Here is a 115,343-nt window from a genome sequence, read left to right as displayed (position 1 = left end):
TCAAGAAATGATGATAATGTTAAAATCATTGCCAGCGTACACATTGCTTTTTGATTACAGAAGTAATTTAATAGATATGAATGAATCAGCAAAACATTTATTCAGAGTAGAATGTGTACAGGAGTTTAATGAAAGAAAAGAGCAAATTTTTTCTACGCCTGATTATATTAAAACAATTGTTCTTGAATTAAAGCGAGGAAAGACTGTACGAAATGCAAGGACGCTATTTATACACGCTGATAACAGTATTTCAATTGTGGAATTATGTGCATGTATGATAAGTGGTAAACCGGATTACTATTTATTTCAACTATTTGAACTTTCTCCTATAACTAATTCAAGTATTGGGTCATATAAATCAGATGCAAGTGCAAACATCCTTGAGGATAGTGTTGGTAATAATGAAAGTATAATTTCAACAGAGACTGTCTTAAATAATTCAAAAAGCATTCTAGAACCACGCAGAACCCGAAGCTCCAAAAGAACGTACAAGCAAAAGATATAGGCTTAACAATCTGATATAGCCAAAAGAAATATAGAGAACTAACAGAAATAAAGGTGGCTGTTTGTAATCTTTTGGAGCTTAATGTGATTATCATGTGGGTAGCAATTGCTATTAACGAAACGATAATCTCAGTCCATGTAATACTGCGACGAATAAAGGGAAAGCAGAAGTCAAATACTAAAATAGAGATTGAATTACAGGAAAGCAATCGAACATTGAAAGAAGGCGCTAATTCAATGATACCATAAATAATGTATCATTGAATAATTGATATTTGTCTAAATTCCACATGAATAGTTTAACATCATAATTATACTAGACTCAAAATGATTTATAAAGTTTTAAAAGAGCGACATTTCTTTTTGTTAATGATTGCGTTGGGATCTTTTGTTCTACCTGTGTCTGCTCAGAACAAGATTGGAAATAATCCGACTGTAATTCAAGATGGATCTTTGCTTGAATTGGAAAGTATGACAAAGGGATTGCGCATTTCAAGAATTGTGCTTGACGATATAAATTCATGGAGTCCTTTGGATGGCTCTCCTGTGAGTGGAATGTTAGTGTTCAATGAGAAAGGTGAAGCCCCTAAAGGGTTATATTATTGGGATATAGTAAGCTCTCGTTGGGTTAGGGTGGTAAATACGGCGGAATTAACTTCGCTCATAGCTGGTTCAACTCAAGTTTCAAATACAATTACAGGGAATAGTCTTGTTACGACTGTAAATGGTGTGACATCTTTAGGTGAGGATATTATTAAGAATAACAATTTATCTGTTGTAAACGGAATTCTTATTTCCACTATAAACGGGGTTGCAAGTTCTCCGGGTATACCATTATTAGTGTCTGCAGATAACGGGCTTACTCATATTAATGGTAATGTTCAGTTAGGAGGATTATTAACAAAACCAACAACCATAGAAACTTCTCAGACAAATACTTTGTCGGTTACAGGATTGCAAACAGGCGATGCAAAAGCAGACAATTTGTTGGTTGTTGCTCCCGGAACAGGTTTGCTCCGTGAAATAAGTGCCTCAGCACTAAGCCGAGAGAAGCTATCCGCAGGGACAGGTTTGACGGGTTTGGATTTTGATGGAAGTGCAGCTAAGACCTGGTCGGTAGACGATACTAAGATTCCCTATCTTCCAAGCGGATTTTCTTCGGGTTATCTGAAATATAACGGAACGAACTGGTTGTTTGATACCAGTAGTTACATCACATCCATCAACGGGTTAGCTAATACAAACCAGACGATATCAACAGGTACTAGTGGAACCGATTTTAATGTACAGTCATCAGGAAGTACTCACACCTTTAATCTGCCAGATGCCTCTTCAGGTCAACGAGGAGCATTGACTTCTACAGACTGGAAAACATTTAACGATAAAGTAGGGTCAGTAAGTGCAGGAAGCAGCAAAGTAGTTATCGGCGGAACAAGTACTGCCCCAACAGTAGATGTAAATACATCCGATTTAGGTACTGTTACTCTTCAGACCGGTGTCACGGGCACAGATGTAAATGTAGGCGGTTTACCTGCGAATCTAGGTGGGACTCTTACCTTGAATATCCCTTTAGCTTCGGCGAGCAACACAGGAAAATTATCCAATACCGATTGGACAACTTTCAATGATAAAATCGGTTCAGTAACCGCCAGCACTCCAGCCGCAGTATCCACCAGTGGAACTACTGCTACTATTCTAAATACCGATGCTTATTGGAATGCAAATCAGATAAACAGCGGTTCAGTTCCAGTATCGGCATCTTACATAGCCACCAATGCTGCTGGTCAGTTAGTTGGAGCAACCACTCCTGTAACTACTATCACAGGAACCACTGATCAGGTGATAGCTTCTTCTTCGACAGGAGATGTAACACTCAGTTTGCCTCAAAGTATAGCAACAACAAGCAGCCCCACTTTCAGTGGTCTTACCGTTAGCGGTCTAAATTCCAAAGGATTGGTTACCAATAATAGCACAGGCGTATTAAGCACCACTACCGGCACCGGTTTTGTGACAATAAATGGGAGTGGAGACGTGGTTTACGATAACTCCAATTACCTGAAGAACAATGAGAGTATTACTTTTACAGCTTCGGGAGATATTACAGGAACCGCATCAGGTATCACATCCTTATCACCTGCACTAACCATAGGATCGAATGCCGTAACCTATTCCAAATTACAACAGGTGGCTGCCTCTTCTTTGGTAGGTAATGCTACGGGTTCATCAGCTAATGCACAAAATATCACATTAGGAACAGGCCTTAGCTTTTCAGGTTCAAATCTTGAAACTTTCAACATCCCAAATTCTTCGTTGATCAATAGTAAGGTAACCGTTAATGGTACAGATATAGCCTTAGGATCAAGTGGAACGATAACAGCTGTAAGTCCGAATAAGTTATCTGCAGGAACAGGATTAACAGGTTCCGATTTTGATGGAAGTGCAGCTAGGACCTGGTCGGTAGATGATACGAAAATACCCTATCTTCCAAGCGGATTTTCTTCGGGTTATCTGAAATATAACGGAACGAACTGGTTGTTTGATACCAGTAGTTATATCACATCCATCAACGGGTTAACTAATGCAAACCAGACGATATCAACAGGTACTAATGGAACCGATTTTAATGTACAGTCATTAGGAAGTACTCACACCTTTAATCTGCCAGATGCCTCTTCCAGTCAACGAGGCGCATTGACTTCTACAGACTGGACCACTTTTAATGATAAGATCGGTTCAGTAACAGCCAGTACTCCTGGCGCTGTATCCACCAGTGGTACAACTGCTACTATTCAGAATACCGCAGCTTACTGGAATGCAAATCAGATAAACAGCGGTTCAGTACCATTATCAATGTCTTACATAGCTACTAATGCCACTGGTCAGTTAGTTGGAGCAACCACTCCTGTAACTACTATCACAGGCACTACAGATCAGGTGATAGCTTCCTCTTCGACAGGAGATGTAACACTCAGTTTGCCTCAAAGTATAGCCACAACAAGCAGCCCCACTTTCAGTGGTCTTACCGTTAGCGGTCTAAATGCCAAAGGATTGGTTAGCAATAGTAGCACAGGCGTATTAAGCACCACTACCGGCACCGGTTTTGTGACAATAAATGGGAGTGGAGACGTGGTTTACGATAACTCCGCCTACCTGAAGAACAATGAGAGTATTACTTTTGCAGCTTCGGGAGATATTACAGGGAGCACATCGGGTACCACATCTTTATCACCGGCATTAACCATAGGATCGAATGCCGTAACCTATTCCAAATTACAACAGGTGGCTGCCTCTTCTTTGGTAGGTAATGCTACGGGTTCATCAGCTGATGCACAAAATATCACTTTGGGAACAGGCCTTGGCTTTTCAGGCTCAAGTCTTGAAACTTCCAACATCCCAAATTCTTCGTTGGTCAATAGTAAGGTAACCGTGAATGGTACAGATATAGCTTTAGGATCGAGTGGAACGATAACAGCAGTCAGTCCGAATAAGTTATCCGCAGGGACAGGCTTGACAGGTTCCGATTTTGACGGAAGTGCAGCTCGGACGTGGACGGTAGATGATACGAAAGTACCCTATCTTCCAAGCGGATTTTCTTCAGGTTATTTAAAATATAACGGAACGAACTGGTTGTTTGATACCAGTAGTTATATCACATCCATCAACGGGTTAACTAATGCCAGTCAGACAATCTCAACGGGTACTAGTGGAACCGATTTTAATGTACAGTCATCAGGAAGTACTCACACCTTTAATCTGCCAGATGCCTCTTCCAGTCAACGAGGCGCATTGATTTCTACAGACTGGAAAACATTTAATGATAAAATAGGTTCGGTAACCGGCAGCACTCCTGCCGCTGTATCCACCAGTGGAACGACTGCCACTATTCTAAACACCGGTGCTTATTGGAATGCAAATCAGATAAACAGCGGTTCAGTCCCAGCATCAGCATCTTATATAGCCACCAATACTAATGGTCAGTTAGTTGGAGCAACCACTCCTGTAACTACTATCACAGGAACCACTGATCAAGTGATAGCTTCATCTTCGACAGGAGATGTAACACTCAGTTTGCCTCAAAGTATAGCTTCAACAAGCAGCCCCACATTCAGTGGTCTTACCGTTAGCGGTCTAAATTCCAAAGGATTGGTTACCAATAGCAGCGCAGGTGTATTAAGCACCACTACGGGAACCGGTTTTGTGACAATAAATGGAAGTGGAGATGTTGTTTACGATAACTCCGCCTACCTGAAGAACAATGAGAGTATTACTTTTACAGCTTCGGGAGATATTACCGGAACCGCATCAGGCACAACAGCTTTATCGCCAGCACTGACTATAGGCTCGAATGCCGTAACCTATTCCAAACTACAACAGGTGGCTGGTTCTTCTTTGATAGGTAATGCTACGGGTTCATTGGCTAATGCACAAAATATCACATTAGGAACGGGCCTTAGCTTTTCAGGTTCAAGTATTGAAACGTCCAACATCCCAAATTCTTCTTTGGTCAATAGTAAGGTAACCGTGAATGGTACAGATATAGCTTTAGGATCGAGTGGAACGATAACAGCAGTAAGTCCGAATAAGTTATCCGCAGGGACAGGCTTGACAGGTTCCGATTTTGATGGAAGTGCAGCCCAAACGTGGACGGTTACCCCGGCAACCAACAGCACTTTAGGAGGTGTTATAGTCGGTACGGGACTTTCGGCTGCATCCGGCACTATAAGTGTGAATACCAGTCAAAATATTACCAATTTATCTAATCTAACTGCTGGAATTGTTCATAGTAATGCTTCAGGAAATCTTTCCAGTTCGTCAGTTAATCTTGCATCGGGTGACGTGACCGGAATTTTACCGGTAGCTAACGGTGGTACGGGAGTAAATAGTTTAACCGGTAATGGAATCCTTTACGGTAATGGAATAGGAGCAGTGCAGGCTACATCAGCCGGAACAAACGGTTATGTCCTTATTTCTACAGGAACAGCTGCACCGGCATGGAAGGATCCTACCACTTTACCCAATATTTATACTGCCAATGGAACGTTGACAGCTAACCGTACGGTTACACAAGCAAACTATGCTCTTGATTTTACGAACTCAAAGACATCCGGAAGTGCATTTGACGTTACTGGTACGGGAGCATACACCGGTACAGGATTGTTCAATGTCACTGCCAATTCGGCAACTACCGGAACTTTGGCTAATATATCTTCATCTTCTTTGACTGAAGGAACGGGATTAAGTATAACTTCGTCAAGTAGCTCTTTGAATTCTACAAACGGTCTGCTTTATGTGGCTAACGCTTCTGCAAGTACCGATGGTACTGTGGGGCGCATTCAATCGAATAGTACTTCCGGTTCAGGGTTAACTGTAATGGCAAATGGCAAAGTGGGAATAGGTACTTCGGCTCCGGTAGCTACTTTACACAATACCGGTTCTACGGTTTTAGGATTCAATGTGGTAAATAACTCAGATCCGACATTTATTCCGGGTAATAGTGATCCTGTGGATAACTATTCGGGTTTAGTGATTGTGCAGGATACATACGATGTCGCTATAACCTTACCTGCGCCTACAGATAAAACACCGGGTCGTTTGTTTACAATAGCCAACTCAGGTACTTCTACGAATTACGTATCAGTTAAATCCTGTACATTGCCTATTGGAATGTCGGTAACGCTTGTTTGGGATGGAAACCAATGGACGGAATCATTGGCCTCTCCTATTACTATTGTGAATGGATCTAATCTTTTCTCTACAGGACTTCCAGGTACAGGTTCCGGAGTAACAGGTAGTCTTTCATCCAACTTCTTTGGTGAAAAAGCAGGCCAAAATGCTACAGGAGCTTCTTACTCCAACTTTTTAGGTAACGGAGCCGGAGCAGATGCAACGAGTGCTTCTTCATCCAACTTCTTAGGCCAAAATGCTGGTTTAGGGGCTATCAGTGCAAGTTTCTCAAATTTCATAGGAGAAGGAGCCGGATATTATGCAAATTTGGCTCGTAATTCCAATTTTATAGGGCAAAACGCAGGGTACAATGCTTCATCTGCTCAGTATAGTACATTAATTGGATATAATGTTGGAAATGATGGTCTTTCGGGCAACCACATTGGTAAGAATAATATTATTATAGGTACCAATATTACTTTACCGGCTACTACTGAGAACAGTATTAATATTGGTGGAGTATTGTTTGGCAAGAATACTTATTCTTCAGCATCAGGAAATCCATCAACAGCTGCTTCAAATAATGGAAGTATAGGTATCGGAGTTGCCAGTCCAGCAGCACGTTTACACCTGCCTGCAGGTGGTGCAGCGAGTGGTATGGCTCCTTTGAAGTTTACGACCAGTGCTAATAAAGTTGCAGTACTTGAAGAAGGAGCCATGGAGTATGCTAATAGTCATCTATATTTTACCACTGCAACAGAACGCCTACAGCTCGATTATCCTATTGCGTCGGCAATGCCATTGAATGGACTCACTGATGCTAAAGCTAATAATTCTATCAATAATGGCAACTTTACCCAAACATGGAACTGGAACGCTGCCACATCGGGAAACCTTTTCTCTTTAGCGAATAGCAATGCAGCACATACAGGTAGCTTGTTTTCATTATCTTCTTCTACTACTACAGGGACAGTACAATCAATAGCCGGAAATAGCTTATCAAGTGGTAATTTGCTTTCAGTAAGTTCGTCAAGTTCTGCATTGAACTCATCTACTAAGGGTCTATTATATGTTGCAAATACAGGTCTGTCAACCAGTGGTTTGTTGGCTCGTTTTGCTGCAAATACAAATCCGGGATCTGGATTGACAATCAAAACTGACGGAAATGTCGGGATTGGTACTGATAATCCGCAATCAGCATTGGACATCAAAGGAGATATGCAATTAATCAATGCATCTTCCGAATCAGTGCGCTTACAAGCTCCGGCATCGCTAAGTAGTTATACACTAATTCTACCTGAAAATCAGGGTCAAAGTGGACAGTTGCTTGTTAATGATGGTACGGGTGCGTTAAGTTGGGCAAGTGGATTAACCAATGGACTGGCTGCGGGACGGATGTTTGTCGGAAATGCTTCAGGAATAGCTACAGCTGTTTTGATGGATGGAGATGCAACGCTGGACAATAATGGAATACTAACGCTGAAAGATGTAAATCCTAATTCCGGATCATACGGATCGGTTGCTGCTATTCCTCAGTTTACAGTGGATGCTACAGGTCGAATCACTGCTGCTGCATCTGTATCGACTGCCGGAATTCCTGTTGGGGGAGATGTTTCCGGTACAGTGAGCGCAGTTACTGTAAATAAATTGAAAGGTAATTCTCTTCTTTTCTCTTCTCTGACAGATGGAGATCTATTAAAATACACATCTAGCGGGTGGGTCAACTGGACTCCTAATTATATTGCCCGAACAGCCTTATCGGCCACTACACCTTTGACATACAACAATGCGACAGGTGTCTTTGCTATCTCGCAAGCAACAAATAGTACGAATGGATATTTGTCTTCTAATGATTGGACTACCTTTAATAACAAGCAAAATGCCATTGCACTTACCACTACAGGAACAGGGGGAGCAGCAACTTTTTCTGGAGGTACACTGAATATCCCTAACTATACATATACTTTGCCCACTGCCACAGCTTCTGTGAAGGGTGGTGTAACCGTTGGTGCCGGACTTCAAATGACCGGAGATGTTATTAGTACTGTCAATAACGGAACCGTTACAACCGTTTCGTCGGGAAATCTGACCCCACTCTTTAGTACATCGGTAGCTAATGCCGGTTCTACACCAACGATCTCTTATACTTTGACCAATGCAGGTGCCAATACGCTGTTTGGAAATAATACAGGTTCTTCTGCAGCTCCTTCTTATTTCCAGTCATCTGCACTTCCCGTTGGGGGAGATATCTCAGGTACTTTAGGAGCGACCAATGTTGATAAATTGAAAGGAACTGCCATTTCTATTACGAGCCTTAGTGCAAATAACATATTAAAGTACGACGGAAGTAACTGGGTGAACTGGACACCAAACTTTCTGACATTATCAGCTTTGTCAGCCACAGCACCTATCACTTACGACAGTGGAACAGGTGCGATAGGAATAACGCAGGCAACCAACAGTACTGATGGATATTTGTCATCCGGCAACTGGACTACGTTTAACAATAAAGTAACTTCAGTTGGAGCTGGTAGTACAAAAGTTACAATAGGTGGAACAACAACAGAACCGACGATAGATGTAAATACGGCCAATCTGGGAAGTATCACGCTGGCTACAGGAACTACGGGAGTCGATGTGAATGTATCTGGTTCGCCGGCTAGTCTTGGAGGAACACTTACCCTGAACATCCCCGATGCAGGTACATCTGCCCGTGGGGTAGTCAATACCGGAGCCCAAACTTTTGCAGGAGCAAAAACATTCAATTCGGCCATTACAGCTCCAACTTCAGGTAATACGATGAATGGTTTAATTGTAAACTCGGGTGCTCTTTCGGGAATAACAGGCTACGCACAAGCTTCAGGAAATTTTGCAATAAGCGGATCTGGTACTTTCAGTACGGGAACAGGAAACATTTCCCTGAATGGAAATACCACTTTAGCGGCAGGAAAAACATTGGCATTTACCGATGCTTCAAATTCATATTCTACATCTTTTACAGCAGGTTCACAGTCGGCGAATATCAGTTACACACTCCCCACAGCAGGCCCTACTGTGAATGGACAGGTACTATCAGGTACTACTGCAGGAGCATTGAGCTGGACAACGCCGACTACTTATGTGAATGTTATTGGCACCATCGATAGTCAGACTAAAGCTGCCAACGGTGCAGTAATTTCTGGGAACAGTCTCTATATGCAAACAGCTGATGCTTCTTCAGCTGGATTGGTTTCGGCAACAACTCAAACTTTTGCAGGAGCAAAAACCTTTTCATCAACAGTGACTTCTACTGGTTTTGTCAAATCAGGAGGTACTTCCGCTCAGTTTCTAAAAGCGGATGGCAGTGTGGATGCAGCTACTTATTTAACTACTGCTGCTGCAGCCGGTGCATATCTTCCTCTTTCTGGAGGAACCTTAACAGGAGCCTTAAGTGGAACAACTGCAACCTTTTCCGGTATAGTTAAATCTGGAACTGGAGCTGGATTTCAAAGTGCAGGATATGTTGCCAATGCCGCAAATAATATTTGGTGTTTTGCATCTGCCACACCTTATGGCATGTCATACTACCAAGGGACGGCATTAGTTGGAGTTGGAGATGCAATAGGGTTTCATTTTGGAAATCAAGCGGCTCCTGTATTTTATGTTAATGCCACAGGAAATGCAGTAGTTTCAGGTTCAATTACAGCAGGGGGAAATGTTACCGCCTATTCAGATATTCGCCTCAAAAAGAATATCCAGACTTTACCCAACGTATCTGAAAGCCTACGTAAAATTAATGCAGTAGAATTCGACCGTAAAGATATAAAGATACATCAATTAGGTTTTATAGCTCAAAATGTGCAGCAATATTTCCCAGATTTAGTTACGATTGCCAAAGACAGTATGTCTACACTATCGCTCAATTATCAGGCTATGACGGCTCCATTGTTGAAAGGGTGGCAGGAACATGATGCCGTCATTATTTCACAACAAGCCGAAATAGAAGCGCAACATCAGGAAATTGATTTGTTGAAAAAAGAAATTGAATTCCTTAAAATAAATCAGGAGGAATTAAAGAAATTAATAACCAATAAAAAATAAGGAAACGTACATTGACTTTTCAAACCTTGAAAATGTCAATTAAAGGTAATGCGCATGAAATTTAAAATTCTAGTTATCTCTCTGCTGGCAGTAGTATTCCAACTAAACGCGCAGACCAGAGATATAACCATTACGGTACATATACGTGGAGTGTGGAATAGTAAAATAAGCCTTCTGGCTTTGTCTGGACCCAATGCAGGTAAACCCATTGCCGAATTGTCACCTGTTAAAAGTAATGAGTCTGCCATAGTTACTGTGGCTAAGGACCAGTTGCCGGGTGAATTTGTGATTCGTTTCGACTATAAAGATAAAGAAACAAGCACGCCATATCCTTCAGAAAAGCACATTTTTGCTTACTCGCAGAACCTTGAATTATTTGTCAATCCTCCTTTCTGCAACAATATGGACAGCACGTGGTTTCAAAAAGGTGAAATAGAAAATACCGTCTATGCTGACTTCAGCAAAGAGAATTTCAAACAAAAGGAGAAACTGGGGGTATTGCAGAATTTTCTGATGAGTTACGACGATACCCACTCCACCCTTTATCGCACAGGCATAACAGAATACGAAAAAAGGCGCACGAATTACAACCGATGGATTGAAAAACAAATAGCACAGCATAAAAAAACTTTTGTCAGCAAGGCTTTCAAATTTCAATATGTGCCAGCGATGGAATGGGAAGATAGTTTGGTTGACAGAGTAAACGGTATGATAGCGCATTATTTTGATGGAATAGATTTTAAGGATACACTTATTTTGAAGACCTCCGACATGATTCAGTGGATGAACAAATATGTAAATATCTATGGCGCCATGTCCACTACTCCGGCGTTGCGCGATTCGCTGCTTTCAGTAGCCGCCACAATAGCGATTGATAAAGCCCGCGTAGGCGGTAATCCTTTTGTATATGGTTGGATGGTCGATTATTTTTACAATGGTTTTGAAGCCAATAATATCCCGGTCGGTATTAAAGCGTTGCAACCTTACCTCGACGACCCAAGCTGTTATACCAACAAAAAGCAACAAATTGAAAAGCGGCTTAATGGCATAAAGAAACTGGTGGTTGGTAGCCCGGCACCGGATTTTAATATTATAAACGATGCCGGCACAAATACACAATTTTCTACTTATTCCACTACCTGCCGATATAAACTAGTATTGTTTTGGTCAGCTGGGTGCGACCATTGCAAGGAGCTAATCAAGAACCTATATCCGTGGTATCAGCAAATATCAAATAAAAAAGCGGTAGAAATTTTTGCTCTTGGCATTGATGATACCGAAGCAGATATCAAACTCTGGGATAAAGTGCACACTTTGCTCAAAGGTTGGAAACATATGCTTCTCAAAGGTGGTATCAACAGTAAAGTAGCCAATGCTTATTTTATTCTGTCTACTCCCGTGATGGTACTGGTCGATGCTCAAACAAACAAAATCGTTGCCTTACCCGAAAGTGTGGAACAACTGGAAACTGCAATGAAATAAAAATGAAGAAAATGAAAAAGAAGCTTGTTTTTTTATACTTGTCACTGATGTTTTCAACTGTCAGGGGCCAATATCCAGCTGCGCTTCCCTCATCGGGGGCTATAAGTGTAAAAGCAATTTCTGACTGGATGCTGACAGCAGGAGAGATTACTGCAGGGACTTATTCCATTTCCGATCTAAATAATAAATCTCATTTAACTGATAAAACAGCCCCTTATAGTTTGAGTGACTGGTATGGTTATGGAGCTATCCCTTTTACATCCTGTGGAAATAGTTTCTCTGTAGCTCATTATGCCGGTAGCGTATCTCCTGTTAGCAAGTTAATTACTTACACAACTGTTAGCACGAACGTATCAGGCACAACAAAATGCTGGATCACTCAGAACCTTGGAGCTGAGCATTCAGCTACTTCCGTCAATGATGCAACAGCAGCATCTGGTGGTTGGTATTGGCAGTTTAACCGAGCACAAGGGATTAAAGTGGGAGATGATGGCATCATCACTCCAACAAGCTGGTACACATCCATTACTGAAAATAGTGATTGGACAGCTGCTAATGATCCATGTACCCTGTTATTGGGATCAGGGTGGCGAATGCCAACTTATTCGGAATGGGTAACAGTGGGTAACAATGCGGCGTTTGGCTCGACTGCTCTAAGTTATACCAGTGTATTAAAATTGCATGGAGCTGGATTTAGTTATAGTGGATCAACATTTGTCTTAACGAACCGGGGTTATAATCTTTCCACTTGGTCTTCAACTCAAGCTGACGCTACAACAGGTTGGGAAGCGAGTGATCAAGGGAGTCATCAACCACTTCTTTATAATGTACCTAAAGGATGTGCCATGCCGTTGCGTTGTCTGAAATAATAGTTAATGGTAAAATCAAAATAGTTAATCGGCAACTAAGGAAAAAGCAATAGAACAACACAAAAAAATATAGGGTTTAGAGAGGTTTAATTCGTTAATGTTTTTACAGCGATTCGTAACTCGTTGCACCCAATGGCAAACACAACGTCAGCACAAAGTTAATTTTTGATAGTAACGATACATAAAACAGAATGAACCTGTTGAAATTATGTTGAAGAAAAAGTAAAGACAACTCCATTGACAAACAAAAAAATAATCAGATGAAGAAATTAGTATTACTCGTATTGGTGTTGTTCTCAGCACATGTTTTCAGTCAAAAAGTAGCTTACCTCTCAATGGCAGGAAAAACGGACAACTTACGATAAATTAATACAGACTCAATATAATCAGGATATTCAACCGTTGCTCAATAAAGTAAACAGGGTAATAACCGATTATGCGAAGGCAAACAACTTGTCGGCGGTTTATAGTTTTGAACAACTCCGAAATGCTCTAATATACATAGATACAAAACTGAATATCACGCAGGTGATTGTGAAGAAACTGAAATGATTCAGGAGTAAGTAGTGTATACCAATGATTATTTTGATACTATGAATATCAGGATTCTAAATTTAGATTGTGGTTTTCTGTTTCTTAAAAGTGGAATAGGCGTAGGATGCTCTTCTACAAACAAGAGTTATTTAGTCTCAAAGTAGCGCTTTGTTTTGGCAGACAATAACATAACAAAGCGTAGGAATGATAAAATACTTTTATTCTACTCGGAAAGGTGTTTTGTTCTGAATTTTCGGTCAATCGTTTGGTTTGCATCAACTGAATGCTATCAATAATAAAATGATTATGAATTATAAAAAAATAGTTAGGAGCATATTCTTGTTGCTGGTTCTCACCTCGGTAAGAGGACAAGCGCAAACAATAGAACAGAATAAAGTGAATAACTGGATATACCCCGACGCACAGAAGTATATAGGTATGGATTTTATCAATACATCTACGGGCGTGTTCATAAATAATGGCGCTGTGTGGTATAGTCATAATTTTACAAATAACGGGAAGGTTGATTTTGTAACAAATTTAGCTACTAGCCCGGCTTTGAGCCAGTTTTCCGGCAGTAATACACAACATATCTCCGGTTCCGGTTCTACGCGTTTCTACGGTTTGTTTTTAGGTAGTGATTTGGTTGATAATGCATTTAGTCTGGAGCAAAATATCAGTGTTGCCAATAGCGTCAATTTTGTAAAGGGGATTGTCGTCGCATCACAACCTTCGTCCGAAACAATGACCAATATGCTACTGCTGGAAAACGGAGCAGGCTGGATTAATGCTTCTGACATGAGCCATGTAGATGGTTTTGTGAGTAAAGCGGGAAATTCTTCATTTGTTTTTCCAATAGGTGATGGAGGCTATTTTCGTCCTGCATCAATTTCCGCTCCTGCGTCTGTCACTGATTGTTTTGCCGCTCGCTATATCTTCGGAGATCCCGATAAGGCTGGTTTTCTGCGTACTCAACGAGATAATCAGGCTATACATATTAGTAGCAAGGAGTATTGGATACTGAATCGTACTTCTGGAAGTGCAGATGTACAACTTACGCTTAGTTGGGATGTCACCAAAACAAGTGCGTCCATGCCGTCCGAACTCAATAAGATCAGAATTGTACGTTGGGATGGTAGTAAATGGATAACAGAGAATAGTGTGTCTACCACGGGTAATTTTACTACAGGTACCATAACAGCCAATGTGACGGGTTATGGGGCTTTCACATTGGCGACATACAGTGTTGTTTCGGTAGCTATAAATGACAGTGTGGCTAATTGGGAGGATGAACCTGTAAGCGGCAATGTATTGGCAAATGATTCGGTGTTTAATGGAAATAAACTCACTCTTACAGGTTTTAGTGTTGGAGGCGTAATCGGCCAACCGGGATCGACCATAACGCTGCCTGATGTGGGGTCAATAACTATGGCTGCTAATGGAGATTACACGTTTACTCCAGCCTTGAATTATTTTGGAACAGTTCCAGTAATTAGCTATACGGCTATAGATACCGATAAGAATTTAGCAGGCGCCAATTTAATTATTGTTGTGCACCCGTTACCAGAAATCAGCAAAACGTCTTCAAAACCTGTTTTCAATCATGATGGATCCTATAGTTGGAAATATACGATATCTCTCTATAATGATACACAGACAAAGATTGATTCGATTCAGGTGGAAGATAACCTGGATGATGTGTTTAAGGACAAAAACTGTACTTACTCAGTCACAAGCTTGTTGGCTTCCGGTAAGCTGACAGCAAATGGATCTTATAATGGCTCTACCATTCTCAAAATGCTGCTTCCCGGTGCATCGTTGGATGTGAATGCACGTGATTCAATAAAAATGGAGGTAAAAGTTTTCCCAAGTGATCTTCAGACCGATACATTATTACTGTCCAATCAGGCATTTTTTTCAGGTCAGACCTTAGTTAATAGCAAAGAACCCATCTACTTTAAAGATATTCGTACCGATGAGAATTCGACCACAAGTGTTGCAGAACCCACTATAACTGCTATGCCTGTAGCTACACTATTCATTCCGGATGGTTTTTCACCTAATGGAGATGGCATAAACGACAAATTTATAATTACCCATACAGCGTCCACTAAGATTGATTTGGAAGTTTATAACCGTTGGGGAATACTGGTATATAAGAGTAGCGATTATCAAAATGATTGGGATGGGACAGGAATGGGGACTTTTTTGGGAAAAGAATTAATAAGCGGCACCTATTATTGTGTATACAAACAAATTAAAATAGCTACGGGTGAAGTTGTTAATAGAAATGTGAAATATATAAGCTTAAGGCGCCCGTAATCAATGAGGAGTACCGAACGATGAATGACAAATAGTCAACTACCAACAGACCGATAACTATTAATAATGAATTGTAAAATAATGAATTACATATATATATCTTACTTCCAGGATAAGTTAAGGCTATCGAAAATCATATTTATACTTAGTTCCTGTTTATTGTTTTTGGGCAATTCGCTCCAGGCTCAACAGGAACCCATGTATTCGCAATACATGTTCAATATGATAAACCTGAACCCGGCTTATGCAGGTAATTTTGGAGGTGATAACATAACACTTTTATACCGCATGCAGTGGGTTGGTGTTGACGGCGCACCAAAAACAGGGACTTTGTCCTGGGATAGGCGAAGTGTTGACAGCAATGTTGGCTATGGACTTCAGGTTTATAACGATAAATTAGGAATTGAAACAACTACCGGTATTCAGGCATTTTACTCCTATAGGCTTAAATTAGCATACTCAACTCTTACTTTTGGATTAAGTGGTGGGGCTTTAAACTATCAGGCAGCTTATTCAAAAGCAGTTACCTCAAGCCCAGATGATCCATTATTTGCTCAAGATATTAATATTATCTTACCTACCGTGGGGTTCGGAATGTTATTAAATGCAGACAGGATGTATTTAGGATTCTCCATTCCGGCTCTTTTAAAAACTAAAGTTGACATAGATAACACATTACATTCTACCTCTGCTAATAACCACTATTTCTTTACGGGAGGATATATTTTTGATGTCTCAAGTGAAATAAAGTTGAAACCATCGGTTCTGCTCAAAGCTGTTCAAGGATCGGCTCCGGCTTTCGATTTCAATATGAATGCTTGGTTTCAAAATAGTCTTGGATTTGGTGTCAGTTATCGACCGGGTAATGCTGTAGTGGGTTTATTTGAAATTCAATTATCGCCTACGCTCAGGCTCGGATATGCCTATGATTACACGATCTCAAGCCTCAAAACATATAATGTCGGAGGATCTCACGAGCTAATGCTAAGATATGAGTTTAATTTGCCGAAATATAGACCGGTTCTGTCTCCTAGATATTACTAACAATATAAATTTCTAAAAAGTATACACTGAAATGAATCATAAAAGTAGATATTCAATATTGATGATGACTATTATCCTGTTGCTGACATGGATAAATACGATTTTTAGCCAAAACACCAAACCTAAAACGAGTCGTTCAAAAGCAATAGAAATGTTGCAGCGTGCTGATGCTCAATATAACAATTCAAGCTATTCTGTTGCGGCTAAAGACTATGAAGAGTACTTAATTCAGGATGGGAGTCATCCGGAGACTGTACTTTCCAAGTTAGCTGATTGTTATTATCAAATGAGAGCCAATGACAACGCTTTGAGGGTTTATAAATTATTATTTAAGAATGGAAAGGAAGGGGCAACTGAGCTCCAAAAGATTCGGGTTGGAGAATTATATGCCCGGCATGGAATGTACCAACAGGCAGCAGATTGGCTGAAAGATGTGAAAGGTTACAGCGCAAAAGCTAGTGTGTACAACAGTGCCATAAGCCTTGATTCATTAAAAAAGGATTCGTTGAATTGGAAAATAGGATTTTTAAATGTTAACACTCCTTATCGCGATTATTCCCCTGTTTTGATAGACAGTGTATTGTTTTTTACCAGTAATAAGCCTTTGTCTGTAAAAAAGCAAGTCTCGCTTTGGGACAATTTTTGCTATACAAGTTTGCATAAAGTCGAATTGAATAAAATCAAATCAGAACCAATTGGTGCTCCCATTGCCGGCTCGTTTCTTGCGAAAAAGGAAACTAAAGGAGTTTTATCAAAATCTGTTGCCCCACAGTATGAAGGTGCTGATGCTAAGGACATGGAGTCCGAATTATATTTTATGACGGATCGGCGGTATATGTGGAACGAGAGCAAGGATACGTTGGGCTCTGTGGTGAAAGGATTAGAGAAAATTGATTTTAATGTAACCGGCATTGCTTTGGACAATAATTCACGGGTATATTTTTCTGCCAATTATTCGCAAAACAGGAAAAGTATAAATCGTGTTCGTTTAATGGAAGGGATGTATGCTTCAAATAGAATCACTAATATACGGCCTCTTCCATTCGGTGACAATAAATCATATTCAGTTATGTTACCAACTGTAAATGAGGACGGGAGTGTTCTTGTATTTTGTAGTGATATGCCGAAAGGAAAGGGTAAAATGGATTTGTATTTTTCTATCCGCAACGCCAAAACACATAAATGGAGTAATCCCGAAGCATTCAGTTCCAACATAAATACGGTGGGGAACGAAGTTTTTCCAACTATCACTTCCGATGGCTATTTATATTTTAGCAGTGATGCCAGACCAGGACTGGGAGGTTTGGATATTTACAGAATACCTCTTGAAGATGCTATTAAAGGCAGTGGGGAACCGGAACATTTAAGTTATCCGATAAACAGTTCGGCCGACGATTTTGGTTGGACGCAGGATAATGCAGGTAAAAGAGGTTTCTTCTCCTCTGATAGACTTGATAACGACGATAATTTATATAGTTTTAGCTATAAAGATATATACCTTCAGATGAGCAATATCGAAGGAAAAGTTGTTGATATGTATACTCACAATCCGATTGAAGGAGCAACAGTTTTTATGTTGAACGATAGAACAGCTAAGGTTATTGCTACTCAAACAGATAGTAAAGGTATGTATCATTTTGTAACCTCATCTGTAGATAAGGTAATATTGAAGGCGATGAAAGAAGGGATGACAAACGACTGTATTGAGTCAGGCGGAATAATACCGATTCAGGAAATGGATGTAGCAACAAGGTCTGTTCAGGATATGATGTTGGAGAAACAAAGAACTTATACTAAGCCAAACGATTATACTAAGAAGGGTGTTAAATCTATCGATGTGACTTCCGGAGCTATGAAAGATTTAATCTCAAATAAACAGGAGCTTGAGGTTAATGATAGATGGAAGCTTAACAATATACATTACAACTTTAATAAATGGGATATTCGACCGGATGCAACACCAACTTTAGACAGCTTAATCACACTACTCAAAATATATCCAATCAAAATTGAGTTGGGATCATACACAGATAGCCGCGGAACATCTCAATACAATGACACTCTGTCGCAAAAAAGAGCTGAGTCGGTGGTTGCATATCTCGTAAAACACGGTATTGATCGAAACAGACTAATAGCAGTTGGTCATGGTGAGCGTAATATACTGAATCGTTGTATCGATGGAGTTTCATGTAGTGAAAATGAACATCAGGTAAATAGACGCACGGAAGTAAAGGTAATAAGCAATGGAAATTTACTGAAACTTCGAAATACTGAAATTGACCTTAATAAATTCAAAAAAGGTGAGCAGATCAATAAGAGCAATTTTCCTGTAGACTTCTTTTATAACTTTAAAAGAAATACACCATAAAAGGACAGTATTATTTCATACAATACTAACCAAAGTCATGAGCATAGAGCGAAACATCGATTTCTAATACAATTCCCTAACAAAGGATTGAACGTTGATTTGTATCTTTTTTATATCCTTGAACTGGCAAATATATCTAAAGATACTGCGGTTGTATATGCAGACGGAATAAGTTTGGATGATTTATTGTTGCAAAGTTTTATCCTGTCATATAAAGGAGATTCCAAAGAGATGATAATTCGGAATGATAATGAAAATTACTGTGTTCAATTCGGGGCATTCCGTACCGGAGGACGATCGTAACAGTTGGCTGATAAAATCCAATCAATTATATCTGTTCCAATTATTGTCATTGAAGAAGGGTTCTATTTCAAAATCAGAACTCCATACAGTACCAATAGGAATGATGCCATTGAAATAGCAGCTATTATTCAAGCAACAGGTATCTTGAATGGTAAATAAAGTCCTTAGTGTGTGCATAAATAAAAAGCACTTACATGTTTTTATATGTAAGTGCTTAATTATCATTTTGTGACCCAGGTGGGGCTCGAACCCACGACCCACAGATTAAGAGTCTGTTGCTCTACCAGCTGAGCTACTAAGTCATTTTTTAAAAGAAAAGGAGAACCTGTTGTTCTACTTTCGGGGTGCAAAGTTAATGAAAAAAATCCTTTTGCGTAACTTCTGACAAAGAAATATAGTTAATTCTTATTGTCTATTGATTTGCAGACTACTACGGTGAGGTGAAAGCATGATTGCTTGCGCTCACGAACCGCAAGGAACTTGCATTCCTGTCTCATTTCCACCAGAACTTTGGTAAGTGTTTGTACAGCTTCATAGCTACTTTCTATGGTGTCCTTTTGGGTGTTATAAAAGTTCTTATAGGATATATCTACTGTAGTTCCATATAAATGAGCCGAATGGGCAGTTGCATTTGTATTTCGGTGGCTCAGCTTATTTTGTGTTTCTTCGGTTCTAAGCAACGAGGTGATTCTAAAGCGATATATGTTATATTTTTTCTCGGCCAGCCGTTGTTGAAATCTGTATCCTATTTCATTTAGCATGTCAATGGCTTCAGGAATGAGGTATGGTTGCGAATGAGTCAGCGATTTGAGTTGATAATACGGAGTTTCCACTACTTCAAACAGAATAAGGTTGTTCTTTAAACTGTCCAGCTTTAAAAGGAATTCTTCGTTTGTGGCAAATGTTCTTTTTAAGCCGTTTTTTTGAGCATGTATTAGGTGTATGTCATTCAGATCGTTTAGCTTGTTGCTAGGAGAAATGGGTGCATTTGCATACTTTACATGGTCGCAAAGGGTAGAAACGCCCGGGGTGTATTTGTTTTTAGACTTGTGCTTATATATTATTGTTGATATTATTCCACTACAAATGATTAAAACTATGCCTGTTAATAATGTTTGATTTCTTTTTCTGCTTCTTTTCAACATAAACGCTATTCTTTCCTGCAAAGATAAGGTTTTTGCCCAAAATTTCCAGAGAGAATTGCTAAAATATTAAACCGTTTTTTATGATTCTACTTTTTCCAAAAAAACATTTTTTTTCTAATTTATAATAGTTCATAAAATGCAGCTTGAATATTCTTCAATTCAAAACAATTAATTAACTTTGCGCCTCTAAATCTAAAAAAAGAGTAATATGAAACCAACGTTATTTGTACTGGCAGCAGGTATGGGAAGTCGCTATGGAGGTCTGAAACAATTAGATGGACTTGGCCCTAATGGTGAAACTATCATGGATTATTCGATTTACGATGCAATCAAAGCCGGATTCGGAAAGATTGTATTTGTTATCCGTGGAAGTTTTGAAAAAGACTTTAGAGCTGTTGTTATTGACAAATTCAAAGATTTAATTGAAACAGATGTTGTATTTCAGGAGATTGATAAAGTTCCTGAAGGTTGTACTTATATTCCGGAAAGAGAAAAGCCATGGGGCACAAACCATGCTGTGTTGATGGGAAAAGATGCAATTCATGAGCCATTTGCAGTGATAAATGCCGACGATTTTTATGGTCAGGAGTCTTTTGCTATCTTGGCAGATTTTCTGCGAAGTGTAGAAGGAAAGAAAAATGAATACTGCATGATAGGCTATCGTGTAGGAAATACTTTGTCGGAAAGTGGAGCTGTGAGCCGTGGAGTTTGCGTTGTAGATGAAAACCAACTTCTGAAAAACGTAGTAGAGCGCACTCACATTGAAGAGAAAAGCGGCACGATAAATTATGTGGATGAGAATGGAAAAGAAGTCGCAATTGTTGCTACTACACCTGTATCAATGAATATGTGGGGCTTTACACCTGATTATTTCGATTATTCGTTGGAATACTTTAAAGAGTTTTTAGCTACCGAAGGTCAGAAACTAAAATCTGAGTTTTATATTCCTCTGGCCGTAAACAATTTGATAGTGGAAGGTAAAGTTACTTGTAAAGTGCTTGATACTCCGTCAAAATGGTTTGGTGTAACGTATGCTGAAGATCGCCCGCAAGTAGTTATTAAGATTAACGAATTGATCAGGAACGGTGTGTATCCGAAAAAATTGTTTTAATAATCTCTCAATTATATGGCTAAAATTTTAGTGACAGGAGGAACCGGTTATATTGGTTCTCATACGGTAGTAGAATTACAGAAGGTTGGTTTTGAAGTGGTGGTTGTAGATAACCTGTCTAATTCAAACATCGATGTATTGAATGGTATTGAGAAAATAACAGGTATTCGTCCTGCATTTGAAAATATTGATTGTGCGGACTATGTAAGCATGGATCGCATGTTCGAAAAGTATAAAGGCATTGACGCAATCATTCACTTTGCTGCGAGTAAAGCAGTGGGCGAATCGGTAGAGAAACCTCTTCTTTATTACCGCAATAACTTGGTTTCGTTGATAAATTTATTACAGTTGATGCCAATCCACAAGGTTAAGAACATTGTTTTTTCTTCTTCCTGTACTGTATATGGTCAGCCTGATGTGTTACCGGTGACAGAAGATGCGCCTATTAAACCTGCTTTATCTCCTTACGGTAATACCAAGCAGATTTGCGAAGAGATTATACACGATACAATTCATTCTAACCCTTGTTATCAGAGCATTATACTCCGTTATTTCAATCCGATAGGAGCACATCCATCAGCAGAGATTGGTGAGCTGCCGAACGGTGTGCCGAATAATCTATTACCATTTGTTACACAAACCGCTATCGGACTACGTAAGCAACTTCAGGTGTATGGTGATGATTATAATACCCCTGACGGATCGTGTATTCGTGATTATATTCATGTGGTAGATTTGGCAAAAGCTCATGTTATTGCAGTTCAGCGAATGTTGAATAACCAAACAAAACACCATGTTGAGACGTTTAATTTAGGAACGGGTCGGGGACTGTCGGTATTGGAAATAATTGAAACATTCGAAAAAGTGAATGGAGTAAAGATTCCATACAAACTAGCGCCTCGTCGTGAAGGAGATATAGAAAAAGTGTGGGCCGATCCAAGTTATGCTAATGATGAGTTGGGATGGACTGCCAATGAAACAGTAGAAGAAACGCTTCGAAGTGCGTGGGTTTGGGAACAAAATCTGGCAAAGCGAGTGAAAGAAGAATAACAAATATTTCATAGTAAATAAGAAGGATGAACAGTTAATATATCGACATGATAAGAGTATTAATTGTTCATTTTTTTTCTTTGTAATACCTATTTTAATATGTTGTATCCATTAAAATTTGCTCCCATTTTAAAAGATAAAATCTGGGGTGGAACTAAACTAAAAGATTTATACGGTAAGCCGGCTGACACTCACAAGCTGGGCGAAAGCTGGGAGCTGTCAGGTTATGAAGGCGATGAATCTGTAGTGGTCAATGGGCTGCTAGCAGGTAACAGTCTCACCGAGTTGGTTGAGATTTACATGGGTGAATTGGTAGGTGATGCTATTTACGACGAATATGGTTTGTTTTTTCCCTTGCTTTTTAAGCTGATTGATGCAAATGAAAACCTGTCAATTCAGGTTCATCCAGGTGATGAAGTGGCAGCTGAACGCCATAATTCTTTCGGGAAAACCGAAATGTGGTATGTGTTGAATGCTGATGAAGGAGGAGAGCTGATTATCGGATTCAGCAAAAATTGTTCAAGAGATGAATATCTTGATGCGCTTGAAGATGATAAAATCGAAAATTTGTTGCAGAAAATTCCGGTAAAAAAGGGAGATGTTTTCTTCATTCCAGCAGGATTGGTCCATGCTATTGGAAAAGGAGTGATGGTGGCCGAAATTCAACAAAGCAGTGATATTACATACAGAATTTACGATTATAAACGAAAAGATGATAATGGCAATGAACGTGAGCTGCATACTGAGGAAGCGCTTGATGTGATAAACTTTGAAGCCACTGAAAACCCAAAGATTGCTTATAATGCTCAGTTAAATGAAATTACTCCGTTGGTGAAATGCGAATACTTTACTACCAATACATTGCGTTTTGATGCGCCTGTGACCCGAAACTACGGAACGCTGGATACTTTCGTAACGTATATGTGTGTCGAAGGTAGTTTTGTTATTGAATATGCCGGCGAAAAAACAGTGATGGGAAAAGGAGATACCGTGTTGATTCCCGCCTGTATAAACGAGCTTGGGTTGATGCCGGATGGTGAAGTGACTTTGCTGGAAATCTATATTGAGTAACTATTTCTGTTTTTGTCTGTTCAGAAAAGTATCTCTGAATAATTGAAAAACAATTATGTTTTCGTAACCGTCAATTGTTTTGATCCAGTTTTTCAATACGCCATTTGTCTCATATTCTTCTTGCTCGAACATACGGCGACTGGCAGTATTTGACTCCGCTATGTGGCAGTAAAGCTGATTTATTTTCAGGTAATTAAAAACATATTCTTCAATCAGGTGTAAACTGGCTTTTGCGAATCCTTTGCCCTGAAAAGCGCTGTCAACAAATAATCCCAGAGCGATGCGGCTGTTGTGGATGTCGAAATCAAACAAATCAACTGTTCCCACAGTTTCTCCGCTTGTGCGACTCTCTATCATCAAGCGTAGTTGTTTATTCTCATAAATGTCTTTGGCGGAATCAACAATGTATTGTTTTAAAACAAAACGCGAATATGGATTGCGCGTATTGCCTACATCCCATAGCAAAGCATTATTTTCCCAGGCATATAATTTATCCAGATCTTCAGGCTCTACGGCTCTTAGCAATATGTGTTCGTTTTCTAACAATTCAGTAAAGTGTTTTGCTTGATTATACGCAGGATAATTATCCGAACAATGATTTAAAAAGTCCTTTTTTCTTAGGTAGCTGATATTCAGGCTCAATATCGTTGGTAATCGGGTCGAAGAATTTACCGTTCATTATCATTCGGTAAATCACTCCCCAATCGGGTAAACCACCAAGATTTCTGTCGTCGATAAATAAATCGGCTTTTAATTTACGCGGCTCCGGATGCTCAGCCGATTCTTCGGGGTAATTCTTATTGACAGCGTAAAACTCTAATCCCCGGCTACGACAAAATTCAACGGCTTCTTTCAATTCAACGCCTTCTCTTACAGTCCATAAAACTAACAAATTGTCAGGGCTTTGCTGCAATCGCTTAAGCGTGTCAATAGCAAATGGAATTTCTTTCCCTATATTCGGATATTCGTGAGTGACAATGGTTCCGTCGAAATCTACTGCTATAACCATAATTAGTTTGAAAGTTATAATGTTTAAAATCAGAAAAGAATTACTGCCGGTTTTTACTCTTCAGTATCATCTTCTTCCAGTTTCAGATCCGAAGTTATTTTTCGTTCGGTTGGTTTACAGAAGATTAGTGCTACGGCCGCAATCAGAGCACAAAAAATCATCGATTCAGTGCGAATAAAATTGAAGACAATAACACTCAGAACAAAGCCAAAGCCAATAGCCAATAAACGCCATATAGCACCGGCTACATATTTATTGATTTTTGTATAGTTATCTTCAATGGCTGCCCACTTCTTTGTATTTTTATGAAAGAGGGCTAATGCCGCAGGAATGGAGATGATAATATACAGAATAACAATTGTTGATAAGACTATACTTTCCGAGCTTTTAGGATCAACACTTGTTGTGCGGTTCATGTTGATTAAATAGCCAATCATAGCACTTAATACTGCAGCCGTATAAATAAGAGAATAAGCAAAATAAATTCTTTTGACTACTTTTTCCATGTTTTTTTCTTGTGTGTTTTTTATTTAAATGAATTGGTAAATTCTACTCTGTTTAATATCGAACGGCCGAGCGTAACTTCGTCGGCGTATTCCAGTTCGTCGCCAATGGCTATGCCGCGGGCAATGGTGGTTATTTTTATGTTCAGCGGAGCCAGTTTGCGGAAAATGTAGAAGTTAGTGGTGTCGCCTTCCATGGTAGTGCTAAGTGCCAGAATCACTTCTTTTACATTTTCGGTTTGCACCCGTTCTATCAGGCTCTCAATTTCCAGGTCTTTGGGTCCCACACCATCCATGGGCGAAATAATGCCGCCCAACACATGATACAATCCACGAAACTGCTGTGTATTTTCGATGGACATCACATCTTTGATATTCTCCACCACGCAAACCGTCTCGTGGTCGCGCGACGGATTACTGCAAATCTGGCAAATTTCGGTGTCCGATATATTATGGCAAACGGTACAATACTGAATTTCGCTCCGTAGCTGAATAAATGCTTTGCCAAACACCTCCACTTCGTATTCCGACTGCTTAAGCAAATGCAACACCAGTCGCAATGCCGTTTTACGCCCTATGCCGGGAAGTTTAGCAAATTCATTGACTGCATTTTCGAGCAGCGAAGAAGAAAATTGTTGTAGACTCATTTCGGTGAATAGTTTCTGAGAACAGCTATCGGTGTCAATAAACGGGATAGAACACTGCTCTTTATATTCGAATGCAAAAATAGAAAAAAAACCGGTTCTAAACTATTTTTATCTACTGCATTTTGTTTCAGCTATTTTTAGCTATTTTTGTGGCAGCTTAGCCCCGGCGGAACTTCATTATGATGACAAATCGCTGTGGGCTGCTTACTCTCAAATTATTAATCATAAGCGCATTCTGTTAGCGTATTCTGCTTATGTCGGGTATTTCCATTTTATTAATCATAGTCGTTTACTTCTCGGCGCTCTGGCTTATTTCGTACATTGTAGGCCGCAAGAGCACCGACAATGATGCATTCTTTCTCGGAAACCGCAAATCGCCCTGGTGGGTGGTAGCCATCGGCATGCTCGGTTCGTCCATCTCGGGCGTGAGCTTTGTGTCGGTGCCGGGCTGGGTGGGTAGCACGCAGTTTACGTATATGCAAATGGTTTTCGGGTTCTTTTTCGGCTACCTGATTATTGCCAACGTGCTGCTTCCGCTCTATTACCGCCTCAACCTCACGAGTATTTACACTTATCTGGAGCAACGCTTCGGAACGTACACGTATAAAACAGGTGCTTCGTTCTTTTTGCTCTCGCGCACCGTGGGGTCGGGCGTACGTCTTTATATGGTCATACTTATTCTGCAATATATCATCTTCGACTCGTGGCATGTGCCTTTTGTGGTGACGGCCACCGTGGCGGTTTTTCTCATTTGGCTGTACACGCACCAAAGTGGCATCAAAACCATTGTGTGGACCGATACTTTGCAAACGGTTTGTTTGATTTCGGCTCTCATTTTGTTGGTTTTTCAGGTGTCGAAACAGTTGGACATGAACCTGAGCGAGTTCAGTACCCGGTTGATTAACGGCGGACATGCCCGCATGTTTGTATTCGACGACTGGCACTCGAAACAAAACTTCTTCAAGCAGTTTTTCAGCGGCATATTTATCGCCATCGTCATGACCGGCCTCGATCAGGACATGATGCAGAAAAACCTTACCTGCAAAAGTCTGCGCGACGCCAAGAAAAACATGTATTGGTACGGCTTTTCGTTTGTGCCGCTCAATTTGTTGTTCCTCACACTGGGCGCCATGCTGCTGATGCTGGCTGCCAAAAACAATATTACCCTGCCTGCTTCGTCCGACGATATTTTGCCTTTGTTTGCTACGCAATACCTGGGGCCGGTGGTCACTTTTCTGTTCGTAATAGGCATCATTGCAGCCACTTTTGCCAGTTCCGATTCGGCTTTGGCTTCGCTCACCACCTCGTTTGCAGTCGACATTCTGGGTGTTCAGCGCAATACTCCCCGCGTGGCCGAACGTAAACGCCGCTTTACGCACATCGGGGTGTCGGTGCTGTTTGTGCTGATCATACTTGTTTTTAAAGCGGTGAATAACAAAAGTATTATCGACGCCATTTATACCATTGCCTCCTATACCTACGGACCTTTGTTGGGCATGTTTGCCTTTGGACTGTTTACCAAACGACCTGTCCGCGACAAGCTGGTGCCTTATGTGGCAGTGGCTTCACCGCTGTTGTGTTTTGGTCTGAATTTACTCACCAGCACCTTGTTTAAGTACCCACTTGGCTACGAATTGCTGATGATAAACGGATTGATTACCTTTGCAGGCATGTGGATGGTGTCGGACAAACAGTTGATAATTGACAATTGATAGTTGATAATGGCGTTGAATCGTTTGAACTTCTGCACGGTAAACTTGTAACTTCTTTTCTTGTAACTCGTAACTAAAATTATTATGGATATAAAATCTGCCGAATTTATAATCAGCAACACTGATTATCTGAAATGCCCCGATAGTAAATTGCCCGAATATGCTTTTATCGGACGCTCCAATGTGGGCAAATCGTCGTTGATCAACATGCTTTGCAACCGCAAGGATTTGGCCATGACTTCGTCGAGACCGGGGAAGACGCTGTTGATAAATCATTTTCTGATCAACAAAAACTGGCATCTGGTCGATTTGCCCGGATATGGTTACGCTACTGCCGGCAAAAAGATGCGCGACCAGTTGCAGGACATTATTGAAAGTTATATTTTGAACCGCGAGCAACTGACATGTTTGTTCCTTTTGATCGATTGCAGGCACGAGCCCCAGAAAATCGACCTGGAATTTATGGAATGGCTGGGCGAGAACGGTGTTCCGTTTTCTATCGTATTCACCAAGCTGGATAAACTGACGCATGCCAAAGGAAAATCGAACGTGCAGGCCTATAAAGATAAATTGTCCGAACAATGGGAAGAGCTGCCACCAATTTTCCTCACCTCGTCCGAAAAACGTACCGGTCGTGATGAAATACTAGGCTATATCGAGGGAATTAATAAGACTTTGTAGTTATTCGTCTTCGACGAATATCACTTCGTGATATTCGCTTCGCGTTATTAATTGTTATTTGCCTTCGGCGTTTAGATACAATATCCGGACTTGATGAAGGAGAGACTAATTAACGCGAAGCGAATGTCGCCGAAGGCAAAGATTACGAAGTTTATAACACTAAAGGTGTTTTCAGAAAACGTTTGCGCCAGGTTTTTCTATTCGGGTTTTAAGTTAGCGCTGTATTGTCGGCGAAAATGAATATCATTGTATTTTATTTGATAAACTGTACATCTTAAAATACTATGCTGAACATTCAAAAGAAAATGAGCAATGCTTTCCTGGCGTTGCTCGGGCTGCCTGCCACGGCAGTTGGTTTTGCGTTATCCACTCAAATTGCCGCACTGAGCTGGATACTTTCCAATAAATATCATCTGGACATTCACGATGTAGCCTTCGTTTGGTTGGCCGGACCCATTGCGGGTATCTTTGGGCAGGTCATCGTGGGCCTGTTGAGCGATAATGTCTGGTTTATGGGTGGTCGTCGCAGGCCGTTTATCATTATTGGTGGCATGGTCAGCAGCATTGCTTTCCTTACACTGCCTCACATTCGGGGTATTTCGCATATCACGGGCATTTCGGACATTATCCTCATTGCGTCCGTCATCGCTTTGTTCCTCGACTTGTCGGTCAACGTAACTTTCAACCCCGCCCGCTCCATTATTGCCGACTTGACCCCCGAAGGCAAAGTGCGCACCGCCGGTTATGTGTGGATGCAGATCATTTCGGGCTTTTTCGGCGTATTTGCCTACTTTTTATCCATGCTTTTTGGAAATGAAATGCTGTTGTACATTGCGGCTGGCATTGTGTTTCTCACCGCTGTGTTTCCCATTCTGTTTATTCAGGAAAAAAAAGAACAGGAAGCTGCTCTGTCCGAAAATCAGGAGAAGTTTGGTGTTTGGCAGATATTTCAGGAAATATTTCCGCTGTATGGATTTTTGGTGTTTGGCATTTTCAGCCTGTTTTTCCACTTTTTCCCCGAAGCGTTGGGCGCGTGGCACAATCCGGTTTTGATTGCCGCACTACTTTATTCGGTCATCATTGGCATTATCATCATTGTTCAGGGAATTAAACATCCGTCGAACCGCAATGAGTTTCAAAAAATCATGCTTGCGCACTCGTTTACCTGGGTGGCTTTTCAGAGCATGTTTATTCTTTCCGGCTTTTTTATCGAGAATCAAATTCTCCCCAACATCGGACTAAAAGGCATTACCGCCAACTGGTTTGCCGAAAAACTCACGGGCGCAACGCAAACCCCGGCTTCGTCGGTGGGGAATATTGTTTCGCTCGGTTTCTTTATCCTCAACCTGATCGGGGCTATTTTCCCCTTGATATTACAATCCATCGCCAAGCGCATTGGTCGGGTCAGGACTTACATCGGGGCGCTTATCTTTTCGGTAATCGGCTATTTCTATATTGCCTATTTCAGCAGGGTAGAGCTCGACTTTTATATCGGTATGTTCCTTGTGGGTATCGGTTGGTCGGCGGTTATTTCCATTGTGTTTGCCATTATGAGCGAACGCGTGAATCCGGCCAAAATGGGTTTGTATATGGGTGTATTTAATTTAGCAGTCGTATTGCCTCAGATGATGAGCAACGGTGTGGCCAACGTTATTAAAGCCACCGGTAACCATCAGTTGCTGTATATCTTTTGCGGATTGTTAGTGGCTGCGTCGGTGGTGTTCTGGATATTTGTACATGAACCCGAATCGTCGGCCGGTGCTTCGGCTACTACCAAAAACGTACATTAAAATAATTCGGTGTTCATAATTTCCTATTATCTTTGCGGAAAGAAATAAAACCGCATAGTTTCCATAATCCAATAACCGCGGACCATTCGGCTCTGCGGTTTTTGCGTTTAAATATACAACCGATGAAAAAGATTTTTCTTATTCCACTACTTTTCCTTTGCTTTTTGTTTTCGTGTACTCCCAAAAGTGCCAAAACGACCAATGCACAAACCAACGACACATTGAAACTTAGTTATGCGCAGGGATTTGCCGTAAAGTATTTCCCTGATTATAAAGAAGTGATTGTATACAGTCCGTGGGTGAAAGGCACGGTGTATGCCCGTTACTATCTAGTGAAAGATGCTTCCGTGAAGACACCTTCCGATGGCACAAAGGTGCAGGTTCCGCTTCGTACCTTGGTTGCCACGTCGGTCACTCATTTTGAGTTTTTGAGCTTGCTGGGGCAGGTGGAAACCATTGTGGGCGTTTGCTCGCCACGCATTATCTACAATAAAGAAATCAACAAACGCTTTGCCGAAGGGCGGATTGCCGATTTGGGCGATGCCTTTACCATCAATGTAGAGAAAACTCTGCAACTAAAGCCCGGAGCATTGATGATGAGCGGCTATAACCAGAATGATCCCTACGCACAACGTGTTTCGCAAGCCGGAATTCCTGTACTGTTTAATAACGAATGGATGGAAACTTCGCTGTTGGCACGGGCAGAATGGATCAAATTTGTGGCGGCATTTTACAATAAAGAGAAACAGGCCGACAGCATTTTTGCCGATGTGGATAAGCGATACAACGACATAAAAGCGAAAGCTGCCGGGGTAAAAACGAAACCCAACATCATGGTGGGCTCCAATTTCCGTGGAACATGGTATATGCCGTCGGGGCGTAATTTTATGGGCAAACTCTTTGCCGATGCAGGTAGCCGCTATTTTTATGCCAACGACACTACGGCCGGAAGTCTGCCGCTGAATGTGGAAACGGTGTTGAAAAACTTTTCGCAGACCGACGTGTGGTTGAATTGTAATTTTAATTCGCTGGACGAGCTGGTGAAGGCCGATTCGAAACACGCACTTTTCCGCCCGGTGCAACTAAAGCAGGTTTATAATATCAATAAGCGCCTGTTGCCTTCCACGGCCAATGATTTTTGGGAGAGTGCTGTGGCACGCCCCGATTTATTGCTTTCGGATATGATTGCCATTCTGCATCCCGAAATTTTGCCGGGATATATCCTTACGTATGTTGAAAAATTGAAATAGCTCTAGGGTAGCTGTCCAATAAGTGCTTTTTTGAACGCAAATCACACAAATTTTCGCAAATGTCATTTTTATAGATGTCACTATATCAGTAATCTGTGTTTTGTGTCGATTTGCAGTTTTTACGTTCCTGCTTTCTTTTGAGATACCCTCTTTTTTGTACAAGTTGAGTTAATAAATTGAGATTATTTAGTACCTTTGGCATCGAAAATTGCGTCCCAAGGTTGGGAAAGCTCCGCTGACCCCTCGGCGAGAGATTCCCAAGGTTGGGAATGGATAGTTGAGGGCTCATTGGTTAAATCCCAAGGTTGGGAAAGTTTCGTTGACCCCTCGGAACAACATTCCCAACGTTGGGAAAGCTTGTTTGATGCCTCGGAAGGAGATTCCCAACGTTGGGACGGTATTTCAGGATAATGGAAAAGCCGTCCGAAGGTTCGGAAAGTACGGTTGACCCCTCGGCGAAGGATTCCGAGAGTTCGGAAAGCTCCGCTGACCCCTCAATGGTTAATTCCGAAAGTTCGGAAAGTACCTATGAGCTATCAACGGCAATCTCCGTGAGTTCGGAAAGTATGGTTGACCCCTCAGCGAAGGATTCCGAAAGTTCGGACGGTATTTGGAGAGGGGAAAAAAATAATTCAGAAGATTTTGAATGCTTGTTTGATTACGAATATAAATATCCCCGCGATTGGGAAAGCCTAAAATGTAGAGTTGTAATATGAAGAAAATCATAATCCTGGCAGTCTTTTTACTTTTTGCACTTACTTTTGTTTTGTCTTTCGATAAATCAGAACATTTTTCTTACTCTTCAATAGCTCAGTTTATCGTACTGGCACTGGGATTGAATTTTCTGGTATATATGATTCGGGATTATTCAAATCCTCCCCAATGGTTATTCAGAATTCGATTTCTGGTTTACGGTTTATCTTATGGGTTGTTTTTTGGCACGTTCATGGCTTTCTTTACGCTAATTAGAACTCAACAGGTTGATTTGATGCGATCTCTGTCTTTCGTTGCCGTGTTCACGTTGGTCGGATTCTTTCGGGGTAACGCTTCAGATAATACCGGTTATTTGAAGTTTAAAAAACTAGTCAAATCAACCGGAAATCAAGAGCTGGATGATCTGTCACTCACAGATTCTGCGTATTATGAAGATTCAATAATGTTTAGAACGTATGGCAGATTAATTCTGGATAATGAACGATTGTATTTTTACTCCTCAGATGAAAATGAATGCTTGTTTGAATCAAAATTGACAGAGTTGAATCCGGTTGTCGAAAGGGCTTCGTTTTTGAATGTACCTGTAGGGCTGGACTTTCAGACTAACGAGACAAAGATATTTATGAAGTTTCCTCTTTATTGGCTAAAAGTAATAGAGAATAACTGAAATCAGCTGAGTAATAATTGTATTTTAAAGTTTTTTTAATGAAATCCCGTTCCCTTATACTATTTCTTATTCTTTCACTCCTTGCAGTGGGGCTTTTTCTGGTCGATTTAGCTTGGGGAAGCATTCACATATCGTTGAGCGAGATTATCGACGTGTTTTTCAGGAAGAGTGGGGATGGAATTAATTCCGAAATATTACTCAACTTCCGCTTGCCTAAAGCCATTACGGCGGTGCTGGCAGGTGCTTCGTTGTCGGTAGCGGGTTTGATGATGCAGACGCTGTTTCGCAATTCGCTGGCCGATCCGTATATTCTCGGAGTCAGTTCGGGTGCCAGTCTGGGTGTGGCGTTGGTCATGATGGCGGCAACTTTTCTTCCTGTCGCATTTGTCAGCAGCGGTTGGGCTCTGATTGTGTCGGCCATTGTCGGTGCATCGGTGGTGTTGATACTGGTGGTAGGTGTGTCGTTTAAGGTGCATAATGCCGTTTCGTTACTAATAGTAGGGTTGATGTTTGGCACCATTGCAGGTTCATTGGTCAGCGTGTTGCAGAACTTTAGCAATCCCGATGCTATTAAGCTCTTTGTAATGTGGACATTCGGTAGCCTGAGCGCCGTGACCTGGACTTACATGACTGTATTGCTCCCGGTGGTACTGATAGGGTTAGGCATGGCTTTTTCATTGCAAAAGCGCCTTGACGGTTTGCTTCTTGGCGAAAATTATGCTCGCGGACTGGGCATTTCCATTCAACAAACACGTTTTCTGATCGTTATAGCCACAGGGTTACTGGCAGGAGGCATTACCGCTTTTACCGGACCTATTGCTTTTGTTGGGGTAGCCATTCCGCATATTGCACGCGGACTCTTTAAAGTGTCGAGCCATAAAGTGTTGTTACCCGCTACAATTTTATGCGGTGCTTCCTTGTTGCTTATCTGCGATATTATTACTCAAATACCAACATATACGTTGCCAATTAATACCGTCAGTGCGCTGTTTGGTGCACCTATTATTATTTGGATAATATTAAAACGGAGATAGAAAAGAGAACCCCTAGCCCCTAAAGGGGAGGAGGAAACCCCAAACCCCTGAAGGGGCTTAAAGACCAAGTTTCTTTAATTGGGATAATTCAAATGTTGAAATAATAAAATAAAAACTTATACTAACTTAATTCCCCTTTAGGGGCTAGGGGTTATATACAATACAAATCTAATTTAATTCCCCTTTAGGGGTTAGGGGTCTATGAGTCTATGAGCATTCTAACCACCCAAAATCTATCCATCGGGTATTCCAAAAAAGGAAGAACCGATATTATTCAGTCGCGACTCAATTTGCAGTTGCGGGCCGGTGAATTGGTGTGTCTTATCGGTCCGAATGGGAGTGGAAAATCTACTTTGCTGCGGACACTTGCCGGTTTGCAAAAACCGATGTTGGGCAAAACTTTTATTGATGAACGTGAGATTATCCGCCTGAAACAGCAGGAAAAGGCCTTACTGATAGCATTGGTACTCACTGAACGGATTGAGATTGAAAATGCCACGGTGTATAATCTGGTGTCGCTGGGGCGTCATCCACACAGCAACTGGTGGGGAAATATCACCGACGAAGAAGATGCTGTGATACGTGAAGCCATAGAAATGGTACACTTGGGACATAAGATTCATCAGAATATCAACGAATTGTCCGATGGTGAACGTCAGCGAGCTATGATAGCTAAAGCATTGGCGCAGGATACGCCCATTATCATGCTCGATGAACCTACGGCACATCTTGATTTGCCCAACAGGGTAGAAATAATGTTGTTGCTTCACCGATTGGCGCATAAAACAGGCAAAGCCATTTTGCTTTCCACCCATGAGCTGGATTTGGCGCTGCAAGCTGCCGACCGGATCTGGTTGATGAGTGCCGATACCGGTGTAGAGTGCGGTGTCCCGGAAGATTTGGTGTTTAATGGCAGTTTCAACCGGGCTTTTGAGAGCAAGTCTTACTTTTTTAATGCTTCGAACGGAAACTTTTCGATGAACTATCCGATGACAAAAAGAGTGTGGGTGTCAGGCGATAAAACCCGTATGTACTGGACTTTTCGTGCTTTGGCACGTGCCGGCTATGCGGTAGTTCAGGATGCTGATGTTCATATTCTGGTTACGGAAAACGGTTGGCTACTTAACGATAAAAACATCAGCACGGTGGAAGAGTTTTTATTGGAACTGGAATGTATCTTTGCTGATCATTGAATCTGAATTTCGATAAATACGCTCACGCATGAATAAAAAGCTCCTCTATATCCTCTGTCTTTTATTGTTGTCTGTAAGCATGTGGGCACAAACCAATGTGCGAATATACGGATACGTGATTGATACGAATAAAAGGGGCGTTGAGTTGGCCAATGTACGGGTAGAAAACTCGGCAGTAGGTACCACTACCAATCAGAACGGATATTATGAGTTGTCACTAAAGGCAACAGATTCGGTAAAGTTGGTTTATTCCATGGTTGGTTACCGAACTATTAAACATACCATACAACCTCATCAGTCTGTGCTGCAAATATCGGTGCAGTTGCCTGTCGCTTCCAATCAGCTTACCGAGGTGAATGTAATAGGCCAACGCAGGCAAAACTCTACGCTCGATGTGCTTGATCCTTCCAAATTTCGTGTTATCCCTAATGTTTCAGGGGGAATTGAATCATACCTCATCACTTTTACAGGCGTTAGTTCCAGCAATGAACTGAGTTCGCAGTATAATGTTCGTGGCGGTAACTTTGACGAAAACGCGGTTTATGTCAATGGCATTGAGGTTTATCGTCCGTTACTTATTCGTGCGGGACAGCAGGAGGGTTTGAGCTTTATTAATCCCGATATGGTGGAAAAGGTCTCATTCTCGGCTGGTGGATTTGATGCCAAATACGGTGATAAGATGTCGTCTGTGCTGGATATTCAATATAAAAAGCCAACAGAATTCGAGGCTTCGGCTTCAGTGAGTCTACTCGGAGCTTCGGCCTATGTCGGAACAGCTAACAAGCGGTTTTCACAGATGCACGGTGTTCGGTACAAAACATCATCGTATCTGCTGGGCACACTCGATACCAAGGCTGAATATAAACCGGATTTTCTGGATTATCAGACTTATCTCACGTACAACCTTTCGCCGAAGTCGGAAATAACCTTTTTGGGAAATTTCTCTCAAAACTCTTATCAGTTCGTACCACAAACGCGCGAAACTAAATTCGGAACGTATCAAACTCCCCGTAATTTAGTTATTTATTTTGACGGACAGGAAAAAGACTTGTTTCGTACGGCTTTTGGGGCGCTTACCTATAATTATAAACCCATTAAGGGGATGAAACTGAGCTTGCTTGGATCGTTGTTTTCTACCAATGAGAATGAAACCTACGATATTTCGGGTGAATATATAATCAATGAAGCACAACTCGATGCTGATCCTGCAAAACCGGCCGGAGACCCGTTGGGAATAGGAACTTATCTTCAGCATGCCCGAAACCGCCTGAAAGCCACTGTTGCCAATCTGGCACATCGGGGAGAATACGATGTGGCGAATCATAAAATGAGGTGGGGCGTCAATATTCAGAATGAAATAATTTCAGACAAAATAAATGAGTGGGAGTTGCGCGACTCCGTGGGATACTCGCTGCCATACAGCGATGAAAATGTAAATGTGTTTTATAATCTGAAGGCAAGCAATAAATTGTCTACCTGGCGTTCAACTGCTTTTTATCAGGATACCTATAAATGGAACTCGGATGCAGGATCTTTCTCGTTTACCGGAGGATTGCGGGCAAATTACTGGACTTTCAATAATGAATTGCTTGTGAGTCCACGTATAGCATTCTCGTATCTGCCTCGTTGGAAAAGCGATTACAGTTTTCGTTTTGCTACGGGAGTTTATTATCAAACGCCTTTTTACAAAGAAATCAGAGATACACTTACCGATGCGTTGGGAAATGTAAATATTCGATTGAATAACCGCATCAAAGCGCAACGTTCGCTCCATTTTGTGTTGGGAGGTGATCATTATTTTCGTGCCTGGGGGCGACCATTTAAATTCACAGCCGAAGCTTATCTGAAACTTATTGACCGGTTGATATCTTATTCTGTAGATAATGTTCAGATTGTTTATTCAGGAAAAAATGATGCCAAAGCGTATAGCGCCGGCATGGATTTCAAACTTTATGGCGAGTTGGTGCCGGGTGCCGATTCCTGGATTAACCTGTCATTGATGAATGCGAAACAGGATATTATTGGCGATTCGTATGTGAGCCATACTTACGACGCGGACGGAAAAATACTGACATCCAAAACCGTTTATCCGGGGTGGGTGGCAAGTCCGGGTGAGCAACGATATACTTTCTCCATGCTTTTTCAGGATTACCTGCCCAATAATCCGAAATATAAAATGCAATTGAAATTGGTTTGGTCGGATGGTTTGCCATTCTGTCCCGTAAAGAGCGTTCAGTTCCGTTCGGCATTTCGCACTCCTCCTTACCGACGGGTGGACATCGGAGCTTCCCGGGTGTTGATTAACGGAGTGGATAAAACAATGAATAAATCGTGGTTGAAACATGTGAAAAACATCTGGTTGAACGTGGAAGTGTTCAATTTGTTGGACATCAAAAATGTGAATTCATATTATTGGATTACTGATGTTCATAATCAACAACTGGCAGTGCCCAATTATCTTACCGGACGTCAGCTCAATTTGAAGATAATGGTGGATTTGAAATAGTGGCTAGTAAGTAGTCGGTAGTAAATAGTTTATAGAAAATCTGAGACTATAAACTCATGACCATTCTTTTTGATTACTGTTGACAATATCAATTCTCTACTTACCTCTTACTACCTACTAGGAACTACCTACTACCAACTTACTTTCAACTTGTAATCAAATCTCTTTTTTTCTCGGGTAAATTTCACTAATTTTGCAGCCATTATTAATAATATGTATTTCACTCGATGGTACAAAGCATTTTTTATAGCTAATGCTGATAACTGTTGACTGATAATTGAAAACTGAAAATATGCCACACACCTCACAACGGGGGCAGGCAATGCCCGAATCGCCTATTCGTAAACTGGTTCCGCTGGCCGACAAAGCCAAAGCACGCGGTATCAAAGTGTACCATCTTAATATCGGTCAGCCCGATTTGAAGACGCCGCAAGTCGCGTTGGATGCGATTCGTAACATTGATCGTACCGTGCTTGAATATAGTCCGAGCGACGGTATACGAAGCCTGAAAACCAAACTGGCAGCTTATTATCATTCTTTCAATATTGATGTAACGGAGGATGATATCATTGTTACCACGGGAGGTTCTGAAGCCGTGAATTTTGCTTTCATGAGCTGTCTCGATCCGGGTGATGAAATCATTGTGCCGGAGCCGGCATACGCCAATTATACAGCTTTTGCAATTGCTGCAGGAGCTATTGTAAAACCTGTTGTGTCTTCTATCGAAGAGGGTTTTGCATTGCCTTCAGTTGAAAAATTCGAGGAACTTATCACGCCCAAAACGAAGGGAATTCTGATTTGTAATCCGAATAACCCGACCGGTTATCTGTATACCCGCTCCGAGATGAATAAAATTCGCGACTTGGTGAAGAAATACGACTTGTATCTTTTCTCCGACGAAGTGTATCGCGAGTTTTGTTATACCGGTGCGCCTTATATTTCGGCTTTCCATCTGGATGGGATTGAGGAAAATGTGGTACTGATTGATTCGGTGTCTAAACGTTACAGCATGACCGGTGTCAGAATTGGTGCATTGGTAACAAAGAACAAGGATGTGCGTAAAAACGTTATCAAGTTCTGTCAGGCACGCCTTAGTCCGCCTTTGTTGGGGCAAATAGCTTCCGAAGCAGCGATGAATACTTCTGCGGAATACATGCTCGAAATGTATAACGAATATGTGGAACGCCGTAAGTTTCTGATTGACGGTTTGAACCGCATTCCCGGTGTTTATTCTCCTATTCCAATGGGTGCATTCTACACAGTTGCCCGTTTACCGATTGACGATGCCGATAAATTCTGTGCATGGTTGCTTTCCGACTTTGAGTATGAAGGTTACACGGTAATGATGGCTCCGGCTTCAGGGTTTTACACGGTAGATGGCTTGGGAAAAGATGAAGTCCGCATTGCCTATGTGTTGGATAAAGAAGATCTGAAACATGCGCTGATTGTGCTGGGCAAGGCTTTGCAGGCTTATCCGGGACGGACGATTTGATGTAGTTAATTGGTTGATTGGTTAATTAGTTGATTGGTTGAGTAAGTTCTTTTAGTTGAATAGATTAATAGAGCAAAAGTATGGTAAATAATTTTGAAGAATTAGAAGTTTGGAAAGAATGTCGAAATTTGAGGAAACAAGTTTCGATAGTTCTAAAATCATTTCCATCAGAAGAAAAGTACCGTATTGTTGACCAGTTAATTCGTGCAACCAGATCAATTACTGCTAATATCGCAGAAGGACATGGACGTTATCATTATCAGGAGAATATTCAATTTTGCCGTCAGGCTCGTGGTTCTCTAACGGAAACTTTAGATCATATGATTTGTGCAACGGATGAAAATTATATTTCTGATGAACAATTCAATAATTTCAGGAATCAATATATTTTATGTTTAAAACTGCTTAACGGATACATTGCCTATTTGCAGAAAATGAAGCTAAATCAATCAAGTAAACTTAATGGTTGATTAGTTGATTGGTCAAATGAGTTGAATTAGTCAGTTGTGTAAAACCAATCAACCACTTGACCAATCAACCAATCATCCAATCATCCAATCATCCAATCAACCAATCAACCAATCAACTAATCAACCACCGTGTCTCTAGAATATTTCATAGCTAAACGCATTCATTTTCAGCAGGGCAAGAAAAATGTTTCTCGTCCTGCCGTTCGTATAGCCACCATTGGTATAGCCTTGGGGTTGGCTGTTATGCTTATTTCCGTTGCGGTAGTTATCGGATTTAAAACCGAAATCCGCAATAAAACCATTGGGTTTGGAGGGCATATTCAGGTTTCTAACTTTGATAATAACAATACATTTGAGACCAATCCTATCAAAGTAGATAAAGCGTTGATGAACAAAATCACGGCTATTGACGGGGTGAAGCACGTTCAGCGTTTTGCGACCAAGCCGGGCATTATCAAAACCGATACAGAGTTTCAGGGCGTTGTGATAAAAGGAATAGACAAAGGTTTCAACTGGGATTTTTTCAAATCCAATTTGGTTGAAGGCAATGTGCTGGATGTGTCGGGAGCAACACCCGGAAATCAGGTAGTTTTGTCGAAATACCTGGCTAATCTGTTAGGATTAAAGTTGGGCGACAGCTTCTATACATACTTCATACAGGAAAAAGTCCGGGCTCGTAAGTTCAAAATTGTAGGTATATATTCTACTAACTTCATCGAATACGATAAACTGTTTATCCTTGCCGACATGCGTCAAGTGCAAGCGCTTAACGACTGGTCGCAGGATTCTTTCAGCGGACTGGAAATTCTTGTCAATGATTTCAACCGCATTGACGAATTGGGCGATAAGGTTTATGACGTTACGGCCAACAAATTCAACAAAGAGGGCAATGCGTATACCACACAAACCATCAAACAACTCAATCCGCAGATTTTCAGTTGGCTCAGTTTGTTGGACATGAATGTGTGGGTTATCCTTCTCTTAATGCTTGCAGTAGCGGGTTTCAATATGATTTCGGGTTTACTTATTCTGATTCTTGAGCGTACCAACATGATTGGAATTCTCAAGTCGATGGGATCTACCAACTGGTCTGTGAGAAAGATATTTCTTTATCACTCGGCATTTCTCATTGGCAAGGGTATGTTGTGGGGCAATGTGATAGGCCTTTCGCTCTGTGCTATTCAATACTTTACAGGTATCATCCCGCTCGATCCGCAGTCTTATTACGTAGCCACTGTTCCTGTTAGCTTCAACTGGTTGTATATTCTGCTACTCAATCTCGGAACGCTTGTTGCTTCGCTTTTGATGATGGTTGGGCCGTCGTATCTTATTACCAAAATTAATCCTGCCAAGATTATCCGGTACGAATAGGTTGTAAATGGTATAGCATCTCCCAAAAATCGGTTTTAAATTGCCACTTTACACTTATTGCTAAAGAAATCGTTCTGTAAGTATTCTAAGTGGAAATCAATAAACTTTTGTTTATTTCCAACCCTGTTACCCTTTTGCTTGTTTACTTGTGTGTAAATTCCTATTTTTGCATATAAAGATAGTCTCTGTTTTATAGATAAAATAACCCGGAGTCTTGTAACTTGTAACCAGCAACTTGTAACTGAACCATGATTAAAGACCAGATAGAATCGCTTCGTCGCGAACTTGAACAGCATAACTATAACTACTATGTGAAATCGGCTCCTACCATTTCCGATTTTGAGTTCGATGCCAAGCTCCGGCAGTTGCAGGAACTGGAGGCGGCTCACCCAGAGTTCTTCGATCCGAATTCGCCTACGCAACGTGTCGGAAGCGATATTGCCAGCGGTTTTGAGCAAGTGGCGCATGTTTATCCCATGCTTTCGCTTGGAAATACCTATTCCGAAGGTGAAGTGCAGGATTTTTACGAGCGGGTGCGCAAAGGGTTGAACGAAGATTTTGAACTGGTTTGTGAATTGAAATACGACGGAACATCCATTTCGCTCACTTACGAGGATGGAGTGTTGGTGCGTGCTGTGACCCGTGGCGATGGCGAGAAGGGTGATGATGTAACCGCCAACGTGAAAACAATACGTAGCATTCCGTTGCGCCTGCAGGGAAATTATCCCAAATCGTTCGAAATACGGGGCGAAATACTTATGCCATGGTCGGTGTTCGACGACCTGAACCGCGAACGCGAAGAGCAGGAAGAACAACTCTTTGCCAATCCGCGCAACGCAGCTTCGGGAACATTGAAGTTGCAGAATTCCTCGGTGGTTGCCAGTCGCAAGCTGGATGCCTATCTGTATTATTTGCTGGGCGAAAATCTTCCGTCCGACCTGCATTCCGAGAATCTGGAAGCAGCACACTCGTGGGGTTTCAAAATATCCGATGCCACTAAAGTTTGCCGAACGCTGGACGAAGTCTCGGCTTTTATCAACTATTGGGATGTGGAACGGAAAAATCTTCCGGTGGCTACTGATGGCATTGTGTTGAAAGTAAATTCGCTCTCTCAACAACGCGCGTTGGGCTTTACCGCCAAATCGCCCCGTTGGGCCATTGCCTATAAGTTTCAGGCCGAAAAAGCAGTGACGCGGCTCAATTCCGTTTCGTATCAGGTGGGTAGGACAGGGGCTGTAACTCCGGTGGCCAACCTGGATCCGGTGCAACTTTCGGGTACGACCGTGAAGCGTGCTTCGCTGCACAATGCCGACATTATCGAAGCGCTTGATTTGCATATTGGCGATATGGTTTTTGTGGAAAAGGGCGGCGAAATTATTCCGAAGATTACGGCTGTGGATAAGGATGCACGACTGTTGATAGGTGATAAAGTGCAGTTTATCAAGAGTTGCCCCGAATGTGGTGCTGCATTGGTACGCTTCGAAGGCGAAGCCGCACATTATTGTCCCAATGAAAATGCTTGTCCGCCTCAGATTAAAGGAAAGATGGAGCATTTTGTCAGCCGCAAAGCCATGAATATTGATGGATTGGGGAGCGAGACCATTAATCTGCTTTATCAAAATGATTTATTGCATAATATTGCCGATATTTACACACTGAAAGTGCCCGACCTGATTCGGTTGGAGCGACTGGGTACAAAATCGGCCTATAATATAAAAGAAGGGGCTGAAAAGTCGAAAGAAATACCGTTTGAACGGGTTGTATTTGCCCTCGGAATACGCTTTGTGGGCGAAACTATAGCCAAAAAACTGGCGTATGCTTTCAAAAATATCGAAGCGTTAGAACAAGCTAGTTACGACGAACTGGTAGCGGTAGATGAGATTGGTGGACGGATTGCCCAAAGTGTGGTGGCTTATTTTTCCGATTCGTTGAACATAGAAATGCTAAACCGACTGAAAGAATATGGATTGCAAATGAGCCTATCGGAAGATAAATTGCAAGCCCACGGAACTGCGCTGGCAGGCCTGTCGATCGTTATCAGCGGTACGTTTTCAAAACATTCGCGCGACGAGTATAAAACCATGATAGAGCGCAACGGGGGTAAGAATGTCGGAAGCGTTTCCGCCAAAACCTCATTCATACTGGCCGGAGATAATATGGGACCCGAGAAACTGAAAAAGGCTGAAAAGCTGGGAGTGAAATTAGTAAATGAAGATGACTTCTTGTCGATGATAGGTGCAGACGCACAAGCTCAGACACAGGAAGGGTTATTATTCTAAAGAAAGAAAAACATGAAGAAATTAAATAGTTATTTGTTTCATAAAAGGGCTCAAAAATACCTGAGTGAAACACCCCGCAGTCATCGATTTGTGAGTTACGATAAGGCCAAAAACATACTCTTGCTTTTTGAAAGTGATCTTCAGGAAAAGAACGTAAACATACGTAAGATTATCACTCAGCTTCAAGCAGATGGGAAAAAAGTATCTGCATGGGGATTTATCAATAAAAAAGAGGTTGAAACTGCTATACTGCCCGAATTTAGAATTCTGCATCACAAGCAAACCGACTTTTTCAGGAAGCCGATTCAGTCGTTTATCAATGAGTTGGAGGATCAGGAGTTTGATCTGATGATAGATCTTTCGTTGCAACCCATTGTAACGTTGGAATATATTGCGATGTATGCCAAAGCAACCATGAAAACCGGGGTGCATAAAACCGATTTGCCAATATTCGATTTTGTACTTGATACCGAGGGTATAAAAGCAACATTTCAGGATGCTGCATCCACCGAAAATCAGATAGATGAAACATACCTTTTTGATCAGATAATTTTTTACCTCAAAAGCATACAAACTAAAGATTAAAGCAGTACTTTTGCAAACAAATTGTATTCCTTATACCGATGATTAATAATAAACTGACAGGAATGGGTGTGGCGCTGATAACACCCTTTAAAAGTGATGAATCAATTGATTTCGATGGGCTTGCCAGACTGGTGGAACATCTTATCAAAAATGGGACTGATTACCTGGTGGTATGCGGCACAACTGCTGAAACCCCAACACTGACAGAACAGGAAAAAGAAGATGTAACCCGTTTTGTGGTTCAGTGCAATGCCGGCCGGTTGCCTATCGTCTTGGGATTGGGTGGAAACAATACCAAAGCTGTTGTTGAAAAATTAAAAACTTCCGATTTTACTGGAATAGATGCGATATTATCGGTTACTCCATATTACAATAAACCTTCTCAGGAAGGCCTTTATCAGCATTATTCGGCTATTGCGAAAGCTTCACCACTACCAGTGGTACTTTATAACGTACCGGGACGTACCGGTGTGAATATGCTGGCTGAAACCACATTGCGACTTGCCAAGGAATTCAATAATATTTGTGCCATCAAGGAAGCTTCAGGCAACTTTACACAAATCGACGATATCATCAAGAATAAACCAAAAGATTTCATGGTTATTTCCGGCGATGATGGTATAACATTCCCGTTGATAACGCTGGGAGCTGTTGGAGTAATATCGGTTATCGGAAATGCATTCCCACGTGAATTCAGCCGCATGGTGCGCCTCGCGCAACAAGGCGATTACGATAGCGCCCGACAAATACATTATCATTTTACCGAATTAATACAGCTCCTTTTTGTCGAAGGAAATCCTGCCGGAGTAAAAAGTATGCTTGCCGTTATGGGCTTTATCGAAAATAAGTTGCGCCTGCCTTTGGTTCCCAATACGATTAAAACTTACGAGAAAATACGATTAGTTCTCAATGAGTTGAATATAAAATGTTAGGGTAAAACAAAACGCTTTATGAAAACTTCTCAGAAATTTACTTTCAGGAAAATTACGTTATATCTGCTTTTGACACTGATTGTCGGGGCAGGTATTTTTCTAATATTGCCGGGTAATTATTATGTTCGCAAGTCTCTAATTCACTGGATGCCGAAGATTGATCAATATACAATTTTTGCAAACAGGGTCGTGAAAGCCGATGATCCGCAACCGTGGGATTTTGCTCCCGATGTGGATAGTAAGCAAATTTCACCGGAATTCGAAGCTGATTTTACGAAATACAAAACCATAGGATTTGTTGTTGTTCAGCACAATAAGATAATCTTAGAGCAGTATTGGAAGAATTATAGTCCGCTTAGTCTGACTAACTCATTTTCGATGGCCAAGAGCGTTATTTCGTTGTTGATTGGATGTGCCATTACCGATGGGAAAATAAAAAGTGTAGAGCAGCCGGTTAGCGATTTTTTGCCTGAGTGGACTTCTTTTGATGGCAAAGTTCTTAGCATAAAAGATCTGTTGACCATGAGTGCAGGTGTTGACTGGGACGAATCGTACAGTTCACTTTTCTCCAAAACCACGCAGGCTTATTATGGAAATGACCTGTGGAAACTGGCACTGACCGAAAAGCTGATTGAAAAACCGGGTGAGCGATTTAATTATCAAAGCGGTGTAACTCAAATGCTGGCTTTCGTATTGCAAAAAGCTACGGGTAAGAATATTGCCGATTACGCTTCCGAAAAATTGTGGACTCCCATTCATGCCGAAGAGGATGCTCAATGGTCGCTCGATCATAAAGACGGTATGGAAAAGGCGTATTGTTGTTTTAACTCCAATGCCCGTGACTTTGCCCGCTTGGGTCAGCTAATCTTGAATAAAGGAAAGTGGGATGGCGTTCAGGTTGTTGACTCCAACTATATCAAAGCTGCAACTACGCCGGCTACGTGGTTAAAATTCACCCGAAAGCTTCGTCCCGACGAAACTACCTACAGAGAACCTATTCCTTGTTCGTTCTACGGTTATCAGTTCTGGCTGCTGAAATATCGAGGTCTGGACATTATTAATTACAGAGGAATGTTGGGGCAGTATATTCTCGTTATTCCTAAGTTGGATGCAGTTATTGTTCGCCTCGGTAAGGAACGTGAAGCCGAGTATGATGTCGAGCAAAACTATCCCAAGGACATTGAAATCTGGTTAAATGCCGGAATAGATGCCATAAATAAGCAGTAAGAAGTTTCTCTTACTGCCACTTTGTGAGCGGTTTGCTTATTTAGCCAGATAATCCAGTATCTGAAACATTTTTTCGTTATTGACGGCTATGTTTTGAGTTTGCTGCAGAATTTGATTGGCAGACTGAACTGTAGAGCTTTCCACTAATTCATTCATTCCGTTATCTATCATTCCTTTTAAAGTTTGTTCTGTTACTTCAAAGTGAAATTGTAAGCCCAGTACTTTTTCGTTGTACAAATAGGCCTGATTTTTTGTCGTATAGGAGCTGATAAGGTGCGTGCTTCCTGCTGGCAAATCGAAGGTGTCACCATGCCAGTGGAATACCGGAAATGTGTTTTCAAAGTCATCAAACAGAGTATTTGCCTTGGCTTGCTCCGAAAGATGAATCGGAAACCAACCAATTTCTTTCTGCTTGTTGGGATATACTTTCGCTCCCAGTACTTCGGCTATCAGTTGAGATCCCAGACATATTCCAATGACCGTTTTCCCGCTCTCAATAGCCTGACGGATAAACGATTTTTCTTCAGCCATCCAGGGATATATCGATTCATCGTATACTCCCATCGGACCACCCATGACAATTAACCAGTCGATACTGTCCATATCGGGCAATTTGTAACTGTCATAAAAACGGGTGTACGAAACTGAATGATTATTGTCTTTTATCCATTGCTCTATGCAGCCAAGTCCCTCAAACGGAACGTGCATAAATGTATGTATATTGATAGTTCTTTTCATTGTTTTTTTATTCTGTTGTAAATATATGCCAGGGTAAATGTGGGAATTATATCGGTAAAAGGAATTACTTCTTCCAAAAAGTTGATAATACTCCCGATTTTACCGGTTTTGCCACCAAATGCACGGTAGAAGATAAAAGCAGAAATCGGCGCCCAAAGGACATCGAACCATTCGCCAACTCCCGGGAGTAAATACGATGCCGAGCCGAGTAAATCCATAATCAGACAAAAGAGTAATGATGGTTTTTGTTTCATTTTCAGAGGATTGTCTATTTGTTTATGTGACTGTAAACATAATAAAAAGCTCTGAATAGACAATGAGTTATTCCGATAATTTTAAAGAACTAAGCCCCTGTACAGCTCAGTTTGAGTGCAGGGGCTTAGGTTCAGTTTTCGATTACAGGTGTTTTTACACTAGTTGATGTTAATATGTACAGAAGCAGAATCAGAATCATTTGTAGTGCTGTCTGTCTGAATCGTGGTGGTGCTGTTTTGGATGTCGGCGTGTTTTTTGAAATCACGTTTTAATCTTAATGTGCCTGTTATCATCGCTAAAACGATGAGAGTAAATAGGCCTAACAGTAATTTATTGCTTGTTTTCATAAATTCGAAATTAGATGTTGAATACTGGTGTTGATGATTGATTTGGTGTAAATAAACAGCTTATTTTCTCCCCTTTTTGCTGAGTCAGCGTTTATTTGCATTTCTTCAAATTCTGAGCTCATTCCCCGAAATGAGGTTGTAAATAAACTCTTATCTCTCATGTTGTAAAGCAAACTAATACCTACAACAGCTATAACAACGATGGCTTTTGGTACTCTTTCAGATGTTTTCATATTGAAAAAGAATTTATTGATTATTTTTGATGTATTCGTTGTACTGAACTTTTAAATCATCAAAGTTCATATTGAGTAAAGTTATATTCTTAAAAAATACCGGGAGTTCATGATCCATGAACTGGTTTCTGCGATATTTAATAATCTTCTCGTTGGCCTGTTCTGCTACAAAATATCCAACTCCACGTTTGTTGAATATGATGTCGTTGTTTTGCAGAAAGTCAAATGTGCGCATCACTGTATTGGGATTAACCTGCAAGTCTACTCCCAATTCCCTGACAGAAGGAATGCGGTCGCCTTCTTTCCAGCGGCTCAGCAAAATCTGTTCGCATATATAATCGCCTATTTGCAGGTAAATGGCTTGTGTTTCTTTGAATTCCATAATCTTATACTTGTTTTTCGATTAAGCGGAAATAAGCTACAATCCAGAAAAATGGTATCAGTGAGTATTTTATTATGTTACCTACCATTTTGCTTCTAAATAGTATGTCATCTCCTGAGATCGATAGGTTAATCATTTGTCCATTCAGATGATAAGTTCCAAATGTTGCTTTTAATAGGAGTAATTCAATGATCCCCAGAATAATAAAAAATACTGATAGTGCCAGAAATGTCTGACCGGCAGCATTGCGCTTAAAATAAAGTGAACCAACCATAAATACCGATTGAATAAGTGCAAATGCAATAAATTTGCTGAATAAATTTTCGCCGGCATGACCTGCTATATTTATATTCGGGTCGAAATGGAAAAATGCAAACTGAATAGGGTTACTTGTTTCAAAGAAAATATTACCGGCTACGATTCCAAATACGGTACCAACAGTGTAGGTAATCATCATCATTCCAAAGTAATAGAAAGTGTTGAGAATAATACCTGAAACCAGCTTTTCGAAATGGGTAGCCGGAATCAGCAGGAAGTGCATTCCACCGGGGGTATATCCGAAAATTTTGAACGTTCTGGCAGCAAAAATTAATCCGGAGATATACAAGAAAACTTCTACAAGCCCAGATTTATCACTTGAACTGGTCAAATGTATAAGCACAAAGATTACCGTGGCTATTCCCCAAAAAGTCAACTCGCGCTTTTTGTTCTCAACGAAATATCGTTTGAGTAAAAGTCCTAAACGATTTATGTCTAATATTGTATTCATATTCCTGGGGTTAATTAAAAAGTTTTACAATTTTATTTTTCTCACTCAAAATGGCGTTGAACAAAAGTTCAATGTCCAGTTTACTTTCTTCGCCGGTTTTGTTTTCGCAAACCTGATACAATCCGCGGAGGGTGTCTTCACCGTAGATTACGCTTTCATCTTTGTCGTCACGTTCTGCTACCCGGAAATACAGTTTTTTTGTAATCTCTTCTATCGGTTGGTTGAACACAATTTCGTGTTTTTCCATCACTGTGATACTATCAATCAGACTGTCCAAATCGTGAACCTGATGGGTGGAGATAATCAGACAACGGTTTTCGTCGATAGCCGAAGCCACCATGCGTCGAAACTGTCCTTTGGAAGGAATATCCAGTCCATTGGTAGGTTCATCCATTAATAGTAATTTGGTATTGGTGGCTAACCCAAAGGCTATGAAGATTTTCTTTTTCTGTCCGTGTGAAAGTTTGTTGATCATTGATTTTTTGTTGTCAATATCAAACTCTTTCAGGTAGGCGTTAAATTGTTCGGTACTGAAACTTGGATAGAAAGGTGCATATACTTTCTCATAGTTTTCAATACTCATCGTAAGTTGAGGTAATTCTTCCGGTAAGAAGAATATCTCCTGAAGCATTATCGGATTTCGTTTAACCGGGTTGAATCCAAGTGTGTCTATCGATCCGGATTTCGGAAAATCCAGTCCTGAGATAAGTTTCAACAGCGTGCTTTTACCTTCGCCATTCTTGCCCAGCAAGCCGTGTATGCGTCCTGCTTCGAGTTTTAAGCTCAGATTACTGAGCAGCTCGGTTCGTCTGGTGTAACTGAACGTTACGTTTTGTACATTTACCATAATTGTGAATTATTTTAGGTTGTTTGATTTAGTGTGTTAGTGAAATAGTACACCGCAAAAGTATTTCAAGTTTTTATTCTGCCAATGCTTTTATAGTTAATTATTGTTAATCAAAAGAAAATATTTTTTATGCTCTGATTATCAGTGTTGTTTGAAATCAATTTTAAAAGATACTAATTAGAGATAAATGAATTCAAACCTAAAAATGCTTACCTTTGCACATAAATTCAAATTCTGACAATCCGGTAATTACTAAAATAACGAATATCTTACCTGATATGACCGGCTTGTAACTCGTAACAAAAGACTCGTAACCATATAATATGCATACTACACCCGAAAAACTTCAGGAATTCGAACGACTTCTTGGAATAATGACCGAACTACGTGCCAAATGCCCGTGGGACAAAGAACAAACATTTGATAGTCTTCGTATTCAGACAATAGAAGAAACCTACGAACTGGTGGATGCTATTATAAAAAAGGAAATGCCTTCCATTCGTAAAGAGCTCGGTGATTTATTATTACATGTAGTGTTCTATGCACAGATGGGGAGTGAGACTAACGATTTCGATATTTATGATGTATGTAAATCGCTAAACGAAAAGCTGATTTACCGACATCCCCATGTTTTTGGCGAAACCGAAGCCAACAATGCCAAAACGGTAGAGCAAAACTGGGAGCAATTGAAGTTGAAAGAGAAAGGTGGAAATAAAACCGTCCTTTCCGGGGTGCCCGATGCACTTCCGGCTCTTATCAAAGCGCACCGCATTCAGGACAAAGCCCGCAGTGTGGGTTTCGACTGGGAGGAGCGTGAACAAGTTTGGGATAAAGTACAGGAAGAGATTGATGAGTTCAAAGCGGAAGTTGCTGCGAAGGACAAAGACAAAATGGAAGCCGAGTTTGGCGATATGCTGTTCAGCCTGATAAATGCTGCCCGACTGTATGATATAAACCCCGAAAATGCGCTGGAACGTACCAATCGGAAGTTTATCAGCCGTTTTAATTACCTGGAATCCAAAACGCTTACCATAGGAAAAAATCTGAAAGATATGACCCTGGCCGAGATGGATGTGATTTGGGACGAAGCGAAGGTGCAAGAGAGAAAGAACCCCTAAAGGGCAACTTTGAAGATTGGGTTCTGTTTAAAATTCATAGTGTACTTAAGTAGATGATAATTATTTGCAATGTTTTTTGCCACACTAGTTCACACTAGTTTCAACTAGAAGATATAAGACTAAGAGCACATAGTATTATCCCGAATACCGGGATAATTTCAGACTGAGCAAAAGTATCGTCAGATACTTTTACTATGTGACCTAAGTCTTTTTCCCTCATTATTTCTATGTGTGCTATTGTGATAGAAACAGATCATTAAATATTGGAAACTACTTAATTCTATTCTGTTTAATAATAAAAAAGAACAACAATGGAAGAGCATATTCCTGAAGAAGACGAAAAAGACGAATCGAAAGAAAGATTACGTGAACAATTGGGTGTTGATCTGGATAGACTAATGGACTCAATAGGGAAATATATGGAATTATACAGCAAGTTTGTTTTGTTGCAATTTCCATTGGCGGCTGCACTGAAGGAAAAACTGAAAGAATTGTTCGAAAAGCAATATCCCGGAATAAAGCCTTATATTCACATCTGGCATGTAAACTGGGTATTCGAAGCTATGGAAGGAGATGCCAATACTTTGTCCATGCGATTGGTGAATTTTTTCGAGAAAGTGGAGAAAGGAAAAGACTTTAAGGAAGGATTTGATGATTATGACCAATATGTGGAGTTATACACTAAACCTTACGAGGCACATAAAACGGTGATTGAATACGACAAATTGCAGCTCAACGCCGAACAGTTGAGAATATACGAACAGGTTGTTGAAGAGTCGTATCAGGAGGATTTGATAGGATTAAAAGAACTGAACCAGGAGAGAGATGAATTCCTGAATGTAGTATATATGCTGGTGCTTCAATATTTTGGTGAACAGACCGAGACGCTTACTCCCGATCAATGGTTACATTACGATATCTTAGTGGGGATGAGTTGGGATGATTATTTTGATGATTGTAAAGAATTAAACCGCTATCTGATTAAAGAAAATATGCAGGAATATCCCGGTTTGGATTACGATCATTTTATATTGAAGCAATACGAAAAGTACCGTGAAGAATCAGCGCGCGAAAATCAATTAAAGGCGAATGAGCCTTAATTGAGCTCTAAACTTTCGAACTGTTAGCAAACGACGGATTTTTGAGTCTAAAACATTTATATTGTCAAAGAATGACGAATTTTCAAGACCAAAACTTTTATATTGTTAGCAAATGACAAAAAAATAGGCCTGAAATTTTTATTGTGTTAGCAAACGACGGATTTTTGAGCCTAAAACTTTTATAATGTCAAAGAATGACGAATTTTTAAGCCTAAAACTTTTGAAATGTTAGCAAATGACGAAAAAATAAGAGCCTAAAAATCGTGATGCTCTCAAAAAACGAAAAAATAAGAGTCTCACGTTTGTAATTACAATGAGTTATTTCCCGTAGGGAATATATATCAATAGAAAATGAAAAACAGATACAACGAATTCCCCGCAGGGGATAAATAGACTAAACTGTGAATGTCCTACGGACAATAAATATGCAAATTTGTTTATTCTATGGATATATAAGTCCTACGGACTATTCAACGAATCAAAACCATTAACCACATACAAACCTTAACTGTCAACTATCAATTTTCAACTGTCAACTAAAAAAATGCTTTATCCAGATCATTTCGAACAAAAAATAGCTTTTACCACCATTCGCCAATTGTTGAAAGACAAATGCGTGAGTACCTTGGGTGAAGAGAAAGTAGATGAAATCCAATTTTCGTCGGACTATGCCGATGTGATGCGCTTGCTTAGTCAGACCGACGAGATGCTGCGTGTGCTCACTACCAATGCCGACGAACTGCCTATCGGTGACTTTTACGATGTGCGTCCGGCTTTGTCGCGCATCAGGGTGGAGGGGCTGTTTCTTGATGAGCTGGAGGTCTTTGATCTTCGGCGTGCATTGGAAGCTGTCCGCTTGTTGGTTGCTTTTCTGACCAAGCACGAAGCGGAAGTGTATCCGCATTTGCATGAGTTGGTGAGTGAAGTTGAAACTTTTCCTTTGATTGTCAATAGGATTGATGCCATCCTGAATAAATTCGGAAAGATAAAGGACAATGCTTCGCCCGAGCTAGCCCGTATACGAAAAGATATTTTTCAGGTGCAAAGTGGCATTTCACGTACGCTTAATTCCATTCTGCGTCAGGCGCAGGCCGATGGATATGTGGAAAAAGATGTGGCACCTACCATGCGCGAGGGTCGGTTGGTGATTCCCGTTTCGCCGGCTTTTAAGCGCAAGGTAAACGGTATTGTGCACGATGAATCGGCCACCGGAAAAACGGTTTTCATAGAACCTCAGCAAGTAGTAGAGGCCAACAATCGCGTCAGGGAACTGGAAGGGGAGGAGCGTCGGGAGGTAATGCGCATTCTGGTAGACTTTACCAACTTTGTTCGTCCGTATACCGAATCTATTTTCTCTTCACAATATTTTCTGGGTCAGATTGATTTTCTGCGTGCCAAGGCTCTTTTTGGTTTAGATATCAAGGCTATTAAACCACGGGTCGACGATTGTTGTCAGTTGGAATGGGCGAAAGCCATTCATCCTTTATTGTTCCTTTCGCTCAAAAAACAAGGAAAAGAAATTGTACCGCTGGATATTACGCTGAATGAGAAACAACGCATTCTGCTTATCTCGGGTCCGAACGCCGGCGGTAAATCGGTGTGCCTGAAAACAGTGGTGCTGCTGCAATACATGCTTCAGTGCGGATTGCTGGTGCCGTTGCACGATAGTAGTCGAGCCGGTATTTACGAACGGCTGTTTATTGATATTGGCGACGAACAATCTATCGAAAATGATCTTTCTACTTACAGTTCACATTTGCTGAACATGAAGTTTTTTATCAAAAACAGCAATCCTAAAACCTTGCTGTTGATTGATGAATTTGGAACGGGAACAGAGCCTATGATTGGTGGAGCCATTGCCGAAGCCACGCTGGAACGATTCAACCAAAACCTGGCTTTTGGGGTGATAACCACGCACTATACCAACCTGAAACATTACGCCGAAGATGCCGAAGGTATTGTAAACGGAGCTATGCTCTACGACCGTCAGCACCTACAACCGCTTTTCCAACTGAGCATTGGTAATCCGGGGAGCTCATTTGCCGTAGAGATTGCCCGTAAGATCGGTTTGCCCGAAGACCTGATTGCCGAAGCTGCCGAGAAAGTGGGAGCGGAGCACCTGGATTACGACAAGCATTTGCAGGATATTGTTCGCGACAAACGCTATTGGGAAAACAAACGCCAGCAAATTCGTCAGAAAGAGAAGCGGTTGGAAGAGACACTGGCTAAGTACGAAGAAGAGATGGCCGGCATTGATAAGCAGCGTAAGGAAATTACGAACAAAGCGAAAGATGAAGCCAAAAATCTGTTGAATGAAGCCAATGCGAAGATTGAAAACACCATACGGCAGATAAAAGAAGCCGAAGCCGAAAAGGTTCGAACACAAGCGGTGCGAAAGGAGTTGGATGATTTTAAAAAGAAAATTGGAAACGAACCGGAAACGGGTAGGGACAGGTCGCGACCTGTCCAAATTCCAAAACCAATTCATAAGGACAGGTCACGACCTGTCCCTACCTCAAATGCTGAACACGAAACCCTCAAAATAGGTTCCAACGTTCGTATGAAAGGACAAACGGCTACCGGAACTATTATTGAAATGCAGGACAAGCAGGCATTGGTGGCTTTTGGTAATCTGAAGTCGACAGTGAAGCTGAACCAGCTGGAAGCTATCAGCAATAATCAGTTAAAGAAGGAAGCACGTAAATACGAATCGTTGGGCAGCACGGCTACCGACGAAGTTCGTCAGCGCAAACTCACGTTTCAGTCGGAAATAGATGTGCGCGGTATGCGTGGCGACGAAGCGTTGCAGGCTGTGATGTATTTTATCGACGATGCCGTGATGGTAGGTGTGGCATCGGTTCGTATTTTGCACGGAACGGGTACCGGAGCGTTACGCCAGATGATTCGTCAGTATCTTGGAACCACCCACGGCATTCGGACCTATCGCGACGAACATATCCAGTTTGGTGGTGCCGGTGTTACGGTGGTGGAGTTTGAGTGAGGATACAACCCCTGACCCCGTTCGACTGAGCTCACGCCGAAGCCTAAAGGGGAACAAGACTTTGTTCTATTTTATTACACCCTTTCGGGTATAATATGGTTTTATTTGGACTCGATTATACCTTATCGGGTATAATTTGCGGAGTGCTGTTTATTTCTTATCCAACTGCCCGAAAACCCTTTTCAATAAATCGTTTACACGCGCGGCAGGATTGGTGCGGATGGCACTTTCTTCGGCAGCAACTTTCATAAACAGGGCGTCAAGTGCTTTCTCGGTAACGTAGTTTTCCAGATTGACATTCACCTTCTTCAATCCTGAAATCGAACCAACTGTGCTCCCTGCAACTGTATTATATCCCGATGTAAGTGAGTTCCATGTTTTGGTTGTTGACACGTTTGCAACCAAGGGTTTGTCGAGAGATGCTTTTATTTTGGGAGCAAATGCAGCTCTCAGTTGCGAGTAGGTGGTCTTTTTAAGATATTCTGTTGCGGCATTATTATTTCCAAACAAAATTCCCATAGCATCAGTAATGGTCATACTTGTGATAGCTGTTTTGAAAATAGGTGTTGCTTCTTTTACAGCATCTTCGGCAGAGCGGTTGAGCGAAAGGATAGCCTTGTCAACCAAAGCCTGACCACCCGGAATTAGTTTTGCATTATCAACAATGGTTTGCGCTTCCGGAGGTAATAATAGTTTGACGGCAGCATTTTTATAAAATCCATCTTCTACTCCAAGATTAGATACAGCATGCTCTATCCCTACACTGAGAGAGCTTTTCAAACCGGAAATATTTTCAGTATTGGTTACTGTTTTGCTTGTTGTTGAAGGCAGTGAGGTCGATATTTGGTTGGCCACCTGCTGTAGTTGAGCACACGATAAAAGTGTAAAAGATATGATGACCGGAAGGATAAATCGTTTCATATTATAGTTTTTAATTTGATACAAAAATACTACTTTTTTTGGAACTGAGTCTTGTGTTGTTTTATGTCCTTTTACCCGAACATTTTTCGTTCGGAGGCGTTAATAATGATATAAAATCAATCATCATAAAACAAATTTCATAATTAAAAAACAACATGAGTAAAATTGAAAAAATTGTTGCCCGCGAAATACTTGACTCGCGTGGAAATCCTACTGTAGAAGTCGATGTATTGCTTGAATCAGGCATTGTCGGTCGTGCTGCAGTTCCATCAGGAGCGTCAACCGGCGAAAATGAAGCCATTGAACTTCGGGATGGTGACAAAAAACGTTATTTGGGTAAAGGTGTTCAGAAAGCAGTAGATAATGTAAATACGATTCTCGGACCTGCTTTGGTTGGTATCAGTGCATTGCAACAACGCGCTATCGATAAACTTATGATTAAGCTGGATGGAACAAAAACAAAATCCAACCTGGGTGCCAACGCTATTCTCGGAGTTTCGCTGGCGGTTGCCAAAGCTGCTGCGGCTTATCTCGATTTGCCTTTGTATCGTTACATTGGAGGAACCAATACTTTTGTATTGCCGGTTCCTATGATGAACATTATCAACGGTGGTTCGCACTCCGATGCCCCGATTGCTTTTCAGGAATTCATGATTCGTCCTGTTGGTGCTACATCGTTTAAAGAAGGACTTCGTATGGGCGCTGAAGTGTTCCATTCATTGAAAAAAGTGCTTCACGACAAAGGTCTTAGCACTGCCGTAGGTGACGAGGGTGGTTTTGCTCCTAATCTGGCTGGTGGAACTGAAGAGGCTTTGGAATCAATTCTTACGGCTGTCAAAAATGCAGGTTACAAACCGGGTTCAGATGTAACTATCGGGTTGGATTGCGCTTCATCCGAGTTTTACAAAGATGGAGTTTACGATTATTCTAAATTTGAAGGACCTAATGGAAAGAAACGCTCTTCGGCCGAGCAAGCTGACTATCTCGCAGAACTGATCTCTAATTATCCGATTGATTCGATAGAAGATGGTATGAGTGAGGGCGACTGGGATGGATGGAAATTACTTACAGACAAAATTGGTAGTAAATGCCAGTTAGTAGGTGATGACTTATTTGTAACCAATGTTGATTACCTGAGAAAAGGAATTGATTTAGGTTGTGCTAATTCAATTTTGATTAAAGTAAATCAGATTGGAACCTTGTCCGAAACATTGGATGCTATTGAAATGGCTCACCGTGCCGGTTATACCTCGGTTACTTCGCACCGCTCGGGTGAAACTGAAGATGCTACTATTGCCGACATAGCTGTAGCAACGAACTCGGGACAAATCAAAACAGGTTCGTTGAGTCGTTCCGATCGTATGGCTAAGTATAACCAGTTGCTTCGTATCGAAGAAGAACTGGGTGATTTGGCGGTTTACGGTTATAAAAAATAAGCTGGATCAATTACCTCAACGAGGAAAAATATGACTTTTATAGAAAGCCACCTGACAAAAAGGGTGGCTTTTTTTGTTCAATATTTTCAGATTTTTTTACGAACAAATTCCTCTTCGTTAATACGCGTTAAGCCCGAAAAAATGAAAGTTAATTATATTCAAATATCTGTTTGAGTTTAATTGCGAGGTACAACTTTTGTATATTTTCGCTGTAGAAATGGCAGACAGATTAGGGGTTTGAATTATAAAGCCCTAGGTAAAATGTATTAAATAATTAATTAAAAAAGATGAATATGAATGCAACAAAAAGAATGAAAACGCTCGGCTTTTTCGGTTTAGTCGTTGCGGTGAGTGTGGCAACCAATCTGACCACAAATTTAGTTTCACAAAAAGGAGATAGCCTGACAGTTCAGGAAAATAAACTGCCGGTAACTTATGCCAAATTTGCGCATGCAGCCAATGCAATGGAAACCGACTTCACTGTTGCTGCAGAATTAAGCATACATGCGGTGGTTCACGTTAAGACAAAAAGTCCTATAAGGGTTCAGCGATTCGGAGGATATCCTGATGATTCGTTTTTTGATTATTTCTTCGGGCAACCACAACAAAGCCCACGCTCCAGGAGAGGAGCTACCGATGAACCTCCTATGAGAGAGGGCGTAGGTTCAGGCGTGATTATATCGAATGATGGATATATCGTTACAAACAATCACGTTGTGGAAGGTTCTACCGACATAGAAGTTACGCTGAATGATAAACGTACCTTTAAAGCAAAAGTGGTAGGAACCGACCCTAATACTGATATAGCTTTGATCAAAGTAGATGCTAAGGATTTACCAGTCATTGCATTTGGTAATTCTGATGAGTTGAAGGTAGGTGAATGGGTGTTGGCAGTAGGCAATCCGTTTAATCTGACATCTACTGTTACGGCAGGTATAGTTAGTGCCAAAGCGCGTAACATCAATATTATCAATACTAAAATGGCAATTGAGTCATTTATTCAGACCGATGCAGCTGTTAATCCGGGCAATAGTGGAGGTGCGTTGGTGAACACCCGAGGCGAGTTGGTTGGAATTAATGCAGCCATAGCTTCGCAAACCGGTGCTTATTCAGGTTATGCATTTGCTGTACCGATAAGCATAGTTCAAAAGGTGGTGTCTGATATTCGTCAATATGGAGTGGTGCAACGTGCGCTGTTGGGAGTTAAGATTGGTGATATTGACAGTAAGCTGGCAAAAGAAAAGAAGCTGAAAACTCTTGAGGGTGCCTATGTTGATGAGGTAACTGATCAGAGTGCAGCAAAAGCCGCCGGAATAAAAGTAGGTGATGTAATTAATAACGTGAACGGTACAGCCGTCAAATCATCAGCTGAGTTGCGCGAACAGGTTGCTCGTTACCGCCCTGGTGATAAAATAACGGTTACTGTTGTGAGAGGCGACTCAGAGGAAAAATTGAGAGTGGAGCTTAAAAATACGCAAGGTAACTTTAATGTGGTAAAATCGGAAAACAGTAAAGATGTGTTGGGAGCCACATTTAAAGAATTGGATTCAAAGACCAAAGACCGTCTGGGACTGGATTATGGTATTGAAATTAAATCACTTTCCAAAGGAAAACTGACCGATCAGGGAATTAAAGCCGGATTTATTATCCTCAAGATAAATAATAAAACCATACGCTCGGCCGAAGATGTTCAGGAAGCTTATGAAGATGTGATGAATAACGGAGAGAAAGAAAAACCACTGTATATTGCAGGAGCTTATCCTAACGGCAGGGTGGTGTATCTGGCGATAGATTTAGCTGAATAAACTGTTGCTTAATATTGATCTGAAAAACACACAAATCCGCTAAAAAGGGTTTGTGTGTTTTATTTTTCAACAATCAGAAACAATTTCAACGCTGTTGCGTTAATGATAAAATAGCAAATGTTTCGGGGCGATTTCAAACCAACTTGATGTGCTCTGATGTTTATTTTTGCTAATATGAATACAAATTCGGTAAACCGTTTCCGTTTTATAAACTTACTTGAATATAAATTGTTAGCATAGAAATAAAGGTCATAATTCTTTTGGATTTTTCGGTTTTGTAAAACCAAAAAAAAATGCTACTTTTGCAAGCTAATTTTCATCAATAAAATGAGACAATTAAAAATTACCAAATCAATCACGAATCGTGAAAGTGCATCTCTTGACAAATACCTCCAAGAGATAGGACGCGAAGATCTTATTACTGTTGAAGAAGAAGTTGAGTTGGCTCAACGAATCCGCGCAGGTGATAGAATAGCGTTGGAAAAACTGACACGTGCTAACTTACGTTTTGTTGTTTCAGTAGCAAAACAGTACCAAAATCAAGGCCTCAGTCTACCGGACTTAATCAATGAAGGCAATCTTGGACTGATTAAAGCTGCCGAAAAATTCGATGAAACACGTGGATTCAAGTTTATTTCGTATGCAGTTTGGTGGATTCGTCAGTCTATCTTACAAGCTTTGGCTGAGCAGTCACGTATTGTTCGTTTACCGCTTAATCAGGTAGGATCATTAAACAAAATCAACAAAGCTTTTTCCAAATTTGAGCAGGAAAACGAGCGTAAACCTTCACCCGAAGAATTGGCAGATGTACTGGATATTCCGGTAGATAAAATTGCCGACACGATGAAAGTTTCAGGTCGTCATATTTCTGTGGATGCACCGTTTGTGGAAGGCGAGGACAACAGCTTGTTGGATGTAATGATTAACGATGACTCTCCGAATGCAGACCGTGTGTTGATTAACGAATCACTTTCTAAAGAAATAGAGCGCGTACTGGCATTTACTTTGTCGGACAGAGAACGCGATATAGTGAAAAAATTCTTTGGAATTGGTGTGGCGGAAATGACACTGGAAGAAATAGGCGACGAATTTGGTTTGACACGTGAACGCGTGCGACAAATCAAAGAAAAAGCGATTCGGAAATTGAGACCCAATGCTAAAAGTAAATTATTAAAAGGATTTTTAGGTTAATCGGAACGATAGTACGATTTTCTTGAAAACATAAAAGGAGCAACTATTCAGTTGCTCCTTTTATGTTTCTATCTGCGATTTAATTCTTACGCCAGTTTCTTATCCAGATTGCGTTTAAGTGCAGCTAAAAATCCTTCTGTACTCAGATAGTTGGCGTTGGTAACACCTTCGCCGTAAATCAGAATAGCCAAATCCTTGGTCATTTCTCCGGCTTCAACTGTTTCAATACATACCTGTTCCAGTTTTTCGCAGAAGCTCTGCAATTCAGGATTGTTGTCCAGCTTAGCTCTGTGCATGAGTCCACGAGTCCAGGCAAAGATTGAAGCGATAGGGTTAGTCGAAGTTTGCTTGCCCTGTTGGTGCTGACGGTAGTGTCGGGTTACTGTTCCGTGAGCTGCTTCGGCTTCTACGGTTTTTCCATCGGGTGTAACAAGTACGGATGACATTAATCCAAGCGAACCGAATCCTTGTGCCACGGTGTCTGATTGTACATCACCGTCGTAGTTTTTACAAGCCCACACAAATCCGCCGTTCCACTTCATGCACGAAGCCACCATGTCATCAATCAGGCGGTGCTCGTATGTAATTCCGGCCTCTTTAAATGCAGCCTGAAATTCTTTTTCGTACACTTCCTGAAAAATGTCTTTGAAGCGTCCGTCGTAAGCTTTCAAAATGGTGTTTTTTGTTGATAGATACAATGGCCACTTTTTCTCCAACGCTACCTGAAAAGAAGAGCGCGCAAAGCCGTAGATTGATTCGTCGGTATTGTACATGGTCATGGCTACACCATCGCCGTTGAAGTTATACACTTCCCATTCTTTGGTTTCGCCAGCTTCATTGGTAAAGGTCATTTTCAGAGTTCCTTTGCCTTTAATCACTGTATCGGTGGCTTTGTACTGGTCACCAAATGCATGACGACCGATAACGATAGGTTTAGTCCAGCCTTGCACGTAACGCGGCACGTTGTTGCAAATAATCGGTTCACGGAAAACGGTTCCACCAATGATGTTGCGGAGAGTTCCGTTAGGCGATTTCCACATTTTTTTCAGACCGAATTCTTCAACACGCGCTTCGTCGGGTGTAATAGTGGCACACTTAATTCCAACATTGTATTTATTGATAGCGTTGGCTGCTTCAATGGTTACTTCATCGTTGGTCAAATCGCGATTTTCAATTCCCAAATCGTAATACTTGATATCCAGATCGAGGTAAGGGAGGATAAGTTGTTCTTTAATAAATGCCCAGATTATGCGGGTCATCTCATCGCCGTCAAGTTCAACGACCGGTTTTGTTACTTTAATTTTTTCTTTCATGTACTGTAGTCTTGAGTCTAAAGTCAAAAGTCTAAGATTTTGATTCCTGATTATTTGACTTGTTTAAATATTCAATTAGTTTCTGGATGGATGATGAAATCAATATTGCTCTGTTTTTAAGACTAATGGCTGTGTCTGCAGAGCAATAATGCAAATCTTCACAGAGAAAGAGCATACTTCTTACTTCGCCACAACTTGCTTTTGCAATTTTTAAATAACGAACAAATAATGGGTCAGAACCAGATTCAGATCCTTCTGCGATATTATTCATTATAGAAACAGCAGCTCTTTGTATTTGATCTTTGAAACCATAATCTTTACAAGTTGCAGTCATTTTGTAAATGTCATTCACCAATAAACGAGCATCTTGCCATACTCTTAGTTCTTCAAAGTTTCTCATACACTTTGGCATAATTCAAAGGTCTAAAGACTGTGGACTTTTGTCCTTTGACTTTAGACCTTTGTCCTTTAATTTATCTTATCTATCCTTCAAGGGTGTAAATGGTCTTTTTTCGCCTACGTTTTTGTAAGCAGGGCGGATGATACGTTTGCTGGCAAAGTTTAATTCTTCGATACGGTGAGCAGTCCATCCGGTGATACGAGCCATTGCAAAAAGCGGAGTAAATACTTCGGTTGGAAGACCAATGGCGTCATACACAAATCCGGAATAGAAATCGACATTGGTACAAACCTGTTTGTTGATATCATCACCTTTGAACGACATGAACGCTTTTACTGAACGTTCGTCAAGCAATTGCAGGAACTCAAATTCTTTTTGCAGACCTTTTTCTTCAGCCATTTGACGTGCCATTTCTTTGAGCACTAGTGCACGTGGATCGGAGATTGTATATACCGCATGACCGATACCGTAAATGAGACCACTCTTGTTGTATGCTTCTTTGTTAAGCATTTTCTTTAAGTAAGCATCAATTTCCTTCACATTTGTCCAGTCTTTTATGGCTGTTTTCAGGTGTTCGAACATTTGAACCACTTTGATGTTTGCACCACCATGTAGCGGACCTTTCAGCGAACCAATGCCAGCTGCGATAGATGAATAGGTATCGGTTTGCGAAGAACTTGTAACACGTACGGTAAATGTAGAGTTGTTACCACCACCGTGGTCGGCATGAAGAATAAGGGTTAAATCCAGAATCTTTACATCCAGTTCGGTGTAGTTGTTCGGCCCCTTCATCATGTAAAGGAAATTTTCTGCCAACGACATATCCTCATTCGGGTGGCGAATGTGTAACGAGCGCCCTTGTTGACTGTGGCGAAGAATATTGTAAGCGTAAGCAATAATAGTTGGGAATTTTGCAATCAGTTCAATAGACTGGCGAATCAAATTATCGCGTGAGATATCGTCCGGATTAGGGTCGAAGGTATAAAGCTCCAACACGCTGCGTGCTAATATATTCATAATGTCCTGACCTTCCAGATCGATGATGTTCATCGTCGCTTTTTGGTTGAGCGGCATAGCACTGTACAGGATTTTTTTGAACGTAATCAGTTCTTCTGCATCTGGCAGATAACCTGAAAGAAGCAGGAATGCTGTTTCTTCAAATCCCAGTCTGTTTTCTTTTGCAAGGCCACTAGCTAAATCTTCAACGTCGATACCACGATAGTATAGTTTTCCGGGAATAGCTTTCAGTCCGCCTTCGGGTAATTTTTCGTATCCTACTACGTCTCCCACTTTGGTAAGTCCGACTAATACTCCGGAGTGGTCTTCGTTACGCAGACCACGCTTCACATTGAACTGGGTGAACAGTTCTTTGTCTATTCTGCTGGTGGTTTTTATCGTCTCTGATAATTTATAAATTAAATAATCTTGTTCCATGACCTTAGGTTTTATATTGTTATTATTTCTTCTCATTACTACATTAACACGCTGTTGATGATTTTTGTTTTTTAAAGACTCACAAATTCTTGTTTTTTTATTTTTGCATGGCATTTAAAGCGCTACCTTCTCTAAACCAGTCAATTTGAGCCTGATTGTAGGTGTGTAATACTTCGAAACTTTCGGTAGTTCCATCGGAGTGAGTTAACACTATCTGAAGATTTTTACCGGGGCCAAAGGTGGTCAGACCGGTGATACTGATACGGTCGTCTTCGCGTACTTTGTCGTAGTCATTCTTGTCGGCAAAAGTAAGTGCCAGCATGCCCTGTTTTTTCAGGTTTGTTTCGTGTATGCGGGCAAAAGATTTTACCAGAATGGCTTTTACGTTCAGGTGGCGTGGTTCCATGGCTGCATGTTCGCGGCTGGAGCCTTCGCCGTAGTTTTCCTCTGCTACCACCACCGAGCCTATGCCCTGGGCTTTGTACTTGCGTGCCAAGGCCGGTACGGCTACATATTCGCCAGTTGAAGGATCAAGCACCGCATTCGTTTTATTGTTGAAGGCATTCACAGCACCTATAAGCATGTTGTCGGAAATATTATCCAGATGTCCGCGGAATTTCAGCCAGGGACCTGCCATCGATATGTGGTCAGTGGTACATTTTCCGGTGGCTTTGATCAGAAGCGGTTGTTCAATCAAATCTTTACCATCCCATGCGGTGAAGGGTTGTAGTATCTGTAACCGTTTGGATTCAGGACTGATGTTTACTACCACCTTGCTTCCATCAGCTACAGGAGCTATGTAACCGGCATCTTCTACAGCATATCCTTTTGCTGGCAATTCGTATCCTGATGGTTCGGTAAGTTTCACCTTTTCGCCTTTCGCGTTTATAAGCGAGTCGGTAAGCGGGTTAAAGCACAAGTCGCCGGCTACGGTGAGGGCGGCGACCACCTCCGGCGAACCGATAAAGGTGTGTGTGTTGGGGTTGCCATCGGCACGTTTTGCAAAGTTGCGGTTGAACGAGGTGATGATGGAATTTGGGCGTTCAGGTTGGTCGGTTTCGCGTTTCCACTGACCGATACAGGGTCCGCAGGCGTTGGCCATAACGATACCGCCAACCGATTCGAATTCGGCCAGCACTCCATCGCGTTCGGCGGTGTAGCGTACCTGTTCTGAACCGGGGTTAATAATAAATTGAGCCTGTACTTGTAGTCCGTCTTCTTTGGCTTTTTTTACCACCGAGGCCGCACGTGTCAGGTCTTCGTATGATGAGTTGGTACATGAACCGATAAGTCCGACTTCCATTTTTTGCGGATAGCCTTTTTCTTTTACCGCTTTGGCAAATTCCGAAATAGGATAAGCTAAATCCGGTGTGAAAGGACCGTTGATATAGGGTTCGAGCTCGCTGAGGTTGATTTCTATCAGTCGGTCGTAATATTGTTCGGGGTTAGCAATTACTTCGGCATCGGCTTGCAGATGATCAGCGTTTTTCAGAGCCAGTTCGGCCACGGAACTTCTGCCCGTTGCTTTGAGGTATTCCACCGATTTTGCATCGAACGGAAATACTGAGGTGGTGGCACCTACTTCGGCACCCATGTTGCATATAGTTCCTTTTCCGGTAGCCGATATCGATGCAGTTCCTTCGCCGAAATACTCAATGATGGCGTTTGTACCGCCTTTTACTGTCAGTATACCTGCCAGTTTCAGAATAACATCTTTAGGCGAAGCCCATCCCGAAAGTTTTCCGGTAAGTTTAACCCCTATGATTTTTGGCATTTTAAGCTCCCAGGGCATTCCTGCCATTACATCCACTGCATCGGCACCGCCTACTCCAATGGCTATCATGCCCATTCCGCCGGCATTGACGGTATGTGAGTCGGTTCCAATCATCATTCCACCGGGAAAAGCGTAGTTTTCGAAAACCACCTGATGAATGATACCTGCACCCGGTTTCCAGAATCCGATTCCGAATTTATTGGAAACTGCGCTAAGGAAATCGTATACTTCGCGGTTGGTTTCGTTAGCTGTTTTAAGGTCAGTTTCGGCTTTTATATGTGCCTGAATAAGGTGGTCGCAATGCACGGTGGAAGGTACGGCCACGGTTTTACGACCGGAATTCATTAATTGTAACAAGGCCATCTGGGCGGTAGCATCCTGCATAGCCACTCTGTCGGGCGAAAAATTGACATAATCAACGGCACGATTGTAATTTTCAATGGGTTCGTTTTCCGCCAGGTGAGCATAGAGAATTTTCTCAGTCAGCGTGAGCGGCCGTTGTAGTTTATTCTTAATCTGAGCAATTTTTTCGGGGAGGGAAGCGTATAAACGCTGAATCATTTCTTCGTCAAAAACCATAATTTTGTATTTTTAATCAAATTGTAATCACTTCAATCGCAAATATAATGAAAAATAAGCTTAAAAGCAATTTAAAGCTGTAAATCTAATTTTTAAACACGCGGACTTATAAATTGTTCAGCGGGATGTGACAGATAAATGAAATAAACCTCCTCTTTTATGCAATAAGAGGAGGTTTATTCAAAAAATAGCGAATATTTATGTGTAAATAGACTTTTTATGTAAGTTGTATGCAAAAATGAAGTTTTTAATTGGAGCCAATCCACGTAAGTTTATGCCAGATACTTTCCAGTGGTCCCTGCCGATGGTTTTTCATCCACCAACTGCTGAAAATTCCCTGCAAAACAGCCAGCAGCAAACCTATCAGCAGGCTGTAGGTAGCTCCGGTGTACTGGTAAAGCCCCAGTCCGAAGCCATAATAGATAAATGACCCAATGATGGACTGCATAATGTAGTTTGACATGCTCATTTTACCGAATGCGCTGAACACGTTGAGTACACGTCCGGCGAATTTTTCGTACAAGAGATAGAAACCGGAAACCAACACGAGCATAAATGCCAGATTGGACCATGTGCTGACGATGGTGCTTAGTGGGCGTGTAACAGATTGGACGGAAATCCAGGCAGGGATTCCGTTTTTGATGATAAACAGGGGAATGAACGCCAGCGCAGCGCTTATGAGTGTAAGTTTCCAGAAACGGGTGCTTTGTGTGGAAGTACTGAACAGGTATTTGCGACCGGCCAGCATGCCCAGCATAAACAGTGACATTGTCTGAAATACTCTTCCGACTTCCCATGTCCAGAGGAGTACGGCTGTTTTTCCGTTGGTGGAGTTGCCTATCAGTGTATTGATTAAAGACCGCCCGGGTACATATTCGGCAGCTTTGTCGAAGTAAGCCCACGAAGCCTGGCCGGGGAGTTTGGCCACGGGATGTATCATTCCTGCAATAACGTTGAACCACTCTAAGGGTTGCAGCATTAGTATCAACGCTATCCAAAACACCGTTTTATTGCTGAGGCGTGCTACAGGTATAAGCGAAAAGCCTAGCAGCGCATATATGGTGAGTATGTCGCCCTGATAGAACGCAGAATTGATAAGCCCGAAACCGAGCAGCAGCAAAAGCCTCCACGCAAAACGTCCACGGAAATCGTTGCCTTTCTTCTGCTGATTGTTGTCCTGAATAAAAAATGTAAGCCCGAAAAGCAGGGCGAATATAGCGTAAGACTTTCCGCTAAAAAGAAAAAACAGGGTGTCCCATATGGCATTGTCAATAGGAATAATCCAACCGGGCAGGTTGGTGGGCTTAAAATAAAAATCGAAATGTTCAAGATTATGCAGCAGCATAATCGAAACTATGGCGAAGCCACGGAGTGCATCTACCACATGGAGGCGGGGAGAGGATGATTCAGTCATATAATTAGAGTTATTTTATTTGCAAATGTAAATAAAATAACTCTAATTTACAATATCTGTAATATTCATACGAATCGGCTTTGTAACTTGTAACTCGTAACTAAATAAAATATCAATCTTCCAAAACTCCGAATTTCCCGCTATTCCAATCGTCATAAGCTTCGACGATTTCCTGTTTGCTATTCATAACGAATGGTCCGTAAGGTACAATCGGTTCCTGTATCGGTTCACCGCTTAGGACAAGTACGATAGCATCTTCAGTAGCTTCTACATAAATATCCGTTCCATCGTTGGCAAACAATACGAAATGATCGGTTGCAACAGATCTTTCATTGACAGTTACCGACCCTTCAATAATAACAAAGCCTGTATTGTAATTTTGCGGTAACGAAAAATGAACTTTCGCACCTTTTTTCAGCCGGGCGTTATACATTTCGATGGGCGTGAAGGAAGTGGCCGGGCCATTTGTATTGTTGAAATTGCCGGCAATGATTTCAATAACTCCGTTGCCGTCGGGCAAAGCGAATTGACCGAATTCACTGCGACGAATCGGTTGGTACTTAGGGTTACTCATTTTGAATTTGGCAGGCAGATTTACCCACAATTGTACCATTTGAAATTCGCCTCCGACCTTACTCCATTCAGCTTCGTGATACTCTTTGTGGAGAATACCCGAAGCAGCCGTCATCCATTGCACATCGCCTTCGCCGATTATTCCGGCATTTCCGGCGCTATCGTGATGAGCCACCCGCCCTTTGTAGGCGATAGTCACCGTTTCAAAACCACGATGGGGATGCACTCCGACACCGCGTGGTGTATCCGAAGGAGGAAATTCTATTTTAGCTCCATAATCGAGCAGAAAAAACGGACTCATGCGTTGGATATTCATTCTTCCGGTGCTGGGGAAAAAATTGTGTACCCTGAATCCGTCGCCCACCATGTGAGCAGGAGGTGGCGGTATAATTTGTTCAATTGATCGTTGCTTATTCATTGCGTTTGGTTTTAAAGATGATCTACCAGTTGTATAATGATTCTGCAGGATAAAAGTTTTGATTCAAAGAAAAAAAAGAGCGGTAGTTTAAACTCCGCTCTATTCTCTAAAAAAGTGTACTTGATAAAATAATCAAGTGTAATAAGGTATTTCTATTCGAACACAAGTGCCTTTACCTGTTGCACTGATGATATCCAGTTTGCCATCCAGCAAAATGACCCGTTCTTTCATTCCAATCATACCGTAAGAGTCAGGTCTGATTTGGTTATCTTTATCAAGCCCTACACCGTTATCGGTAATTTCCAGGCTCAGTTTATTGTCCGTATGTTGAAGTTGTATTTTGACCGATGTTGCTTTGGCATGTTTAGCTACATTATTCATTGCTTCCTGAAAGATTCTGAAAAATGCCAGTGATTGTTGGGGTGTCATTTCAATATCTGAATCGTTGGAAACAAATTCGCATTTTACTTGATGCCTGTCTTCAAATTCGCGGAGATAATCTTTGGTTGCTCCTACGAAGCCATACATTTCAAGTAACTCGGGCCGGAGGCCATTCATTATTCTTCGGGTAGTGACGATTGTTTTGTTGATTAAATCAACAATGTCATCAAATTTGAGCAATATATCCGAGGACTGATCAAATACGTTTGTTTTAGACACTCTTTGTTTCAGCATGCCCATGTCTATTTTGAGAGCAACTAATATCTGCCCCAGGTCATCATGTATTTCGCGGGCTATCGACACTTTTTCTTCTTCCCGGATATTCTGAAGATAGGAAGCAAACTTGCGCAACTGTTCTTCTGACTTACGGAGTTCGGTGATGTCTATGTTTACTACCTGAAAATGTATCGTGCCATTCCACAGTATTTCTTTATACGATACTTTTACATACCGTATATTCCCATTTTTGCAAATAATACCTATTTCGTAATCGGATTCTTCGATGCCAATTTTTCTTTTTTCCTTTCTTTGAAGATGTTGTATATAACTTTCGGGGGTGTAGCGGTTTTTTGCCGGTGTGCTTGTAAATTCTTCCAACGAGTCGAATTCGTAAATATCGAGGAAGGCTTTATTGGCATAAACTGTCTTTCCAGCTACCGAAACTACACGTATGCCTACAGGTGATTCGGCAATAGAGCGACGGAAATTTATCTCCGATTCCAGCAGTTTGGTTTCTATTTCTTTACGGTATGTAATATCATAGGCTATACCATCTATCTGGATTAGGTTTCCGTTTTCGTCCAGGGTTGGTTTTATTTTGGCTTCAATCCAGCGAATATCTCCATTGGGGCGGATGATTCTGTATTCATGATTAAGTTTTTCGCCCGAGTATAGCACAAGAAAATCGGTTTCTACTTTGGGTTTATCTTCGGCATGAATGACATCAAACCACAAGCGTGGATTGTCTAAAAACTCAGCCGGCGAACGTCCGAATACGGTTTGGTTGGCAATGGAGGCATAAAGCGTTTTCATATGGATCAGATCGACCGACAATACAGCTTCATCCATATTGTTATAAAGTTTTTCCAGTTCGTTTTTGGTTTTTATCAGTTCTGCTTCTGTCAGTATACGATCAGTGATGTCATGTACTAAAATGTGTGCTGATTTCCGACCATTAAAGATGACCGTATGCGAAGCAATAGCAACGTATATTAAATCACCGTTTTTTTTGATATGCCTCCGTTCAGTGGCCTTATAAAGTCCGTTAACGGACGACAGTCTGATATCATTGAGCAGCAAAGGTAAGTCCTTAGGTGGACGAATATCTTGTAATGTCATGGACAGGAATTCTTCCCGGGAGTAACCATAATGTTTTATGGCAGCTTCGTTTACTTCCAGAAATGCCAGCGTTTTCATATCGAAAATCCAATTGGGCTGGGGATTGTTGTCGAACATAAAGCGGTATCTTTCTTCGCTTTTCTTTAGCAAAATACTGTTTTGCTTCGTAATAAAAAAAGATATGACTACCAACATCAGCGCAACTCCCAGTCCGACGGGCAGGGCAGAATGCAACGCAATATCCCAGTACCACGAACCGGTTGCAAAATCTATGGCAAAGATGGCTATTGTTTTCCCCGTTTTGGGGTCGATTACAGGGGCGCAACCGCTGGCATACGAACCCCAACTATCGGACGAGGGGCCTTGTACAACCGGGACACCGGTTCGCATCACTTCATTAAATTCTTTAGGGGCTTCGTCGTAGGGACTTCCCGGAGCTGATCCCTCGCGGTCTCCATCGGGCTTATCATCGACGTAGAAAAATACTTTGCCGTTAGGTCTAACGCCCATTAAATAGGCGAAATGCAGCTGTTTGTTCACTTTTATTATGTTGGCAAACTGCTGTTTGAGCTGGCGATATTCCGGCGATTTTAAATCGGCCGGAGTACCCGTAAGTTTTTTTACCAGATTAGCGTCTATTGAATTGGCTCCTATCTGGGTTTGAATCAAAAAGTCATTACGCATTCCCTGCTCGGTACTATAACTGATATACCAGGTCAGGAGTAATGTAAGAATAATAAGGGTAGTAATAAGTGTGCGCTTTGTGTTGAATTGCCGGGTCATCCTGAATTATCTTATGCTAATTGAAAATTAGGTTTAATTAAATATGGGTGTCTCCAGCTTTTTCATTGACTATTCATAATGATGTTTTTTTTGTGTGATTTTGCATTGGTTACATGCACTTGATGCTGTTCTTAGATTTTTTGGCATGCAAACATACACAATCAATTTATATTATTGATCATTTTGAGTATTCAAAGCGTTTTTTTGTGATTTCAAACGGCAGTTTGCGGGGATTTAAACTACAAATTACGACACAAAATTTCCCCGAATACCTCATTTGTCCCCTTACGGTAAGAGAGCGAGCGCATCGGCGGGGTTTTTATAAAGAATAAACCCTTCGCCCTTACGGGCACTTCCCTTTAGGAAAGGGAAGAACATCAGTGATCGAAAATTGACGGGTTAGCTGACGCTCTTTTACTCCTTTAGCCAACAAATCGCTTGGAGCGGTTGTTCGGAGTCACTAAATTTATTTATGGTAAACTATCCCGCACTTCTCTGATGTCCCCTTGATACAAGGGGACGAGCGCAGCGGAGGGGTTTTATTCTACCACACTTTCTCTCAGCATTTATCGCAGGCGCATGCTTTTCCTTTGGCTTTTTCGAAGGCTTCTTTCCCTTCGGATATGGAAAAATAGATCAGCCCGGCGGTACCTATCACGTCGGCATAGGCAAATCCGGTGAACTCGTATATGAGGCTCGAAGCCAGCAGAACCAGCGACATGTAAACGCACACTTTGGTGCAATTGCTATCGGCTATGATGGCTGCCGAATTTAGCCCCCTGCCGACTTTTTTCTTAGCATTCATAAGCCATACCATCACCACGATAGACACTACCGAGATGATGACGCCCCACAGGGTGGTTTCAGGCTTATGATGGTTGATAAGGTTCGTAATAATTCCCACCAGTAAACCTACCGAGAGCATATAAAATGCAGTTCCCGTTATTTTCAGGGCTTTTATTTCGAAGTTGCTTTTGGGGCTGTCGGGGTTTTGCCTGATGCGCAAAATCATTACGGCAATGCCTATGCCCGACATCACTTCGATAAAACTATCGACCCCGAAACCAAACAAGGTCAGGGTTTCGTCTTCGTAGCCCATAAGCATGGATATTATTCCTTCGGCTACATTGTAAAATATGGTGAACAGGCTTAAGGCATAGGCCTGCCGGTATAATTTTTCTTCAGTTGTTGACATGGTTGTTTCTTTTTTCTGTGTTGCAAAAATACAGTATTCTACCGAGCCCGACAATCACCGGAAGCAGGGATTTACGTATCGTCCGGTAGCACTGATTACTGAAACGTATATCGGGCAGCAATGGTTCGGGCAGTTCCTGTGATGTAAAGGGACGAGTGTAGCGGAGGAGTGATTCGTGTACTATTCACTTTTTTAATGTAAACCACCATTTTTTTACATAAAACCACTTAAACCCCAAAATAATTATTAACTTTGGACGGTGAAAGATAAATAACCCCCCATTAGTTATAAAACTAAAGTTTGTATAAGGGCAGGTGCCGATATAAATTGTTATAAGCCATTTAAAAAAATGCGGGATAGAAAATTAATGTACGAAAGAGAAAGTAATCTATGAAAAATAATTTTTATTTATTGTGTCTTTTTTCATTTTTCATTCTGACTTCGTGCAATCAGAAAGAGACAAAACATATCATTGTAAAAGAAGGTATTGGTTTTGAAAATATAGTTTTGTATAGAACAACAAAGTCTGAAATATACAAATTATTTGGAACTGATTATAAGCAAATCAACCATAATAACTACTCTATCGAAGACTATTATGAAAAGCTTGGAATTTCCTTCTATCACATATGCTATAATAAAAAACGACGAATTGAATTTATAAATTTTGATAGAAACTTTTATGGAAAAACATCAAAAGGATTTGATATTCAATCAATGACATTTAATGATCTTCTAAAAATTTATGGTACTCCACATTGGAGATTCAGCAAAAAATCAGATGAGATAAAGTTTTATTATGGGGATTTGGGAATTGAATTTTGTATTAACAAGAAAGAAGAAATTCCTGATTCATTACCTACATCCTATTTCACAAACGACATCTATATAAATCGGTTATTATTTAAATATTTCAAATTTGTATATGGTCATGACAAAATAAAAGAGTTTACAATCTTACTTCGTGATACAGTAGATTCGAAAAGTCTTTATTTAGGAAAGTCAGAAATTGATTCTGTATTTCCAATAAATACGACTAAAGAGTCATTTGGCATACTCGGAAATAGATTAAAAGTAAAACTACCAGAAGGATTGAAGATAGAGTGTGAAGATCAGCAAGATGTAGTATTTGAGAAGAACAAACAATCGTTCATGTTTAATGTAACCGACTTCAACTGTTTAGCATCAATGAACATGAAAGCTGATGTCGCTAAAATAGTTAAGTCTTGGGGAAATTCAGAGTATAGCTTAAAGAATATTTTTATAAAGAAAGACTTAAGTATTTATGTAATTGAACCACATAAGCTCAAACTCGATGACAATGGAAATTTGTGGCTAAAATCTGCTTTTGTGAAGAATTGCGATAATACAATTCTATATTTGAGCTTTGATATTAACAGTAATGCATGGTATAACTTAAGAAACTATCAGAAATTAGCAAATGAGATAATTAAAAGTATTCAAGCTGGAAGTAAACAACTATATTCTAAAGCAGAAATAGTTCAAATAAAAACGCAACACCGGAAAATTTCTATCAACAAACCTACTGGGTTAATTTACACTAAAAATATCGGTACTGATTTTAGAGTATTTGTATTTAATAAACTGGTTCATTTTAGTGAACCACAATCAAGTATGTTAGTATATATAGGAAATCACCCGAATTACATTTATAATCAAAGTGATGAACCTGTTATTGTAGAAAAGAAAAAAGGTTTACTATTCGGACAAGATGTAGAATGGAATTTCTGTTATAAAGATAAAAAGAAAAAATTCCCTTATACTATTGAAGGTATTTGTAAATTTGACTCGAAAGACGATGTTCACGTTGTTTTGAAGATTTGTTCTACAGAAGACATAGAACTTTTTAAAAAATCATTACCTGAAACGCAATATTAAAGAGAAAAAAAAAGGCTTATAACACACCCTTGTTCAACGTAGTTTGGCGGCATTAAGTTAGTTCGGCGAAGTCTTCGCTATCGCAAATCTCTGACCGGTGAGAAAAATGAAGCTAGCCAACTATCCGGAGCATCAGATGCTAGTAGTAATTTAAAATAGAATATGAATAAACAAACAGAAAACGGACTTGCCTCGAGGTAAGTCCGTTTTCTGTTTGAAGCCATTCTGCGCTGCGACTCATTTATTGGTTCATTAATTCAATCAACTTTACAAAGTCAGACTCAATCTTAATCTTCAAATGATTGTCTTTGATAAGTTTATTGATGGCTTTCTTGTCTTCGGGAAATAGTCTGAGAAATGCCCTGCGTCGTATCTTAGTCAGCATTAAATACTGATTAGAAGGAAGCTTAATATAATACCTGGGGGTGTTCTTTAGATCATCATAACTAGTTAATGTATTATCGTTTCTTACATTTTCAGAGCCAATCACGGACACTTTGCGCTGAATATACAATGAGAATTTACCTTCAACTTTTACTTCAGCAAAGATATCTGATCTCCGAATAGCACTTGTATCACTTGCATTAATTCGTTTAAAGTGAATATCATTCTCCGATATGTTTTTCAGCCAGAATTCGCTAATAGATGATTTATCGAGTTTAAATTTTCCATAATTCAGTGAGTTCAACCATATAAGTTCATCCAACAAGCCACTATATTTTAATGACTTTTTGTAAATCATTGTGCCGTTCGATAATAAAATATCCCCTTCCGTCCAGTCTTTATTGAAAAACTGCTCGCCAATATAATGCGTATTTTCATAGAAGTATTCACCTGTCAACTTAGAGTTGAAAGTTGAATCAATATCAGGAATTATCTGAATAACATTGGTCTGAGCATTTGCTGTAATGCAAACTAACAGCAATAATATGTTTATGTAGTGTTTCATTTATCTGTAACATTAATTTGGTTCTCAACTTGTATAGCAGAACTGGCACTAATAGGCGTTCCATCTTCAGAAATACCTTCAACTTTTATAATAAACTTTGCCGAATTGTCTGAGGTGTAAAATTCAAAATTAGTATCAGCGGTTGAGTTTAACCCAAGATTTGGATTCCAATATAGCAACTGTCTGAGAAAAGGACTATTCTTGTCAGGCACTGAATTATCAGGAACAAGATTTGCCCCGGAATTTATATTGTCATTCTTTACCCGAAATGAATGAGATGCAGGCTTAGAATTAATCATCTCATTCGTTTTGGTGGTAATGGATATAACACCGGAATAAACCAAATCACCAAAAGCTCTTTCCGACGTAATGATATCTATTTTTTTTATTTCTTCTGATCCCAGCTTAATTATTTTGTTTACATCATCCAGATATACTCCATCAAGAAAAATTACCGGATCATTGTTTTGATGACCTCTTGATAATTCATTAACCAGTTGAACATGATATTTACCTTTCTCTTTAATTACCCTTACTTGTGGAAGTATTTCTACTGCTATTTCCGGAAAACTGTCTAACGGTACAAAGTCCGATGGCAATACCGTGATTACCGGGCAATAATAAAACCTTGGAACAATTATTCTAGGTTCGGTTTGTTGCTTTGAGTTTACACTCTTCTCTAATTTATAGGATTTGTTTATGTAAACCAGATTTTGACTTTTTACAATGAATTCTTTGATATTTGCATTTGAGGACATTAATGATGGTTTCCATTTTTCAGATTGTGCAAACTCATCTTCGGTTCTTATTTCCCAATTCTGATTCTCAAGAATATTTTTAATTGTCAGAAACAATTCCTTGCCATTATAATACTCACCTAGCAGCATTTGAAACAATCCATTGGAATTGGTTACTGCATACTCTAAATTTGGAATGGTATCTATACACGACAATAAAACTATTGCATTCTTGATTTTCTGTTTTGTTTTCGCATCAACAACACTTCCTCTCAGTATTTTACCCTTAGACTCGGGAGAATAATAGCCGGTTAACTGATTTTTGTCCCGGCTAATCGATGAGTCATTTAAAGCCTGTGCAATCGATTTATAGATTGAAGGTATTTTAGATTCTTCAAAAACAGAAACAGATACGTTTGCTTTCGAATTAGTTCGACCCAGATTGACAGTCACTTTCTCACCACAATTATATATGCTCTTGTCTGTACTAATCTTAAGTTCAGAATTTTTCTGCGATGAAACAGTGTCCTGCAATGTTGATAGAATCAGTTTAAAATCCAATGCTTTATCAAATCTATTGGCAACTGTTATCACCTTATGAAAAAGATGGTCATCACCCAGATTCTTCATTGCACTTGTGAAAGCAACAATTTGATATACACCCGATGTCAATGTGTCAGGTAATGCCAGACTTCCATCAGCCATGCCTTCATGAATGTTGACCCGGAATTTTAAAGCCACGTCCGAATTAGTTGTTCTTAATACAATGTAGCCGACCTTACTGAGCTCCGAACGTTTTTTCGAAACTTCATCCAACACATACAGTTTATAAAAAACCGATTCACCGGCAATGTAAGCCGTTCTGTCAGTTTGCAGGTACGCAATTTCGGAACACGTTTTTTCAGCTTTTACATTGCAATACATTAATGCAAGCTGCTGCATTAATATTATGAAGAATATCCTCTTTAATATCATTGTAAATTACTTTTATTAATGCTCCCACCAATTTGGAAGCGGTGTTGCAGTCCCATTTATTTCATCAACTTTTTCTGAAAAAGCCTTATCTGCAGGTATATCTATAACCGGAGCTTTTCTTATAGATACATTTTCGCTTAATTGTGATCCATTCACCACAAAAGCGTGATGCATAACTGATGATACTTCAAACAGACCAAGTATAATTTTTGACGAATTACTCACACATCTTAAATTTCCCTGAAGCTGGGTAGTAATAGGATCAAATAATTTACCACTCGCTGATAACTGGGAATTTGCCGTTTTGAAATAACGATAAGAGTCATTGTTTACAGTATATTGGTTTACTCTCAGATAGAGAACAAGTGGAGCTTGAATAGGCATAATAAAACCGTAATTTAACGGAGAAAACGGAGTAAAACCAATAGAATGATTTTTAATTAAGGGGCTTGCTGAAGTTGATTTTTCGGGAGTAATATTCTCAATATCGTTCAAATTAAAGGTTCTCCAGCCGAAATAGTTCCAGTGAAAATAAGGCGTTATATTTCCTGCATCATCATAAACAGGCATAGTATAACGATACTGAACAGTGATTTTATTAGAAAATCTGCATGCCGGAACTATATCCGATTTTGATATTGATTTAAAAAGATCAACGAGCACATTTGCTCCTTCAGCATTTTTTAAGTTATTATTGTCCATATAGCTCTCTGTTGCATGAATAACGTGAATACTATCGTAAGTCTGAGGAGGCAAAAGAGTTTCTTCATTAGATTCGTATTTGTTACCATCCTTTGTTGTGATATGTAGCTTATATGAATTTCCAACTTTTGGCGTAAAATTTACCGGAGTGACATAATTTCCTGCTTTTGGTTCTGTGAGCATGTAAGTTTGATCTTCACTATCAGTAATAGTAAGTTTAGCTCCCGTAACGTTTTTTGAATCAATTATTGAATCAGAAGAAAAAGTCACGGCCTCGGTGAGCCTAATAGTATACGGCCCCGCTTCATTTGTAATTAGACCTTCTACAATCAAAGCTTTAGTATCAGAAATAATGTTCGGATTATAAATTTCTGTACAATTATTGAAGGTTGCTATAAGCAACAGAACTAAGCATGTGTTTTTTAAATAACTCATTACCATATGTTTTTAAAATGTGAAATTGTAAGTAAAAGTAGGTATTGGTCTTTCAATTATGAACATTTTGTATAAGTTGACACTTTGACGAAATTGTGACTCCAAGGACGAAGCCGATTTATAAAAAATCGAATAGGGGTTTTTTTGCCCATAAAGGTTTATTATCGATAGCGTCCAGCTTCCTTTCCATTTCTGTCTTAATTTTAAAGTTTCATCAAATGTAATAGCAATGTCCAGTCGATGGTAATCGGATAGACGATATTTATTACGATCTGAATAATACACATACTGTCGACCATTATAATTGTACTTTAGTTCAGGTAAAGTAATCGGCTTTCCTGTGTTATAATTAAACGTAGCGGCAAATCTCCATCTTCTGGTTAAATGTACGTTGGCGTTAATTACGATATTGTGAGGCTTATCAAAATTAGAAGGATAATACTTATTCCCATAAATTTGATCTTCCACAAATGGACTTGTTGTATGACGCTTAGACCGGGAATAGGTATAACTAGCCCAACCGGTTAATTTGCCGGTATTTTTCTTGACATAAAACTCTGCACCATAGTTATAGCCTGAAGCTTTCAGCAAGTCAGACTCCAACGAGTTATTTAATAGTATTTTTGCCCCATCTCTATATTCAACGATATTGTTGAGTTTTTTGTAATATATCTCTATTGAAGTTTCAAAAGCGTTATTCTTGAAATTTCTAAAATATCCAAGAGCAAACTGATTGCAAATAAGCGGTGGTACATTCGGGCTACTCAATTTATATACATCGGTCGGAGACATTACAGCCGTATTTGATATCAGGTTAATAAACTGACTGGCTCTATTGTAACTGAATTTGACTGATCTGACTTTGTCAAAAGAGTAACGAAAAGAAAGCCTTGGTTCAAGACTTGTGTACCACTTTACAATTTTATTGGCGCCATAGTTAATGGTATCTGTAATGTTTTCTGAAATTCTGGGAGCATTATTTTTGAAAATAAATACGTTGCTTGGTCCTAAATCTGCATATTGAGTCAATCGTAAACCTACCTCAGCACTTATTTTGGGTGAAAAATTAATATTGTCACTAATGTAAGCTGCTGTTTCCAGCGCTTTTTCTTTATTGGTTGTCTGAGTTATCACATCCGACAATGAACCAAGAGGTGACATGATACCGGGTTGAAGTTTGTATAGAATGGAGTTTATACCAAAATCAACTGAATGCTTATCATTTGGTAACCAGGCAAAATTAAGCTTTAAAGTATTATAATTTATTGACGAACTTATTTTATATGCTTCAGTAGGTTTCAAAGTATCCGATTGGCTTACATTATTTCGATATTGACTTAGACCTAATATTAGCAACGAAGATAATTTATCATTAAATGTGTGTGAATATTTTATAGAAGCAAGTACATTATTGTATTGATATGGCGAATTTTTGCTAAAGCTAAACATATCATTGCTGAAATATCCAAAAATCGATAAGCTGTTTTTGGGGTCAATTCTCATGGTAAACAAAGCATTGAAGTCATAAAAACTAGCAGAACTTTTCTTTAAATCTGCATCAGGCATAGCATGTAATAACCAGTTAGAATAAGTGCTTCTTCCTCCAACCAATAAGCTGGCTTTTCCATCAAAAAGGGGTAATTCCAGATTCAATCGTGAATTCAAGAGACCAATACCACCTTTAACAGATACATGATCTACATTATTTCCTAAACGAATATCCATAACCGATGATGCTCTTTCTCCATATTTTGCAGGGATTCCTGCTTTTAATAGCGTCACATTATTAACTCCATCAGAGTTTATGGCAGAGCTCAATCCAAACATGTGCGATGAATTAAACATCGGAACATCTTCTATCAAAATAAGATTTTCATCAGAGCCACCTCCACGTACGTAAAAACCTGTTCCAAATTCACCGGTTGATTGTACTCCGGGGAGCAATGTAATACTCTTCATAATATCTTTTTCTCCCAAGAACATGGGTAGCTCTTTGACAGTCTTTGCATTAAACTTAATCAGACTCATCTGTGTCCGAATTACATTAAGATCAACAGCTTTATCTGTGACTACAACTTCTTTCAATCTAATCGTTTTCTCTGATAACTCAAAATCGACTATCCCATTTCCTCCAATTTTCACCGTTCTATTATCTTCTTCAAAACCAGTATAATTTAGTCTCAGATCATACTCTCCTACTGGTACTGTAAATTTGTAGTTTCCATCAGTATCAGTTGTTGAGTTTAGATTGATTTTGTCAATACTTATCCGTGCATTATGTAAAGGTTTGCCCGTTCTGGCATCAATAATTTTACCTGAAATAGTTGCTTTTGTATATTTTCCAAAATCCTCCTCATCTCCAATTAAAAGTACACCTTTACTGTTCTTTTTGCCCGAGAAGTTACGTATCTCTATTGGAACAAAAACATACAAAGCAGGATTTATTTTTATATAGGACAATTCAGAAACACGTTTAACTACTGTCAAGCATTCATCTAACGGTAATTGAGAGAGAGATTCTCTAAATCGTTTATTCGCAAACCACTCGGATTTGTAGAATAATTTGATATGATTAGCTGTTTCAATTTTAGGAGCTAAAATATCGAAGGATACTAATTGTGTAGTATCTCTTTTTAAGGTCATGTTTTGCTGAGCCTTGGTTAAAGCTGAAAAACAACAAAACATCAACAATAGCATTGTTGGAAGGTTGTCGAAGAATTTTTTCACGAGATTTGTAGTTGGATGGAGTTTAAAGGTAATCTATATGTCAATTGCAAATTTATACATATTGACAATTTAAATCCACTGCAAAATTAAGTGTAAATTTTATAAATAGTGTGTCGTTAATTATGTTTCACAACATGAAAAATGGTTTTTTCTTAATTTGAAATCAAATAATCAGCGTAAATGAAATTTGAAAAGTAGATTTCAATAATTTTTGTATTACGCATCTATAATAATTCTCCAAAAATAGAAAACGGACTTACCTCAATGGTAAGTCCGTTTTTCTTTAAGTCCCCTTTAGGGGATTTAGGGGTTTAGTCTTCTAACAAAATATCCATGATAGTGCAAGCTGCTTTCGCAACCGGGCTACCAGGGCCGAAGATTGCTGCTACACCGGCTTTGTAAAGATAATCGTAGTCTTGCGCTGGAATAACTCCACCTGCAATAACGATAATATCTTCACGGCCTAATGCTTTAAGTTCAGCAATAACCTGTGGTACCAATGTTTTGTGACCTGCAGCCAACGAAGAAACACCCATAACGTGCACATCGTTTTCTACAGCCTGTTTTGCAGCTTCGGCAGGAGTTTGGAACAATGGTCCCATATCTACGTCGAAACCACAGTCGGCATAACCGGTAGCTACTACTTTCGCACCGCGGTCGTGACCATCCTGACCCATTTTTGCGATCATGATACGTGGACGACGACCTTCTTTCTTGGCAAATTTCTCAGTCAGCTCACAAGCTTTGATGAAATTTGCATCGTTTTTAGTTTCTGATGAATACACGCCTGAAATAGTTCTGATTGTTGCTTTATAACGACCTGCAATGGCTTCACAAGCGTCAGAGATTTCGCCCAACGAAGCACGAACTCTTGCTGCTTCTACAGCCAATTCTAATAGGTTACCGTTTCCGGTTTTAGCACATTCGGTAATAGCAGCCAAGGCAGCTTGTACGGCAGCCTCGTCACGATTAGCACGCAATTGTTTCAAACGTTCGATTTGTTGAATACGAACGGCTGTATTGTCTACTTCCAAAATATCGATTGGATCTTCTTTTTCCAAGCGGTATTGGTTAACACCTACAATAACCTGACTACCTGAGTCGATACGAGCCTGTGTGCGAGCCGAAGCTTCTTCGATACGCATTTTTGGAATACCGGTTTCGATAGCAGCAGCCATACCACCCAGTTTTTCTACTTCTTCTATCAACGCCCAGGCTTTTTCGGCCAATTCGTTAGTCAAAGACTCAACATAGTAAGAACCTGCCCATGGGTCAACCTCACGGCAGATGTCAGTTTCCTGTTGGATATAGATCTGAGTATTACGGGCAATACGAGCAGAGAAATCGGTTGGTAATGCAATCGCTTCATCTAACGCATTGGTGTGAAGTGATTGAGTATGACCCAAGGCAGCACCCATTGCTTCGATACAAGTACGACCAACATTGTTGAACGGATCTTGCTCGGTCAACGACCAACCTGAAGTTTGCGAGTGTGTACGCAATGCCAGTGATTTTGGGTTTTTAGGATTGAATTGTTTTACGATTTTTGCCCACAACATACGTGCAGCACGCATTTTGGCAATTTCCATAAAGTGATTCATACCGATTGCCCAGAAGAATGACAAACGTGGAGCGAACGAGTCGATATCCATACCTGCATTAACGCCGGCACGAAGATATTCAAGACCGTCAGCTAAAGTGTAAGCCAATTCAATATCGGCAGTTGCACCTGCTTCTTGCATGTGGTAACCCGAGATAGAGATAGAGTTGAACTTAGGCATGTTTTTCGAAGTATATTCGAAAATATCAGCGATTATCTTCATCGAGAATTTAGGTGGATAAATATAAGTGTTACGCACCATGAATTCTTTCAAAATATCATTTTGGATAGTTCCGGCCATTTCTTCCAGTTTAGCACCTTGCTCCAAACCAGCATTGATATAAAATGCAAGAATAGGAAGTACAGCACCATTCATGGTCATAGAAACAGACATTTTATTCAAAGGAATTCCATCGAACAATACTTTCATATCCTCGATAGAACAGATAGAAACACCCGCTTTACCAACGTCACCTACCACACGTTCGTGATCGGCATCGTAGCCACGGTGTGTAGCTAAGTCGAATGCTACCGAAAGACCTTTTTGACCTGCAGCCAGGTTACGACGATAGAATGCATTTGATTCTTCAGCTGTAGAGAACCCGGCATACTGACGGATAGTCCATGGCTGCATAGCGTACATTACTGAGTAAGGTCCGCGCAAGTAAGGAGGAAGACCTGCAGCATAGTTCAAGTGCTCCATACCGGCTATATCTTCTTTTGTATAAACAGGCTTCACCGGAATCAACTCGGCAGTAAGCCAGCTGCTATCTACTTCAGGAGTAGATGAAGCAGCTACATTTTTAATATCTATATTTTTGAAATTTGGTTTCATATTGTTTTAGTTACGAGTTACAAGTTACAGGTTACAAGTTACAAAAAATTAAACAAGTCGACGAGTAAACGAGTACACAGTTATTTTACAATTAATTGAAGAATGGAATTAGTTGATTCCTAATTTGCTATTGAACGTTTTCAAAGTCTCAAGCACATTGGTTTTTACATTTACAAAATACTCAATTCCAATAGCTTTCAAATCTTCGGTACAAGCAGGAGCACCAGCTACTACGAAAAGTTGTTTTCCGTTGATAACTTTGAATGCTGCAGGAGCTAATTCTGCATATTCGTCGTCGCTTGAGCAAAGAACAATAATATCGGCACCAGCCGCCTGAGCAGCAGCAACACCTTCTTCAACAGTGGCAAAACCAAGATTGTCAACCACCTCGTAACCAGCACATGCAAAGAAGTTACAAGAGAACTGAGCACGTGCCAAACGCATAGCCAAACTACCAATAGTCAACATAAATGCTTTTGGACGTTTAGCCGCTTTTTCAGTTGCAAAACGCAAGGCTTCAAATTCAGAAGCTCCACGTACAGGTAATAGTTTTTCAGTTCCTTTTGTGCAACCGCAATCTTCTACAGTTTCAATCTGAACCTTGGCTGCAGCTACTTCGCTAAAGTTAGGGAACTGGTTGGTTCCTAACAATACTTCGCGACGGCTTGACACAGATTTTAAACGACCTGCAGCAGTTGCTTTAACAGCTTGCTGAATAGAACCAGAAGTAACAGCAGCATAAAAGCCTCCGTTGTCTTCTACTTCAAGGAAAAGTTTCCATGCCTGAGCCGCAATTTCGTTAGTCAATGTTTCTATATAATATGAACCGGCAGCAGGGTCAACTACTTTGTCGAAGTGAGATTCTTCTTTCAATAGTAATTGTTGGTTGCGGGCAATACGTTCAGAGAATTCGTCAGATGCTTTGAAAGTAACATCATAAGGCAACACTGTAAGCGAATTAACGCCACCCAGCGTAGCACTCATAGCTTCAGTTTGAGTACGAAGCATGTTTACATTAGCATCAAAGATAGTTTTATTGAAAATAGATGTTTCGGCATGAATGCGCATTTTAGCAGCACATTTGCAAATACCGTTAACGGTGCTTTTGCAATCTGCAACGCGACATTCAGGTTGATAAGCATCTACTATTTTAGCCCAAAGTAAACGGGCAGCACGGAATTTTGCAATTTCCATGAAATAGTTTCCACCAACACCGAAATTGAATTTAATTTTTTTTGCAGCCAATGAAGTATCTACTCCCGCTTCGACAAGTGACGAAAGGTATTCGTTACCCCAAGCCAAGGCATAACCCAATTCCTGAGCCACAAAAGCACCGGCATTGTTCAGGGTAGTAGCATTAACGGCAATTACACGGTAGAATGGTAATCCTGCAGCAGCCTCGATAAGTCCTTTTGCTTTGGCCACAATTTCTTCTTTGGTAAGTTCTTTACCGGCTTGCAACATGCGGTTAATTGGATCAAATCCGATTGAACCTTGCAATTTTTTTACATCGTAGCCTTTAGCTTTGAAGTTATCGGTAAGAATAGTTGCTAATTGAGCAGCAGCATTTACACAAATACGGAAGTTTAGTTCCACGCATTCTGCCTGAATGTTTTCCAACAAAGTAGCAATGTAGGCTGGACTTAAATCTTCTTTTTTCAGAATAAAGCAAAGTGATGTTGCACCTTTACAAAGTACCTCAAGAGCTTTTGCATTTGCTTCCTTAGCCGATTCTACAACAATGTCTTGACGAACAAACCATTCGTTGTTGGCCTTTGTTCCGCGTACAAATGGGAAAACACCCGGAGCTGCATCCTTAGTTTGCAATCCTTCAATGTCTTCTGCACGATAAAAAGGCAATACATTAAAACCTTCGTTTGTTTTCCAAACAAGCTTCTTGTTGAAATCAGCTCCTTTGAGGTCGGCTGTGATTTTGTCCATCCATTGCTGTGCGCTAACCGATGGGAAATCAGCCAATAAATTCAATTTTTTTTCTGCCATAATATATATTGATTTTCGTAAATTCTAAGCGGGTGCAAAATTACTACTTTCTGTTGAGTTAGAAGAATTTTTTTGCAAGTAATTAGAGAAAAATTTCAGCAATGGAGAATAACTCTATTTTTTTGAAATATTCTCAATCTAAAAACAGTTTTAGATTGAGAATCAAGAAACTTCCAATATATATTATTGTTGCCATTTAATAAATGCTCCTTAAAATATAGAACTAAGCTACTCAACAAAGAACAATTCTAACTAAATTATTTGTAGATAAAGGGTATTGGGTATTTTTCAAATATCGAAACAAAATACTTGAAACAGAAACAAAAAAATAATGGACAGCAATAATATGTATTATTCTTATTGCAATAATCTTTACTATCTTTGTTTTTTTATAATCATTTAAAATCCAACAAAATGGAAAACCAAAGAAACTGGCATACGAAGCATATAGAGTCATTGAGTTTTGGTAATAGGATAGCCGATACTGTAGCAAAAGGTATGGGATCATGGAATTTCATAATTATCCAAACTGTACTAGTTGTGGCTTGGATGATACTGAACATGATTGGTTTTGTGTATCATTGGGATGTTTATCCGTTTATACTGCTCAATCTTTTATTTTCAACGCAGGCAGCTTATGCGGCACCTATTATCATGATGTCTCAAAACAGACAAAATGAACGTGATCGATTACATGCAGAAGAGGATTACAAGACAAATGTAGATGCAAAAAAGGAAATTGAAGCATTGGCAGTCTTGTTGAAGAATATTGAAGTGGAAAAACTGGATAAAATAATTCAGATATTAGTCGAAACAAAAAAAGATTATCTGCCAAACAATGACCAGTAATATATATTGTATCTTTATAACTCGAATATAAATAAAAAATAACTCCAAATGAAAAAACTAAGGGATGCCATTTTAGTATTGATTGTTGCAAGCATTTTGCTCTACACAGTAATGCCGACTATAAATTTCGGATTTACAGGCTTTCCGATTGTAGTCCTGATTTTAACCGGAATTTGGACGCTTTTGAACAGTCCTTTCAAAATTATTGCCGGAAAAAACAATGCTCCTACGCTGAAAATAGATAAACCGGGTAAAATACCTCTAATCATTTTGGTGATTGTGGCTGTTTATATCACCATTGTCCCATTTATTACCAGTTGGGCATTACTGCGTACCGACGATTACCGTAATTTAATAGGCAAAGTAGAAACAGAATCTAATCTGTCAAACCATATGTTACCCATTTCTATTGAGAAAATAAGGGTCGTAGATCAGTCGCTGGCGCAATTGCTGGGCGATAAGGTGCTGGGATCGCAACCTGCACTGGGTAGCCAGGTGACGCTTGGAACGTTTAATATCCAAAAAGTAAAAAACGATTTGTACTGGGTGGCTCCACTGTTGCACTCGGGTTTTTTCAAATGGCAAAAGAATATGGAAGGAACCAATGGTTATGTGATGGTGAATGCTTGCAACGAACGCGATGTAAAACTGGTGCAGGAAATCGACGGTAAGAAAGTGTTCATAAAATATCAGTCCGAAGCGTACTTTTTCGATAATCTGGAACGCTATCTTTATTTTCACGGTTATTGGAATGTGGGGTTGACTGACTATTCGTTCGAAATTGATGATGCCGGAATTCCATACTGGGTCGTAACAAAATACAAAAAGACCATTGGTTTCGCAGGAGAAGAAGCGCAAGGCGTAGTAATTGTAAATGCTCAGACCGGCGAAATTAATGATTATTCAATTGCCAACACGCCTAAATGGGTCGATAGAATTCAGCCGGGAGAGTTTATCGAAACACAGCTAAACAACTGGGGAGAGTATGTAAAAGGATACTGGAATTTTTCCAACGAAAACAAACTGAAGATCACCGAACCTGTTTCGCTGGTTTACGGCGATGACAACAACGCATACTGGTATACCGGACTAACATCGGTAGGTTCCGACGAATCGACAGTGGGTTTTGTACTGGTGAATACCCGTACCAAGAAAGCAGTTTGGTATAAACAAAGCGGTGCTACGGAATATGCCGCCCAAAATTCGGCTAAGGGAAAGGTACAGGAAAAAGGATTCTCTGCATCTGCGCCAATTCCGTACAACATCAATAATATACCTACCTACGTAATGACTCTAAAAGACAACGGCGGCTTAGTGAAAATGTATGCTATGGTGGCCATTGAAGATTATACGATAGTCGGTGTTGGCAATAGCCTTCGTGAAGCGTTGATGGCTTATAAAAATGCCTTTAATCAGAGCGGTAATAAAATAAGTGCAAAAAGTAAAACTGAGAAGAACATTATAAAATCTATAATTACGCGTATTAACGGCGATGTGAAAAATGGAAACACGTATTATTATTTTACATTGAAAAACTTTCCTAAAATCTTTATTGGTTCTACACAGATTTCAAATGATTTTCCGGTGAGTAACCCCGGCGATAGTGTATATGTAAGCTTTGATAACGATAATCAGGAAGTAATTGATATTTCGTCGTTTAAAAATAGGAGTATTGGGAAATAAAAAGCTTTATTCTGTAAAACTACTTACTTGTTATGAAGTGGGTTATGATAATGATAAACGTGCTGTTTCGGTTCTTGCCGGAATAGCACATTTTCTTTTAAATATTATTTAATTGATCGTAAAAATTCGTCTTATTATTAATTGTTATATATTACATTTTTATTACAAAAAATCATTTGAAAAAATATGGAAATCTTACCTTTGCAGTGTATAAAAATTCAAGTGTAACACTACAGTCATCGCTTTTACTAAGCTTTTAAAAATGAAATTCAAACAACGCATACCCAGAGCAATCCGTCAATTATTTCAGCTATATTTAATTGTATTACTCATCTTTAGCTTGTTCCGTATTATTTTGTTTCTGACTCAGACAGAAAGAATAGACACTTCGGTGGATAAAGCAGATATTTTGATGGCATTCTTAATGGGAATACGTTTTGATCTTGTTATCTCGGGCTATATTCTTATTCTCCCATTTTTTATTCTCACTGTTCTTTCATTTTTCAACAGAACATTTCCGGTAGTATATAAAATTTTATTCTATTATGTATATGTACTGTTTTCCATTGCATTTTTGGTTTGTGCTATTGATATTCCTTATTTCAAACAATTTTTCTCACGCTTCACCATTACCGGTTTCGAATGGTTGGGAAGCCCGAAGTTTGTATTTAAAATGGTGATAGAGGAACCCCGGTACTGGCTTATCATGATTCCTTTTCTCTGTTTTATTTTTATTTTTTACAGAGCTTTCAAGAGAATTATTTCCAATTCGCGTGAGACATCACCACTCCCTCTGATTCCTAAAACAGCACTATATTTACTTTGCTTGGGTCTTATATTTGTGGGAATACGCGGACGAGTGGAAAAGAAATCGCCGATACGCATTGGCACGGCTTATTTCTGCAATAATCCGTTTCTGAACCAACTGGGGCTGAATCCAAATTTTACACTTATCAGAAGTTATCTTGACAGTAAGGAAGAGCGCAACAAAACAGTGCAATTAATGAACGACGCGGAAGCCCTTGTCAATGTACAAAAGTATCTGAACATTGGGAAGCCCGATAAGAATTTTCCTTTGCTTAGGCAACGAAATAAATACATTAAGCCTAACAATTACAATGTGGTGCTGATTATTATGGAAAGCATGAGTGCTGCCAAAATGGAGCGTGGAGGAAATACCAATCATCTTACGCCGTTTCTGGATAGTATTTCGCATAAGGGGTACTACTTTAGCAATACTTACACGGCCGGCATTCATACATTCAACGGTATTTTCAGTTCGCTATTTGCCATGCCCGCCCTGTTTCGTCAGCATCCGATGAAAGAAAGTGGAATATTAAAATATCACGGGCTATTCAGTACGCTTAAAGAAAAAGGCTATTCTACCGCCTATTTTACTACACACGACGGGCAATTTGACAATGTGGAGGGCTTTTTGAAAGCTAATGACTGCGAGACAGTCATTTCTCAAATCAACTATCCGGCTTCGGAAGTAAAAACCACACTGGGTGTGCCGGACAAGTACATGTTTGAATACTCTATACCTGTTTTAAACAAACTGAGCGAGAAGAACAAACCCTTTGTTGCTGCGTTTATGACAGCCAGCGACCATGGGCCGTATTATGTGCCGGATTATTTTAAACCCCGAAGTTCCGAACTAAAAATGCAGGTTACGGAATATGCCGATTATTCGTTGCAACAAATGATAAAGATGGCGTCCAAACAGAAATGGTTCAAAAATACTGTGTTCGTCTTCGTGGCCGACCATGGTGCGCCCATGGATAATACCTATGATATTGCATTGGACTATAACCATGCTCCATTGTTGTTTTATGCTCCATACATTATCAAGGAACCTAAAACTCTGGATTGCATGGCGGGACAAATAGATATTTTCCCTACTATCATGGGATTGCTTAAACAACCCTATGCCAACAACACCCTCGGTATAGACTTATTTAGCGAAAGTCGTCCGTACATTTTCTTTAATGCAGATGATAAATACGGTGTGATAGATCGGGATTGGTTACTGATTGCCAAAAATGATGGATCGAAGAAACTCTATAAATACCGCAATAATGACACCCGCAACTATGCTCCTGAAGAGAAAAACCGACTGGAAGAAATGAATAAATACGCGGCTTCCAATCTTCAGACATTCCAGTATCTGATTCTGAATAAGAAGCAATAAATTTCATATCGCATATTATAAGCGCGCAAACTCTGGAATTCCAGAGTTTGCGCGCTTTTTCAACTAATTATAAAACATTGCAACTTCATGAGTTAAGTAATCCTAATTTTTCGAGTTGAAAAATGGATTTTCTCTTTTTATATAGTATTTTTGTAAGGTAAACTTACAAGTTAGAAAACCTATATGAACACAAAAGAATTATCAACTTCGCTTCGGACGGTGATTTCGAGCCTTCACAAAGGATTGCGCAAGCAGCTATACTCGGCAAATGCTTACTCCATGACCGAAATTGACACAATCAGGCATTTATATCACTCCACTTCTCTGTTACCATCTGAACTGGCTGCTTTGACAAGGATTAAGACTCAATCCATGTCGCAGATATTAAATAAAATAGAGAAGCAAGGTGTCATTCTGCGGACACCTTCAGAAACTGACAAACGCAAAGTATACATCTCGTTAAGCCCTTTCGGACAGGAAATGGTAAAGAAAATCAAATACGACAAAGACGAATGGTTACAGACTGCTATAGAAAAAACACTTACCGCAGAAGAAAAAGAATTGCTGGAAAAGGCGTTGCCCGTACTCCACAAACTAATTGAAAACAAATAAAAAAAAGATTGTATGGAATGGTATCATTATTTAAATGGATTTTTTGTCGGAGCTTTTTTATCAAACTCGTTACCTCATTTGGTGAAAGGTGTTTGCGGTGATAAATTTCCTACACCGTTTGCTAAACCAAGCGGCAGGGGACTTTCATCACCTGCACTAAATGTAGTGTGGGCATTACTCAACATGGTAATAGCTTATTTATTTTTCAGATTTTCAAAATTATCCTTTCAGGATAATCTTTCGGTAATTACATTTTTTGCCGGATTTGCCATTGTAAGCTTAATTTCAAGCAAAGGATTTGCAAGCAAACACAAAGAATAAAAAGTTAGTTTAGTTTTCATGACAACAAAAATAAGCACATTCAGAGCCTTCCGTAGCCGCAACTATCGTTTGTATTTTGGAGGACAGTCTGTTTCACTCATTGGCACCTGGATGCAGCGCACCGGGGTAAGTTGGGTCATTTACACCATGACGCATTCGGCTTTCATGCTTGGTATTACCATGTTTGCCACTCAGTTTCCTTCATTTCTGCTCTCGTTGTACGGAGGAATTATTTCGGATAGGTACGACCGCTACAAAATTATGCTCATAACCCAGATAGCCGCCATGATTCAGGCTATATTGCTGGCTGTATTGATGATTACGAATCATTATGAAGTATGGAGCATACTCACGCTGAGCGTAATCCTGGGTGTTATCAATGCCTTTGATATGCCGGCGCGGCAACCACTTGTTCACGAAATTATACGCGATAAAGACGACCTGCCGAACGCACTTGCTCTCAACTCTTCGATGGTCAATCTGGCACGGGTAGTGGGTCCGGCCATGTCGGGTATTATTCTGGAAAAATTGGGTGCGGGTATTTGTTTTTCGCTGAATGCGCTGAGTTTTGTGGCAGTAATAGCGTCGTTGCTGCTTATGAAACTACCACCCGCTGCTCAGCACCCGGCACAAAAGAAAATTGCCACCGAGCTGAAAGATGGTTTTGTGTATATCAAGAACACGCCTATCATTGGCATGACATTACTGATGCTTAGCTGTATGAGCCTGTTGGTATTGCCTTACAATACGCTTTTACCCGTATTTGCCAAGGTTATTTTTAAAGGCGACGCCACCACGTTTGGGTACATCAACAGTTTCATAGGAATAGGTGCATTGGGAGGCGCATTTTTTCTGGCATCATTAAAACCCGGAACCGACCTTAAAATTGTATTGCTGATCAATACCGTTATTCTGGGCTTCGGTCTGATGTTATTTTCGCACATCAGTTATTTTCCGCTGGCTATGCTGTTTGCCGCTACATGCGGTTTTGGCATGATGTCGCAAACCACCATTGGCAACACCATTGTACAAATTCATGCCGCACCACACATGCGGGGGCGGGTGATGAGCTTTTTTGCACTGGCATTCTTCGGCATGTTGCCGCTGGGTAGTCTGATTGTGGGTGCCATATCCCAATGGATCGGAGCTCCCAACACCTTGCTCTGTCAGGGTGGGATAGCCTTAATCATTGCGATTACATTTTCCGGCTTTCTGCGAAAAGACAAATTGGACAGAAAGGAAATGAAGAAAATAAGTGATGACGAAAATCTGATGACAAAGACTATTTGAAATAATAGACCGCAACTAAAACATTCTTTTCTGACGCCATCAGATGCAAACAAGAAAAAAATGCCTTCCTATAAAAAATATGTTACTCATTCTGTGATTTTTTATCCTTTTTTGCGAATAATATAGAAAACATTAAATACTCAAAGTGGAAAAGGATAAGTTTATTTCAGTCGTTAAGGACTATCAAAATCTGATTTACAAGATTTGCTGTTCCTACTGCTCAGATGCCGAAAACAGAAAGGATTTGCAGCAAGAAATTCTAATACAATTGTGGAATTCATTTTCGAAATTTGACGGACGCGCCCAATTATCAACATGGATTTACCGAATTGCATTGAATACGGCGATAACATTTTATCGGAATGATAGCAAACACAGCAACAAGAAAGTAAGCATTGACGCCGCCATAATATCCCTATCCGATTTTGAGTATGTTCCTGAACAGGATGAGAACATTGCCATGCTTTATCAGTTTATTGAAAAATTAAACGAAATGGACAAAGCGCTTATACTGCTTTATCTCGACGACAATAAGCAAAAAGATATGGCAGAGATTCTCGGAATTTCAGAAACTAATGTAGCTACAAAGATTAGCAGAATTAAGAAATTCCTAAAAGAACAATTTAGCAACAATTAAAAACTCAGAATCATGGAACTAGAAGAACTAAAAAATGCCTGGGCGCAATACGACAAAAAGCTCACTCTGAACTTAAAGCTCAACGAAGAGATTTTACGAAAAATGAATTTGGAAAGATCTAAAAAAGAGATGAGCACCCCACTCATCAACGAAATCATTTCCATAACTGCAGGTATTATTTTTCTCTTATTTATAGTATCTGCTACAATCAGATATTCCTACGAGCTTAAGTTTTTATTACCCGGAATAATAACGAGTATTATAGTTACAATTTGGGTTTATAATTCAGTCTCAAAAATAAAACTTTTGTCCACTATCGACTATTACGATTCTCCAATCGTTGAACTTCAAAAATCTATCCATACATTTAAACAGAAGTATCAGAAATCTAAGAAGTTTGAGTTGTATTCAATTCCTGCTTTTGCCATCGCAGCGGCACCTGTCTTAGGAATAGGTTTGCGTAACTTTGATATATACGAATATCCGATCCGATTTATAATAGTAATCAGTTTAGCGTTATTATTAGGTTATCCGGGGCAAATTTGGTTATACAAGAATTTGTACGAAAAAAAATTAAGTAATACAACTAAGTTCCTTGACGAATTGAACAAGTTTGAACAGGAAGAATAGAATAACAAAAATAATATGGCCGCGCAAACTCTGGGTTTTTCTGAGTTTGCGCGGTTTTTATTTTACCGGCAGACAACCATAGACTAACGATTTATTCACCCTTAAAAAAAGTACTTTATATATGTAAAATAATTTAGAAAATTCTTTATTATATAAATTTCGTTATTTATCTTTGCAATCGCACGGCAAAACAAATGCACGTTTCACACAGACAATGCTTTTGTCTGTGTTTCTGTTTATTACGCTCTTTTACATGTTAGTTTTATTCATTTCATCCATCGGAAACCTGCCGCCAACGACGAAACCTCCTCGGAAGCTGTTTTTTGACGTTTCGCTAACCGCGTTAACTGCACAACCCTCGTTTTCGATAGATGATAGACTGGCATGAACGATCTTCGCGAAAAAACACCATGCGCTAATTCTGAAAAATAAAGCTATAGACTTGCCAACTGCATAACGGAAACTTAAAGTTTTCTCTTTATTCAACAACAATTTTTATATGATCTATTGTGTCATAAATGCTTCAACTGACTTAACTCTCATCAAAATAATCTATCACACTAATATTCATTTTATATGAAAAAAAATTTACTCTTTATTTTCATGTTTTTATGTTTAGGTTTTGCCGGTAAAGCACAAGACAAAATCATAACTATACAGGGAGATACTATCGATTGCAAAATTAAAAAGACAACTAAGACAACTATTTATTTCGACCGATTTACCCAAAATGTGAAAATGTCGGGGGAGCTTCCGCTTTCAAAGGTTTCGAGTTATGCCATTGAACACAGAGTTACAACAAGTCCGCCAACAAAAAAAACGCATTTAGATGAATATTCCCATTTTCGCTTTGGATTTGGTGGAGGACTTGGTTATTTGTATGTTAGTTCGAAACAAGCCGAAGAACAATTACTAAGCAATGGGTTCACTATAGATGGAGCTCGTTCCTACTACAATGGACTGAGACTAGGACGTCTGGGCTCGGCCGACTTGACTTATTTATTCTCACCTTACTGGGGTTTAGGTTTGAAATACAAATTCTTCAATAACTCATCCTCCCAAAAAGGGTTTATCGACGTCCACGATACCTATAACATATATTACGGTAAACTGAGCGAAAACATATACGTAAACTTTGCAGGAATTTCCTACTACTCTCAAACATGGATGGGGACTCAAAAGAAATTCAAATTGAACTCTTCGGCGAGTTTAGGAATGGCATGGTACCGGAACGAGTTCTCTTTACTTAGCAACAATCTTCTGATAACCGGAAATAATTTGGCTGTTGACACAAGCATTGGTATTGAGTATTTTGTACGTAAAAATATTTCATTTGGCCTTGATCTATCCGGATTCTTTTCGACCATGAAAAAATATAATATAACGGATGGAATGAATACAAGTACCACAAATTTAGATGCTGATCAGTACGATAATATAAGCCGACTTGATTTATCAATTGGGGCTAAAATATACTTTTAAAGATCAAAAAAACATATTCCATCGTAAAAAGCTAATACATCAAAACGTATGAAATCTATTTATAGGCTTTCTTTTCTCGCGGTTATTCTTATTCTTTTCTTTTCGTGTAACACTGATTTTCTGGATAAGAACAAAACAAGCTACTACTCTGCCAACGATACCGTTTATTTGAATAATCATCAACAAGATGTCAATATAGAGTATAAAGTTACCTCATTATCCGATCGGTCTTTCACTATTATGGGTCAGCCAAAATGGTTGACCTTCAACTCTATGGAAGGCAGAATAACAAATGGAGTTATTAAACTATCTTTTACTATAGACAGAGAAAATAGCATGCTCAGTATTGGAAAACATCCCGCACAAATAGTTTTAAATATTGAAAACTTAGGCATTATGTCGATACCTGTTGTTTATTCCAATGTAGGCAATCCCACAATGGTATGCTCAACCACTTCACTGAGTTTTGAATCTTTATCGCCCAAGACATTTACAATAGCAAATACTTCTGCTGGCTATCTTGATTGGAGAATAACAAATATTCCTGAATGGCTGAAACTATCGGCAACGAGTGGGTCGCTTTCAAACTGGCAGATAACAACTGTAACTGTAAGCTGGAATCCGACTCTTCCCGCACCAACAGAAGATAAAATAGCTACGCTGCATATTCTGAACAGTTCTGCCAACAACGATCAAACCATAGTAGTAACATTTAAAGGAGGCAGTCTACTCCTGTCCAAACTATTGAGTATTCCGGGAACAGTTACCGATGTAGAATACTACAAAGCATCCGGTATCATGACTATCTGTACTCAATCGCCTAACTCGCTGATTTTATTTAATACAACTACCAATCAATCTTCTACAATAGCTCTGACAAAAACTCCGGCTTGCGTCAGCATCTCTGAAAATGGGCTGAATGCGGTAATAGGTTATACTGTGGCTTCGGTAAGCTATATCGACATCAACGCGGCATCCATTATAAAAAATTATGATATAGATTGCTTACCCTACGACATCGTTTTAGGTGATAATGCATGGTGCTACATAACTCCAACGGTAGACCAATGGGAAGCAATCAGGTCTCTAAACTTAAATACCGGTGCTTTAACAAAAGGAAAAGCTTCAGGCATATATGAAAAAACAATGATAAAAAAGATACCAGGAAAACCTAATTTGGTAGGAACAAGAACAACTCTCAGTCCATCAGGACTTCATATATTCAATATTTCCAAAGGGATTGTCAGCGATTCTGTTTCCTACTGGCACGAAAGTTTATCCAGTTTCTGGATTTCGGAGGATGGGAAAAAACTATTTACCGGGTATAGAAAAGTGTACCAATTACCTGCGTATGACGGGCTATATCATACCGACGCTCCGGGAACATACGGAATTATTCAGACAAACCTGAGTACAATAACTTCTGTTGATCATTGTGCGAAAAGCAATAGTATTTTTACCGTATCGAACGATAATATTTATTCTGGGATTAAGTCATCAAAAATTGAACAATTCGATGTTACCAGTCTAAATAAAATAAAGGATTTTGAAGCTGCTCCGGTGTTATTTCTAGAAAATGGATTATACAACTTTTATCCAACAGCCGCTAGTTATATATTTAGCGACATAAATGGAACAGCATTATTCCTCATCAAAAATATTAGTCCGGAGTATAAAAAGACCAGCTGGTCAATTGAGAAAATAAAACTTTAATAGCATTACTTTAGTCAGTTGGAGTAATACCGTTGAAGGTTATAGTAAAAAATAGATTCAACCGCTGTCAGCAGTCCACAGGACTCTGACAGTGGTTGAAGAATATCTACCTATTCATCATACTCGGCTTTCCTGCCAATTGCGCCGCAGCATCTACGCTGAAGGTACCATCCGTTACTATTTCTTCGCCAACGGTCAAACCAGCAAGTACCACATAGCTATTGCCAAGCATTGGGCCAAGTTCAATTTCGCGCATTTTGAAGTTGACATCTTTGGTATTGGGCTGTTTCACATACACGATGGAGCGTTTGCCGGTCCACAATACTGCCGAACGTGGAATAACCAGTTTATCTTTAAACTCGGTCAGATTGGCCTTTACCACACCGGTGGCAAACATCTCGGGTTTCAGCTTTCCACCGACATTACTCACTTCCACCCGCACTTTGGCCACGCGGTTCACCGGATCAATCACCGGATCAATAAACTGTATTTTTGCCGAAAAGTTGGTTCCGGGCAAGGCCTGCAACGTAAATGAAATGGTATTACCCACTTTAAGGAAAGGCAAATCGCTTTCGTAAGCATCAAACAGCACCCAAACCTGCGAAAGGTTGGCAATGTCGTACAACACGCTGCCTTCCGACACATGATCGCCCGTATTGACGCGTCGGGCAGTTACAATTCCCGACGTATTGGAATAGACTTCGAAGTTCGTCTTTACCTTTCCCGATCGCTCTATTTGGGCAATTTGTTTTTCGGTAAGCATCCATTGCATCAGTTTTTCCATGGCTGCATGGTATATTTCCGGCTGCGTTTGTTTGCTTTTAGCTGCTTCAATCAATTCCTGTTGAGCCGTAATCAGGTCGGGCGAATAAATCATAGCCAACAACTGTCCTTTACGAACCGGTTCGCCCGTGAAGTTCACGAACAGTTTTTCAATCCGACCGCCAATGTGCGCCACCTGATTTTGCAACAAACGTTCGTCGGCCTGTACTTTGCCATAAAGTCGGACATCTTTGCTTGGCTGTTGACGACTGACAACCGACGTGGCTACATTGGCCAGTTCAGCTGCCTCTTTACTGAAGTGAACTGCATTGGAATCAGCTTTAGCACCTTTACTTTCCACGACGGGAATGAGATCCATAGCGCATATCGGACATTTACCCGGATGATCCAGTCTGATCTGTGGGTGCATAGAGCAAGTCCACAGTTGCTTTTTCGTTTCGTTTGCCGAATGATTGTGCTCGTCCGTCACCGCCTTTGGCGAATGAAAGAACAACCAACCCAGGAACAGTCCGGCAAGAACTAAGAGAAGACCCTTAAGCCAAGAACCCCTAGCCCCTAAAGGGGAACCGGAGTTAGTTTTAAATATTTTGTTCATATGCTATCTTTATTTTTTAGACCCCTAACCCCTAAAGGGGAACAGAAGTTAGTATTGTTTTTATTTTATTACTTCAACGTTTGAATTATTTCAATTAAAGAAACTTGGTCTTTAAGCCCCTTTAGGGGTTTGGGGTCGTATTTGGGGTCGTTATCAAGCGTTTTATCAACGCTTCCGCCCTATTAAATTCCACCACGGCTTCCACTTGTTTCAGTTCATAGTCGAGTAATTGCTGGCGGATGCGCAGAATATCGCTTAAGCCGGAGGCCGACGATGAAAAGGTTTTAATGGAAATATCCAACGACTTTTTCGCCAATTGACCTTGATTATCGTACAATTTAATGCGTCGTCCGGCATCATTATATTGTTGCAACGCTTCGTAATATTGCGATTGTAACATATTAGCCGTAGCCTGGTAATTCTGTTCCGAAGCCGTTTTCAAAAACCGGGTTTCCGCTTGCTGCGCCTTATATTTCTTTCGATAAATGGGCAATGTCACCGTGAGCATAGGCATTATCATATCCTGCCCGTTCATGGCCGAAGTGGACATCTCGTTTTTATTGATAACCGTATAATTCAGACCCACTCCAACCATGGGCAGACCCATTTGTTTTTGCATTTTGGTGCGTGCTGCAAGCGATTGTTGCTCGTACGCCAGCATACCCAACATGGGATTGTGGGTAAACATCGAATCATTTACTGACAAATAGGCTATATCTAGGGGTTCCGTGGGCAACAAGTCAGTAGATGCGACAGGTGTTTTCGGCGGACGATTCAGCAAACTGTTGAAGCGTGCTACAGCCGACTGTTCTTCTGTCTGCAAGGAAGCAATATTATCTTCCAAACTTGCTGCCTCAATTTGAATCTGGTACACTTCCGACAAGCCGGAAGCTCCGGTTGCAGAACTCATAGAAACCGAACCCGATGAAGTTGCAGGGCGAGAAGCTGTTGAAGTTCCTGAACTGCCACCCATGGTATTCATCCCCGAAGAACCGGAAGTGGTTATTGGAACAGCACTACCCGACATATTTCCACCGGAAGCAGCACTACTCGCCGAAGAACCTGACCGAAACTTTACCAACGTGAGTCGCTCTATGGTTTTCAAAAGTTCCACGTTCTTTTCCGAAATACGGATATTTTGGCGGATCCGATACAAATCGAACCAGGCACGCTGTACATCGTAGTAAACCTGCAACTTCGCATCCCTGAAAGTTTCGTATTTCCCTTTAGCCATAAGGCTCATTTCATCCTTAGCATTCTTGATTACACCAAACCACGGAAACATTTGCATCAGCTTGATATCTGCCACCTGATTACCACTCAGCACTTCCATCGGACTTAAAAAAACACCCATTTCCAATTGAGGATCGGGCAAGCTGCTCACTTGCGGTACCTTTTGCAATGCAGCCTGATATTCGTTGTATCGCTGCAAAACCGTCGGGTTGTTTTTTGTAGCAAGCTCAAGATAATGCATGAGCGAATCCTGCGAATAACCTTGCATACTGAAAGCCAATAAGCCGATATATAATATTAGTTTTCTCATTTTTATTAATCCTTTAATCATAAATGTAAAATATAGATTGGATCTTTGCCATGAAGTGGCTAAATGTGAATAACCGTGGGTAAAACCCACGGATAGGTAAAGCTTATAAAACCAACCCTGAAGGGGTTGAACAACATTATCTTGTGATATTCAGCCCCTTCAGGGCTGGTTTTATCTCTCGTTTCTCCCACGGGTTTTACCCGTGGTTATTCACATTCAAGCCCTTCGGGCTTGTCGTTTAAAATCTTTATCACACTACACCTGAATTATGCATTATGAATTGTCTTCTCTCTCCACATCGCCTGAAACAACGGCACCACAAAAATGGTCATCACCTGAATAATCATTCCTCCAAACGTAGGAATAGCCATTGGCACCATAATGTCTGCACCTTTTCCGGTAGATGTAAGTACAGGTAGCAATGCAATTACCGCCACAGCCGTGGTCATCATAGCCGGACGCACCCTCTTTTTGCCGGCTTCAATCACCGCTTCGCGTACATCATGCACCGTTTTAGGTTTCTTGTCTTCGAACACCTGATGAATATACGTTCCCATAATCACACCATCGTTGGTGGCAATACCAAACAAGGCGATAAATCCTACCCAGACCGCCACACTCAGATTAATGGGGTGCATTTGAAACAGATCGCGCAGATTCATTCCGGCAACGGAGAAGTTCAAAAACCAATCCTGACCGTAGAGCCACAGCATGATAAATCCTCCTGCAAAGGCCACAAACACGCCTGAAAAATGGATAAAGGAAGCTGTCACCGTTTTGAACTGGAAGTACAACAAGAGCAGAATCAGCAATAAACTAATCGGAATCACAATGGACAGTCGTTCCGTTGCCCGAATCTCATTCTCGTAATTTCCGGCAAATTTATAGGTCACACCGGTAGGCAATTTCAATTCACCCGAATCCAGCTTTTTCTTCAAAATATCGGATGCTTCGTTCACCACATCCACTTCGGCTTTGCTTTCCACCTTGTCGAAAATGACATAACCCACCAAAAATGTATTTTCGGTTTTAATCATTTGTGCACCGCGAGTGTAATTGATATCAGCCAGTTCGCTCAACGGAATTTGCGTACCGTTCATAGCCGGAATCAGAATCCGCTTAATATCTTCGGGATTGTCGCGCAACTCACGGGCATATCTTACCCGCATAGGGAAGCGTTCCCGCCCTTCCACTGAAGTACTCAACGCCATACCACCCATAGCTACCTGCAAAATTTCCTGCACATCACTCACGGTCATTCCGTATCGCGCCATGTTTTCGCGGTTCAGCTTTATTTCCAGATAAGGTGCTCCCACCGCACGGTCGTAAAACACCGACGAGCCTTTGACTGACGGAACATGTTTCAAGACTTTTTCGAACTGCATACCCGCTTTTTCTATCGATTCCAAATCCGGTCCGTAGACCTTTAAGCCCATCGGCGCACGCATTCCGGTAGAAAGCATTACCAATCGGGTTTCAATTGGTTGTAGTTTTGGTGCAGAAGTCAAGCCGGGAATATCAGTCACTTTTACAATTTCGTTCCATATATCGTTCGGCTTTTTAATCTGCGGCCGCCATTGGCGGAAATATTCTCCTTTTGCAGAAACAATCAAACTATCGGCAGGAATGGCTCGGAAAGTTTCTTTTTCTGCATTGAAAGTCTTTCCGTTTTTCAACAAAAAAGCACCTTCTTTGTCCACCTTGAAGCGTTCGCGGTGACCTTCTTCGTTCAGAATATATTCGGGGCGATAATTAATGGTGTTTTCGAACATCTGCACAGGAGCCGGATCGAGCGCTGAATTCACGCGTCCCCATTTGCCCACCGCCACTTCCACTTCGGGAATAGATGCAAGTCGTTTATCCAGTGTTTCGATATATTGCAGATTTTTTTCGATGCTCGAATGCGGCATACTGGTTGGCATCAGCAGATACGAACCTTCGTTGAGCGACGGCATAAATTCTTTGCCAATTCCGGGGAAAGCCTTTGCCGGTGCTTGCCAGCCTATTTTCTCAGCACTGGTTGCTACCGGTCCGAATACTTTATCGAATCCCATCCATACCAACAATCCAAAGAATAACGTAAAAGCCGGAAGGATCAAAAATTTCCATTTATGTATCAATGCCCAACGAAGAATCGGTTCGTAAAAATGAACCATCGTCATCAACGCACCCAGAATAACCGCAACGATTCCCGCCACAAACAGGAAGTTGACGAACAAACTGTTGTGAGCACCCAACGGCAACCATTCCATGGATAAATAATACACCGCCACCAAAACGGTTATGGCAATATTGATATAGTTTGGATACTCTTTCCTTTCTTTCGGCCAACGGTAATCCTGCAGGTTATTGATTCCCACAGCCACCAATGCCAAAGCCGGCCAAACCTGCCAGATTGCGACGAACAGTATTCCGGCAATGATTAATCCACCATTGAAATACCGACGAATTTTCTTTGTATCTATCCGTATATCAAAAACAATATGCACCAAAGTAGGTAGCACCACGATACCAAGGATAAAGGCCGACAACAAAGCGAATGTTTTGGTGAACGCGAGCGGGTGAAACAGTTTTCCTTCGGCAGCTTCCATGGCAAATACCGGCAAGAAGCTGACAATAGTTGTCGCGATGGAAGTCACCACCGCAGCACGTACTTCCGTTGTGGCAAGGTAAATAACATTCATCAGTTCTTTACCACGAATGCCTTTGTTCTCTGGCATTTCCAAATGTCGCAGAATATTCTCGACATCCACAATTCCAATATCCACCATTACGCCAATGGCAATGGCAATACCGGATAACGCCACGATATTAGCATCCACATGGAAAAAATGCATCAGAATAAAAGTCATCAGCACACCCAGCGGCAACAGTCCGGCAACGATGACCGAAGCCCGAAGATTCAACACCAGCACAATAATAACGATGATACTAATCAGAATTTCGTGCGAAAGAGCCGATTCGAGTGTTCCGATCGTTTCTTTAATCAAACCCGTACGGTCGTAAAACGGCACCACGGTAACTTTCGAAATGCTACCATCCGGCAAAGTCTTCTGAGGCAATCCGGCTGCTGTTTCTTTTATTTTGGCCTTTATATTGCCAATCACTTCCATCGGATTAGAGCCATAACGGGCTACCACCACCGCTCCTACCGCTTCACTTCCGGCTTTATCCAGTCCACCACGGCGGGTAGCAGGCCCAAAGGAAGTACGGGCAACATCTTTAATGCGCACCGGAATATTGTTCCGTACTGAAACAACCGAGTTATCCAGATCCTCCAGATTCTTCACGTAGCCGAGTCCCCGGATAATGTATTCCACATTATTCAGTTCCACGGTTTCGGCACCAATATCGAGATTACTTTTCTTTACGGCATTCATCACATCCATCACCGAAACACCAAAAGCTTTCAACGCTTCGGGGTTTACATCCACCTGATATTCTTTGGTAAAACCGCCCACCGAAGCCACTTCCGAAACACCTTCGGCAGCCGACAGACTGTATTTTACATAGAAATCCTGAATGGTGCGCAATTCCTGCGGATTCCAACCGCCATTGGGTTTCCCTGTTTTCGGGTCACGCCCTTCGAGCGTATACCAGAATATTTGTCCTAAAGCAGTTGCGTCCGGACCTAAGGACGGTTGAACACCTTGCGGTAATGTTCCGGCAGGCAACGAATTCAGTTTTTCCAAAATACGTGAACGACTCCAGTAGAACTCCACATTATCTTTGAAAATAATGTAGATAAACGACATGCCGAACATGGACGTACTCCGAATGGTTTTCACCCCCGGAATGCCCAGCAAGGCGGAAGTAAGCGGATAACTAATCTGATCCTGAATATCTTTGGGCGAGCGACCCATCCATTCGGTAGAAACGATTTGCTGGTTGTCACCAATATCGGGAATGGCATCTACCGGAATCGGATCACGGGGAATAACTCCCGTTTTCCAATTGAAGGGCGAATACGCAATTCCCATCACCACGAAGGCAATCAGAAAAATAAAGGTAATCAGCCTGTGCTCGAGAAAATATTTGACGAGTTTATTGAACATAGACCCCTAACCCCTAAAGGGGAATTAAAAGATGAATAAATGAGATGAATGTAGAAAACAGTAACCCCAAAGCCCCCTTTAGGGGGTTGGGGGTCATTTTATCGGTATTTGCAACATCCCGGCAACGCATTGTACACAGCAGCTGTGGCTTTATACTTGGGAGTGTCGTGACCTACGGCTGCAATTTTCTTTTGCACGTCGTCGCTTTTCACTTTAGCCGGATCATAAACCAGGGTTAATACCTTTGTTTTTTCACTCCAATCGGCTTTGGTAACGCCGGTTACTTTAGCCGCTTTTTCTATGCGGGCTTTACAGGTTTCGCAATTGCCCGATACTTTGATAGATTCTGTTTTGTTTGCTGCAAATGCAACGGTAGAGATAGTAAGTGCCATTATGGCTATGAAGAATTTTATAGTTTTCATTTTGATGTATGTTTATGAGGACCCCAAACCCCTAAAGGGGCTTAAGACCTTGAATTTAATAAATTGTTTGTTGAAAAAATATAATGAGAAGAGGTGTTTCAATCATGAAACACTTCAAAAACGCACTTTTAAAGTCCCCTTTAGGGGATTAGGGGTTTTTAAATGCGGAATACACAAATGTCGGGGAGGCTTACAGCAGCGGCAATATAGTTGCCGGGTTGCTGGACATTTGCGTTGGTAGCAGAATTAGTATGAATAGATACAATTCCAATCGTTTGGGGAATATCAAACACCTGCAACAGTTGATTTGCAGTGTGGTAAATTTGTATAGTTGAGGGGCTGTAATTGTTATCTACAGCCAGAAAAGATATTTCATCTTTACAGCAACTTTCGGGCGCAATGCTTTTTTCTCCTGAATTAGCTTCAGTGGAACACATTCCACAACCGGCTTTTTCATGATCAAAAGAAAGCTTTACAGCCGATATTTCTCCACCACACAAGTGCGTAGCAAGCGACAGATGCATCCCCGAAAGGAGTATCAATGCTGCAAATAATATGGAGAATATTTTTTTCATTTAGCCTTAAAACAACTGTACACTGAAATAGTTGAAGGCAAAAGTAAAAGTTTAAACTCTTATTTGCAGCAAAATACCCGTTAAAGTTTTGTAAACAGCAGATAAATGGATTTTTTATAACAACATTACATACAACGGAGATTATCAATAACTAAACTTTACATACAGTTCCAGACTCCGTCCGGGTCTGTTGATTCGGCTCCAGTCAAGGTGTTCATAGTAAACCTTATTCAATAGATTTGTTACACCCAAACCGGCATCAAGCTGCATTTCCGAAATATTGAATTTGTATCCGCCTTTCACATTCCATACAGTATAAGCAGGAGTTACATGCTCACCGTAGTCTGAATTAATTCTGTTTTGGGCTAGTGCCGATTCGCATTCAGCCTGAATCATTAGATTATCTTTCTCGTACTGAACGGCCAAAACATTTTTCAGTGGAGAAATCAGCGGCATAGGTTTGCCGTTTTGTATTTCACCAACCGTGAGTTTGGACAACAAGAAAAACGACCACGATGCTATGGGAGAATACAATACCTGCAAGTCGGCACTATATAATTTAGCATCAGGCACGTTCGAATAAACCCTTATACCTTTAGCATAAAAATTCATGGCTGCTATCTGCGTATTGGTAATACCCATAATATAGTCGTGCAGGAAACTGAAAGACTGATTAAAATTCAACTTGATAGTCGGCTTGGAAAGTTGAAAATTCAATCTGAAGAAGTTCGATTTTTCCGGTTTGATATACGGATTACCGATATAATCATATCCATCGTACGCATTGTACAAATAAAAGCCAAGCCGTTCGCCAATGGTTGGCATACGTTCGGCATATCCGGTAGATGCCATAATGGAGATCCCTGTACTGATACGATACTGAGCAGACAAATTCAAGCTTTTGACCAGCTTGCTTTGCGTATCCGATATTGAATAATTGAACACAGAGAATTGTTGTTGACCGTATTCTGATTGCAAATTATCTATAGTATAATCAACTCTTCCATTCAACAAAAGAGTTAGTCTATCGGACAGATAGGTGCTGTTTTCCAGAAATAATCCGCTGACATTCCGCAGCATAGCCGGCCAGGTTTGCATGTACATCGGAGGTTCGGGTGAAAATCCGGCATAACGCATATGCATGGTCATTTCGGCTATAGATTTATTGCTGTAGTTATCCGCTTTTACCGTCAGGTTGTTTTTCTCGTTCCACGGAATATCCAGTTGTACGTAAGCACCCAGCGTAGAACTTTTTCCGGGCATATCCATACGCATATATACCGAATCGGACTTGCCTACAGGCTTGTTTTTCAATAAATACAAACTGTCACGCTGCGAGTCGTCCATAATGTGAAGTACCTCATTGTAATATAGTTTGGCTTTAAGTGGCATATTGGTTTTGCGTTGGTATTCCAGTGCGAAAAGCGTGGCACGAGCCTTGCTTACGTCCATCGGTAGTGCAGGATATCCCACATGTTGAGCCAGATCATATAGCACATCCAACTTAAGAGAATTCACCTCATCGACCTTGTACTTCATGGCCGTGTGGAGATTTATTTTCTCAAATTGAGAGAAAAGAATTTCACGGTTATTTCCATCTCGGTAATTCTCATTTTTCCGGTAAACGCCATCAATCAGCCAGTTCCATTTATCCTTGCCCAGTCCCATCGAAAAAAGGATATTATTTCCCCGCGAAATGCTTTCATGTCCAAAAGCTACCGACAAAAAATGTTGCCCCAAACCTTCGGTCGGCTCTGATAAGGAAAAATCTACTGAACCTCCGATATTACAACCGGTCTGACAACTGCCCGTACCTTGTTTTACGTTGATACTTTTCAGGTTGGTAGGTTCTATATATGATGTTATCGGATCCATCTTATCGGTACAGGCTCCAAACATTCGCATTCCGTCTATCGTCAGATTCAACTGCCCACCCGAGAACCCGTTTACTTGGGGCTCCAGTGCATAAGCTCCCCGCTTAATCAATGACAGACCATCCAACCGTGCTGTGATATTATCAAGTGTCGAAAACTGATTGGTTCGGTAAAAATCAACGATATCTTTGTTGTTCAGCGGCAGAGAAACCGATACAAGTACATCCTTCAGTTTTATGGTGTCGCTCACCTCTTTTTCGGTTACACCCGGCTGTGCAAGCACTGTCATACTTCCGCATAGAAACAGGAGTAAAAATAGTTTTTTTATCATATAAAAATGGTGTTACAGAGCTTCCCCTGAATGTAAGGCTCAGGAGAAGCTGTCATGTAAATAAAACTATTTATTATCAGAATGTAATTGTAAAGAAGGCATTATTCGATACAGCAACGCCATCCTTTTTGACCAGTACGTTCACTTTCCATTCGCCGGTCATGGTGAAGTTCACTTTCCCTTTGTAGTGTCCGTTTCCGATATGAACCGGATTTACGTTGTTTGGCGAACCATGTCCCATGCTTGGCATTTCGGGTGTTATTTCAATGGTATAACCCGTATCGGCCGGCCAGCTCATCATGGTTTCTTTGCGGTGAATGGTAAACTCTATATCATTCATTCCTACTTTTGGCGCTGTAGGCTCTACCAACGACAGTACCAGTTTTGAAGCGTCGGGAGTTGTTGCTGTAAATACACTCATAAGCGGTGTCGAAGGATTATCAACCGTAATATTAAAAACTGCGGTTCCTTCTTTGTTATTCTTATGATTGTGTACCATTACGCTCAGGTTCCAGCTACCATCGGTACTCGTGGGCATAACAAATGCCACTGCACCCGGAAAGACTCCGTTCACCGGAGTTTCGTCAGGGTTCTCTACCGGGCAAGCATGCTGCATAGCCATCATACCGCTGCCCATAGTCATTACCGGCATAAAGTGAATATGAGCATCTTTAATGGTATCAGCCTTGTTCACCGAATCCAGTAAAACTACCGTGAGCTTATTATAACCCATGAAAAAGTTTTTCTTACCCCAAATCTGAACTTTGGCAGAGGCTCCAAGAGCGTAACCTTCCTGTAACTTGGTAAGTCCATCAAGCGGATTTACGGTAGGTGTGTTTATATCGTCTTTACATGAAACGAAAATGGCTGAGATGGCCAGTATATATAGAATTTTTGTTAGTTTAGTTTTCATTTTTAGATTTTTCAATTTTTATTGTTGTATAATTAATACGATGAGTAAGCTTGCCCACAAACTTAGGTTGTGTACACGCACGATTAGCCAGTAAAAAAGGAATACAGGCATAACTGAAAACTGAAAATCTAAAATTTAGGAGGCACAAATACGTTGGAAACGAATCGGGTCTCGATAAGCGTTTCGTTATGAATAGGATAGTTGAAGTCTAATTCGGCTAGGGTAGGGAGTGCATTGCGTGTTTGCAAAAACTCCTTCAGCTCTTTGGATTGTGGAATTTTATTGGAGTTTTTCTCATTCGTAGTATCGGAGTCGCGCGTCGAACTGATTTGTTTGATTTGCTTTTCTCTGAAGCATTTTCCTTCGCAACAACTCTTAGGCTTATCTCTGTTTACACAAAGGTTTTTAGCGATATAAGGCTTGAAAATCGCATACTCAATGTATGGAATTTCAAACCTGAATATATTGAATATCAGTATTAATAAGAATATGCCGGAATATATCTGATACCTCATGCCGCGTATAAAGTCAAAGCAAGCTTTAGTTTGTTTTCACTTTATACAACTATTTTAGGCTATAATATGTTTTTTATGTTGAAAAAAAAGAGACATTGTTAGAAAAAATCCGGAACGGTGCTTATTGAAAAATTTCAATTTATTCGGCAAGCAACTGATCCATCAGTGCATTGAATTCCTGCTTAAATTCTTCGTAGAATAATCCTGTGGCCGGACCATTGTAACCGGTGTAAATTTTGCGGACTTTCCCCTTTTTGTCAATAAAAATGGTGGTTGGGTAGCTCGAAACTTTTTCTATTTCGGGTAATACTTTTGCTGTGGCTTCGTCTCCCACTTTTCCGGCAAACAGAATTTCGTATTCGGCACCATACTTGGTTTTCAGCCTACTAATGGCAGCCTTTGCATAAGCAAAATCATCTTTACGTTCGAACGACAAACCGATAATTTCCACACCTCGGGCTTTGTTAGCTTTATACCAGGGAGCCAGATACTTCATTTCATCAAGGCAATTGGGACACCAGCTTCCAAGAATAGAAATAATCACTACTTTATTTTTGTAGCGTTCGTCGTTCACTGATACTGTTTGTCCGTTTATGTTCGGTAACTTAAAACTAAGTACCTCAGATCTGGGTTTAAGTTTGGTTAGCGAATAAGGGTCGGCCAGTCCTGCTTTACTGTTGCGCACACCTATCAGTTTGGTTTTAGACCGGGCAGAAAAGAAAGTACCTTCGAAACGATCTTTTCCTACAAAGTTCAGCTCAAACAAGTATGGACTAAGCCCAGCAAAAGCCGAAAGTTGTACACCGGTAGTCGTATATGCTCCTTCCAGAAAACGCATATCGCCCGAATTGGTCAGGATAGATCCTGTAACAATACGGTTCACTGTTTTAAAAATCCCCACATTGCGTGTAGTATCTCCCTTTTCGCCCACAAACAATACGTCCCATTTACCGTCTAACAATATGTCAGTAGGATTAGCAACCGGAGTAAAACGGTTTTTATTGTTGTGTTCCGCCGTAAAAGCAATTCCGGCATCGTTCGGGATATAGTTTTTCAAAAAGCGACCCTGCAAGGTTGTACCGGACAAAGAAGCTTTAATAACTGCATCGTACGATTCGATGGGGATAATTACCGAATCGCCCCGATACTTTATTCCTGTCAGTTCCACACGCTCCTCACCATTTATGAGCACAACACTGGCCGAAGGTGTACCGGCATTTTTTACGTTGAAGAGAAAAGGCGCTTTATGATTATCGGCCACCGACAATTGTCCGTGCCATATACCTTCCTTTAAAACGGTCTTATTTTGTGCTTGGCCTGAGAATGTCAAGACAGCTGCTAAAATGAACAGAATTCTACGCATATTCATAAATATAAAAAGAAAAATAAAAAATAAAAACGCTGAAGCTGCTGTGATATAAGATTATCATCAGTGCTTCAGCGTACAAAGATAGAATTTATTCGTTTGGCATGCAAAAGTGCTAGATTGCAAATAAATACTCAGAAAAATCCTTCTGTAACACTTATTTTACTCCTGAGTGTTTCGGATGGTCTCTAGCCTTTCGGGCATTTATGCAACAGAGGGTGCTTCAGCATTGGTCACATTGTGTAACCCGAAGGCAATCTTTATCCAATTAAAAAATCCTTTAAAGATTGTACCAATAACAACATTAGCCACTACAAAGAAAGCCATGTATAAAAATCCGATATAAAAAGATATATTGGAAAGAGAGTGTGGAGTACGAATCAGCCACGATAAATAGGGCAGCATATACGCCAGGAAAAAGCCGATAAATATAGAAAGTAAACAGCCTATAAACCATTTAAACAACTTTCCCGGCTTGAGAAACTTATCCGTAAGGTAAAAATATGCGATATAGAAACCGGACAGCCCGGAAACATAGAATAAAAACATACTGTCGACCACACAGCCGGATACTTCTTTCTTTACGAGCATTTGCAATGAAAAATACAATAGCCCAATCATAAACCAATAAAGTGAATGCAGTACTATGGCTGCAAAACCATACTGAAGATATTCTTTTTTGGTTAGCCACATTGTTAGTTGAGTTCTATTGCTGTGAACAAGTATCGTTAATCCGGCAACCAACAATGCCAGGCCAATGGTCAAGAAGATTGAATGACGTGCTTTCGCTGTTTGACAGGTCGTAACATACTTTTTCAAATCGTATTTCATATCAAACGCAGTGTTTGGTTTTTCCTTCTCATGTTTGATTTTCAGAAAATCTGCCATACTCACTTTTTCAGCAGCTATATCTTGTTCGTCCAGCCACACTTTCCACAAAGTACGACCGGAGTACATAACCAAATACAATCCGAGAACGATAAATATCGTCGATACAACTTTCTTCATATTGCTTATTTTTGCTATTATCCGGTTTTTATATACGTACACATTAGTCATTAACAGTGAAGTAAATCACCGGACAAATATACTCCGCATCCAATCGAAACAGAAGTACTATGTTATTCCTTTACCAGCGTTATCAGTATTACACCATGTCCGGATCTAACCCCGTAGATAGAAGCATCAGCACCAGTAAGAACACTTATAGACTTTACCATCCGAGGAATAATGCCGTCTACCGATGAGATTTCTACACCGTCCACAAGTATCATTGCGTCAATCTGACTACTGTTGGTGTCATAAGCACCTTTTACTCTTATTTTATCGCCTACTACCTGCACATTTGGAAGTTCGGCACGTATCATATCATACACATTTTGATAGGCTGCGTATTTGCTCTTCTGTCCATCATATGAAGGAACCTTAGTAGACATATTTTTCTTTTTAATGGTTCCGTAACCGATATTTACTTCCTCATTTTCCTTATTCGCATTTTGTGGCGATACACTTTGAGACATTGCATCTTCAAATTTAAAGTTTATTACCACACGACCATTAATTTCTTCATTGATTAGTAGTCCACTGGACAAGGAGAAAACTGATAATATGGTGGCATCGGGTTTTACTTTTACCTTGTAATTACCTTTTACATCGGTAGAAACATCGGTACTTTTATTGTCTACTAACACTTTGGCTCCAAATATTGGCTTGCCATTAGCATCAAGTACCTGTCCGGTAATATAATACTTCTTTCCAGAGTTCTGAGCAAACGAACTACACGATAAAGTAAGAATGAAAAGTACTAAAAAGATTTTGTTTGTTTTCATGACTTATTTTTGTTTTAAATTTAAGGGTAATCTGTTTATATAGAACTTACTCAGGATAAATTTATTATCGCAGAGATTACAAAACTAAGTTTGCAGAGGGTTCTTTAATTTAATTATGCTGAATGAAAGTTTCTGACTATCCACTTTCTATCCAATAAAATTGCTTTTCCTATATCTCTATTAAGCATTCATGTAGCCCTTTCGGGGCAAAGTTCAACAGACTAATTTGCATTGAATATAAGAAAGTTATTATTTTTCTAGCAACTTTATCAGTATTACTCCATTCGCAGCTTTTGCCCCATAGATCGACGCATCAGGACTTTTAAGAATGTTTATAGATTTAACCATTCGAGGATCGATAGACCCGAAAGACTCGATCGACACCTCAACATTATTAACCAGCACCAATGGATCACTTAAACCATTAATGGTACCTAAACCTCTGATTCTAACTTTAGTTCCGTTTACTTCAACGCCCGGAACCTCTCCCCGAATCAGTTCATACACATTTTGATAGGATGCATATTTGTTCTTTTTTCCATCAACAGTGGCAACGTTAGTGGCCATGTTTTTTTTCTGAGCCGTTCCGTAGCCTATATTTACTTCTTCATTTTCCGGGCTCTCTTTTTGAGGCGTTACCTTTTGAGATATTGCCGTTTCAAATTTAAAATAATGACCACACGCCCCTTAATTTCTTCGTTGATAAGTCCGCCCGATAGCGTGAAAACTGATAGCATTTGGGCATCGGGTTTTACCATCACCTTATAGTTTTCTTTTTCGTCGGTAACAATATCTGTACTTTTGTTATCCACCAACACAGTTGCACCCGATACATGATTGCTATTAACGTCAAGAACCTGTCCCGTAATAAAATACTTTTTTCCTGAATTCTGAGCAAACGAAACTGAGGCTAAAGACAGAATGAAAATCACTAAAAATTTTTGTTTGTTTTCATAACTTGCTTGTGTTTTTTATTTGCTTATATGCTAATTACAGAAAGATTAACTTCGGGGAATTTTTATGACATTTTTCAACGCTAACACAATTTCAGCTCCAAAGATAAAAACTATATTTTACAATATCAATGATTGAATTATTTTTTTTAATTCACACAATGATTATTCATTTGCTTAATGTCGTTTCGTCCATTTTTCGTGCAGTCTCAAATGAGAAAATAGAGTTGCAATTCACCCTCCAACCCGCACTTTCACGTAAACAACCAATGGTTACATTTATATAATCGTTAAATAAAATACTTTTCTTGGCTTCGATGTAATATTTTTTGTTTGGATACGTCTTTAGTTTATACACTCAAATCTCAAAACATTCAAATTATGAAATCAAAATTGTTAATTTTATCAGGTTTTCTGACATTGTTTTTCTTCTCTGTTAATGCAGATAATTTCAATGGTTCAGGAAAGATCGTTTCTCGTGTTATAAATGTAACAGACTTTAATTCCATTGTTCTTGCTTCTTCTGCAAATGTAGAAATAAGTAACGGTACTACTTTCTCGGTTGTGCTGACCGATTACGAGAATCTGATAGATTTGCACAAATTCACGAAAGACAACAGCACGTTGACAATAGGCACAAAACCGAACACTTCTATACGCAACAGTGTAGCCAAAATTAAAATCACGGTTCCCGGAGCACTTTTTTCTGTCAAAATATCAGGTAGCGGAGACGTGAAAATCAATAAACTCAAAACCATCAAAGAACTAAGCGTTTCCGGTAGTGGCAACATTTCAGGGCTAACCCACGAGAGTTATCAAGACATCAAGCTTCACATTTCCGGCAGCGGGCGCATCAAGCTAAACGGTGTTGCCAATAGCACTGTCGTTTCAGTATCCGGAAGTGGTGAATTATATCTGGACGATCTGAAATCACAAACCGTCGATTGCAAACTGAGTGGTAGCGGAAAGGCCAATGTTTTTGCAGTAAAAAAACTTAGTGTTTCGCTTACCGGCAGCGGTATTATTGTTTACTCGGGCAATCCGGAAATAGAAAAGAACATCAAAGGATCCGGACAGTTGATTCATAAATAAACGTTGTAGTTTCCTTCAGCCCCTTGTTTATAAATGAGGGGCTGAAGGATTATAAGTTCGTGACCTAACTCATATTGCCACGCCAATTCTATTGTACGGCTTAGTTGCTCATTATTACAAGATACCCCTTGTTTGTCTTTACTCCACTTCTATTTACCCAAGCGATACAATCGGGTAGGGGCGGGTGTTAGCAGCTTTACTTATTTTCGTTTTCCGCAATTTCGTCAATCATTTCTAGAATTCCTTCGTTCTTCATAATTGTCAATCCAAGTCTTTCGGAAGAAAGGCCATCTTTCAGTATGTAATTATATACTGGTTTTTCTCTATGTAGTTTTGATTCAAAACACTTAAAACAAATACTGTCTGATTTTTCAAGTTCTTTTCCAACTTCAACTATATGTGTCGAAATTAAAAAAATAGAGTTCTTAATTCTTGAAAATCCACGCGTAATCATTAAAGTTGCGTCAAATGCATCTTTCACGTTAGTTCCTCTAAATAATTCATCAAATATGACAAAAACCCTTTTTCGCTCCTTAATCAGCAGAGTAATATCTTTTACTCTTTTTACTTCACTGTAATAATGACTATAACCTTTGTTTATATTGTCAGAGATATTGATGGTTGTATATAGCCCATGAAATAAAGGCGTTAGCATTGTTCTTGCAGGAACTGGAAAACCAATATGAGAAAGATAAACGCATAATCCAATTGATTTTAGAAATGTAGATTTACCCGCCATATTAGCACCCGAAACAAAACAAAGATTTTCATCTTTGCTAAAATTAATGTCATTTTTCACAGGGTTCTCAATCAATGGATGAAAGAAACCCTCAATTTTTATTTTTGGATTTGACGTTTCGATTAGTGTTGGAAATCCTAATTTTTGTTCTTTTGCAACGCAGGCTAAGGAAATATAACTATCAAACATGTATGTAAATTCCAATACCTTTACAATTGTTTCTTTCTCACTTTTTCTAATCAAATGGTCGAATCTGTTTATTTGTCTTAAGTTCAGTTTTTTTCTGTCTTTATTAATAAATGAGTTGAAATCAGGATGATATTTTATTCTGTCTACTTCACTTTTAAATTCGGCTAAAAAACCGGGAAACTCTGGTATGTCATCGTTTTCAAAAAAATCAATCAGATTTCTGACGTGCTTATAGAGGCAGTTAATTCCTCTTGAAATTAAATAGTATTCATTAGTAGGTTTTACACGATTCGAGTAGTAATCATATATCGAATCTATAATATGGTTTTTTAAGACAGATTTATCTAGTTTTAGATAGTACTCGATAGCATCTATATCCTTGCGTTCAAGGACGCAGTATAAATCATTGTCATGTAAAAATTTGATCGAATAAATTCTGGAATTTATTTCTGTCAAATCGTTCAGAGGCTCTCTCATTATACTCAGGAGCAAATCTTTTCCTCCTTTAGTTTGAGTTTTGTTGTAATAATCAAAGACAGATTTTATTCCTCTTTCTTGAGGGAATATATTTAAGTCCGATAGTGTTTGTCTGTCCGTATCAAATCTCATTTTTATTTTTTTTATGTCCCACTCAGCACCCAGCCTATAAACATTCATTAGTTTACCAACCAAGCTGTTTTTCTTATTCTGTAAATTAATTAATTCTGAGAATTCTGTTTCTGACAAAATGCACGTCAGTCAGCCAATGTACATAGAGAGTGTGTTATATGCTAGTTCATTGTTTCAACATGTATGTTATAATTCTTTTAATAAGAAATATATAGGTTTATAAATGCCTCCAAATCCTAATCTTGGATAAAAGTCCAAATGTGAACTTTCCATATTTATTTCTCTAAATGCGAGCAGTGCCTTTTCAATTGAAAATAATTTTGAATTACTTTCAATATAGTCTAGAATCTCACTATTATTGACAAAATAAATACTTGCCGATTTTGGGTTAAATGATTCGTTCTCCTTAATTCCAATTGACATATCCTCGTCCTTTTCTAATTTAAGCTTTACCCAAATAAATTCAGGATTGTCGCTAAGTTCCCAAAAGTTTTTCACCAAAGGGCAGCATGCAATAATTGGAATTCCTAATTTAAGTCCGCTAGAAGCTCCTGCAATAATTTGAGCATTAATTTTGAACTCAATATCATTGCTTTTCGTTGTTAGTTTTGGTCGTCTTGGGTATATTTCCAAAATTTTAAATTGGTCATTCTTATGTAAATACTTTGAGATATTACTTCCTTCTCTTGTCATCCACGGGAATATTGGAGTTACATATTTGAATTTTTCTTTCAATATGTTTTTCATATAAGGTGCTATAGATAAGCCAATCGTATATTCTCCGATAAAACTTTTCGCTTCATTCATAATTTAGTTTTAATTTAAGTATTAAGGATTAATTTGTCATAAAGCCCACAAATGTTCATTTTTTTATTTGCATTGCACATAACACATGTATATACTGAGCATAATTAGGATATACACAGTTGTACTGGGCACATATCACTTATATCTACTATATTTACCCTCCCCTTTGTTTGCAACAAGCTGTTAATAATATCACCACTAAACTATCGTTCTAAATCATGGAAAAGAAAATTCCAGCCCCAAAGATAAAAACATTCTTTTATAAATTCAATCATTGTATTAATTTTTTTAATTCACACAACGAAGATGTATTAGCTTAAAGCAGCACACAGCCTTCTGTGACCTAAGTCTTTTTCTCTCATGATTTCTATGTGTTCTATTGTGGAAAAATATATCATTAAATATTAGTAACTACTTAAATTTAGCTGCTGTTTTTACGGTATTCTCTCTGGAATTGGCTAACTTTGCACG

At 40.1% G+C, this 115,343-nt stretch carries 87 protein-coding genes and 1 tRNA gene (1 of these 88 only partly in view); 46 read left to right on the top strand and 42 right to left on the bottom strand.

All coding sequences use genetic code 11. The features are described 5' to 3' along the window. From PALPR_RS05430 to PALPR_RS05395, 8 genes are all read left to right on the top strand, one after another. Positions 1–505, top strand: partial view of a hypothetical protein gene (locus PALPR_RS05430; protein ID WP_013444607.1) — the 3' portion only. Its footprint begins 32 nt before the window's first position; 505 of the gene's 537 nt are visible here — the last part of the coding sequence; the start codon falls outside the window, past its left edge; its stop codon occupies positions 503–505. Between the two features lie 326 nt (positions 506–831). After that, positions 832–10,248 (top strand): tail fiber domain-containing protein, encoded by a 9,417-nt coding sequence (locus PALPR_RS05420; RefSeq protein ID WP_013444606.1) that lies wholly within the window; start codon positions 832–834, stop codon positions 10,246–10,248. A 54-nt stretch (positions 10,249–10,302) separates the two neighbouring features. Next, positions 10,303–11,730 carry a thioredoxin-like domain-containing protein gene (locus PALPR_RS05415; RefSeq protein WP_013444605.1) on the top strand — a complete coding sequence of 476 codons (1,428 nt, stop codon included), beginning with the start codon at positions 10,303–10,305 and terminating at the stop codon, positions 11,728–11,730. A gap of 11 nt (positions 11,731–11,741) precedes the next feature. Beyond that, complete coding sequence (locus PALPR_RS05410; protein ID WP_013444604.1) at positions 11,742–12,599, top strand: hypothetical protein; 858 nt, start codon at positions 11,742–11,744, stop codon at positions 12,597–12,599. A gap of 369 nt (positions 12,600–12,968) precedes the next feature. Then, entirely contained in the window at positions 12,969–13,151 is a 183-nt protein-coding gene (locus PALPR_RS16155) for an OmpH family outer membrane protein (RefSeq protein ID WP_083807181.1), read from the top strand. 288 nt (positions 13,152–13,439) lie between these two features. After that, positions 13,440–15,455: a T9SS type B sorting domain-containing protein gene (locus PALPR_RS15325; RefSeq protein WP_013444603.1), complete on the top strand. Its 2,016-nt coding sequence runs from the start codon at positions 13,440–13,442 to the stop codon at positions 15,453–15,455. An 81-nt stretch (positions 15,456–15,536) separates the two neighbouring features. Next, a complete protein-coding gene (locus PALPR_RS05400) occupies positions 15,537–16,499 on the top strand; it encodes a PorP/SprF family type IX secretion system membrane protein (RefSeq protein ID WP_013444602.1) in 963 nt (320 codons plus the stop codon). A 31-nt stretch (positions 16,500–16,530) separates the two neighbouring features. Then, positions 16,531–18,867, top strand: coding sequence for an OmpA family protein (locus tag PALPR_RS05395; protein WP_013444601.1), 2,337 nt, complete (start codon positions 16,531–16,533; stop codon positions 18,865–18,867). Positions 18,868–19,399: 532 nt separating this feature from the next. Here the strand turns inward: PALPR_RS05395 and PALPR_RS05385 are convergent. Then, positions 19,400–19,472, bottom strand: a tRNA-Lys gene (locus tag PALPR_RS05385). A gap of 96 nt (positions 19,473–19,568) precedes the next feature. Next, entirely contained in the window at positions 19,569–20,315 is a 747-nt protein-coding gene (locus PALPR_RS15320) for a DUF5715 family protein (RefSeq protein ID WP_013444599.1), read from the bottom strand. Positions 20,316–20,523: 208 nt separating this feature from the next. On the opposite strand from PALPR_RS15320, the gene PALPR_RS05375 reads away from it, so the two are divergent. The 3 genes from PALPR_RS05375 (at position 20,524) to PALPR_RS05365 (ending at position 23,547) form a co-directional block, all read left to right on the top strand. Then, positions 20,524–21,426, top strand: coding sequence for a nucleotidyltransferase family protein (locus PALPR_RS05375; protein WP_013444598.1), 903 nt, complete (start codon positions 20,524–20,526; stop codon positions 21,424–21,426). Between the two features lie 15 nt (positions 21,427–21,441). Continuing rightward, positions 21,442–22,476: a UDP-glucose 4-epimerase GalE gene (gene galE / locus PALPR_RS05370; RefSeq protein WP_013444597.1), complete on the top strand. Its 1,035-nt coding sequence runs from the start codon at positions 21,442–21,444 to the stop codon at positions 22,474–22,476. A 99-nt stretch (positions 22,477–22,575) separates the two neighbouring features. Then, positions 22,576–23,547, top strand: coding sequence for a type I phosphomannose isomerase catalytic subunit (locus PALPR_RS05365; protein ID WP_013444596.1), 972 nt, complete (start codon positions 22,576–22,578; stop codon positions 23,545–23,547). On the opposite strand, the gene PALPR_RS05360 is transcribed toward PALPR_RS05365, so the two are convergent. Genes PALPR_RS05360 through recR form a run of 4 tightly spaced genes read right to left on the bottom strand, consistent with a single transcriptional unit; the run spans position 23,548 to position 25,706 of the window. After that, the gene (locus tag PALPR_RS05360; RefSeq protein WP_013444595.1) at positions 23,548–24,093 is read right to left on the bottom strand and encodes a GNAT family N-acetyltransferase; all 546 of its coding nucleotides are present in this window, start codon (positions 24,091–24,093) and stop codon (positions 23,548–23,550) included. A gap of 37 nt (positions 24,094–24,130) precedes the next feature. After that, a complete protein-coding gene (locus PALPR_RS05355; RefSeq protein WP_013444594.1) occupies positions 24,131–24,556 on the bottom strand; it encodes a BT0820 family HAD-type phosphatase in 426 nt (141 codons plus the stop codon). A gap of 53 nt (positions 24,557–24,609) precedes the next feature. Beyond that, the gene (locus PALPR_RS05350; RefSeq protein ID WP_013444593.1) at positions 24,610–25,062 is read right to left on the bottom strand and encodes a hypothetical protein; all 453 of its coding nucleotides are present in this window, start codon (positions 25,060–25,062) and stop codon (positions 24,610–24,612) included. 20 nt (positions 25,063–25,082) lie between these two features. Continuing rightward, complete coding sequence (gene recR / locus PALPR_RS05345; protein ID WP_013444592.1) at positions 25,083–25,706, bottom strand: recombination mediator RecR; 624 nt, start codon at positions 25,704–25,706, stop codon at positions 25,083–25,085. Between the two features lie 254 nt (positions 25,707–25,960). Here recR and PALPR_RS05340 point away from each other — a divergent pair, with 254 nt between their 5' ends. From PALPR_RS05340 to PALPR_RS05260, 16 genes are all read left to right on the top strand, one after another. Continuing rightward, complete coding sequence (locus tag PALPR_RS05340; protein WP_013444591.1) at positions 25,961–27,418, top strand: sodium:solute symporter; 1,458 nt, start codon at positions 25,961–25,963, stop codon at positions 27,416–27,418. A gap of 84 nt (positions 27,419–27,502) precedes the next feature. After that, positions 27,503–28,099 carry a ribosome biogenesis GTP-binding protein YihA/YsxC gene (gene yihA / locus PALPR_RS05335; RefSeq protein WP_013444590.1) on the top strand — a complete coding sequence of 199 codons (597 nt, stop codon included), beginning with the start codon at positions 27,503–27,505 and terminating at the stop codon, positions 28,097–28,099. Positions 28,100–28,383: 284 nt separating this feature from the next. After that, positions 28,384–29,889 carry an MFS transporter gene (locus tag PALPR_RS05330; protein ID WP_013444589.1) on the top strand — a complete coding sequence of 502 codons (1,506 nt, stop codon included), beginning with the start codon at positions 28,384–28,386 and terminating at the stop codon, positions 29,887–29,889. Between the two features lie 122 nt (positions 29,890–30,011). Beyond that, a complete protein-coding gene (locus PALPR_RS05325; protein ID WP_013444588.1) occupies positions 30,012–31,139 on the top strand; it encodes an ABC transporter substrate-binding protein in 1,128 nt (375 codons plus the stop codon). A 410-nt stretch (positions 31,140–31,549) separates the two neighbouring features. Continuing rightward, on the top strand, positions 31,550–31,855 hold the full coding sequence (locus PALPR_RS05315) for a hypothetical protein (protein WP_041620270.1): 306 nt from the start codon (positions 31,550–31,552) through the stop codon (positions 31,853–31,855). Next, complete coding sequence (locus tag PALPR_RS05310; RefSeq protein ID WP_013444587.1) at positions 31,852–32,520, top strand: hypothetical protein; 669 nt, start codon at positions 31,852–31,854, stop codon at positions 32,518–32,520. The genes PALPR_RS05315 and PALPR_RS05310 overlap by 4 nt, the downstream gene beginning before the upstream one ends. Positions 32,521–32,558: 38 nt before the next feature. Continuing rightward, positions 32,559–33,554, top strand: coding sequence for a FecCD family ABC transporter permease (locus PALPR_RS05305; RefSeq protein WP_013444586.1), 996 nt, complete (start codon positions 32,559–32,561; stop codon positions 33,552–33,554). Between the two features lie 209 nt (positions 33,555–33,763). Beyond that, entirely contained in the window at positions 33,764–34,747 is a 984-nt protein-coding gene (locus PALPR_RS05300) for an ABC transporter ATP-binding protein (protein WP_013444585.1), read from the top strand. A gap of 28 nt (positions 34,748–34,775) precedes the next feature. Continuing rightward, positions 34,776–37,253 carry a TonB-dependent receptor gene (locus PALPR_RS05295; protein ID WP_013444584.1) on the top strand — a complete coding sequence of 826 codons (2,478 nt, stop codon included), beginning with the start codon at positions 34,776–34,778 and terminating at the stop codon, positions 37,251–37,253. 292 nt (positions 37,254–37,545) lie between these two features. Then, positions 37,546–38,745, top strand: coding sequence for a pyridoxal phosphate-dependent aminotransferase (locus PALPR_RS05290; protein ID WP_013444583.1), 1,200 nt, complete (start codon positions 37,546–37,548; stop codon positions 38,743–38,745). Between the two features lie 80 nt (positions 38,746–38,825). Further along, positions 38,826–39,215 carry a four helix bundle protein gene (locus PALPR_RS05285; RefSeq protein WP_013444582.1) on the top strand — a complete coding sequence of 130 codons (390 nt, stop codon included), beginning with the start codon at positions 38,826–38,828 and terminating at the stop codon, positions 39,213–39,215. 129 nt (positions 39,216–39,344) lie between these two features. After that, entirely contained in the window at positions 39,345–40,586 is a 1,242-nt protein-coding gene (locus tag PALPR_RS05280; RefSeq protein ID WP_013444581.1) for an ABC transporter permease, read from the top strand. 248 nt (positions 40,587–40,834) lie between these two features. Next, positions 40,835–42,865 (top strand): NAD-dependent DNA ligase LigA, encoded by a 2,031-nt coding sequence (ligA, locus tag PALPR_RS05275; RefSeq protein ID WP_013444580.1) that lies wholly within the window; start codon positions 40,835–40,837, stop codon positions 42,863–42,865. 12 nt (positions 42,866–42,877) lie between these two features. Continuing rightward, positions 42,878–43,450, top strand: a complete 573-nt coding sequence (locus tag PALPR_RS05270) for a DUF6913 domain-containing protein (protein WP_013444579.1) — start codon at positions 42,878–42,880, stop codon at positions 43,448–43,450. 38 nt (positions 43,451–43,488) lie between these two features. Further along, entirely contained in the window at positions 43,489–44,382 is an 894-nt protein-coding gene (gene dapA / locus PALPR_RS05265) for a 4-hydroxy-tetrahydrodipicolinate synthase (protein WP_013444578.1), read from the top strand. A gap of 18 nt (positions 44,383–44,400) precedes the next feature. Next, a complete protein-coding gene (locus tag PALPR_RS05260; RefSeq protein WP_013444577.1) occupies positions 44,401–45,609 on the top strand; it encodes a serine hydrolase domain-containing protein in 1,209 nt (402 codons plus the stop codon). Positions 45,610–45,645: 36 nt separating this feature from the next. On the opposite strand, the gene PALPR_RS05255 is transcribed toward PALPR_RS05260, so the two are convergent. The 6 genes from PALPR_RS05255 to PALPR_RS05225 form a co-directional block, all read right to left on the bottom strand. Continuing rightward, positions 45,646–46,347: a type 1 glutamine amidotransferase gene (locus PALPR_RS05255; RefSeq protein WP_013444576.1), complete on the bottom strand. Its 702-nt coding sequence runs from the start codon at positions 46,345–46,347 to the stop codon at positions 45,646–45,648. Then, complete coding sequence (locus tag PALPR_RS05250) at positions 46,344–46,601, bottom strand: hypothetical protein (RefSeq protein ID WP_013444575.1); 258 nt, start codon at positions 46,599–46,601, stop codon at positions 46,344–46,346. The genes PALPR_RS05255 and PALPR_RS05250 overlap by 4 nt, the downstream gene beginning before the upstream one ends. A gap of 344 nt (positions 46,602–46,945) precedes the next feature. Continuing rightward, positions 46,946–47,182: a hypothetical protein gene (locus PALPR_RS05240; protein ID WP_013444573.1), complete on the bottom strand. Its 237-nt coding sequence runs from the start codon at positions 47,180–47,182 to the stop codon at positions 46,946–46,948. Between the two features lie 13 nt (positions 47,183–47,195). Further along, a complete protein-coding gene (locus tag PALPR_RS05235; RefSeq protein WP_013444572.1) occupies positions 47,196–47,564 on the bottom strand; it encodes a GntR family transcriptional regulator in 369 nt (122 codons plus the stop codon). A 4-nt stretch (positions 47,565–47,568) separates the two neighbouring features. Next, positions 47,569–48,333 (bottom strand): hypothetical protein, encoded by a 765-nt coding sequence (locus PALPR_RS05230; protein ID WP_013444571.1) that lies wholly within the window; start codon positions 48,331–48,333, stop codon positions 47,569–47,571. Positions 48,334–48,343: 10 nt separating this feature from the next. Continuing rightward, positions 48,344–49,180 carry an ABC transporter ATP-binding protein gene (locus PALPR_RS05225; protein ID WP_013444570.1) on the bottom strand — a complete coding sequence of 279 codons (837 nt, stop codon included), beginning with the start codon at positions 49,178–49,180 and terminating at the stop codon, positions 48,344–48,346. A gap of 323 nt (positions 49,181–49,503) precedes the next feature. On the opposite strand from PALPR_RS05225, the gene mazG reads away from it, so the two are divergent. From mazG to PALPR_RS05210, 3 genes are all read left to right on the top strand, one after another. Further along, positions 49,504–50,298 carry a nucleoside triphosphate pyrophosphohydrolase gene (gene mazG / locus PALPR_RS05220; RefSeq protein ID WP_013444569.1) on the top strand — a complete coding sequence of 265 codons (795 nt, stop codon included), beginning with the start codon at positions 49,504–49,506 and terminating at the stop codon, positions 50,296–50,298. Between the two features lie 311 nt (positions 50,299–50,609). After that, entirely contained in the window at positions 50,610–51,398 is a 789-nt protein-coding gene (locus PALPR_RS05215) for a hypothetical protein (protein ID WP_013444568.1), read from the top strand. A 544-nt stretch (positions 51,399–51,942) separates the two neighbouring features. Beyond that, a complete protein-coding gene (locus PALPR_RS05210) occupies positions 51,943–54,399 on the top strand; it encodes an endonuclease MutS2 (RefSeq protein WP_013444567.1) in 2,457 nt (818 codons plus the stop codon). 150 nt (positions 54,400–54,549) lie between these two features. Here the strand turns inward: PALPR_RS05210 and PALPR_RS05205 are convergent, their stop codons facing one another. Next, positions 54,550–55,320, bottom strand: coding sequence for a DUF4197 domain-containing protein (locus tag PALPR_RS05205; RefSeq protein ID WP_013444566.1), 771 nt, complete (start codon positions 55,318–55,320; stop codon positions 54,550–54,552). A gap of 155 nt (positions 55,321–55,475) precedes the next feature. Here PALPR_RS05205 and eno point away from each other — a divergent pair, with 155 nt between their 5' ends. From eno to PALPR_RS05185, 3 genes are all read left to right on the top strand, one after another. Continuing rightward, entirely contained in the window at positions 55,476–56,756 is a 1,281-nt protein-coding gene (eno, locus tag PALPR_RS05200) for a phosphopyruvate hydratase (RefSeq protein ID WP_013444565.1), read from the top strand. Positions 56,757–57,049: 293 nt separating this feature from the next. Continuing rightward, positions 57,050–58,561, top strand: coding sequence for a Do family serine endopeptidase (locus PALPR_RS05195; protein WP_013444564.1), 1,512 nt, complete (start codon positions 57,050–57,052; stop codon positions 58,559–58,561). A gap of 327 nt (positions 58,562–58,888) precedes the next feature. Next, positions 58,889–59,752 carry a sigma-70 family RNA polymerase sigma factor gene (locus tag PALPR_RS05185; protein ID WP_013444563.1) on the top strand — a complete coding sequence of 288 codons (864 nt, stop codon included), beginning with the start codon at positions 58,889–58,891 and terminating at the stop codon, positions 59,750–59,752. 86 nt (positions 59,753–59,838) lie between these two features. Here the strand turns inward: PALPR_RS05185 and PALPR_RS05180 are convergent, their stop codons facing one another. The 8 genes from PALPR_RS05180 to PALPR_RS05145 form a co-directional block, all read right to left on the bottom strand. After that, positions 59,839–61,065, bottom strand: coding sequence for an NADP-dependent isocitrate dehydrogenase (locus PALPR_RS05180; protein WP_041620265.1), 1,227 nt, complete (start codon positions 61,063–61,065; stop codon positions 59,839–59,841). A 31-nt stretch (positions 61,066–61,096) separates the two neighbouring features. Continuing rightward, positions 61,097–61,465 carry a four helix bundle protein gene (locus tag PALPR_RS05175; RefSeq protein ID WP_013444561.1) on the bottom strand — a complete coding sequence of 123 codons (369 nt, stop codon included), beginning with the start codon at positions 61,463–61,465 and terminating at the stop codon, positions 61,097–61,099. Positions 61,466–61,543: 78 nt separating this feature from the next. Further along, positions 61,544–62,899 (bottom strand): citrate synthase, encoded by a 1,356-nt coding sequence (locus tag PALPR_RS05170; protein ID WP_013444560.1) that lies wholly within the window; start codon positions 62,897–62,899, stop codon positions 61,544–61,546. 97 nt (positions 62,900–62,996) lie between these two features. Then, on the bottom strand, positions 62,997–65,252 hold the full coding sequence (locus PALPR_RS05165) for an aconitate hydratase (protein ID WP_013444559.1): 2,256 nt from the start codon (positions 65,250–65,252) through the stop codon (positions 62,997–62,999). 247 nt (positions 65,253–65,499) lie between these two features. After that, a complete protein-coding gene (locus tag PALPR_RS05160) occupies positions 65,500–66,666 on the bottom strand; it encodes a DUF418 domain-containing protein (RefSeq protein WP_013444558.1) in 1,167 nt (388 codons plus the stop codon). Between the two features lie 112 nt (positions 66,667–66,778). After that, entirely contained in the window at positions 66,779–67,657 is an 879-nt protein-coding gene (locus tag PALPR_RS05155; protein ID WP_013444557.1) for a pirin family protein, read from the bottom strand. Positions 67,658–67,789: 132 nt separating this feature from the next. After that, positions 67,790–70,219, bottom strand: coding sequence for a PAS domain-containing sensor histidine kinase (locus PALPR_RS15315; protein ID WP_013444556.1), 2,430 nt, complete (start codon positions 70,217–70,219; stop codon positions 67,790–67,792). Between the two features lie 559 nt (positions 70,220–70,778). Then, positions 70,779–71,414, bottom strand: a complete 636-nt coding sequence (locus tag PALPR_RS05145) for a cation efflux transmembrane domain-containing protein (protein WP_013444555.1) — start codon at positions 71,412–71,414, stop codon at positions 70,779–70,781. On the opposite strand from PALPR_RS05145, the gene PALPR_RS15900 reads away from it, so the two are divergent. Together PALPR_RS15900 and PALPR_RS05140 are read left to right on the top strand one after the other, a co-directional pair. Further along, on the top strand, positions 71,413–71,556 hold the full coding sequence (locus PALPR_RS15900; RefSeq protein ID WP_171805023.1) for a hypothetical protein: 144 nt from the start codon (positions 71,413–71,415) through the stop codon (positions 71,554–71,556). The genes PALPR_RS05145 and PALPR_RS15900 overlap by 2 nt on opposite strands. A 248-nt stretch (positions 71,557–71,804) precedes the next feature. Next, the gene (locus PALPR_RS05140; protein ID WP_013444554.1) at positions 71,805–73,313 is read left to right on the top strand and encodes a hypothetical protein; all 1,509 of its coding nucleotides are present in this window, start codon (positions 71,805–71,807) and stop codon (positions 73,311–73,313) included. A 241-nt stretch (positions 73,314–73,554) separates the two neighbouring features. On the opposite strand, the gene PALPR_RS05135 is transcribed toward PALPR_RS05140, so the two are convergent. The 6 genes from PALPR_RS05135 to mutA form a co-directional block, all read right to left on the bottom strand. Then, positions 73,555–74,262 carry a calponin homology domain-containing protein gene (locus PALPR_RS05135; RefSeq protein ID WP_013444553.1) on the bottom strand — a complete coding sequence of 236 codons (708 nt, stop codon included), beginning with the start codon at positions 74,260–74,262 and terminating at the stop codon, positions 73,555–73,557. After that, positions 74,259–75,974: a hypothetical protein gene (locus PALPR_RS05130; protein WP_013444552.1), complete on the bottom strand. Its 1,716-nt coding sequence runs from the start codon at positions 75,972–75,974 to the stop codon at positions 74,259–74,261. The genes PALPR_RS05135 and PALPR_RS05130 overlap by 4 nt, the downstream gene beginning before the upstream one ends. A 15-nt stretch (positions 75,975–75,989) precedes the next feature. Beyond that, the gene (locus PALPR_RS05125) at positions 75,990–77,111 is read right to left on the bottom strand and encodes a DUF4249 domain-containing protein (RefSeq protein WP_013444551.1); all 1,122 of its coding nucleotides are present in this window, start codon (positions 77,109–77,111) and stop codon (positions 75,990–75,992) included. Positions 77,112–77,123: 12 nt separating this feature from the next. Further along, complete coding sequence (locus PALPR_RS05120) at positions 77,124–79,754, bottom strand: TonB-dependent receptor (RefSeq protein ID WP_171805022.1); 2,631 nt, start codon at positions 79,752–79,754, stop codon at positions 77,124–77,126. Positions 79,755–80,149: 395 nt separating this feature from the next. Then, complete coding sequence (scpA, locus tag PALPR_RS05115; protein WP_013444549.1) at positions 80,150–82,273, bottom strand: methylmalonyl-CoA mutase; 2,124 nt, start codon at positions 82,271–82,273, stop codon at positions 80,150–80,152. A 108-nt stretch (positions 82,274–82,381) separates the two neighbouring features. Continuing rightward, positions 82,382–84,274 (bottom strand): methylmalonyl-CoA mutase small subunit, encoded by a 1,893-nt coding sequence (gene mutA / locus PALPR_RS05110; RefSeq protein ID WP_013444548.1) that lies wholly within the window; start codon positions 84,272–84,274, stop codon positions 82,382–82,384. Between the two features lie 414 nt (positions 84,275–84,688). On the opposite strand from mutA, the gene PALPR_RS05105 reads away from it, so the two are divergent. The 10 genes from PALPR_RS05105 to PALPR_RS05055 all read left to right on the top strand — a co-directional run bounded on the left by PALPR_RS05105 (position 84,689) and on the right by PALPR_RS05055 (position 95,682). Further along, a complete protein-coding gene (locus tag PALPR_RS05105) occupies positions 84,689–85,123 on the top strand; it encodes a DUF1003 domain-containing protein (RefSeq protein WP_013444547.1) in 435 nt (144 codons plus the stop codon). Positions 85,124–85,171: 48 nt separating this feature from the next. Next, entirely contained in the window at positions 85,172–86,806 is a 1,635-nt protein-coding gene (locus PALPR_RS05100; protein ID WP_013444546.1) for a hypothetical protein, read from the top strand. A gap of 262 nt (positions 86,807–87,068) precedes the next feature. Further along, positions 87,069–88,997, top strand: coding sequence for an LTA synthase family protein (locus tag PALPR_RS05095; RefSeq protein ID WP_013444545.1), 1,929 nt, complete (start codon positions 87,069–87,071; stop codon positions 88,995–88,997). Positions 88,998–89,180: 183 nt separating this feature from the next. Further along, complete coding sequence (locus tag PALPR_RS05090) at positions 89,181–89,609, top strand: MarR family winged helix-turn-helix transcriptional regulator (RefSeq protein ID WP_013444544.1); 429 nt, start codon at positions 89,181–89,183, stop codon at positions 89,607–89,609. Between the two features lie 12 nt (positions 89,610–89,621). Further along, the gene (locus PALPR_RS05085) at positions 89,622–89,930 is read left to right on the top strand and encodes a hypothetical protein (protein WP_013444543.1); all 309 of its coding nucleotides are present in this window, start codon (positions 89,622–89,624) and stop codon (positions 89,928–89,930) included. An 18-nt stretch (positions 89,931–89,948) separates the two neighbouring features. Next, entirely contained in the window at positions 89,949–91,220 is a 1,272-nt protein-coding gene (locus tag PALPR_RS05080) for an MFS transporter (RefSeq protein ID WP_013444542.1), read from the top strand. Between the two features lie 145 nt (positions 91,221–91,365). After that, positions 91,366–91,857, top strand: a complete 492-nt coding sequence (locus tag PALPR_RS05075) for an RNA polymerase sigma factor (protein WP_013444541.1) — start codon at positions 91,366–91,368, stop codon at positions 91,855–91,857. Between the two features lie 12 nt (positions 91,858–91,869). Beyond that, on the top strand, positions 91,870–92,487 hold the full coding sequence (locus tag PALPR_RS05070; protein ID WP_013444540.1) for a hypothetical protein: 618 nt from the start codon (positions 91,870–91,872) through the stop codon (positions 92,485–92,487). Between the two features lie 576 nt (positions 92,488–93,063). Then, positions 93,064–93,969 carry a hypothetical protein gene (locus PALPR_RS05060; RefSeq protein ID WP_013444539.1) on the top strand — a complete coding sequence of 302 codons (906 nt, stop codon included), beginning with the start codon at positions 93,064–93,066 and terminating at the stop codon, positions 93,967–93,969. 48 nt (positions 93,970–94,017) lie between these two features. Further along, the gene (locus PALPR_RS05055; protein WP_013444538.1) at positions 94,018–95,682 is read left to right on the top strand and encodes a BACON domain-containing protein; all 1,665 of its coding nucleotides are present in this window, start codon (positions 94,018–94,020) and stop codon (positions 95,680–95,682) included. Positions 95,683–95,788: 106 nt separating this feature from the next. Here PALPR_RS05055 and PALPR_RS05050 read toward each other — a convergent pair whose 3' ends face one another. The 13 genes from PALPR_RS05050 to PALPR_RS04990 all read right to left on the bottom strand — a co-directional run bounded on the left by PALPR_RS05050 (position 95,789) and on the right by PALPR_RS04990 (position 111,415). Beyond that, positions 95,789–97,060, bottom strand: a complete 1,272-nt coding sequence (locus PALPR_RS05050) for an efflux RND transporter periplasmic adaptor subunit (protein WP_013444537.1) — start codon at positions 97,058–97,060, stop codon at positions 95,789–95,791. Between the two features lie 121 nt (positions 97,061–97,181). After that, positions 97,182–98,603 (bottom strand): TolC family protein, encoded by a 1,422-nt coding sequence (locus tag PALPR_RS05045; protein WP_013444536.1) that lies wholly within the window; start codon positions 98,601–98,603, stop codon positions 97,182–97,184. Between the two features lie 266 nt (positions 98,604–98,869). Next, positions 98,870–102,658, bottom strand: a complete 3,789-nt coding sequence (locus PALPR_RS05040) for an efflux RND transporter permease subunit (RefSeq protein ID WP_013444535.1) — start codon at positions 102,656–102,658, stop codon at positions 98,870–98,872. A gap of 98 nt (positions 102,659–102,756) precedes the next feature. Next, a complete protein-coding gene (locus PALPR_RS05035) occupies positions 102,757–103,080 on the bottom strand; it encodes a heavy-metal-associated domain-containing protein (RefSeq protein ID WP_013444534.1) in 324 nt (107 codons plus the stop codon). A 158-nt stretch (positions 103,081–103,238) separates the two neighbouring features. Next, positions 103,239–103,655: an HYC_CC_PP family protein gene (locus PALPR_RS05030; RefSeq protein WP_013444533.1), complete on the bottom strand. Its 417-nt coding sequence runs from the start codon at positions 103,653–103,655 to the stop codon at positions 103,239–103,241. A 144-nt stretch (positions 103,656–103,799) separates the two neighbouring features. Further along, a complete protein-coding gene (locus PALPR_RS05025) occupies positions 103,800–105,860 on the bottom strand; it encodes a TonB-dependent receptor (RefSeq protein ID WP_013444532.1) in 2,061 nt (686 codons plus the stop codon). 76 nt (positions 105,861–105,936) lie between these two features. Further along, positions 105,937–106,773, bottom strand: coding sequence for a FixH family protein (locus tag PALPR_RS15310; protein WP_013444531.1), 837 nt, complete (start codon positions 106,771–106,773; stop codon positions 105,937–105,939). A 128-nt stretch (positions 106,774–106,901) separates the two neighbouring features. Next, entirely contained in the window at positions 106,902–107,288 is a 387-nt protein-coding gene (locus tag PALPR_RS05015) for a hypothetical protein (RefSeq protein ID WP_013444530.1), read from the bottom strand. Between the two features lie 139 nt (positions 107,289–107,427). Beyond that, complete coding sequence (locus PALPR_RS05010) at positions 107,428–108,651, bottom strand: peroxiredoxin family protein (protein WP_041620254.1); 1,224 nt, start codon at positions 108,649–108,651, stop codon at positions 107,428–107,430. Between the two features lie 207 nt (positions 108,652–108,858). Continuing rightward, on the bottom strand, positions 108,859–109,662 hold the full coding sequence (locus PALPR_RS05005; protein ID WP_013444528.1) for a hypothetical protein: 804 nt from the start codon (positions 109,660–109,662) through the stop codon (positions 108,859–108,861). Between the two features lie 113 nt (positions 109,663–109,775). Beyond that, positions 109,776–110,483: a carboxypeptidase-like regulatory domain-containing protein gene (locus tag PALPR_RS05000; RefSeq protein ID WP_013444527.1), complete on the bottom strand. Its 708-nt coding sequence runs from the start codon at positions 110,481–110,483 to the stop codon at positions 109,776–109,778. Between the two features lie 249 nt (positions 110,484–110,732). Further along, positions 110,733–111,050, bottom strand: coding sequence for a TonB-dependent receptor plug domain-containing protein (locus PALPR_RS04995; RefSeq protein ID WP_049776949.1), 318 nt, complete (start codon positions 111,048–111,050; stop codon positions 110,733–110,735). A 68-nt stretch (positions 111,051–111,118) separates the two neighbouring features. Further along, positions 111,119–111,415 (bottom strand): peptidase associated/transthyretin-like domain-containing protein, encoded by a 297-nt coding sequence (locus tag PALPR_RS04990; RefSeq protein ID WP_041620252.1) that lies wholly within the window; start codon positions 111,413–111,415, stop codon positions 111,119–111,121. 402 nt (positions 111,416–111,817) lie between these two features. Between PALPR_RS04990 and PALPR_RS04985 the strand changes: the two genes are divergently transcribed. Continuing rightward, complete coding sequence (locus PALPR_RS04985; protein WP_013444526.1) at positions 111,818–112,528, top strand: head GIN domain-containing protein; 711 nt, start codon at positions 111,818–111,820, stop codon at positions 112,526–112,528. A 196-nt stretch (positions 112,529–112,724) separates the two neighbouring features. On the opposite strand, the gene PALPR_RS04980 is transcribed toward PALPR_RS04985, so the two are convergent. Further along, a complete protein-coding gene (locus PALPR_RS04980) occupies positions 112,725–114,182 on the bottom strand; it encodes a MutS-related protein (RefSeq protein WP_148226427.1) in 1,458 nt (485 codons plus the stop codon). Between the two features lie 69 nt (positions 114,183–114,251). Then, on the bottom strand, positions 114,252–114,872 hold the full coding sequence (locus PALPR_RS04975; protein ID WP_013444524.1) for a hypothetical protein: 621 nt from the start codon (positions 114,870–114,872) through the stop codon (positions 114,252–114,254). Positions 114,873–115,343: the final 471 nt, after the last annotated feature.

Source organism: Paludibacter propionicigenes WB4 (genome assembly GCF_000183135.1).
Lineage (GTDB): Bacteria > Bacteroidota > Bacteroidia > Bacteroidales > Paludibacteraceae > Paludibacter > Paludibacter propionicigenes.
The sequence above is the reverse complement of the archived record's forward strand: the minus strand, read 5'-3'. Positions and strand labels throughout refer to the sequence as shown.

Bases quoted from the DNA above. Each gene is read 5' to 3' on its own strand.
- PALPR_RS05395 (WP_013444601.1), top strand. From the start codon at position 16,531: ATGAATCATAAAAGTAGATATTCAATATTGATGATGACTATTATCCTG.
- PALPR_RS05315 (WP_041620270.1), top strand. From the start codon at position 31,550: ATGGAAAAGCCGTCCGAAGGTTCGGAAAGTACGGTTGACCCCTCGGCG.
- PALPR_RS05000 (WP_013444527.1), bottom strand. From the start codon at position 110,483: ATGAAAACAAACAAAATCTTTTTAGTACTTTTCATTCTTACTTTATCG.
- PALPR_RS05305 (WP_013444586.1), top strand. From the start codon at position 32,559: ATGAAATCCCGTTCCCTTATACTATTTCTTATTCTTTCACTCCTTGCA.
- scpA (WP_013444549.1), bottom strand. From the start codon at position 82,273: ATGAAACCAAATTTCAAAAATATAGATATTAAAAATGTAGCTGCTTCA.
- PALPR_RS05350 (WP_013444593.1), bottom strand. From the start codon at position 25,062: ATGGAAAAAGTAGTCAAAAGAATTTATTTTGCTTATTCTCTTATTTAT.
- recR (WP_013444592.1), bottom strand. From the start codon at position 25,706: ATGAGTCTACAACAATTTTCTTCTTCGCTGCTCGAAAATGCAGTCAAT.
- PALPR_RS05285 (WP_013444582.1), top strand. From the start codon at position 38,826: ATGGTAAATAATTTTGAAGAATTAGAAGTTTGGAAAGAATGTCGAAAT.
- PALPR_RS15315 (WP_013444556.1), bottom strand. From the start codon at position 70,219: ATGACCCGGCAATTCAACACAAAGCGCACACTTATTACTACCCTTATT.
- PALPR_RS04995 (WP_049776949.1), bottom strand. From the start codon at position 111,050: ATGGCCACTAACGTTGCCACTGTTGATGGAAAAAAGAACAAATATGCA.
- ligA (WP_013444580.1), top strand. From the start codon at position 40,835: ATGATTAAAGACCAGATAGAATCGCTTCGTCGCGAACTTGAACAGCAT.
- PALPR_RS05255 (WP_013444576.1), bottom strand. From the start codon at position 46,347: ATGAAAAGAACTATCAATATACATACATTTATGCACGTTCCGTTTGAG.
- PALPR_RS05290 (WP_013444583.1), top strand. From the start codon at position 37,546: ATGCCACACACCTCACAACGGGGGCAGGCAATGCCCGAATCGCCTATT.
- PALPR_RS05130 (WP_013444552.1), bottom strand. From the start codon at position 75,974: ATGATATTAAAGAGGATATTCTTCATAATATTAATGCAGCAGCTTGCA.
- PALPR_RS05410 (WP_013444604.1), top strand. From the start codon at position 11,742: ATGAAAAAGAAGCTTGTTTTTTTATACTTGTCACTGATGTTTTCAACT.
- PALPR_RS05135 (WP_013444553.1), bottom strand. From the start codon at position 74,262: ATGAAACACTACATAAACATATTATTGCTGTTAGTTTGCATTACAGCA.
- PALPR_RS05230 (WP_013444571.1), bottom strand. From the start codon at position 48,333: ATGAATACAATATTAGACATAAATCGTTTAGGACTTTTACTCAAACGA.
- yihA (WP_013444590.1), top strand. From the start codon at position 27,503: ATGGATATAAAATCTGCCGAATTTATAATCAGCAACACTGATTATCTG.
- PALPR_RS05210 (WP_013444567.1), top strand. From the start codon at position 51,943: ATGCTTTATCCAGATCATTTCGAACAAAAAATAGCTTTTACCACCATT.
- PALPR_RS05310 (WP_013444587.1), top strand. From the start codon at position 31,852: ATGAAGAAAATCATAATCCTGGCAGTCTTTTTACTTTTTGCACTTACT.
- PALPR_RS05355 (WP_013444594.1), bottom strand. From the start codon at position 24,556: ATGGTTATAGCAGTAGATTTCGACGGAACCATTGTCACTCACGAATAT.
- PALPR_RS04985 (WP_013444526.1), top strand. From the start codon at position 111,818: ATGAAATCAAAATTGTTAATTTTATCAGGTTTTCTGACATTGTTTTTC.
- PALPR_RS05085 (WP_013444543.1), top strand. From the start codon at position 89,622: ATGGAATGGTATCATTATTTAAATGGATTTTTTGTCGGAGCTTTTTTA.
- mutA (WP_013444548.1), bottom strand. From the start codon at position 84,274: ATGGCAGAAAAAAAATTGAATTTATTGGCTGATTTCCCATCGGTTAGC.
- PALPR_RS05040 (WP_013444535.1), bottom strand. From the start codon at position 102,658: ATGTTCAATAAACTCGTCAAATATTTTCTCGAGCACAGGCTGATTACC.
- PALPR_RS05240 (WP_013444573.1), bottom strand. From the start codon at position 47,182: ATGAAAACATCTGAAAGAGTACCAAAAGCCATCGTTGTTATAGCTGTT.
- PALPR_RS05095 (WP_013444545.1), top strand. From the start codon at position 87,069: ATGAAATTCAAACAACGCATACCCAGAGCAATCCGTCAATTATTTCAG.
- PALPR_RS05030 (WP_013444533.1), bottom strand. From the start codon at position 103,655: ATGAAAAAAATATTCTCCATATTATTTGCAGCATTGATACTCCTTTCG.
- mazG (WP_013444569.1), top strand. From the start codon at position 49,504: ATGCATACTACACCCGAAAAACTTCAGGAATTCGAACGACTTCTTGGA.
- PALPR_RS05250 (WP_013444575.1), bottom strand. From the start codon at position 46,601: ATGAAACAAAAACCATCATTACTCTTTTGTCTGATTATGGATTTACTC.
- PALPR_RS04975 (WP_013444524.1), bottom strand. From the start codon at position 114,872: ATGAATGAAGCGAAAAGTTTTATCGGAGAATATACGATTGGCTTATCT.
- PALPR_RS05160 (WP_013444558.1), bottom strand. From the start codon at position 66,666: ATGACTGAATCATCCTCTCCCCGCCTCCATGTGGTAGATGCACTCCGT.
- PALPR_RS05100 (WP_013444546.1), top strand. From the start codon at position 85,172: ATGAAAAAACTAAGGGATGCCATTTTAGTATTGATTGTTGCAAGCATT.
- PALPR_RS05035 (WP_013444534.1), bottom strand. From the start codon at position 103,080: ATGAAAACTATAAAATTCTTCATAGCCATAATGGCACTTACTATCTCT.
- PALPR_RS05325 (WP_013444588.1), top strand. From the start codon at position 30,012: ATGAAAAAGATTTTTCTTATTCCACTACTTTTCCTTTGCTTTTTGTTT.
- eno (WP_013444565.1), top strand. From the start codon at position 55,476: ATGAGTAAAATTGAAAAAATTGTTGCCCGCGAAATACTTGACTCGCGT.
- PALPR_RS05175 (WP_013444561.1), bottom strand. From the start codon at position 61,465: ATGAGAAACTTTGAAGAACTAAGAGTATGGCAAGATGCTCGTTTATTG.
- PALPR_RS05420 (WP_013444606.1), top strand. From the start codon at position 832: ATGATTTATAAAGTTTTAAAAGAGCGACATTTCTTTTTGTTAATGATT.
- PALPR_RS05165 (WP_013444559.1), bottom strand. From the start codon at position 65,252: ATGGTTTTTGACGAAGAAATGATTCAGCGTTTATACGCTTCCCTCCCC.
- PALPR_RS05155 (WP_013444557.1), bottom strand. From the start codon at position 67,657: ATGAATAAGCAACGATCAATTGAACAAATTATACCGCCACCTCCTGCT.
- PALPR_RS05365 (WP_013444596.1), top strand. From the start codon at position 22,576: ATGTTGTATCCATTAAAATTTGCTCCCATTTTAAAAGATAAAATCTGG.
- PALPR_RS05015 (WP_013444530.1), bottom strand. From the start codon at position 107,288: ATGAGGTATCAGATATATTCCGGCATATTCTTATTAATACTGATATTC.
- PALPR_RS05340 (WP_013444591.1), top strand. From the start codon at position 25,961: ATGTCGGGTATTTCCATTTTATTAATCATAGTCGTTTACTTCTCGGCG.
- PALPR_RS05055 (WP_013444538.1), top strand. From the start codon at position 94,018: ATGAAATCTATTTATAGGCTTTCTTTTCTCGCGGTTATTCTTATTCTT.
- PALPR_RS05060 (WP_013444539.1), top strand. From the start codon at position 93,064: ATGAAAAAAAATTTACTCTTTATTTTCATGTTTTTATGTTTAGGTTTT.
- PALPR_RS05215 (WP_013444568.1), top strand. From the start codon at position 50,610: ATGGAAGAGCATATTCCTGAAGAAGACGAAAAAGACGAATCGAAAGAA.
- PALPR_RS05140 (WP_013444554.1), top strand. From the start codon at position 71,805: ATGAAAAATAATTTTTATTTATTGTGTCTTTTTTCATTTTTCATTCTG.
- PALPR_RS05045 (WP_013444536.1), bottom strand. From the start codon at position 98,603: ATGAGAAAACTAATATTATATATCGGCTTATTGGCTTTCAGTATGCAA.
- PALPR_RS05295 (WP_013444584.1), top strand. From the start codon at position 34,776: ATGAATAAAAAGCTCCTCTATATCCTCTGTCTTTTATTGTTGTCTGTA.
- PALPR_RS05225 (WP_013444570.1), bottom strand. From the start codon at position 49,180: ATGGTAAATGTACAAAACGTAACGTTCAGTTACACCAGACGAACCGAG.
- PALPR_RS05260 (WP_013444577.1), top strand. From the start codon at position 44,401: ATGAAAACTTCTCAGAAATTTACTTTCAGGAAAATTACGTTATATCTG.
- PALPR_RS05400 (WP_013444602.1), top strand. From the start codon at position 15,537: ATGAATTACATATATATATCTTACTTCCAGGATAAGTTAAGGCTATCG.
- PALPR_RS05080 (WP_013444542.1), top strand. From the start codon at position 89,949: ATGACAACAAAAATAAGCACATTCAGAGCCTTCCGTAGCCGCAACTAT.
- PALPR_RS05375 (WP_013444598.1), top strand. From the start codon at position 20,524: ATGAAACCAACGTTATTTGTACTGGCAGCAGGTATGGGAAGTCGCTAT.
- PALPR_RS05025 (WP_013444532.1), bottom strand. From the start codon at position 105,860: ATGATAAAAAAACTATTTTTACTCCTGTTTCTATGCGGAAGTATGACA.
- PALPR_RS05185 (WP_013444563.1), top strand. From the start codon at position 58,889: ATGAGACAATTAAAAATTACCAAATCAATCACGAATCGTGAAAGTGCA.
- PALPR_RS05125 (WP_013444551.1), bottom strand. From the start codon at position 77,111: ATGAGTTATTTAAAAAACACATGCTTAGTTCTGTTGCTTATAGCAACC.
- PALPR_RS05300 (WP_013444585.1), top strand. From the start codon at position 33,764: ATGAGCATTCTAACCACCCAAAATCTATCCATCGGGTATTCCAAAAAA.
- PALPR_RS05070 (WP_013444540.1), top strand. From the start codon at position 91,870: ATGGAACTAGAAGAACTAAAAAATGCCTGGGCGCAATACGACAAAAAG.
- PALPR_RS05205 (WP_013444566.1), bottom strand. From the start codon at position 55,320: ATGAAACGATTTATCCTTCCGGTCATCATATCTTTTACACTTTTATCG.
- PALPR_RS05010 (WP_041620254.1), bottom strand. From the start codon at position 108,651: ATGCGTAGAATTCTGTTCATTTTAGCAGCTGTCTTGACATTCTCAGGC.
- PALPR_RS15325 (WP_013444603.1), top strand. From the start codon at position 13,440: ATGAATTATAAAAAAATAGTTAGGAGCATATTCTTGTTGCTGGTTCTC.
- PALPR_RS05330 (WP_013444589.1), top strand. From the start codon at position 28,384: ATGCTGAACATTCAAAAGAAAATGAGCAATGCTTTCCTGGCGTTGCTC.
- PALPR_RS05050 (WP_013444537.1), bottom strand. From the start codon at position 97,060: ATGAACAAAATATTTAAAACTAACTCCGGTTCCCCTTTAGGGGCTAGG.
- PALPR_RS05415 (WP_013444605.1), top strand. From the start codon at position 10,303: ATGAAATTTAAAATTCTAGTTATCTCTCTGCTGGCAGTAGTATTCCAA.
- PALPR_RS05180 (WP_041620265.1), bottom strand. From the start codon at position 61,065: ATGAAAGAAAAAATTAAAGTAACAAAACCGGTCGTTGAACTTGACGGC.
- PALPR_RS05005 (WP_013444528.1), bottom strand. From the start codon at position 109,662: ATGAAGAAAGTTGTATCGACGATATTTATCGTTCTCGGATTGTATTTG.
- PALPR_RS05120 (WP_171805022.1), bottom strand. From the start codon at position 79,754: ATGACCTTAAAAAGAGATACTACACAATTAGTATCCTTCGATATTTTA.
- PALPR_RS05235 (WP_013444572.1), bottom strand. From the start codon at position 47,564: ATGGAATTCAAAGAAACACAAGCCATTTACCTGCAAATAGGCGATTAT.
- PALPR_RS05170 (WP_013444560.1), bottom strand. From the start codon at position 62,899: ATGGAACAAGATTATTTAATTTATAAATTATCAGAGACGATAAAAACC.
- galE (WP_013444597.1), top strand. From the start codon at position 21,442: ATGGCTAAAATTTTAGTGACAGGAGGAACCGGTTATATTGGTTCTCAT.
- PALPR_RS05270 (WP_013444579.1), top strand. From the start codon at position 42,878: ATGAAGAAATTAAATAGTTATTTGTTTCATAAAAGGGCTCAAAAATAC.
- PALPR_RS15320 (WP_013444599.1), bottom strand. From the start codon at position 20,315: ATGTTGAAAAGAAGCAGAAAAAGAAATCAAACATTATTAACAGGCATA.
- PALPR_RS05090 (WP_013444544.1), top strand. From the start codon at position 89,181: ATGAACACAAAAGAATTATCAACTTCGCTTCGGACGGTGATTTCGAGC.
- PALPR_RS15900 (WP_171805023.1), top strand. From the start codon at position 71,413: ATGGTTGTTTCTTTTTTCTGTGTTGCAAAAATACAGTATTCTACCGAG.
- PALPR_RS05105 (WP_013444547.1), top strand. From the start codon at position 84,689: ATGGAAAACCAAAGAAACTGGCATACGAAGCATATAGAGTCATTGAGT.
- PALPR_RS15310 (WP_013444531.1), bottom strand. From the start codon at position 106,773: ATGAAAACTAAACTAACAAAAATTCTATATATACTGGCCATCTCAGCC.
- PALPR_RS05195 (WP_013444564.1), top strand. From the start codon at position 57,050: ATGAATGCAACAAAAAGAATGAAAACGCTCGGCTTTTTCGGTTTAGTC.
- PALPR_RS05145 (WP_013444555.1), bottom strand. From the start codon at position 71,414: ATGTCAACAACTGAAGAAAAATTATACCGGCAGGCCTATGCCTTAAGC.
- dapA (WP_013444578.1), top strand. From the start codon at position 43,489: ATGATTAATAATAAACTGACAGGAATGGGTGTGGCGCTGATAACACCC.